Source organism: Haloarcula amylovorans (genome assembly GCF_004681185.1).
GTDB lineage: Archaea > Halobacteriota > Halobacteria > Halobacteriales > Haloarculaceae > Haloarcula > Haloarcula amylovorans.
The window spans coordinates 222,458-333,773 of sequence record NZ_SRIF01000001.1; the positions used below are offsets into that span (position 1 = coordinate 222,458).

Annotated in this window: 115 protein-coding genes (2 of these 115 cut by a window edge); 59 read left to right on the forward strand and 56 right to left on the reverse strand. The window is 64.3% G+C overall.

Going from position 1 to position 111,316, the window contains the following annotated elements:
- The 3 genes from E4S61_RS01130 to E4S61_RS01140 all read left to right on the forward strand — a co-directional run.
- Nucleotides 1-993, forward strand: the final stretch of a protein-coding gene (locus E4S61_RS01130; protein WP_135302067.1) for a PAS domain S-box protein. 2,565 nt of this gene lie to the left of the window's left edge; the window shows 993 of its 3,558 coding nt (coding positions 2,566-3,558); its start codon lies beyond the left edge, outside the window; its stop codon occupies nt 991-993.
- 145 nt (nt 994-1,138) lie between these two features.
- Complete coding sequence (locus E4S61_RS01135; protein ID WP_167768440.1) at nt 1,139-1,498, forward strand: DUF7344 domain-containing protein; 360 nt, start codon at nt 1,139-1,141, stop codon at nt 1,496-1,498.
- Between the two features lie 37 nt (nt 1,499-1,535).
- The gene (locus tag E4S61_RS01140; protein WP_135302069.1) at nt 1,536-2,300 is read left to right on the forward strand and encodes an aldo/keto reductase; all 765 of its coding nucleotides are present in this window, start codon (nt 1,536-1,538) and stop codon (nt 2,298-2,300) included.
- Nucleotides 2,301-2,310: 10 nt separating this feature from the next.
- Here E4S61_RS01140 and aspS read toward each other — a convergent pair whose 3' ends face one another.
- Nucleotides 2,311-3,615, reverse strand: a complete 1,305-nt coding sequence (gene aspS / locus E4S61_RS01145) for an aspartate--tRNA(Asn) ligase (RefSeq protein ID WP_135302070.1) — start codon at nt 3,613-3,615, stop codon at nt 2,311-2,313.
- 281 nt (nt 3,616-3,896) lie between these two features.
- A complete protein-coding gene (locus tag E4S61_RS01150; RefSeq protein WP_135302071.1) occupies nt 3,897-4,616 on the reverse strand; it encodes a phosphoglycerol geranylgeranyltransferase in 720 nt (239 codons plus the stop codon).
- A gap of 159 nt (nt 4,617-4,775) precedes the next feature.
- Between E4S61_RS01150 and E4S61_RS01155 the strand changes: the two genes are divergently transcribed.
- Nucleotides 4,776-5,180 carry a Rieske (2Fe-2S) protein gene (locus E4S61_RS01155; protein ID WP_135302072.1) on the forward strand — a complete coding sequence of 135 codons (405 nt, stop codon included), beginning with the start codon at nt 4,776-4,778 and terminating at the stop codon, nt 5,178-5,180.
- Nucleotides 5,181-5,388: 208 nt separating this feature from the next.
- Here E4S61_RS01155 and E4S61_RS01160 read toward each other — a convergent pair whose 3' ends face one another.
- Nucleotides 5,389-7,872 carry a DNA topoisomerase I gene (locus E4S61_RS01160; RefSeq protein WP_135302073.1) on the reverse strand — a complete coding sequence of 828 codons (2,484 nt, stop codon included), beginning with the start codon at nt 7,870-7,872 and terminating at the stop codon, nt 5,389-5,391.
- A 192-nt stretch (nt 7,873-8,064) separates the two neighbouring features.
- Here E4S61_RS01160 and E4S61_RS01165 point away from each other — a divergent pair, with 192 nt between their 5' ends.
- The gene (locus E4S61_RS01165) at nt 8,065-8,616 is read left to right on the forward strand and encodes a hypothetical protein (protein ID WP_135302074.1); all 552 of its coding nucleotides are present in this window, start codon (nt 8,065-8,067) and stop codon (nt 8,614-8,616) included.
- Between the two features lie 206 nt (nt 8,617-8,822).
- Nucleotides 8,823-10,133, forward strand: coding sequence for an MFS transporter (locus tag E4S61_RS01170; protein WP_135302075.1), 1,311 nt, complete (start codon nt 8,823-8,825; stop codon nt 10,131-10,133).
- A 141-nt stretch (nt 10,134-10,274) separates the two neighbouring features.
- Here E4S61_RS01170 and gatB read toward each other — a convergent pair whose 3' ends face one another.
- Entirely contained in the window at nt 10,275-11,792 is a 1,518-nt protein-coding gene (gene gatB, locus E4S61_RS01175) for an Asp-tRNA(Asn)/Glu-tRNA(Gln) amidotransferase subunit GatB (protein WP_135302076.1), read from the reverse strand.
- 297 nt (nt 11,793-12,089) lie between these two features.
- Between gatB and E4S61_RS01180 the strand changes: the two genes are divergently transcribed.
- From E4S61_RS01180 to E4S61_RS01205, 6 genes are all read left to right on the forward strand, one after another.
- Nucleotides 12,090-13,703 (forward strand): long-chain-fatty-acid--CoA ligase, encoded by a 1,614-nt coding sequence (locus tag E4S61_RS01180; protein ID WP_135302077.1) that lies wholly within the window; start codon nt 12,090-12,092, stop codon nt 13,701-13,703.
- 109 nt (nt 13,704-13,812) lie between these two features.
- Nucleotides 13,813-14,154, forward strand: coding sequence for a DUF7518 family protein (locus E4S61_RS01185; RefSeq protein ID WP_135302078.1), 342 nt, complete (start codon nt 13,813-13,815; stop codon nt 14,152-14,154).
- A 19-nt stretch (nt 14,155-14,173) separates the two neighbouring features.
- Nucleotides 14,174-17,761, forward strand: a complete 3,588-nt coding sequence (smc, locus tag E4S61_RS01190) for a chromosome segregation protein SMC (RefSeq protein ID WP_135302079.1) — start codon at nt 14,174-14,176, stop codon at nt 17,759-17,761.
- A gap of 134 nt (nt 17,762-17,895) precedes the next feature.
- Entirely contained in the window at nt 17,896-18,918 is a 1,023-nt protein-coding gene (locus E4S61_RS01195; protein WP_135302080.1) for a segregation/condensation protein A, read from the forward strand.
- 44 nt (nt 18,919-18,962) lie between these two features.
- Nucleotides 18,963-20,069: a site-2 protease family protein gene (locus E4S61_RS01200; RefSeq protein WP_135302081.1), complete on the forward strand. Its 1,107-nt coding sequence runs from the start codon at nt 18,963-18,965 to the stop codon at nt 20,067-20,069.
- A 105-nt stretch (nt 20,070-20,174) separates the two neighbouring features.
- Nucleotides 20,175-20,447, forward strand: coding sequence for a hypothetical protein (locus tag E4S61_RS01205; protein ID WP_135302082.1), 273 nt, complete (start codon nt 20,175-20,177; stop codon nt 20,445-20,447).
- A 235-nt stretch (nt 20,448-20,682) separates the two neighbouring features.
- Here E4S61_RS01205 and E4S61_RS01210 read toward each other — a convergent pair whose 3' ends face one another.
- Nucleotides 20,683-21,378, reverse strand: coding sequence for a phosphoribosyltransferase (locus E4S61_RS01210; RefSeq protein ID WP_135302083.1), 696 nt, complete (start codon nt 21,376-21,378; stop codon nt 20,683-20,685).
- A 205-nt stretch (nt 21,379-21,583) separates the two neighbouring features.
- Here E4S61_RS01210 and E4S61_RS01215 point away from each other — a divergent pair, with 205 nt between their 5' ends.
- Entirely contained in the window at nt 21,584-23,554 is a 1,971-nt protein-coding gene (locus tag E4S61_RS01215; RefSeq protein WP_135302084.1) for a right-handed parallel beta-helix repeat-containing protein, read from the forward strand.
- 131 nt (nt 23,555-23,685) lie between these two features.
- Here the strand turns inward: E4S61_RS01215 and E4S61_RS01220 are convergent, their stop codons facing one another.
- Nucleotides 23,686-24,333: a methyltransferase domain-containing protein gene (locus E4S61_RS01220; protein ID WP_135302085.1), complete on the reverse strand. Its 648-nt coding sequence runs from the start codon at nt 24,331-24,333 to the stop codon at nt 23,686-23,688.
- A 174-nt stretch (nt 24,334-24,507) separates the two neighbouring features.
- Between E4S61_RS01220 and E4S61_RS01225 the strand changes: the two genes are divergently transcribed.
- Nucleotides 24,508-25,413: a PhzF family phenazine biosynthesis protein gene (locus tag E4S61_RS01225; protein ID WP_135302086.1), complete on the forward strand. Its 906-nt coding sequence runs from the start codon at nt 24,508-24,510 to the stop codon at nt 25,411-25,413.
- 86 nt (nt 25,414-25,499) lie between these two features.
- The gene (ppsA, locus tag E4S61_RS01230; protein ID WP_135302087.1) at nt 25,500-27,833 is read left to right on the forward strand and encodes a phosphoenolpyruvate synthase; all 2,334 of its coding nucleotides are present in this window, start codon (nt 25,500-25,502) and stop codon (nt 27,831-27,833) included.
- 30 nt (nt 27,834-27,863) lie between these two features.
- Here the strand turns inward: ppsA and E4S61_RS01235 are convergent, their stop codons facing one another.
- Complete coding sequence (locus E4S61_RS01235) at nt 27,864-28,904, reverse strand: zinc-binding dehydrogenase (protein ID WP_135302088.1); 1,041 nt, start codon at nt 28,902-28,904, stop codon at nt 27,864-27,866.
- A 412-nt stretch (nt 28,905-29,316) separates the two neighbouring features.
- On the opposite strand from E4S61_RS01235, the gene E4S61_RS26440 reads away from it, so the two are divergent.
- From E4S61_RS26440 to metG, 4 genes are all read left to right on the forward strand, one after another.
- On the forward strand, nt 29,317-29,439 hold the full coding sequence (locus tag E4S61_RS26440; RefSeq protein WP_280663039.1) for a hypothetical protein: 123 nt from the start codon (nt 29,317-29,319) through the stop codon (nt 29,437-29,439).
- Nucleotides 29,440-29,524: 85 nt separating this feature from the next.
- The gene (gene mfnA, locus E4S61_RS01245; protein WP_135302089.1) at nt 29,525-30,577 is read left to right on the forward strand and encodes a tyrosine decarboxylase MfnA; all 1,053 of its coding nucleotides are present in this window, start codon (nt 29,525-29,527) and stop codon (nt 30,575-30,577) included.
- Nucleotides 30,578-30,758: 181 nt separating this feature from the next.
- Nucleotides 30,759-31,316: a YqaA family protein gene (locus tag E4S61_RS01250; protein WP_135303250.1), complete on the forward strand. Its 558-nt coding sequence runs from the start codon at nt 30,759-30,761 to the stop codon at nt 31,314-31,316.
- Between the two features lie 43 nt (nt 31,317-31,359).
- On the forward strand, nt 31,360-33,504 hold the full coding sequence (gene metG / locus E4S61_RS01255) for a methionine--tRNA ligase (protein WP_135302090.1): 2,145 nt from the start codon (nt 31,360-31,362) through the stop codon (nt 33,502-33,504).
- A gap of 157 nt (nt 33,505-33,661) precedes the next feature.
- On the opposite strand, the gene E4S61_RS25135 is transcribed toward metG, so the two are convergent.
- The 9 genes from E4S61_RS25135 to E4S61_RS01290 form a co-directional block, all read right to left on the reverse strand.
- The gene (locus tag E4S61_RS25135; RefSeq protein ID WP_167768379.1) at nt 33,662-33,823 is read right to left on the reverse strand and encodes a hypothetical protein; all 162 of its coding nucleotides are present in this window, start codon (nt 33,821-33,823) and stop codon (nt 33,662-33,664) included.
- Nucleotides 33,820-33,954 carry a hypothetical protein gene (locus E4S61_RS26445; RefSeq protein ID WP_280663058.1) on the reverse strand — a complete coding sequence of 45 codons (135 nt, stop codon included), beginning with the start codon at nt 33,952-33,954 and terminating at the stop codon, nt 33,820-33,822. Before E4S61_RS26445 ends, E4S61_RS25135 begins: the two co-directional genes overlap by 4 nt.
- 131 nt (nt 33,955-34,085) lie before the next feature.
- Entirely contained in the window at nt 34,086-34,745 is a 660-nt protein-coding gene (locus tag E4S61_RS01260; RefSeq protein ID WP_135302091.1) for a helix-turn-helix domain-containing protein, read from the reverse strand.
- A 100-nt stretch (nt 34,746-34,845) separates the two neighbouring features.
- On the reverse strand, nt 34,846-35,712 hold the full coding sequence (locus E4S61_RS01265) for a DUF58 domain-containing protein (RefSeq protein WP_135302092.1): 867 nt from the start codon (nt 35,710-35,712) through the stop codon (nt 34,846-34,848).
- Entirely contained in the window at nt 35,709-36,650 is a 942-nt protein-coding gene (locus E4S61_RS01270) for an AAA family ATPase (protein ID WP_135302093.1), read from the reverse strand. The genes E4S61_RS01265 and E4S61_RS01270 overlap by 4 nt, the downstream gene beginning before the upstream one ends.
- On the reverse strand, nt 36,647-37,567 hold the full coding sequence (locus E4S61_RS01275; protein ID WP_135302094.1) for a DUF7502 family protein: 921 nt from the start codon (nt 37,565-37,567) through the stop codon (nt 36,647-36,649). The genes E4S61_RS01270 and E4S61_RS01275 overlap by 4 nt, the downstream gene beginning before the upstream one ends.
- A 2-nt stretch (nt 37,568-37,569) precedes the next feature.
- Nucleotides 37,570-38,232 (reverse strand): chromosome partitioning protein, encoded by a 663-nt coding sequence (locus E4S61_RS01280; RefSeq protein ID WP_135302095.1) that lies wholly within the window; start codon nt 38,230-38,232, stop codon nt 37,570-37,572.
- Entirely contained in the window at nt 38,229-40,595 is a 2,367-nt protein-coding gene (locus E4S61_RS01285; protein WP_135302096.1) for a VWA domain-containing protein, read from the reverse strand. The genes E4S61_RS01280 and E4S61_RS01285 overlap by 4 nt, the downstream gene beginning before the upstream one ends.
- Complete coding sequence (locus tag E4S61_RS01290) at nt 40,592-42,385, reverse strand: vWA domain-containing protein (RefSeq protein ID WP_135302097.1); 1,794 nt, start codon at nt 42,383-42,385, stop codon at nt 40,592-40,594. The genes E4S61_RS01285 and E4S61_RS01290 overlap by 4 nt, the downstream gene beginning before the upstream one ends.
- Before the next feature lie 166 nt (nt 42,386-42,551).
- On the opposite strand from E4S61_RS01290, the gene E4S61_RS01295 reads away from it, so the two are divergent.
- The 4 genes from E4S61_RS01295 to E4S61_RS01310 all read left to right on the forward strand — a co-directional run bounded on the left by E4S61_RS01295 (nt 42,552) and on the right by E4S61_RS01310 (nt 45,465).
- Nucleotides 42,552-42,914 (forward strand): DUF7312 domain-containing protein, encoded by a 363-nt coding sequence (locus E4S61_RS01295; protein ID WP_135302098.1) that lies wholly within the window; start codon nt 42,552-42,554, stop codon nt 42,912-42,914.
- Nucleotides 42,915-42,939: 25 nt separating this feature from the next.
- A complete protein-coding gene (locus tag E4S61_RS01300; RefSeq protein ID WP_135302099.1) occupies nt 42,940-43,554 on the forward strand; it encodes an NfeD family protein in 615 nt (204 codons plus the stop codon).
- 79 nt (nt 43,555-43,633) lie between these two features.
- Nucleotides 43,634-44,821 carry an SPFH domain-containing protein gene (locus tag E4S61_RS01305; protein ID WP_135302100.1) on the forward strand — a complete coding sequence of 396 codons (1,188 nt, stop codon included), beginning with the start codon at nt 43,634-43,636 and terminating at the stop codon, nt 44,819-44,821.
- Between the two features lie 38 nt (nt 44,822-44,859).
- Nucleotides 44,860-45,465, forward strand: coding sequence for a winged helix-turn-helix transcriptional regulator (locus tag E4S61_RS01310; protein WP_135302101.1), 606 nt, complete (start codon nt 44,860-44,862; stop codon nt 45,463-45,465).
- Between the two features lie 74 nt (nt 45,466-45,539).
- On the opposite strand, the gene E4S61_RS01315 is transcribed toward E4S61_RS01310, so the two are convergent.
- The gene (locus tag E4S61_RS01315) at nt 45,540-45,782 is read right to left on the reverse strand and encodes a DUF7123 family protein (RefSeq protein ID WP_135302102.1); all 243 of its coding nucleotides are present in this window, start codon (nt 45,780-45,782) and stop codon (nt 45,540-45,542) included.
- Nucleotides 45,783-46,018: 236 nt separating this feature from the next.
- Between E4S61_RS01315 and E4S61_RS01320 the strand changes: the two genes are divergently transcribed.
- Entirely contained in the window at nt 46,019-46,423 is a 405-nt protein-coding gene (locus E4S61_RS01320; RefSeq protein WP_135302103.1) for a TRAM domain-containing protein, read from the forward strand.
- Nucleotides 46,424-46,504: 81 nt separating this feature from the next.
- On the opposite strand, the gene E4S61_RS01325 is transcribed toward E4S61_RS01320, so the two are convergent.
- From E4S61_RS01325 to E4S61_RS01340, 4 genes are all read right to left on the reverse strand, one after another.
- Nucleotides 46,505-47,209 carry a YkgJ family cysteine cluster protein gene (locus E4S61_RS01325; RefSeq protein WP_135302104.1) on the reverse strand — a complete coding sequence of 235 codons (705 nt, stop codon included), beginning with the start codon at nt 47,207-47,209 and terminating at the stop codon, nt 46,505-46,507.
- 33 nt (nt 47,210-47,242) lie between these two features.
- Nucleotides 47,243-48,025, reverse strand: a complete 783-nt coding sequence (locus E4S61_RS01330; protein WP_135302105.1) for an MBL fold metallo-hydrolase — start codon at nt 48,023-48,025, stop codon at nt 47,243-47,245.
- 52 nt (nt 48,026-48,077) lie between these two features.
- The gene (locus E4S61_RS01335) at nt 48,078-48,353 is read right to left on the reverse strand and encodes a MarR family transcriptional regulator (RefSeq protein ID WP_135302106.1); all 276 of its coding nucleotides are present in this window, start codon (nt 48,351-48,353) and stop codon (nt 48,078-48,080) included.
- Nucleotides 48,354-48,517: 164 nt separating this feature from the next.
- On the reverse strand, nt 48,518-48,763 hold the full coding sequence (locus E4S61_RS01340; protein WP_135302107.1) for a hypothetical protein: 246 nt from the start codon (nt 48,761-48,763) through the stop codon (nt 48,518-48,520).
- Between the two features lie 128 nt (nt 48,764-48,891).
- On the opposite strand from E4S61_RS01340, the gene E4S61_RS01345 reads away from it, so the two are divergent.
- Nucleotides 48,892-49,596 (forward strand): class I SAM-dependent methyltransferase, encoded by a 705-nt coding sequence (locus E4S61_RS01345; RefSeq protein WP_135302108.1) that lies wholly within the window; start codon nt 48,892-48,894, stop codon nt 49,594-49,596.
- A 113-nt stretch (nt 49,597-49,709) separates the two neighbouring features.
- Entirely contained in the window at nt 49,710-50,612 is a 903-nt protein-coding gene (locus E4S61_RS01350) for a glycosyltransferase family 2 protein (protein WP_135302109.1), read from the forward strand.
- Between the two features lie 15 nt (nt 50,613-50,627).
- Here the strand turns inward: E4S61_RS01350 and E4S61_RS01355 are convergent, their stop codons facing one another.
- Nucleotides 50,628-51,437, reverse strand: coding sequence for an amidohydrolase family protein (locus E4S61_RS01355; RefSeq protein ID WP_135302110.1), 810 nt, complete (start codon nt 51,435-51,437; stop codon nt 50,628-50,630).
- Between the two features lie 200 nt (nt 51,438-51,637).
- Between E4S61_RS01355 and thsA the strand changes: the two genes are divergently transcribed.
- The 11 genes from thsA to E4S61_RS01400 all read left to right on the forward strand — a co-directional run bounded on the left by thsA (nt 51,638) and on the right by E4S61_RS01400 (nt 61,735).
- The gene (gene thsA / locus E4S61_RS01360; RefSeq protein ID WP_135303251.1) at nt 51,638-53,197 is read left to right on the forward strand and encodes a thermosome subunit alpha; all 1,560 of its coding nucleotides are present in this window, start codon (nt 51,638-51,640) and stop codon (nt 53,195-53,197) included.
- A gap of 490 nt (nt 53,198-53,687) precedes the next feature.
- On the forward strand, nt 53,688-54,326 hold the full coding sequence (locus tag E4S61_RS26635; protein WP_394346437.1) for a tyrosine-type recombinase/integrase: 639 nt from the start codon (nt 53,688-53,690) through the stop codon (nt 54,324-54,326).
- Between the two features lie 1,176 nt (nt 54,327-55,502).
- Nucleotides 55,503-55,685, forward strand: coding sequence for a hypothetical protein (locus E4S61_RS01370; RefSeq protein ID WP_135302112.1), 183 nt, complete (start codon nt 55,503-55,505; stop codon nt 55,683-55,685).
- A 14-nt stretch (nt 55,686-55,699) separates the two neighbouring features.
- On the forward strand, nt 55,700-55,843 hold the full coding sequence (locus E4S61_RS25140; RefSeq protein ID WP_167768380.1) for a hypothetical protein: 144 nt from the start codon (nt 55,700-55,702) through the stop codon (nt 55,841-55,843).
- A 220-nt stretch (nt 55,844-56,063) separates the two neighbouring features.
- Nucleotides 56,064-56,858: a hypothetical protein gene (locus E4S61_RS01375; protein WP_135302113.1), complete on the forward strand. Its 795-nt coding sequence runs from the start codon at nt 56,064-56,066 to the stop codon at nt 56,856-56,858.
- A gap of 199 nt (nt 56,859-57,057) precedes the next feature.
- Nucleotides 57,058-57,942: a hypothetical protein gene (locus E4S61_RS01380; RefSeq protein ID WP_167768381.1), complete on the forward strand. Its 885-nt coding sequence runs from the start codon at nt 57,058-57,060 to the stop codon at nt 57,940-57,942.
- A gap of 143 nt (nt 57,943-58,085) precedes the next feature.
- On the forward strand, nt 58,086-58,220 hold the full coding sequence (locus E4S61_RS26450) for a hypothetical protein (protein ID WP_280663072.1): 135 nt from the start codon (nt 58,086-58,088) through the stop codon (nt 58,218-58,220).
- Nucleotide 58,221: 1 nt separating this feature from the next.
- The gene (locus E4S61_RS01385) at nt 58,222-59,505 is read left to right on the forward strand and encodes a hypothetical protein (RefSeq protein ID WP_135302115.1); all 1,284 of its coding nucleotides are present in this window, start codon (nt 58,222-58,224) and stop codon (nt 59,503-59,505) included.
- 39 nt (nt 59,506-59,544) lie between these two features.
- The gene (locus E4S61_RS01390) at nt 59,545-59,943 is read left to right on the forward strand and encodes a hypothetical protein (protein WP_135302116.1); all 399 of its coding nucleotides are present in this window, start codon (nt 59,545-59,547) and stop codon (nt 59,941-59,943) included.
- A gap of 502 nt (nt 59,944-60,445) precedes the next feature.
- Nucleotides 60,446-60,934, forward strand: coding sequence for a hypothetical protein (locus E4S61_RS25815; RefSeq protein WP_135302117.1), 489 nt, complete (start codon nt 60,446-60,448; stop codon nt 60,932-60,934).
- Nucleotides 60,935-60,991: 57 nt separating this feature from the next.
- Nucleotides 60,992-61,735, forward strand: a complete 744-nt coding sequence (locus E4S61_RS01400) for a hypothetical protein (protein ID WP_135302118.1) — start codon at nt 60,992-60,994, stop codon at nt 61,733-61,735.
- A gap of 149 nt (nt 61,736-61,884) precedes the next feature.
- Here the strand turns inward: E4S61_RS01400 and E4S61_RS01405 are convergent, their stop codons facing one another.
- A complete protein-coding gene (locus E4S61_RS01405) occupies nt 61,885-62,595 on the reverse strand; it encodes an HNH endonuclease (protein ID WP_209309429.1) in 711 nt (236 codons plus the stop codon).
- Between the two features lie 40 nt (nt 62,596-62,635).
- On the opposite strand from E4S61_RS01405, the gene E4S61_RS01410 reads away from it, so the two are divergent.
- Nucleotides 62,636-63,202, forward strand: a complete 567-nt coding sequence (locus E4S61_RS01410; RefSeq protein ID WP_135302119.1) for a hypothetical protein — start codon at nt 62,636-62,638, stop codon at nt 63,200-63,202.
- A gap of 570 nt (nt 63,203-63,772) precedes the next feature.
- Here E4S61_RS01410 and E4S61_RS01420 read toward each other — a convergent pair.
- The 5 genes from E4S61_RS01420 to E4S61_RS01435 all read right to left on the reverse strand — a co-directional run bounded on the left by E4S61_RS01420 (nt 63,773) and on the right by E4S61_RS01435 (nt 65,790).
- Nucleotides 63,773-63,976 (reverse strand): hypothetical protein, encoded by a 204-nt coding sequence (locus E4S61_RS01420; protein WP_135302120.1) that lies wholly within the window; start codon nt 63,974-63,976, stop codon nt 63,773-63,775.
- Nucleotides 63,973-64,158: a hypothetical protein gene (locus E4S61_RS01425; protein WP_135302121.1), complete on the reverse strand. Its 186-nt coding sequence runs from the start codon at nt 64,156-64,158 to the stop codon at nt 63,973-63,975. Before E4S61_RS01425 ends, E4S61_RS01420 begins: the two co-directional genes overlap by 4 nt.
- Nucleotides 64,159-64,263: 105 nt before the next feature.
- Nucleotides 64,264-64,386 carry a hypothetical protein gene (locus tag E4S61_RS26455; RefSeq protein ID WP_280663078.1) on the reverse strand — a complete coding sequence of 41 codons (123 nt, stop codon included), beginning with the start codon at nt 64,384-64,386 and terminating at the stop codon, nt 64,264-64,266.
- A 79-nt stretch (nt 64,387-64,465) separates the two neighbouring features.
- Nucleotides 64,466-65,227 (reverse strand): SAM hydrolase/SAM-dependent halogenase family protein, encoded by a 762-nt coding sequence (locus E4S61_RS01430; protein ID WP_135302122.1) that lies wholly within the window; start codon nt 65,225-65,227, stop codon nt 64,466-64,468.
- Nucleotides 65,224-65,790 carry a nicotinamide-nucleotide adenylyltransferase gene (locus E4S61_RS01435; protein ID WP_135302123.1) on the reverse strand — a complete coding sequence of 189 codons (567 nt, stop codon included), beginning with the start codon at nt 65,788-65,790 and terminating at the stop codon, nt 65,224-65,226. Before E4S61_RS01435 ends, E4S61_RS01430 begins: the two co-directional genes overlap by 4 nt.
- A 171-nt stretch (nt 65,791-65,961) precedes the next feature.
- Between E4S61_RS01435 and lonB the strand changes: the two genes are divergently transcribed.
- Both lonB and E4S61_RS01445 read left to right on the forward strand, forming a co-directional pair.
- A complete protein-coding gene (gene lonB, locus E4S61_RS01440; protein ID WP_135302124.1) occupies nt 65,962-68,055 on the forward strand; it encodes an ATP-dependent protease LonB in 2,094 nt (697 codons plus the stop codon).
- Nucleotides 68,056-68,904: a CPBP family intramembrane glutamic endopeptidase gene (locus E4S61_RS01445; RefSeq protein ID WP_135302125.1), complete on the forward strand. Its 849-nt coding sequence runs from the start codon at nt 68,056-68,058 to the stop codon at nt 68,902-68,904. It abuts the gene before it with no gap.
- Nucleotides 68,905-68,913: 9 nt separating this feature from the next.
- On the opposite strand, the gene E4S61_RS01450 is transcribed toward E4S61_RS01445, so the two are convergent.
- Nucleotides 68,914-69,384, reverse strand: a complete 471-nt coding sequence (locus tag E4S61_RS01450; RefSeq protein WP_135302126.1) for a methylated-DNA--[protein]-cysteine S-methyltransferase — start codon at nt 69,382-69,384, stop codon at nt 68,914-68,916.
- Between the two features lie 89 nt (nt 69,385-69,473).
- On the opposite strand from E4S61_RS01450, the gene trpC reads away from it, so the two are divergent.
- The 4 genes from trpC to E4S61_RS01470 are packed head-to-tail and all read left to right on the forward strand — an operon-like array spanning nt 69,474 to nt 73,280.
- On the forward strand, nt 69,474-70,265 hold the full coding sequence (trpC, locus tag E4S61_RS01455) for an indole-3-glycerol phosphate synthase (protein ID WP_135302127.1): 792 nt from the start codon (nt 69,474-69,476) through the stop codon (nt 70,263-70,265).
- Nucleotides 70,262-71,572 carry a tryptophan synthase subunit beta gene (trpB, locus tag E4S61_RS01460; protein WP_135302128.1) on the forward strand — a complete coding sequence of 437 codons (1,311 nt, stop codon included), beginning with the start codon at nt 70,262-70,264 and terminating at the stop codon, nt 71,570-71,572. The genes trpC and trpB overlap by 4 nt, the downstream gene beginning before the upstream one ends.
- Nucleotides 71,572-72,450, forward strand: coding sequence for a tryptophan synthase subunit alpha (trpA, locus tag E4S61_RS01465; RefSeq protein WP_135302129.1), 879 nt, complete (start codon nt 71,572-71,574; stop codon nt 72,448-72,450). The genes trpB and trpA overlap by 1 nt, the downstream gene beginning before the upstream one ends.
- A 26-nt stretch (nt 72,451-72,476) precedes the next feature.
- Nucleotides 72,477-73,280, forward strand: a complete 804-nt coding sequence (locus tag E4S61_RS01470; protein WP_135302130.1) for a 2-amino-3,7-dideoxy-D-threo-hept-6-ulosonate synthase — start codon at nt 72,477-72,479, stop codon at nt 73,278-73,280.
- Here the strand turns inward: E4S61_RS01470 and minD are convergent.
- The gene (gene minD, locus E4S61_RS01475) at nt 73,277-74,593 is read right to left on the reverse strand and encodes a cell division ATPase MinD (RefSeq protein WP_135303253.1); all 1,317 of its coding nucleotides are present in this window, start codon (nt 74,591-74,593) and stop codon (nt 73,277-73,279) included. The genes E4S61_RS01470 and minD overlap by 4 nt on opposite strands.
- A gap of 158 nt (nt 74,594-74,751) precedes the next feature.
- On the opposite strand from minD, the gene E4S61_RS01480 reads away from it, so the two are divergent.
- Nucleotides 74,752-75,918 (forward strand): 3-dehydroquinate synthase II, encoded by a 1,167-nt coding sequence (locus E4S61_RS01480; RefSeq protein ID WP_135302131.1) that lies wholly within the window; start codon nt 74,752-74,754, stop codon nt 75,916-75,918.
- Between the two features lie 22 nt (nt 75,919-75,940).
- On the opposite strand, the gene E4S61_RS01485 is transcribed toward E4S61_RS01480, so the two are convergent.
- Nucleotides 75,941-76,375: a zinc ribbon domain-containing protein gene (locus E4S61_RS01485; RefSeq protein ID WP_135302132.1), complete on the reverse strand. Its 435-nt coding sequence runs from the start codon at nt 76,373-76,375 to the stop codon at nt 75,941-75,943.
- 115 nt (nt 76,376-76,490) lie between these two features.
- Here E4S61_RS01485 and E4S61_RS01490 point away from each other — a divergent pair, with 115 nt between their 5' ends.
- Complete coding sequence (locus E4S61_RS01490) at nt 76,491-76,832, forward strand: cupin domain-containing protein (RefSeq protein WP_135302133.1); 342 nt, start codon at nt 76,491-76,493, stop codon at nt 76,830-76,832.
- Between the two features lie 21 nt (nt 76,833-76,853).
- Here E4S61_RS01490 and E4S61_RS01495 read toward each other — a convergent pair whose 3' ends face one another.
- Nucleotides 76,854-77,039, reverse strand: a complete 186-nt coding sequence (locus tag E4S61_RS01495; protein WP_135302134.1) for a hypothetical protein — start codon at nt 77,037-77,039, stop codon at nt 76,854-76,856.
- Nucleotides 77,040-77,139: 100 nt separating this feature from the next.
- Between E4S61_RS01495 and E4S61_RS01500 the strand changes: the two genes are divergently transcribed.
- The 6 genes from E4S61_RS01500 (at nt 77,140) to E4S61_RS01525 (ending at nt 81,544) form a co-directional block, all read left to right on the forward strand.
- A complete protein-coding gene (locus E4S61_RS01500; protein ID WP_135302135.1) occupies nt 77,140-77,463 on the forward strand; it encodes a hypothetical protein in 324 nt (107 codons plus the stop codon).
- 38 nt (nt 77,464-77,501) lie between these two features.
- Nucleotides 77,502-77,939: an SRPBCC family protein gene (locus tag E4S61_RS01505; RefSeq protein ID WP_245180534.1), complete on the forward strand. Its 438-nt coding sequence runs from the start codon at nt 77,502-77,504 to the stop codon at nt 77,937-77,939.
- A gap of 106 nt (nt 77,940-78,045) precedes the next feature.
- Nucleotides 78,046-78,270: a hypothetical protein gene (locus tag E4S61_RS01510; RefSeq protein WP_135302136.1), complete on the forward strand. Its 225-nt coding sequence runs from the start codon at nt 78,046-78,048 to the stop codon at nt 78,268-78,270.
- A gap of 43 nt (nt 78,271-78,313) precedes the next feature.
- Nucleotides 78,314-78,610: a hypothetical protein gene (locus E4S61_RS01515; protein ID WP_135302137.1), complete on the forward strand. Its 297-nt coding sequence runs from the start codon at nt 78,314-78,316 to the stop codon at nt 78,608-78,610.
- A gap of 1 nt (nt 78,611) precedes the next feature.
- Complete coding sequence (locus E4S61_RS01520; protein WP_135302138.1) at nt 78,612-79,583, forward strand: ArsA family ATPase; 972 nt, start codon at nt 78,612-78,614, stop codon at nt 79,581-79,583.
- A gap of 131 nt (nt 79,584-79,714) precedes the next feature.
- Complete coding sequence (locus E4S61_RS01525; RefSeq protein WP_135302139.1) at nt 79,715-81,544, forward strand: carbon starvation CstA family protein; 1,830 nt, start codon at nt 79,715-79,717, stop codon at nt 81,542-81,544.
- Nucleotides 81,545-81,655: 111 nt separating this feature from the next.
- On the opposite strand, the gene E4S61_RS01530 is transcribed toward E4S61_RS01525, so the two are convergent.
- Together E4S61_RS01530 and E4S61_RS01535 are read right to left on the reverse strand one after the other, a co-directional pair.
- Nucleotides 81,656-82,270 carry a hypothetical protein gene (locus E4S61_RS01530; RefSeq protein ID WP_135302140.1) on the reverse strand — a complete coding sequence of 205 codons (615 nt, stop codon included), beginning with the start codon at nt 82,268-82,270 and terminating at the stop codon, nt 81,656-81,658.
- Nucleotides 82,267-82,641 carry a cupin domain-containing protein gene (locus E4S61_RS01535; RefSeq protein WP_135302141.1) on the reverse strand — a complete coding sequence of 125 codons (375 nt, stop codon included), beginning with the start codon at nt 82,639-82,641 and terminating at the stop codon, nt 82,267-82,269. Before E4S61_RS01535 ends, E4S61_RS01530 begins: the two co-directional genes overlap by 4 nt.
- 181 nt (nt 82,642-82,822) lie before the next feature.
- Here E4S61_RS01535 and E4S61_RS01540 point away from each other — a divergent pair, with 181 nt between their 5' ends.
- The 3 genes from E4S61_RS01540 (at nt 82,823) to E4S61_RS01550 (ending at nt 85,232) form a co-directional block, all read left to right on the forward strand.
- Nucleotides 82,823-83,941: a baeRF10 domain-containing protein gene (locus E4S61_RS01540; RefSeq protein ID WP_209309430.1), complete on the forward strand. Its 1,119-nt coding sequence runs from the start codon at nt 82,823-82,825 to the stop codon at nt 83,939-83,941.
- Between the two features lie 95 nt (nt 83,942-84,036).
- Complete coding sequence (locus tag E4S61_RS01545) at nt 84,037-84,240, forward strand: hypothetical protein (protein ID WP_135302142.1); 204 nt, start codon at nt 84,037-84,039, stop codon at nt 84,238-84,240.
- Nucleotides 84,241-84,284: 44 nt separating this feature from the next.
- Nucleotides 84,285-85,232, forward strand: coding sequence for a D-2-hydroxyacid dehydrogenase (locus tag E4S61_RS01550; RefSeq protein ID WP_135302143.1), 948 nt, complete (start codon nt 84,285-84,287; stop codon nt 85,230-85,232).
- Between the two features lie 6 nt (nt 85,233-85,238).
- Here E4S61_RS01550 and E4S61_RS01555 read toward each other — a convergent pair whose 3' ends face one another.
- From E4S61_RS01555 to E4S61_RS01570, 4 genes are all read right to left on the reverse strand, one after another.
- Nucleotides 85,239-85,928: a type I 3-dehydroquinate dehydratase gene (locus E4S61_RS01555; protein ID WP_135302144.1), complete on the reverse strand. Its 690-nt coding sequence runs from the start codon at nt 85,926-85,928 to the stop codon at nt 85,239-85,241.
- A gap of 36 nt (nt 85,929-85,964) precedes the next feature.
- The gene (locus tag E4S61_RS01560) at nt 85,965-86,978 is read right to left on the reverse strand and encodes a DNA-methyltransferase (RefSeq protein WP_135302145.1); all 1,014 of its coding nucleotides are present in this window, start codon (nt 86,976-86,978) and stop codon (nt 85,965-85,967) included.
- Between the two features lie 93 nt (nt 86,979-87,071).
- Nucleotides 87,072-87,959 (reverse strand): methyl-accepting chemotaxis protein, encoded by an 888-nt coding sequence (locus E4S61_RS01565; protein ID WP_135302146.1) that lies wholly within the window; start codon nt 87,957-87,959, stop codon nt 87,072-87,074.
- A gap of 133 nt (nt 87,960-88,092) precedes the next feature.
- On the reverse strand, nt 88,093-89,055 hold the full coding sequence (locus E4S61_RS01570) for a transcription initiation factor IIB (RefSeq protein WP_135302147.1): 963 nt from the start codon (nt 89,053-89,055) through the stop codon (nt 88,093-88,095).
- Between the two features lie 207 nt (nt 89,056-89,262).
- Between E4S61_RS01570 and yjjX the strand changes: the two genes are divergently transcribed.
- On the forward strand, nt 89,263-89,784 hold the full coding sequence (gene yjjX / locus E4S61_RS01575) for an inosine/xanthosine triphosphatase (protein WP_135302148.1): 522 nt from the start codon (nt 89,263-89,265) through the stop codon (nt 89,782-89,784).
- A 44-nt stretch (nt 89,785-89,828) separates the two neighbouring features.
- On the opposite strand, the gene E4S61_RS01580 is transcribed toward yjjX, so the two are convergent.
- The 3 genes from E4S61_RS01580 to E4S61_RS01590 form a co-directional block, all read right to left on the reverse strand.
- Complete coding sequence (locus E4S61_RS01580) at nt 89,829-90,113, reverse strand: YgaP family membrane protein (protein ID WP_135302149.1); 285 nt, start codon at nt 90,111-90,113, stop codon at nt 89,829-89,831.
- 117 nt (nt 90,114-90,230) lie between these two features.
- Complete coding sequence (locus tag E4S61_RS01585; protein ID WP_135302150.1) at nt 90,231-92,051, reverse strand: flippase-like domain-containing protein; 1,821 nt, start codon at nt 92,049-92,051, stop codon at nt 90,231-90,233.
- 57 nt (nt 92,052-92,108) lie between these two features.
- On the reverse strand, nt 92,109-93,827 hold the full coding sequence (locus E4S61_RS01590) for a radical SAM protein (protein WP_135302151.1): 1,719 nt from the start codon (nt 93,825-93,827) through the stop codon (nt 92,109-92,111).
- 169 nt (nt 93,828-93,996) lie between these two features.
- On the opposite strand from E4S61_RS01590, the gene E4S61_RS25150 reads away from it, so the two are divergent.
- Both E4S61_RS25150 and E4S61_RS01595 read left to right on the forward strand, forming a co-directional pair.
- Nucleotides 93,997-94,155: a DUF7559 family protein gene (locus E4S61_RS25150; RefSeq protein ID WP_167768383.1), complete on the forward strand. Its 159-nt coding sequence runs from the start codon at nt 93,997-93,999 to the stop codon at nt 94,153-94,155.
- On the forward strand, nt 94,152-94,688 hold the full coding sequence (locus E4S61_RS01595; RefSeq protein WP_135302152.1) for an Hsp20 family protein: 537 nt from the start codon (nt 94,152-94,154) through the stop codon (nt 94,686-94,688). Before E4S61_RS25150 ends, E4S61_RS01595 begins: the two co-directional genes overlap by 4 nt.
- Before the next feature lie 38 nt (nt 94,689-94,726).
- Here E4S61_RS01595 and E4S61_RS01600 read toward each other — a convergent pair whose 3' ends face one another.
- The 5 genes from E4S61_RS01600 to E4S61_RS01620 form a co-directional block, all read right to left on the reverse strand.
- Nucleotides 94,727-95,824: an NAD(P)/FAD-dependent oxidoreductase gene (locus E4S61_RS01600; protein WP_135302153.1), complete on the reverse strand. Its 1,098-nt coding sequence runs from the start codon at nt 95,822-95,824 to the stop codon at nt 94,727-94,729.
- The gene (locus E4S61_RS01605; RefSeq protein WP_135302154.1) at nt 95,825-96,610 is read right to left on the reverse strand and encodes a DUF7388 family protein; all 786 of its coding nucleotides are present in this window, start codon (nt 96,608-96,610) and stop codon (nt 95,825-95,827) included.
- A 60-nt stretch (nt 96,611-96,670) separates the two neighbouring features.
- Nucleotides 96,671-97,291: an NUDIX hydrolase gene (locus E4S61_RS01610; RefSeq protein WP_135302155.1), complete on the reverse strand. Its 621-nt coding sequence runs from the start codon at nt 97,289-97,291 to the stop codon at nt 96,671-96,673.
- A 90-nt stretch (nt 97,292-97,381) separates the two neighbouring features.
- Complete coding sequence (locus tag E4S61_RS01615; protein ID WP_135302156.1) at nt 97,382-97,855, reverse strand: DUF7109 family protein; 474 nt, start codon at nt 97,853-97,855, stop codon at nt 97,382-97,384.
- Nucleotides 97,856-98,057: 202 nt separating this feature from the next.
- On the reverse strand, nt 98,058-99,182 hold the full coding sequence (locus E4S61_RS01620; protein ID WP_135303256.1) for an MFS transporter: 1,125 nt from the start codon (nt 99,180-99,182) through the stop codon (nt 98,058-98,060).
- A 127-nt stretch (nt 99,183-99,309) separates the two neighbouring features.
- Here E4S61_RS01620 and E4S61_RS25155 point away from each other — a divergent pair, with 127 nt between their 5' ends.
- A complete protein-coding gene (locus tag E4S61_RS25155; RefSeq protein ID WP_167768384.1) occupies nt 99,310-99,480 on the forward strand; it encodes an HVO_0758 family zinc finger protein in 171 nt (56 codons plus the stop codon).
- 27 nt (nt 99,481-99,507) lie between these two features.
- Here the strand turns inward: E4S61_RS25155 and E4S61_RS01625 are convergent, their stop codons facing one another.
- The 10 genes from E4S61_RS01625 to E4S61_RS01670 form a co-directional block, all read right to left on the reverse strand.
- Nucleotides 99,508-100,593, reverse strand: coding sequence for an aldo/keto reductase (locus E4S61_RS01625; protein ID WP_135302157.1), 1,086 nt, complete (start codon nt 100,591-100,593; stop codon nt 99,508-99,510).
- Nucleotides 100,594-100,658: 65 nt separating this feature from the next.
- Nucleotides 100,659-101,858 (reverse strand): DHH family phosphoesterase, encoded by a 1,200-nt coding sequence (locus tag E4S61_RS01630; RefSeq protein WP_135302158.1) that lies wholly within the window; start codon nt 101,856-101,858, stop codon nt 100,659-100,661.
- 43 nt (nt 101,859-101,901) lie between these two features.
- Complete coding sequence (locus tag E4S61_RS01635; protein ID WP_394346438.1) at nt 101,902-102,786, reverse strand: SDR family oxidoreductase; 885 nt, start codon at nt 102,784-102,786, stop codon at nt 101,902-101,904.
- Between the two features lie 2 nt (nt 102,787-102,788).
- Nucleotides 102,789-103,217 carry a DUF5791 family protein gene (locus E4S61_RS01640; protein WP_135302160.1) on the reverse strand — a complete coding sequence of 143 codons (429 nt, stop codon included), beginning with the start codon at nt 103,215-103,217 and terminating at the stop codon, nt 102,789-102,791.
- A gap of 58 nt (nt 103,218-103,275) precedes the next feature.
- On the reverse strand, nt 103,276-106,314 hold the full coding sequence (locus E4S61_RS01645) for a DUF7286 family protein (RefSeq protein ID WP_245180538.1): 3,039 nt from the start codon (nt 106,312-106,314) through the stop codon (nt 103,276-103,278).
- Nucleotides 106,311-107,192, reverse strand: coding sequence for a DUF7284 family protein (locus E4S61_RS01650; RefSeq protein WP_135302162.1), 882 nt, complete (start codon nt 107,190-107,192; stop codon nt 106,311-106,313). Before E4S61_RS01650 ends, E4S61_RS01645 begins: the two co-directional genes overlap by 4 nt.
- Nucleotides 107,189-107,578 carry a DUF7285 family protein gene (locus tag E4S61_RS01655; protein ID WP_135302163.1) on the reverse strand — a complete coding sequence of 130 codons (390 nt, stop codon included), beginning with the start codon at nt 107,576-107,578 and terminating at the stop codon, nt 107,189-107,191. Before E4S61_RS01655 ends, E4S61_RS01650 begins: the two co-directional genes overlap by 4 nt.
- Complete coding sequence (locus tag E4S61_RS01660) at nt 107,559-108,029, reverse strand: DUF7283 family protein (protein WP_135302164.1); 471 nt, start codon at nt 108,027-108,029, stop codon at nt 107,559-107,561. The genes E4S61_RS01655 and E4S61_RS01660 overlap by 20 nt, the downstream gene beginning before the upstream one ends.
- Nucleotides 108,030-108,068: 39 nt before the next feature.
- Nucleotides 108,069-109,766, reverse strand: a complete 1,698-nt coding sequence (locus E4S61_RS01665; protein ID WP_135302165.1) for a type II secretion system F family protein — start codon at nt 109,764-109,766, stop codon at nt 108,069-108,071.
- Nucleotides 109,763-111,316, reverse strand: the 3' portion of a protein-coding gene (locus E4S61_RS01670) for an ATPase, T2SS/T4P/T4SS family (RefSeq protein ID WP_135302166.1). The gene runs 330 nt beyond the window's last position; the window shows 1,554 of its 1,884 coding nt (coding positions 331-1,884); its start codon lies beyond the right edge, outside the window; its stop codon occupies nt 109,763-109,765. Before E4S61_RS01670 ends, E4S61_RS01665 begins: the two co-directional genes overlap by 4 nt.

Here is a 111,316-nt window from a genome sequence, read left to right on the forward strand (position 1 = left end):
GACGACGAAGGCTATCTCGACCGCATCCGTGAGTTGGCGAGAACGGTCGACCGGGACAACGACCCGGGGACCGTCGCGATCCAGACCGGAGAGACGCAGATCATCCACGACGTGGCGACGGACGACCGGATGGAGACGTGGCGAGACGAGGCGCTCGACAGGGACTTGCGGTCGGCTGTGGTCATCCCGCTTCGACACGACGAGGTCGTCCACGCCGCGCTCGTCGTCTACGCGAACCGGGCCGAGGCGTTCAGTCGTCGGGCCATCGACGCGCTGACCGTCCTGGGTGAGATGATCGGATTCGCGCTGACAGCCGTCCAGAACCGACAACTCCTGGCGCACGACCGGGTCGTCGAACTGGAGTTCCACGCCGAGGGCACCGGCTCCCCCTTCGTCGACATCGCGCGCAAACACGACTGCCAGTTCGAATCGGCCGGGTGTGTCGACATTGGCGAGGCCGTCCTCCAGTATCTCACCGTCGAGGACGCGTCACCGACGGCGGTACTCGACGGCGTACTGGAGAGTCCGGCTATCGACGACGGTCGCATTGTCCGCGAGGAGGGCGATAGCGGCGTCCTCGAACTCCGGATGGCCGAGACCTACCAGTCGCTGTTGCTCGATGTGGGCGCTCGACTCGTCGAGTTCGTCGCCGACGCGAAGGGTCTCTCGCTCACCGTCGAAGCCCCGACCGACGCCGAACCGCGCACGATACAGGAGACGCTCGCCGACCGCCTCCCAGGGATCGAACTCCTCGCTAAGCGGGAACGCGAACATCGACCGACGACAGGGCAAAGCGGGGCGGCGCTTCGCGAACGAGTGACGGACAGGCAACTCGAAGTGCTCCGCGCGGCGTATCTCGCGGGCTACTACGAGTGGCCCCGCGATACGACCGCAGAACAACTCGCCGAGACGCTGAACATCGCGTCGCCGACGCTTCACCAGCATCTCCGCCGCGCAGAACGAAACCTCTTGAGTGGGTTCCTCGACATCTGACCCCATCGAGATGTCCCGCGCATTCTCTCGATTGGACACCTAGTTACCTAGGTGTGGCTTTGATACCCCTCACCGCTAATTGCGAACGTGCTAGTCCATGAGTAATACGCCACGGAGTGGGCCACAGAGCGATGATTGGTCCGGTATGACGCCCGAGGATCGAGGGCTGACGACGCCAATGGTTGACGATGTCTTCGAAGCGCTCGCTGACTGGCGACGGCGCGCGGTCTGTCTCCACTTCCAGACTACCGCAGAGACACAGACGGCGGCCGGTGAGCTCGCCGATGTCGTTGCACAGCAGGGCCGAGACAGCGGCCTCCCAGAAGTCGAGACCGACGCTGACGCCGTCGAGTCGGCGCTGATCGAGACGCATCTCCCGGTACTCCATCGGCTCGCCATCCTCGACTTCGACGAGCGCAGTGGCACGATCAGATACTGGGGCTGTCCGACGCTGGAGAAGTGGGCGGACCACGCCGCCGCCGTCAGCCAGCGCAGCGGATTCTGACCGACACGCCCTTCTCGGTCCCGTCCGACCGCCGAATATGGACCTCCCACCTGTCGGTCTCGGCACGATGGGGATCGACGACCCCGCCGTCGTCGTGACGGCCGTCGAGACCGGCTACCGTCATCTCGACACCGCACAGATATACGACAACGAGGGCGTCGTCGGCGACGGGATCGCCGCAGCTGATACCGACCGCGACGACCTGACCGTCGCCACGAAACTTTGGATAGATTCACTGGCCGGTGACGATGTCCGGCCCGGCGTCGAGACCAGCCTAGAGCGCCTCGGCCTCGACTCGGTGGACCTGCTATACGTCCACCGCCCGCGCGGCGACTACAACCCGGCGACGACCTTGCCGGCCCTCGACGCGGTTCTGGAAGCGGGATTGACCGACCACGTCGGCCTCTCGAACTTCTCGCCCGAGCAGTTAGCGACCGCTCGTGACCACCTCGACGCGCCCATCGCCGCCCATCAGGTCGAGTTCCACCCGTTCTTCTGGCAGCAGTCGCTGCTGGAGGACGCACAGCGGCACGGTTACCCACTGGTGGCGTACTCGCCGCTGGCCGGCGGACAAGTGTTCGACGACTCGGTGATTCAGACTGTCGCCGAGCAGTACGAGACGACGCCCGCCGCGGTCGCCATCGCGTGGGTCACCGCACACGAGAACGTCGTCACCATCCCGAAGGCGTCCTCGCGTGCACACCTCGAAGCGAACCTCGCGGCCGCCGACCTCGAACTCGACGCCGAGACTATCGAGCGCATCAGTTCGATCGAGCGGGAAGAAGAGCTGTTCCCCGAGTAGCGTCGAAACGCTACGGCGACAGCCGCTGACGGTCTCGCGGGAACAGCACCGCTTCGCGGATGTTCTCCAGACCGAGCATCGTCATGACGAGTCGCTCGCCGCCCAGTCCCCAGCCGGCGTGGGGGGGCATGCCGTACTTGAACATCTTGGTGTAGTACTCGAACGCTTCGGGGTCGAGACCCTGCTGTTCGAAGCCGGCGACGAGCCGGTCGTAGCGGTGTTCACGCTGGCCGCCGGAGACCAGTTCCATCGAGGGGTGCATCATGTCGAAGCCGGTCGAGACCTCCTCGTCGTCGTCGTGGTCTTTGATGTAGAACGGCTTGATCTCGCTGGGCCAGTCGGTGATGAAGTAGTGTTCGCCGACCTCCTCGCCGAGGACGTGTTCGGCCTCCGTCGAGAGGTCGTCGCCCCAGACCAGCGGCTCGTCGAGTTCGCCGGTGGCGTTGATCTTGTCGATGGCGTCCTGATAGGAGAGGCGCGGGAACTCACCCTTGGGAGCGGCGAACTCGTCTTCGAGCCCGAGCGCTTCGAGTTCGTCCTGACAGTTCTCGGCGACGCCCTCGTAGGCCGCTTTGACGACGTGCTCGCAGGCGTCCATCGCCTCGGTATGGTCGTAGAAGGCCGACTCGAAGTCGATGGAGGTCGCCTCGTTGAGGTGTCGGGGTGTGTTGTGTTCCTCGGCGCGGAAGATCGGACCGATCTCGAAGACGCGTTCGAGGCCAGAGCCGACCATCAGCTGCTTGAACAGCTGCGGGCTCTGGTTCATGAACGCTTCGCGGCCGAAGTAGGTGATGGGGAACAGTTCGGTGCCGCCCTCGGTCCCCGTGGCGACGATCTTCGGCGTGTTGATTTCGGTGCAGTTGATGTCGCGGAAGGCGTCCCGAACGGAGCGCAGGACTTCGGCACGGATCTCGAAGATGGCCTTGACCTCGTCCTTTCGGAGGTCCAGCGTCCGGTTGTCCAGTCGGGTCGGGAGCTCGGCGTCGACCTTCCCGGAGGGGTCGAGCGGCAGTTCGGGGTCGGCCTCGGAGATGACGTCGACGCGCTCGGGCGTGACCTCGACGCCGGTGGGCGCGCGCGGCTCCTCCTCGACGTCGCCGGTGACGCTGATGACGGACTCGCGGTGGACGTTCAGCCCCGTCTCCACGAGGTCTTCGTCCATCTCGTCTTTCTCGAACTTGACCTGAATCTTCCCGGTGGTGTCCCGGAGGATGAGGAAGGCGATGCCACCGAGGTCACGAATCTCGTGGACCCACCCGGCGACGGTGACGCTGTCGCCCGGTTCGGCGTCCGCTGTGTAAGTACGGTCTTCCATGGGACTCCGTTTTGGTCCCCCTGACTTAAGAACAGTCTTTCAGAGCGAGGGTTCGAGCAAAGCGAGAACCCTCGTCAATGCGAACGGCGAACGAAGTGAACCGTGAGCAGCGAGAGTCCGAACGGAGTGCGGACTCTCGGCATTGCGAGCGGGAGATAGCGACACGCGAGCACTGAGACTCTGAGCGAAGCGAAGCGTCTCGAAACGCGAACGGCGAACGAAGTGAGCCGTGAGCGGCGAGGGCGAAACAGACGACTCTGGGCGAGTCTGTTCCGGACGAGTCAGCGGTCGGCGGTCGCGGCGTGGGCGTCCTGTGCGCCTTCGACGGTCTCCCGCACCGCATCGACGCCTTCGTCGTGGACGAGATCGCCGACGACGATTGTGTCTGCGTGTTCTGCCATTGTTCGGGCGGAGTCGTAGTCGTGGATGCCGCCGCCATAGAAGAGGGTGGCGTCGTCTAGGATGTCGGCGGCTGCGGCGACCTTCTCGGTGTCGCCGAGCATGCCGGAGTACTCGACGTAGACGATTTCCTGGCCGAGCAAGTGTTCTGCGGCCTCGGCGTAGGCGGCGACTTCGTCGGCGTCTAAGTCGCAGTTGGCCTGCGTGTAGGCAGCGACGGAGGCGTCGGGGTTCATGACGATGTAGGCCTCGGTGAAGGTCCGGGACCAGTCGATGTCGTCGTCCATGCGAATCCACTCCTTGTGTGCGCCGGTGATCCACGTCACGTCGCCGGCGTTCATCACGACGGGGATGAGGTAGCCATCGTGGCGGTCGCTGTGAACGACCGACGCGGGGTTCGACGGCTCGATGTAGACGGGGATGTCGTACTTGCCACAGGCATCGACGACTCGCTTCATCTTCTCTTCGGTCATGCCGGTGGTGCCGCCGACCTCGATGGCGTCGGTCCCGGTCGCAGCCACGTCCTCGTAGGTCTCCCCCTCGACGAGTGTCTTATCGGGGTCTATCTTGACGATGTGGTCCCAGTCCGCCCAGTTAGCCATACGGCAGAGACGTTCGCCCGGCGGCATAACGGCTTCGGATAGACCGGGCGCGAGTATGTGTTCCCATAGCGAGGCGGGCGCGAAACTGCCGTACTGACGCTGGCGCGCCGCCGTGAACCACCCGCCACATCTTAGCCCCTCGCACACGACGCTTCGTCTATGCAGCAACTCACCACCGTTGAGGAGGTCCACGAAAGCGGGTCGTTCCGCTTCACCGCCGAAGACTCCTACGGCGAACCCGAGGAGGTCGTCGTCGTCCCCTGCGGCGAGGGCGTCGAAGCGTGGGTGAATCAGTGTACGCACGAGGACCAGCGCTTCGATACGGGCCGAGGCGTACCGATGCGCGACGGACAGATGATCTGTCCCCGCCACGGGTCGCTGTTCGACGCCTGCGAGGGCGACTGCGACAACGGTGAGGCCGCTGGGACGACGCTGCCGGACGTAGACCTCGCCGAGCGCCACGGAACGGTGTTTCTGACCGACGACGGGTTCGAGTTCATGCACGAGGGCGGCATCGACGACGATGACGATATGCCGGGGTCGAGTTCGCACTTACAGTTGTAGTTGCCTGTGTTCCAGACGTAGTCTCCCGAACTCGCGGCACTGCCGCGAGTTCGGCCTTTTTCGCCCACGTTTTTCAAGGAGTGGTGCGCGAGCGAAGCGAGCGCACCCGACGCAGAAAAAGGTGGACGACGACATGCCGGGGTCGAGTTCGCACTTGCAACTGTAGCGTCTCGACCGGCACGCTCGCAGAAACGGATAGACGGCCCGATCAGGCGTCCAGTTCCGTCTGCCAGTCCCGAACCTGTCCGGCGCTGACGCCCTGCACTTCGCCGGCGATACTGTCGGCGTCGGCCTCCCGAAGTGCGTCGAGCGAATCCACGCCGGCGGCTTCCAGTTTCTCGGCGGTGGCGCTCCCGACGCCATTTAAGTCCTCTAAGCCCTGCACGGCATTGCGAGCCTGATACTCCTCGAAGTTGCAGATGGGACAGCCGAGTTCCCACGGGTCGTCGCTGTCGGGGTCGATGACGAGTTCGGGCAGGTCGTGGTCCTCGCAGAACTCGTCGGTCACCTCGATATCGCCGTTGCGAGGGAGCGGCAGCGAGTAGTCGCAGTCGGGGTAGCGCGTACAGCCGACCAGTCGGGAACCGGAGCGGAGGTGTTTGATAGCTAACTCTCCCCCGTGTTCCTCACCGCACTCGGGGCACGGCCCGATAACCTCGTCCTCACTCTCGTCGGCCTTCTCGGCCTCACAGCGGGGACAGCCGTGGACGAAGGTGTCCCGCCCGGCGAGCATCTTCACGTGGTGCATGTCGTGGTCCTCGCACTTCTCGTCTAAGACGAGCGGTTCGCCGTTCGAGGGGAGCGGGAGCGTGTTGCGACACTCGGGGAAGCCGTCGCAACCGACGAAGTACGACCCCTGCCGGGAGCGCCGGACGAGCATACTTTCGCCACAGTCGGGACACGGGCCGAGCGTCTTGTCGGCCTTCAGCGACTCCTGAAGGTGGTCGCCGATCTCCTCGCTGGACTCGCGTAACTCCTCGAACACCTGCGAGAGCATCTCACGGGACTCGTCGGCGACGTCGTCTAACGTCGCTTCGCCGTTGGCGATGCGGGTCATGTCTCGCTCCAATTGGGCGGTCATCTCGTCGCTGACGACGCGGTCGGCGAAGTCCTCTGCGGCCTCGACGACGGCGTTGGCGAGCGCCGTCGGCCGCGGCGGGTCGCCCTCGATGTAGCCGCGATCGTAGAGCTTCTCTAGGGTGTTGTGGCGGGTCGCCTTCGTCCCCAGTCCGAGGTCCTCCATCGTCTCGATGAGCCGGGACTGGCCGTACCGGCGCGGCGGCTGGGTCTGCTTGGCGTCGAGGCGGACCTCCGACATCGACAGTTCCTCGCCTTCCTCCACGTCGGGAACGTGGTTCTCGCTGGCGCTGGAGTACGGATAGACGGCGTGGTAGCCAGGTTCGACCAGACGCTTGCCGTTGGCCTTCAGCGAGCGGCCGCCGGCCTCGCTGACAACGCGCAGGCGCTCCCACGTCGCCGCTTCGGCGACGGTGGCGAAGAACCGGCGGACGACGAGTTCGTAGATCTCCCACTCGTCCTCGGAGATCTCTGACTTGTTCGGAATCTCGCCGGTCGGATGGATGGGCGGGTGGTCGGTGGTCTCCTCGTCGCCCTCGGTGGCGGCGATGTCGTCCTGTTCGAGCAGGGACTCGGCGTCCTCGCCGAAGTCCGGGGAGCCGACGAACTCGTCCAGCAGGGCGTCCTCTTCTAAGTCGTCGGGGTAGACCGTGTTGTCGGTCCTCGGATAGGTCATGTAGCCCGCCGTATAGAGTTCCTCGGCGATGGACATCGCGCGCTGGGCGGAGTAGCCCAGCGAACTGGCCGCGGAGATGAACGCGGTGGTGTTAAACGGCGTCGGCGGACTGTCGGTGCGGGTACGACGGCGGACGCTCGTGACCGTCGCGCTGTCGACGCTCGTCAGGTCGGCGTAGGCAGCCTCGGCCTCGTCTTCGTCCCAGACGCGTTCGGCCTCGCTGCCGTCGTCGTCGTAAAAGTACTGCGCTTCAAAGCCCGACCCGTTCTTCTGAAGGTCGGCGAAGATTTCCCAGTAGTCCTCGGGGTCGAACGCCTCGATCTCGCGCTCGCGGTCGACGATGAGCTTCAGCGTCGGCGACTGGACTCGACCCACCGAGATGAAGTCGTCGCCCAACTGCCGAGCCGAAAGTGAGAGGAAGCGCGTCAGCGCCGCGCCCCACACGAGATCGATAATCTGTCGGGCCTCGCCCGCGGCCGCGAGGTTGAAGTCGATCTCGTCGGGGTCGTCGAAGGCCGCCCGCACTTCCCGCTCCGTGATAGAGGAAAAACGCACGCGGGAGACGGGCACGTCGGTCACGTCGCGGATGAGTTCGTAGGCCTCCTTGCCGATGAGTTCGCCCTCACGGTCGTAGTCCGTGGCGATGACGGCGCTCTCGGCCTTGCGAGCCAGCTGCTTGAGCGTCGCCACGATATTTTCCTGTGTCGCCTCCTTGGTCACCTCGGCGTCGATGAGTTCGACCGGTTCGACGTCGCGCCAGTCGTTGTACTCCGGCGGGAAGTCGACGCCGACGACGTGCCCCGAGAGGCCGACGACGCGCTTGCCGCCCCACCGGTAGACGTTGACGCCGTTTCGCCGCTCGGCCGAGGCGCTTCCCTCCGAGAGGATCTCGGCGATGCGGCGCGCGGCGTTGTCCTTCTCCGTGATGATTAGCTCCATCGGACACCACCTGGTGTTTGCATTATCGGTCGCTACGCTCGGAGAGGTTCTAAAGACTTTCGCCGAAATCGGCCGACAGCGCGGGTGTGCGTGCGCTTGCGGGCGCTTACGGGTGCGCTCACGGACGCACGCGTGGAGGACTAATCGACCCGACTCCGATGCCCTCTTGTTCCGCTCTCGCTAAGCCGGCGTATGGAGAGACGAACGGCCAAAATCCTCCGCGGCGTCGCCGCCGCGCTCGTCTTCGCCACGGCGGCGTTTCACCTCTGGTGGGGCTTCCGCCGGAGCGTCATCTACCTCATGGCGGCCGACCAGTGGCTGGCGACGGGGATGCCACCGGATCCACGGCCTTTCTTCTTCGTCGCGTTCGCCGCCGTCTTGCTCGCGGGGCCGTACTTCGTGACCCGCGGGGTAGTCAGCCTGCGCAACGCCTACGTCGCCGGGACGGTGCTGCTGTGTGCCTCGATCGCGGCGTGGGTGTTCTGGCACACTACTGGCCACGGCGCGTTCCTCGTCGATGGATTCTCGGCTCCCGCTGCGGGCGGCGGTGGCCACCACAGCGGCGACACGAACGCTGTGATTCTCGTTCTGAGTCACTACGTCACGGAACCCGTCGAATCGGCGATCAAGACCATCGAACTCGCCGGCGTCGCCATCTTCGTCACGTTGCTGTGGAAAGACCCTGCCATCGTCCCGAAAGACCGCTCTGAGGGGATGGAAGCGGGCGAAGTCAGCGAAAACTAGCCGCCAATCACGGCCCGTTCCTCGTCTGCCCGTCGCGCATCAGTCCGTCAACTCGGCACCCATAGGTATGGAATGTTACAGGTTTCTAGTCTGCGGTGGTCGATACAGAGCGCGTGTCATCACCCGTTGAGCGGGTGTAATTCACTCACGTATGCGATTCGTTCTGTAATCAGAGTTAAACGAGGGCATCCGTTAGGGGGGCCACCGTGACCGACGCAGCCGACGCGACCTCGCTTACCGATCTCATCAAGAACGAAGAGTTTCTCGCCCTCGCGAGCACCGCATTCGCCCGTAGCCAGGCCTACTCTACCATCCTCATCGCCCTCGCCATGTATGCCGACCTTTTCGGGACATCCGGCACCGTCGAGGGCCTCTTCGGCACCGTGTTCGCCCTCACACAGTTCCTCATCGTCCTCCCGCTCGGACGAGTCGTCGACACCGGCAACTCCAAGCGATACCTCCTCGCCGGTCTGTTCCTCAATATCGCGATCTTCACCGGCTTCACCTTCGTCACCGCTGTCGAACACGTCCTCGTCCTTCGTGCCCTCCAGGGTATCGGTGCCAGTCTCCTCTGGATTACCGGCAGCACTGTCGTCGGCGAAATCAGCCCCGACGGCAAACGCGGGCTGTGGCTCGGCAGCTACAACCAGGTGGCCGCCGTGAGCAGTCTCGCGGGGACAATCTTCGGTGGACTGCTCCTCTATACCTACGGCTTTCAGACCACCTACACCGTTCTCGTCGTCGTCACCTCGCTCGCCACCCTCTCGGTCTATCGGTTCCTCCGCGACAACCCCGGACAGCAAGCGGACACCGCAGAGACATCCGGACTCGATACGCTCAGAACGCTCCTGCAACGCCCGGCTATTCGTGCCCTCGTCTCCTTCCGCTTCGGGTTCAGCGTCGCGAAGATGGCTGTCATCATCTTCTTACCCATCTATGCGAAGACGCAGTTCGGCATCAACCCGCTCGCTATCGGTGGCATCCTCGCCGGCGGGAAGCTCACGAAATCCCTGCTACAAGGCCGTATGGGGACCCTCATCGACCACGCGGAGCACCGATACAAGTTCGTGTTCGCCGGAGCAGCCGTCTACGCGGTCGGCATCGTCTTCATCCCGTTAGCCGGGTCCGCGACGCAGTTCCTTTCGACGGTCTCCCTGTCGGCAGCCGGGCGAACGATGGTGCTCCCGCCGGCGTTCTTCGGGCTCTTCGCCGCCTACAGCGTCCTCGGCATCGGCGACAGTATCCGGCTGCCCGCGAGCATGACGCTGTTCGTCGAAGAGGGGGAACGAGTGGACGCCGTCGCGGGCAGTTTCTCGCTGCGGTCGCTCTCCTGGAAGATTGGACAACTGATCGGACCGGTGGCAGTCGGTGCGATCTGGGAAGTCACGTCGGCGCTGGTCGCGTTTTGGGTGGCCGCGGGCTGTGCCGGCGCTGCTGCGGTGGCGTTCGTGGCGATGGCGATTCGAACGACTCGCCGAGAACAGCCGGCATCGACGGCTGTCCGGTCGGCGGACTGAGCAACCTCGAAAAATCTGGACCAACGAAGCCGCCTCGTGGAGTTTCGCTCCGTCGCGGCGGTGAAAGCACTCGTTTCGCTTCACGGCTTCGCCGTTCAGCGTTTCGAGGTCGCGTAGCGACCTCGCTTCGGCTACGGCGCGCTACTCCCCGTCCAACTCCTCGCGCAACAGCCCGTTGACGTCGCCGGGGTCCGCCGACCCACCGGTCTTCTGCATCACCTGGCCGACGAGGAAGTTCAGTGCTCCACCCTCGCCGCTGTGGTAGTCCTCCACGGCGTCGGGGTTCTCCTCGATAGCCTCTTCGACGGCCTGTTGGACCGCGTCGCCGCTGGTCTTGCCCAGTCCTTCGCGCTCGACGACGGTATCGGGGTCTTCGCCCTCGTCTAACATCTCTCGGAGAACCGTCTCGTGGGCGTTTTTCGCGGTAATCTCGTCCTCGGCGACGAGTTCCACGAGGCGGGTGACCTCGTCGAAACGGCCCTCGATGTCCGTAATCTCCATGTCGCGGTAGTTGAGCTCGCCCAGCAGGTTGTCGGCGACCCACGTCGCCGCGAGGTCGGCGTCGAACCGCTCGGCGACGCTCTCGAAGAAGTCCGCGACCTGTTTCGTGCTGGTGAGTTTCGACGCCGCCTCCTCGCTCAGGTCGTACTCCGCGACGAAGCGCTCGCGGCGGGCGTCGGGGAGTTCCGGGATGGCAATCGTTTCCTTCCAGTCGGCGACTTCGAGCGGGGGAATGTCGGCCTCGCGGAAGTAGCGGTAGTCCTTTTCCTCTTCCTTCGAACGCATCGAGACGGTGTTGCCGTGGGTCTCGTTGAAGTGTCGGGTCTCCTGTTCGACTGCACGCCCTGACTGGATGAGTTTCCGTTGACGCGAGGCCTCGAAAGCGAGGGCCTGCTCTGCGCCCTTGTGACTGGAGATGTTCTTGACCTCCGTGCGGTTGGCGTCTTCCAATACCGACGCCTCGATGTGGCCGTCCTCGCCGACCTCGTCGGCGTCCACCATCGAGAGGTTCGCGTCGATGCGCAGACTGCCGTCGCGGGTGGCATCGAAGACGCCCAGATATTCGAGCACTTCTTCGAGTTTTTCGAGGAATGCCCGGACCTCGCCGGGGTCTCGGAAGTCCGGTTCCGTGACGATCTCCATCAGCGGCGTTCCCGCGCGGTTGTAGTCGATGAGCGTGTAGTCCGCGCGGTCGATGGAACAGGTTCGGGACTCCAGCGGGCCGGTCCCCTCGCGGACGTGTTTGATAGAGCCGGGGTCTTCTTCTAGGTGCGCACGACGGATGGACACGGCGCGGCGCTGGCTCTCGACGGCGAACTCCAGTTCCCCGTCCTGACAGATAGGCGCGTCGTACTGCGTTATCTGGAAGTTCTTGGGCAGGTCGGGGTAGTAGTAGTTCTTCCGGTGGAACGTCGTCTCTTCGGGCACGTCGGCGTCGATGGCCTTCCCCACCTTTACGGCGGCTTCGACGGCTCCCTCATTGACGACGGGCAGCGCTCCCGGCAGACCCAGACAGACCGGACAGGTGTGCGTGTTGGGTTCCTCGGTCGGTTCGGTCGAACAACCACAGAATATCTTCGTCTCCGTCTCTAGCTGGACGTGGACTTCCAGCCCGATGACGGCCGCGAGTTCGCGGGACTCGGCGGCTTGCGCAGTCATTACCCGCCGTTCGGGGGCCGCTGGCTAAAGGCTAACGACCCCCGGCTAGTAGGTGTCGTGTTCTTTCTTTTCCGAACGGAAATCGGCGGTTGTACTGGCGTCACAGTCGAGAACAGCCAGAAATCCCCACGCTCGGCCCTTCCGACTCGTTGTCGCCCAATTGGTGCTGTACACGTTTCGCCCAACCTCGCATGCCGAGCGCGAGGTCGGTATCTCTTTGAGGGGGTTTGAGACAAAAGGCGAGATTATTGCCGGGAGTCGCACGTTTAGTGCGGTCGGCAGTCGAATCTATCATGAATGAAAAAACAATTACTCGTGACCGATTTCCTCGATCGGGCCAGAACGTACTACGGCGATTACGAGGCTATCGTGGGGGCAAACGACGAGCGCTTCACCTACGACGAGTTCGGCGACCGCGTCGACCGGTTCTCGGCGGCGCTCCAGGCGCGCGGTGTCGAGAAGGGTGACCGCGTCGCAATACTCGATCCGAATACACACTACCATCTCGAAGCGGCGTTTGGGACGATGCAGTGCGGTGCGATCCACGTGCCGCTGAACTACCGACTCACGCCATCTGATTACGAGTACCTCCTCTCGGACTCGGATGCGAGCGTCGTCTATGCGGACTACGAGTACGCCAGCAAGATCGAGACAATACGCGACGAGATTCCCGCCGATGTCTTCGTGACGAACGACTCGGCTCCGGTGGAGGGCGACTGGATCGACTTCGAGTCGTTTCTATCGGTTGAACCCGACGACTACGACCGCCCGGAGATGACCGAGGACGAGATAATCACCATCAACTACACCTCGGGAACGACCGGCGATCCAAAGGGTGTCTGCCGCACTCATCGGACAGAGTCGTTGCACGCACACCTCGTGACTATCCACCACCACCTCACCGACGACGACATCTATCTATGGACGCTCCCGATGTTCCACGTCAACGGGTGGGGTCACATCTACGCCGTCACCGGTCGCGGCGCGAAACACGTCTGCACGCGCGGCGTAGACGCTGCGGAAGTGTTCGACGCTATCGACGCAGAGGACGTCTCCTTCCTCTGTTGTGCGCCCACCGTGTTGACAATCCTCGACGAGTATGCTGACGAGCACGACCCGGCGTTCAGCGGCGACAATCCAGTCCGCGTGACCGCCGCCGGAAGCGCCCCGCCGAGTGCGACTATCCGGACCGTCGAAGACAAGTTCGGCTGGGAGTTCACGCAACTCTACGGTGCCACTGAGACCGGGCCGCTAATTGCAACCTCGGACGCCGACCGGTTGATCCCTGACGAAGGTGGACTTCGCTTCTCGCTGAAGCAGCGCCAAGGCGTCGCCCCGCTCGGGACCGAACTCCGCGTCGTCGACGACGACGGGGGACAAGTCCCTCGCGACGACACCACCATCGGCGAGGTGGTCGTCCGTGGCAATCAGGTCATGGAGGAGTACTGGGAGAAACCCGACGAAACGCACGCGGCGTTTAACGATCGTCTCGAAGGGTGGTACCATACTGGCGACCTCGCCGTCGTCAACGAGGACGGCATGATCGCTATCCAGGATCGCAAGAAGGACATCATCATCTCTGGCGGTGAGAACATCTCCTCGGTCGAACTGGAGGACACGTTGTTCGACCACGAGGCCGTTGGCGACGTGGCGGTCATCCCCGCACCGTCCGAGAAATGGGGCGAGACGCCAAAGGCGTTCGTCGTCCCTGCTAACGGAGATGCCGAGAATCCCGGTGTTACTGCCGACGAACTGACTGCGTTCACCCGCGAGCGCTTGGCCGACTACAAGATCGTCCACGAAATCACGTTCGTGGATACGATCCCGAAAACTGCGACCGGGAAGATCCAGAAGTACGAACTGCGCAAGCGCGAGTGGGACGACGAAGACGAGATGGTCGGGAAGGGGTAGCGACCCGGCACGCACCGTTCGATACTGCGGTCCGACTGCCGTACAAGTATCAGTTCCGCTGTCAATGTCTGACGTAGGTATAAGTACGCTCAACTGATGGGTTGTTGGTATGTGTGGCAACCGCGTCGAGGAACTGGAAACGCGCGTCCAAGAACTGGAGGCTTCTGTCGAGGGGCTGACCGACGAACTCGTCGAATGCAAAGTTCGGATTCGTGAACTTGAAAACGCCGTCGACGACGACAGTGGCCTCGGCGGGGACGCCGAACACGCCGGTTCCGAGAGCGAGGCTGCAGCGGCCGAAACCGAGGCGTCGGCCGACGACGAGGAGATCATGACTCCGGAGTCCGACAACTCTAACACCGAGGATACCGAGGGGGCAGACAAGGAGGACGAGGCCGCGTCCGAGTCGGAGGGAGAAGACGACTCCGGCTCCGACATTATCGTCGCGTAGGAAGTCGGCCCACCACCGCATGCATATCAAAGAGCTGGTCCTCGACAACTTCAAGAGCTTCGGGCGGAAGACCCGAATCCCGTTTTACGAAGATTTCACTACTATTAGCGGCCCGAACGGGTCGGGCAAGTCCAACATTATCGACGCCATCCTGTTCGCGCTCGGACTCGCCCGCACTTCGGGCATCCGCGCCGAGAAACTGACCGACCTCATCTACAATCCCGGCCACGCCGACGAGGACGCCGAGTACAACGGCGAACGGCAGGCAAGCGTCGAGGTCATCCTCGCCAACGACGACCGTACGCTCGAACGCGCGCAGGTCGTCAACGCCGCGGGCACCGAGGACGTCGGCGACGTGGACGAAATCGCCATCAAGCGCCGGGTTAAGGAGACCGAGGACAACTACTACTCCTATTACTACATCAACGGTCGCTCGGTCAACCTTTCGGACATTCAGGACCTCCTCGCGCAGGCGGGGGTGACGCCCGAGGGGTACAACGTCGTGATGCAGGGCGACGTGACCGAGATAATCAACATGACTGCTGGCTCTCGTCGGGAGATAATCGACGAGATTGCCGGCGTTGCCCAATTCGACGCGAAGAAGGCCGACGCCTTCGAGGAACTGGAGGTCGTCGAAGAGCGCATCGGCGAGGCGGAACTGCGCATCGAGGAGAAGCAGGACCGTCTCGACCAACTCGAAGACGAACGCGAGACGGCGCTCGAATATCAGTCCCTGCGCGAGGAGAAAGAGGAGTACGAGGGCTACCGCAAGGCCGCCGAACTCGAAGAGAAGCGTTCGGCACTCGACGCCGTCGAAGGTCGTATCGAGCAACTCGAAGACGAACTCGCGGACCTCCAGCGGGAACTCGACGAGCGACAGGGGAAGGTCGTCCGCCTCGAAGACGAACTCCACGCGCTCAATCAGGAAATCGAACAGAAGGGCGAGGACGAGCAACTCGCCATCAAGCGCGATATCGAGGAGATAAAGGGCGACATCTCGCGGCTCGGCGACAAGATCGACAACGCCGAGGAGGCCGTCGAGGACGCCGAGAACGAGCGCCGACAGGCGTTCGTCCAGATCGACCGCAAGCAAGAGACCATCGACGAGCTGGAGAGCGACATCCGCGAGACGAAAGTCGAGAAATCGAACGTCAAGGCCGATATCGCGAGCAAAGAGAGCGACCTCGCGGACGTCAAACAGCGCATCGACGACATCGGCGAGGAGTTCGAGGAGATAAAGGACGAACTCGAAGCCAAGCGCGACCGCCTCGAATCGCTGAAGAGCGAGCGCAACGACCTCCAGCGAGCGCAGGACCGACTGCTGGACGAGGCGCGTCGCCGCTCGAACGAAGAAGACGAGAAGCGAAATGCCATCGAGGAGGCCGAGGCGGAGATTCCCGACCTCGAAGCCGACATCGAGGACTTAGAGACGGAGTTAGAGAAAGCGCAGAAGAACAAGGAGACCATCGGCAGCGTCGTCGACGACCTCCGAGCGGAAAAGCGCGAACTCCAGTCGGACTTAGACGACCTCGAAGACGAGATTAGCGCCAAGCAACAGGAGTACGCCCAGCTCGAAGCGAAGGCCGGCCAGGACGGGGACTCCTCGTACGGGCGGGCCGTGACGGCCATTCTGAACGCCGGCCGCGAGGGCGTCCACGGTACCGTCGGGCAGTTGGGCGGCGTGGACCCCGAGTACGCCACCGCCTGTGAGACGGCGGCCGGCGGGCGACTCGCGCACGTCGTCGTGGACGACGACGGCGTCGGGCAATCGTGTATCGAGTATCTCAAATCGCGCAACGCCGGGCGAGCGACGTTCCTGCCGATTACGCAGATGCAACGGCGTTCGCTCCCGTCGCTGCCGAGCGCCGACGGCGTGGTCGACTTCGCGTACAACCTCGTGGACTTCGATCCCGACTATGCGGGCATCTTCGCGTACGTGCTCGGCGATACGGTTGTCGTCGACGACATGGAGACCGCTCGCGACCTGATGGGCGACTACCGAATGGTCACGCTCGAAGGCGACCTCGTCGAGAAGAGCGGCGCGATGACTGGGGGCTCGTCCTCGGGGACGCGCTACTCTTTCTCGGGCGGGGCCGGCCAACTCGAACGGGTCGCGACGCGCATCAACGACCTCGAAGACCAGCGTGCGGACGTGCGCGACGACCTCAGAGATGTCGAGGAGCGCCTCGACGACGCCCGGGACCGCGAGTCCGACGCGACCGAACAGGTCCGTGATATCGAGACGAGCATCGAGCGCAAACAGACCGCGTTCTCGGAGGCCAGAGAGCGCATCGAGAAACTCGAAAGCGACCTCGAAGAGATCGCCGACGACCGCGAGTCCGTCGCCGACGAGATGGACGAGTTGGAGGCCGAAATCGAGGCCAAGAACGAGGAGATATCGGCCGTCGAAGCCGACATCGAGGAGCTAGAGGCGGAGGTGCAGGACTCCGAACTCCCCGACCTCACCGACGAGCGCGAGGCCATCCAGAGCGACATCGATGGCCTCGAAGACCGGATGGACGACTTGGACGCCCAGTTGAACGAACTGGAACTCGAAAAGCAGTACGCCGAAGACGCTATCGAAGACCTCCACGACGACATCGAGGCCGCCCAGAACCGCAAGGCCGAGAAGGAGGAAGCCATCGTCGAACTGGAGGAGCAGGTCGAGGAGAAGGAGGCGCTGAAAGCCGAGAAAGAGCAGGCGGTCGCCGACCTCGAAGACGAACTCGCAGACCTCAAAGAAGAGCGCGAGGAACTGCGCGAGGAGCTACAGGCGGCCAAGGAAGCCCGCGACGAACAGCAGTCGGCGGTCACCGATGTCGAACGTGACCTCGAAGACGAGCGGGAGGACGAGGAGCGACTCGACTGGGAGATCGACGAACTGGAAGCGCAGGTTGGCGACTACGACCCGGAGGACGTGCCCGACCACGACACCGTCGAAGCCGAGATCGAGCGCCTGACCGGCGAGATGGAGGCCTTAGAGCCGGTCAACATGCGCGCCATCGACGAGTACGACAGCGTGGCCGAGGACCTTTCTGCCCTCCAGGAACAGAAGGACACGCTCGTCGACGAAGCCGACGGTATCCGAGACCGCATCGACACCTACGAAGCCCGGAAGAAGGAGACGTTCATGGACTCCTTCGACGAGATCAACGAGCAGTTCGAGGACATCTTCGAGCGCCTCTCGAACGGAACGGGCCATCTCCACCTCGAAGACGAGGCGGACCCCTTCGAGGGCGGCCTGACGATGAAGGCCCAACCCGGCGACAAGCCCATCCAGCGGCTGAACGCCATGTCCGGCGGCGAGAAATCCCTGACCGCACTCGCCTTTATCTTCGCCATCCAGCGACACAACCCCGCGCCGTTCTACGCGCTGGACGAGGTGGACGCCTTCCTCGACGCGGCCAACGCCGACCTCGTCGGCGAACTGGTAGACGAGCTAGCGGGCGAAGCCCAGTTCGTCGTCGTCTCGCACCGCTCGGCCCTGCTCGAACGCTCCGAGCGCGCCATCGGCGTGATGATGCAGGGCGACAACGTCAGCACCGTCACCGGTATCGACCTCTCGGGCGAGGGACCGGACGACGAGGAGGCGATAGCCGATGACTAGCGAGGGGCGTGCGACCGAAGGGAGCGCGGCCCTCGGAGGCGAGCGGCGAGAGCCGCGAACAATAGCGAGAACCGGGCCGAACGAAGTGAGGAGCGGCCCTCGGGCAAACCGAGCGGCGAACGGAGTGAACCGCGATGACTGACGACGACATCCCCCTCGACATCACTGGCCACGAAGACCGCGAGCCGCCTAGCGGCTCGGAGTCGTCGAGCGGGGAGGGAAGCGACCCGCGAGACAGAGAGCGGCCGAGTGGTGCGGAGTCGTCACCGTTCGGAAGCGACTCGAACGAGAGCTCGGGAGATACCGACACCACCGACGACGTCGACCTTCTGACGGACAGCGAGGCGGACGGAGAGAACGACACGGACGACGACGAGGAGAAGGCCGAACCGGTCGAGGTGCTGGTGCAACTCGCCGACGACGGGGAGATCGACCCGTGGGACATCGACGTTGTGCGAGTCACCGATAAGTTCCTCGCGCGGATCGACGAGAGCGACCTGCGGACCTCCGGCCGGGCGCTGTTCTACGCCTCGGTCCTCGTGCGGATGAAGAGCGACGCGATGCTCGGCGAGGACGAACCGGAGGAACCGATGGCAGAGCCGTGGGAGCAGGCGATGACCGAGGACGCTCCAATCGACCAACCGGACCCCTTCGCCTCGCTGGAGTCGGAGATGGACCGGCGACTGGAGCGCCGACGCGCCCGCGGGATGCCGCGGACGCTGGACGAACTGGTCAGGGACCTGCGGGACGCCGAGCGGGATTCGTGGTGGAAAGAATCGCGCGAGTACGACACCAGCGACTCGCCGAAGGGGTTCCAGCGCGGGACACAGGAACTCGACTACCGCGGGGCCGACGACATGCGACTGGACGACGAGCCGTCGGCGGCCGACGTGACCGGCACCGCCCACGCCGAGAACATCGACAACATCATCGAGGACGTGCATGCCGCCGTCCGCGAGCACTACGAGAAAGGCCGCGAGGAAGTCCTCTATCGGGAGGTCCACCACGCCGGCGGGTCCCGAGTCGAGACGTTCCTCGGGTTGCTATTTCTGGCCCACCGCGGACAGGTCTGTCTCCAACAGGACGACCTCTTTGGCGACCTCTGGATTCAGGACCCGAGCGCGGTGAGCGGGTCCGAGGAAGCCGTCGCCGACTGAGGGCAGAAACAGGTTCAAACGGGACGAACCCGTAGAGAGGGGTAATGGCCCACAAGTCGTCGCCGACGGATCTCCCCGACCCCGAGCGACTTGCCGACGCCTTCTACGTCTACGAGGTGGATACGACGCACGAAGACGGGATTCGCTACTACGGCGAGCCGATGACGGAACGAGAGCGCGTCGTGCAGGCGGTCGGACCGGCGTTTCGCCGTCGCGGCTACCGCGTCCGCCTCACGGAGGAGATGGGCGAGTACGTTCTGGTCGTCAAAGAGCGGTCGCTGGGCGTCGACGGCGTCCCGTGGACGAACGTCGCGCTGGCGCTGGCGACGCTGCTCTCGACGCTGTACGCGGGAAGTCGATGGTACGGGTTGCCAGTTATCTCTGACCCGGCCTCGCTGGTGCAGGCGTGGCCCTTTGCGGCGGCGGTGCTCGGCATACTCGCGGTCCACGAATTCGGCCACTACGCGCTGAGCCGGTACCACGAGGTGCAGGCGAGTCTCCCCTACTTCATCCCGCTCCCGTTCAACGTCATCGGCACGCTGGGGGCGGTCATCCAGATGAACGACAACATCCCCGACCGGAAGGCGCTGTTCGACATCGGCGTTGCGGGGCCGCTCGCGGGGTTAGTGGCGACGGTGGTGGTCACCGCCGTCGGCGTCACGATGGACCCGATTCGAGTCCCCGGTGGAATTATCGCACACGTCGATATCGGCTACCCCCTCTTGATTCGCGGTATCGCGGCGCTGCTCGGCGAACAGGTCGTCTACGCCGACCCGAATCTGATCCCGAACCCCGTCGTCATTGCCGGGTGGGTCGGCGCGTTCGTCACCTTCCTGAACCTGCTGCCCGTGGGACAACTGGACGGCGCACACGTCACCCGGTCGCTATTGGGCGAGAAGATGTGGTCCATCCAGACGGCGGTGCCGCTGCTCTTGTTCGGACTCGCGGGCTACCTCGTCGTCTTCGAGAACGGCCAGGCGGCGGCATTGTGGGCGTTCTGGGGCGTGTTGACGCTCGTCTTCGGCCGCGTTGGATCGGCGACGCCACTGGACGAGACGCCGCTCGGGACCAAACGGGCGGCCGTCGGCGTCCTGACGTTCGTCCTCGGCGTGCTGTGTTTCGCGCCGGTGCCGATCGTCATCTCGCTGTGAGAACGCGGACGCTGACGCCGATGGCTCCCGTCTCGGTCCCGCGCTTCGAGTCGTCCCGTCCGCTGCGGGGAAACACAGAGATAGGAGGAGCGTGAACGGGACGCTATGAGCGAGTCAGCGGGTGTCCCCGAACCCGACTTCGAACAGCTCCACGCGGCGGTCGAACGGCTGCTCGACGAGACGGTCGACCGAGAGGAGGCGCTGGAACTCTCCGCGGAGGATTTACACGTCGACGTTCCCATCCGGTTCGGCGAGGACGCGCCGCGGGCGCGCTGGGGGTTCGACGGCGACGTGACTATCACCGTGGAGGGGGTTCGCGGGCCGCTACGGGAGTGGATCGAGCTCCACGAGGACCGAATCGTCGAGTCCGACGACTGACCGAACCGCCGTTTCACGCCGCTGGCTAGTGTTAGAAAGACAGAAAGAATTATGCCAATCCAGGTTCTATGATAACAATACACATGACTCCCACGAAGATACGCGAGCGACTCGAAGAGACCGAAGACAGGGTCGACACCGAGGAGTTCGTCGCCGCGTTGGAGTACGTTCGAGACGACGGCCGCCGTCGCCGTCGCTGACGAGTCGTTCCGAGCGCGAACGGAGCGGTCTCTGCTTAGCTGTCAGTGAGCCGCCAGCCGTCGCCATCGACCGTTGCCACGTCTCGTCGGACCATCTCGTCCATCACTTCGTCGAGGCGGTCGGGCTGAGCGATCTCCATTTCGATGCGCTCGACGCCGTGGTACGCCCGGAGGAGCGAGCGAACGTCGTCCATCGTGTGGACCGTTCGGTCGCTCTTCTCCATGACGCTGCCGACGAGTTCGATCATGTCCTCGACGAAGTTCCAGGGGTAGACGACCCACGTCCACTCGTCGAGTCGCTCGCCGACGAACTCCGGTTCGTGCTCGCTGGTCTGGAGTAACTGCAGCGTCGCCGTTCGGACGGTACCGGGATTTTGCTCCTGTACCGTCTTGGCGGCCGTCTCGATGGACTGGCCGGTGTCGGCGATGTCGTCGACGACGAGGACGTCTTTCCCCTCGACCGCGCCGTCGGCCAGCGGATAGCGGACCTCGGCTTCGTCGCCCTTCTGTGCGGTGCCGACGTAGTGCTCGACCTTCAGACTCGCCAGGTCGTCGAGCCCGAGGAAGTCACAGAGACAGCGCCCGGCGAACCACCCGCCGCGGGCCAAGGCGACGACGACGTCCGGTTCGAAGTCGGCGGCTTTCACGTCGTCGGCCACGTCTCGACAGAGACCGTAGATGTACTCCCAGTTGGTGATGGTACACGGGAACTCCTCCGGTAACTCGCCCATACACTCTCGCGTGGACGGGCGGACTTAACCGTTTCAGAACGGTCTCCTCGGAGTTTCCGCCCCCGTCGCGGCGGCGTCGGTCGATACATCGCCGAGCGCCGTCGTCCCGGAAAACAGTTCCCAACTGTCCCCGAAACAGAGTTACCAGTGCTTATCGTTCGCATGGGCCGTCTAACTAACTCCCTGCTACGTCCACCCAGGTGGTATGAATGCGGTACGGACCCATGCAAGTCTGTTCCTCCTCTCGGCGCTCATCGTGACGGGAACCGCAGCGCTCGGACTGTTACCGCTCGGAGCGGCACAGACTGTCGGCAACGGCACCTTCGTCGTCGAGTCGACGACAGAGGCCCAGTCCTTCGACTATACGTTCACCGTCGACGGGACGGTCTCGAAGACGCAGGCCGACGGCTACGCGTCGGAAGCGAGCGACCGAATCGTCGAGAACGACGACGGAACCGTCACCGTCACCGGGACCGCCGGTGACCAGTGGGGCGACGCCTACGAGGTGGACGGACAGGTCGTCGCCTTCGAAAAGACCGAGGGCGATTCGTCCTTCCGCCTCGAACTCGACGGCGACGACGTGACCGGCGTTCTGACGGGGCAACGCGGCGACACCGCCGCGTCCGCCGAACCGATCGACACCTGTACGACTATCACCGAACCCGGCCGCTACGAACTGACGACGGACCTTCAGGATAGTGGCGTCGAGACGTGCATTCACGTTCGGTCTGACGACGTGGTCCTCGACGGTGATGGGCACGTCGTCGACGGCGTCGGCCGTAACGGCACGGTCGGCGTCCGCGTGTTCAACGGGACCGACGGCGAACGGCTCGGCCCGGAACTCACCAACGTCACCGTCACCGACGTGCGGGTGCGCGACTGGGAGCGCGGCGTCGTCGCGGGCGAGATATTCCAGGGCGGACCGACACTGCGCGTTTCGGACCTTGACGCACGGGACAACGCGGGCGGCCTCTTCCTCTACGACGTCGAGGATTCGACGGTCGAGAACGTCACGCTCGCCGAGAACGGGGACGGCCTGCGGACGTGGGAGACGACCAACCTCACCGTGCAGTCGCTTAACGCTTCGGCCAACGCCGACGTAGGCGTCCGCGTCGGCCAAGCCTCTAGCAACGTCACGCTTTCCGACCTGCGGGCCGCGGACAACGGCGGTCGCGGCGTCGTCATCGGCACGACGGGCGTCAGCCGCGTGTCCCTCCGTGATGCCGAGGTGCGGAACAACGGCGGCGTCGGCGTCGACTTCCGCTTCGACGTGTTCGATCACACCGTCTCGAACACGGTCGTCGCCAGCAACGGGGACGACGGCATCAGACTCGTCGACGCCAGCGACGTTCGAATCCGTGACACGGTCGTGCGAGACAACGCTGGCGACGGCATCAAAACGACGCGGAGTACCGGGTCGCTCAGCAACGTCACGCTCCGTGATAACGCCGGACTGGCCTACAACGACACGGCACGGGACGGCGACGGGTTCGACGGCGAGCGGGTCCGTCTCTCCGGCGTGACGGTCTCGTTCACAGCCGGGGAGCCGACGCTCACCGGGGGACCGTCGGTCCCGACGCTCCCCGACGGCTACCAGCGAGCGGGCGACGCGCTCCGAGTTTCGAACGCGCTCCCATCTGACGGTCTCAGCGCGTCGTTCACCGTCCCGAACGCCAGCGACGGCGAGCGCGCCGAACTGTGGTATCACGACGGCGAGACGTGGGGGCGAGTGGACGGCGCAGCAGTCGAGGGTGGCACCGCCACGGTCTCGGTCGTCGGTAACGGAACTCTCGCACTACTCGAACCGAGTGGGCCGAGTGCAGACGCGACCTCGGTGACAGAGCGCGACGGAACCACCGCCGACGCCAGTGGCGTGCCCGCGAACGGAACGGCGTTCGTCGTGGCTTCGACGACCGAAGACGCGTCGTTCAACTACACGTTCACCGTCGAGGGCACCGTCTCGAAGACGGAAGCCGACGGCTACGTCGCCGAGGAGAGCGACCGCATCACCGAGAACGGCGACGGGACGGTCACGGTTACCGGGTTTGCCGGCGACCAGTGGGCCGACCCCTTCGAAGTGGAGGGACGAATCGTTGCCTTCGAGAAGACCGGCGGGACCTCCCAGTTCCGTCTCGAACTCGACGGCGAGGACGTGACCGAGAAACTGGTGAACTGAACCCGAATCAGGGGCTCGGCGGCACCACAAACGGTCGCTCGTTCAAGCAACGAAGGCGTCGTACAAGAGGTCACTTACCCCTTCAGAACCGGCCACTGCAGAGTGGTAGATAATAGACTGCGAGTTTCGTACTACTGTTGAACGAAGATGAAGGGGCGGTCGGCGACCCACTCCGCGGCGTCTATTTCGGAGCGAATGGATTCTTGGAGTCGGTCCGTCTCCTCGGCGGCATACGAGAACCCGTTCGACTGGAACTTTTCGATCCAATACTCTCGTGAGGCTTCGTTGACGTGATGGGTCCCCCTGTGCCCGGGTGGGGCGGCAGTGAAGAGCACGCGCGGCGCTGCTGCCGTGACGGTCTCGACGAGGGTGTCGGCGAATCGCGGCGGAATGTGTTCGGCAATCTCGATACACAGCGCCAAATCGTATCGGTCGTCGAGTTCCATCGGTTCGCGGAGGTCGTGGATAGTGAGCGCGTCGGCCGGTATCTCGGCGTGGTCTCGCGCCTCTGAAAAGCCTTCGACGCCGTGTATCGTGGCCCCGTGGGCTTGGAACCCGGTGAGGTAACGGCCGAGTCCGCAGCCAAAGTCGATCACGGAGTCGGGTTCGTATTCTTCGTAAAGGATGTCGGCGACAGCGTGGGCTTCCTCGGTCGGCGTGTTGGAGACTAGGTCAAGCCAGCGGTCGCCGAATCCGTAGATGATGTCGGGAGTAGCGATACCGAGCGTGTCTGCCTTGGCGAGCACCCATTTGCCGATTGTGGTGATGAACGAGCGCATACCATACGGTCCAGACCGTTATCTATCACTATACGTCGCTTACTCGGTCCTGTGGATGAATGTGGACAGTAGACACTGAATCCTCGGAAGAAGGCCGTCGTACCGGCCGCCTGTGGCCGTCGATACGTCTGCTTACCAGCAACTGTTATCCGGGGGGTCCCACAACACGGTGGCATGGAGACGCGACAGGTGCTGCTCGTCGATGCGTTCGCCGCGGAACCGATGACGGGCAACCCGGCCGGGGTGGTGCCCGAGGCCGAGGGACTGACCGACGACCAACTGCAGGCCATCGCGAACGAGCTAGGTGCCAGCGAGACGGCGTTCGTCCTGCCGAGCGAGGACGCCGACCATCGACTCCGCTACTTCACGCCCGAACAGGAAGTTGATCTCTGCGGCCACGCGACCATCGCGGCCCACGCCGCGCTGTTCGAACGCGGGGTTCTGGAGGCCGAGCAGTGTACGTTCGAGACGGCCTGCGGCGTCCTCGACGCCGAGGTCAAACCCGACGGGACAGTATGGATGGAGCAGGGTGACGCCGACATCCGCGAGGTGGACCTCCCGTTGACCGACGTGGCTGACGCGCTCGGCGTGGACGTGGCGACGCTGCGGGACGTGGGTGCGGACCTGCCGCTTGCGGTGGGCGACACCGGCTTTCCGTGGCTGTTGGTGCCGATCAACTACTTCGAACATCTCAGTGGGATCGACCCGGACCCGGCGGCCATCGAGGAGTGTTGTGAGGCGGCCGACGCGATGGGACTGTACGCCTTCACGTTCGACACTATCAGCGGCGAGTCGACGCTGCACGGCCGCGCGTTCGCGCCGCTTGCCGGCATCGACGAGGACCCGGTGACCGGCACCGCCGCCGGGGCCTGTGGCGCGTACGTCCGCCGGTACGGCGCGCTCGACGACACTATCGAGCAGGTGGTTGTCGAACAGGGCCACTTTCTCGACCGGCCGGGCACCGTCCGCGTCGATACCGACGGCACCGAGGCGTGGGTCGGCGGCCGGGCCGTAACCACGCTCGACGGGTCGCTAACGGTTCCTGACGCCAACGAGGACGACGGAATTATCGAGATATAGTTCGCTCGGATGCGAGTGAACGCCCCCCAGTTTGTGCCGCCACCAGAAGCAACTTAATGGTTCTTGGGGAACAAAGCTATGAGTCAATGCCAACACTGTGGCTCGACGAGATCGGTGCCGACGACCTATCGCGGGTCGGCGGCAAGGCAGCGTCCCTCGGCGAACTGACCGCGGCGGGCCTCCCGGTCCCCTCGGCGTTCGTCGTCACCGCCGACACGTATCGGTCGTTCATCGAGACGACCGACATCGACGAAGAACTGTTCGAAGCCGTCGACGTCGACAGCGACGACTCGGCGGCACTGGCCGAAGCGGCCGAGCATGCACAGGAACTCATCTTGGAGACCGAGGCCCCGCCCTCGGTCAAAGAGGACCTGCTGGCGGCCTACGACGAGATGGGCGACGCCGACGTGGCGGTTCGCTCCTCGGCGACCGCGGAGGACCTCCCCGATGCCTCCTTCGCCGGCCAGCAGGACACCTACCTCAACGTCTCGCGGGCCGACCTCCTCCGGCGAGTCAAGGAGTGCTGGGCGTCGCTGTTCACCCAGCGGGCCATCTACTACCGCAACGAGCAGGGGTTCGACGACGCCACGGTGGATATCGCCGTCGTCGTCCAACAGATGGTCAACGCCGAGAAGTCCGGTGTCATGTTCACGAGTCACCCCTCGACCGGCGCGCCGACGGCCATCCTCGAAGCCGCGTGGGGACTGGGCGAAGCCGTCGTCTCCGGGGCCGTCTCGCCGGACAACTACGTGGTTGACCGCGAGAGCGAGGAGATAGACGAGGTCACCGTCGCCGACAAGAAGGTGATGTGTGTCCGCGGCGAGGACGGCGAGACCGTCGAGCGCTCGGTCCCCGAGGAGAAGCGAAACGAGCGCGTGCTCTCGCCCGAGGAGATTCACCGCCTCATCGAGGTCGGCGAGCGAGTCGAGGAGCACTACGGCACGCCACAGGACGTAGAGTGGGCCATCTTCGAAGACGAGGTGTATCTCCTGCAGTCCCGGCCTATCACGACCATCGACGAAGCGGTCGAGGGTGAGGAAGCGGATGCAGGCGCGGCCAGCGCCGGTGAGGGCGGTAAGGCCTCGGGCGTCGCCGACGGCGGGGCGATGCAGAGCCAGACCGACGACGTGCGCCTCACCGGCATCGGGTCCAGTCCCGGGAAAGCCACCGGAGAGGTCCGCATCGTCTCGAAACTGGACAACCTCGACAAAGTCGAGGAGGGCGACATCATCGTCACGGAGATGACGACCCCCGACATGGTGCCGGCGATGAAACGCGCGGCTGGCATCGTCACCGACCAGGGCGGGATGACGAGTCACGCGGCCATCGTCTCGCGCGAGCTGGGCGTCCCCGCAGTGGTCGGCGCGGACGACGCGAGCGAGCGACTCCGCGACGGCCAAATCGTCACCATCGACGGCGACATGGGCACCGTCGAGCAGGGGACCGAAATCGCCGAGACGGAGGAGTCGACGGCAGACGCGGAACCCGAGCCGGCGGCCGCCGAACCGTCCCAGCAACGCTCGCCGGTCAAACCGATGACCGGGACCGAGGTGAAGGTCAACGTCTCCATCCCCGAGGCGGCCGAACGCGCTGCCGCGACGGGCGCGGACGGCGTCGGCTTGCTCCGCATCGAGCACATGATTCTCTCGACGAACAAGACGCCGGCCCGCTACGTCGAAGACCACGGCGAACGCGCCTACGTCGACGAGATCGTCGAGGGCGTCCGCAGCGTCGCCGAGGCGTTCTATCCCCGGCCGGTACGGGTACGTACACTCGACGCCCCCTCCGACGAGTTCCGGCAGTTACAGGGCGGCGAGGACGAACCCAGCGAGCACAACCCGATGCTCGGCTATCGGGGCATCCGCCGGTCGCTCGACCGCCCCGGCGAGTTCAAACTCGAACTCCGTGCGTTCGAGCGCCTCTACGAACTCGGCTACGACAACGTCGAGTTGATGCTGCCGCTCGTGACCGACGCCGAGGACGTCTTGCGGGCGAAGTCGCTGATGCAGGAGGTCGGCATCGACCCCGAGAAGCGCGACTGGGGCGTCATGGTCGAGACACCTGCGAGCGCGCTCTGCATCGAAGACCTCTGTGAGACGGGACTGGACTTCGTCTCCTTCGGGACGAACGACCTCACGCAGTACACCCTCGCCGTCGACCGCAACAACGGCAACGTCGCCGGTCGGTTCGACGAACTCCACCCGGCCGTGTTGGACCTCATCGGGCAGGTCATCGGCACCTGCCGCGATTACGATGTGGCGACGAGCATCTGCGGACAGGCGGCCTCGAAACCCGAGATGGTCCAGTTCCTCGTCGACGAGGGCGTCACCTCCATCTCCGCGAACATCGACGCCGTGCGCGACGTCCAACACGAGGTCAAGCGCGTCGAACAGCGCCTCCTGTTAGAATCGGTACGCTGAGAGCCGCTCCCCTCTTTTTTGTCGAAGCCGCTACAGTTCGCTGTCCGGCACGACGACAACTTTTCCGAAGCCCTCGCGCTCCTCGATGAGCCGGTGGGCCTCGGCGATGTCGCTCATCGGGAGCGTCTCGCGGATGCGCGGCTCGAAGGTCCCGTCCCACACCAGTTCGAGCGCCTCCTCCGCTTGTCCGGGGGTAGCCATCGTCGACCCGATGACGTGCAGTTGGTTCCAGAAGATGCGGTTGAGGTCCGTCTCCGGTCTGCCGCCGGTCGTCGCTCCGCAGGTGACGACCCGGCCGCCCTTCACGAGGCTCTTGAGCGAATCTTGCCACGTCTGTGCGCCGATGTGGTCGACGACCATGTCGACGCCGCGGCCGCCGGTCAGCGACCGAATCTCGCTCGCGAAGTCGTCCACTTCGTAGTTTATCGTGTGGTCGGCCCCGAGTTCCTCGGCGTAAGTGAGCTTCTCGTCGGTGCTCGCGGTTGCGAACACCTCAGCACCGGCTTCGGCGGCCACCTGCACCGCCGCGTGCCCGACCCCGCCCGACGCTCCGAGGACGAGGGCCGACTCGCCGACCTGTAACTCGCCGCGGTCGCGGAGCATCCGCCAGGCGGTCTGGAACACGAGCGGCGCGGCGGCGGCCGTCTCCCAGTCCACCCCCTCGGGGACGGGCGCGAGGTTCGCCTCGGGAATCGCGGCAAACTCGCTGTGGACGCCGCGGACGTGTTCGCCGATGATGTGGAAGTCGGGGGCCAGCGTCTGGTCGCCCTTGCGGCTGAACTCGTCGTCGCCGCCGCTCTTGCCAGCCAGTAGCGCCACTCGGTCGCCGGGTTCGAACCGCGTGATGGCCTCGCCCACTTCCGTGACCACTCCGGCCCCGTCGCTCCCCGGGATATGTGGCATGTCGAGGTCGATACCCGGCAGGCCGCGTCGGGTGTGAATGTCGAGGTGGTTCAGCGAGGCCGCTTTGATGTCGACCAGCACCTCCTGTGGGCCACACTCCGGGTCCGGGAACTCGCCATATTCGAGTACATCTCTGTCGCCGTGGGCATCGAACTGGACTGCTTGCATCGTCTACTGCATCGAGACAGGACCATAACAGTCTATCGTGATGGTTTGTTGCGTGGGTCGAGTTCAGCAGCCAAGCGTCGCCCGTACACTACGCTTTTGATCGCCGATTGCTACTCCCGGTATGGAACGACCCTCCGCTCCGGAGGCGAAGAGCATCAGCGAGGGAGTGTCGTACCTCCCCTTCGGCACGCTCTCGGACCTGGAACGCACCCGGGGAGTTCGGCCTCTCGCAGGGACGAATCGTCGCGTTCCTGCTTGGCCTACGTGAGGCGGTCGTTACTGGGGAAACATCGCCTTCGTCAAACTCCACCGACCCGCCGCCGAGGTTCGCAAAGACGACCTCGTCCACGGGCTGCTCCACGGGAGCGTCTACTTCTACTCGAACGACAAGGGGTTCGAGACGTACCGAACGATGCGGGTCGGCTCCGTCGGTGGTGCGCTCGATACAGAGCGCCAGACGGTCTTCGAGTCCATCGTCGGGCCGACTGGGTTCCGAGCGAAGGCAACGAAGAAGAGCGGCCCCTCGAACTGGTGAGACCGAGCCGTCACCGATTCGCGGCCGGTGTGACGCTGAACCGAACAAAACGGCTAAACCGCTCGCCGCCGTGGACACCTATAGAATGCTCCAGCGGGCCGAGCCACAGGATTTCGACCGCGTCCTCTCCTCGATGTGCACCGCTCCACATCCCGCAGCCCGCGAGGCGGCCGAACGGTTCCTCGCCACGAATCCCGGCGACCCCGGAACCTACGAGACCGTCGCCGAACTCGAAGCCGAGGCCGTCGAGTACCTCGGTGAGTTAACCGGTCTCACTGACCCCGCCGGATACGTCGCTTCCGGGGGGACAGAGGCGAACATACAGGCCATCCGCATCGCCCGCAACCGCGCCGACACCGACGACCCGAACGTCGTCGCGCCGGTCCACGCCCACTTCTCGTTTACCAAGGCCGCGGACGTACTGGGCGTCGAGCTGCGCACCGCGCCCGCCGAGGACTACCGGGTGAACCCCGAAGCGATGGCACAGCTGATCGACGACGACACCGTCTGCGTGGTCGGCGTCGCCGGGTCGACGGAGTACGGATACGTCGACCCGATTCCCGCCATCGCCAAGTTGGCCCGCGAGACCGGCGCGCTCTGTCACGTCGACGCGGCGTGGGGCGGCTTCTACCTCCCGTTTACCGACCACGCGTGGCATTTCGGCCACGCCGACGTGGACACGATGACTATCGACCCCCACAAGGTCGGACAGGCGGCGGTCCCCGCAGGTGGCCTCCTCGCCCGCGACGAGACACTCCTGGACGAGTTAGCCGTCGAGACGCCCTACCTCGAATCGACGAGCCAACTGACGCTTACCGGGACGCGCTCGGGGGCGGGCGTCGCCTCGGCCGTCGCCGCGATGGAGGCGCTGTGGCCCGCTGGTTACCGTGAGCAGTACGAGTGCTCAATGGACAACGCCCGCTGGCTGGCCGACCAGTTGCGCGCCCGCGGTCACGACGTGGTCGATCCCGAACTCCCCCTCGTGGCGGCGGACCTCTCGGTGCCGATGACCGACGAGTTGCGAGACCGCGGCTGGCGCGTCTCGAAGACAGGTGCCGGCGAGATGCGCGTCGTCTGTATGCCCCACGTCACGCGGTCGATGCTCCGCTCCTTTGTCGCCGATTTGGACTGGTACTGACCGTTGGAGAACGCGGAGAGCATACCGCGCCGAAGGCGCGGTTTCACCCACGTTTTTCAAGGAGTGGTGCCCGCAGGGCCGAAGGCCCGAGGACACCTGGCGAAGAAAAACGTGGATACCAACATTTAGGTCGCCCTACCGGGTAGGGGGGGACGTGGACCCGGTCGCTTCGCTCCCGACGATGGTGGCGTTCCTCGGCGAGTGCGGTACGGCAGGCGGTGCGCTCGGCCCCTTAGAGGAAGCCGTCTGTACCGCCACGGGACCGACGGGACTGGGCATCATCGCCATCTATTCATTTCTCATCGCGTTCATTCTCCCGCTCCCCAGCGAAGTCGTCCTCGTCCCAGCCGAGACGCTCCGGTTGGGGCTCTCGACGACGGGGAACCTCGCGGCCATCATCGTCGCCAGCGCGTTCGGCAAGGCCATCGGCAGTCTCTTCGCGTTCCACATCGGGCAGGAAGCGAAGGAGTACGGCCCGCTGGTCCAGCGAATCAAGAACTCGCGGTTCGACCTCATCGAGTGGTCCGAGAAGAAGACGATCAAGATCGCACAGGAGTACGGCTACGTTGGCCTGGCACTGGCGCTCTGCGTGCCTTTTTTCCCCGATACACTTTCGATCTACGCCTTCACCGTCCTCGAAGAGGACTACCTGCGCTTCGGCGCGGCGACGTTCGTCGGCAGTGCCGGTCGGCTCCTCGTGACGCTGGGCCTCGCGGGCGGCACGCTGGCGTTGCTGTAGAAAACCAACCTCCTTTTGACCCGTCGGTTGCTCACAGAGAGGTATGAGCCACGACGAGTTTCCAACGGACCGTCCGGCGGTGGTGACCTGCGGGTTGCCCTACGCGAACGGCGACCTGCACGTCGGCCACCTGCGGACCTACGTGGACGGTGACGCCCTCTCACGGGCGCTACGACGCATCGGCCAACAGACCGCCTTCGTCTGTGGGTCCGACATGCACGGGACGCCCGTCGCCGTCAACGCCGCCGAGGAAGGCGTCGAACCGCGCGAGTTCGCCCTGCGCTATCACGAGGCGTACGCCGAGACGTTCCCGCAGTTCAACGTCGAGTTCGACAACTACGGCCACACCGACGACGAGACGAACACCGAACTCACACAGGAGTTCGTCCGCTCGTGGGTCGAAAACGACCACGTCTTCGAGAAGGAGATCGAGGTCGCGTGGGACACCGAGCAGGACCAACCGCTCCCTGACCGCTTCGTCGAGGGGACCTGTCCCTACTGCGGCGAGCAGGCCCGCGGCGACGAGTGCGACGAGGGCTGTCAACGTCACCTCGAACCCGGCGAAATCGAGGACCCGGTCAGCACCATCACGGGTAACCCGGCCGAGTATCGCACTCGCGAGCACAAGTTCCTGCGCCTCTCGGACTTCCAGGAGTACCTACAGGGCTTTCTCGATCGCGTGGAGGGCACCGACAACGCGAAGAACCAGCCCCGCGAGTGGATCGAAGGCGAGCTGCAGGACCTCTGTATCACGCGGGATATGGACTGGGGCATCGATTACCCCGGTGACGAGGGTGAGACCGAGGACCTCGTGCTGTACGTCTGGGTGGACGCTCCCATCGAGTACGTCGCCTCCACGAAGCAGTACACAGAGCGCGTGGGCGCGGACACCTACGACTGGGAAGACGTCTGGAAACTCGACGGCGAGGCGCGCCACGGCACCGACTGGGACGAGTCGTGGACCGACGATGGTGGCGAGATAATCCACGTCATCGGCCGCGACATCATCCAGCACCACGCCGTCTTCTGGCCGTCGATGCTGCGCGGCGCGGGCTACAACGAACCCCGTTCGATTCTCGCCACCGGGTTCGTCGGCATCGACGGGAACGCGCTCTCGACATCGCGCAACCGCGCGGTGTGGGCCGACGAGTACCTCGATGCAGGCTTCCACCCCGACCTGTTTCGCTACTACATCGCCACCGGCGCGGGCTTAGAGACCGACGTGGACTTCTCCTGGGACCGCTTCCAGGAGCGGGTCAACGGCGAACTCGTGGGCAACGTCGGCAATTTCATCTACCGGTCGTTGTTGTTCGCCGAGCGCAACTACGGCGGGACGCCCGAGGCGGACGTCAGCGACGACGTGCGCGAACGTATCGAGGAGTCACTCGACGAGTTCGAGGAAGCGGTACGGGCGTACGACGTCCGCACGCTGGCGGAGGTCGCCACGGACCTCTCGAACTACGGCAACGAGTACATCCAGCGCAACGAGCCGTGGAACCTCGTCGACGACGACCCCGACCGCGCGGAGCAGGTCATTCGCGACTGCGTGCAACTGGCGAAGGCCGTCGCCGTCGTGATGCAACCCGTCTTGCCCGGCAAGGCAGAGCGCCTGTGGGGCCAACTCAGCGAGGAGGGCTCCGTCGCAGACGTATCGCTCGACACCGCGCTTGAAGCGCCGCCCGCGTCCTTCGAGGAACCTGAAGAACTGTTCACACAGGTTGAGGACGACCACATCGAGGACCTCAACGAAGAGCTACAGGAGCGAATCGAGGAGGCGAGCGAAGAGAGCGAGGACGGTAACGAGGAAGCTGCCGACGCGGACGACGACGACGACGAAGCCGCGACCGCCGACCTCGAACCGCTGGTCGAGGAGCGCATCGGCTTCGAGGACTTCGAGGGCATCGACATGCGCGTCGGCGAAATCGTCTCGGCGGAGCCGGTCCCCGACGCGGACAAGCTCCTTCGCCTCGAAGTGGACATCGGCCACGAGGTCCGGCAGGTCGTCGCCGGCCTCGCCCAACTCCACGAGATAGACGACCTGCCCGGCACGCGCGTCATCCTGCTCGCCAACATGGAGAAAGCCGATTTGTTCGGCATCGAGTCGAACGGGATGGTGCTGGCCGCTGGTGACGAAGCGGACCTGCTGACCACCCACGAGGACGCCCCGCTGGGAACGCGAGTGCAGTAGGGCAGCCAGCCACGGCGTGTGGCCTGCACCGCTGCTCGAAACCTCTCGCTCACTCTCTGCTAGTCCAGCGGAGAGTGAGACGAAAGACAGCCTGTCTGAAACGGACGAACTCACTCTCTTCTGCGAACGGAGAGATGACTACAAGCGAAGGGATCGTCTATTCTTCCTCGCTCTCACTACTCGCCGATACTGAGTCGCTCTTGATGTGAAGGTACTGGAGTGCCTCGCGGATGTTGTAATCTTTCGAGGCTATGTCGTCGGCGTTCAGCGCCGTCTCCAGCCGGTCGATTGCCACCTCGCGTCCACTGCCGGCAGTCACGCGCGATCACCGCTGACTCCACCGCTGAACTCCCACGTCCGTTCGATGGCCGATTGGCGGTGACGGAGTGCGGTGGCGATACGCCCGTTACAGTCGAAGAAGGCGTCAGCCGGTACGTTGCAGTCGTTCATCGTAGAGAGTCGGCGTCACTCGGTTGTTCCGTCTCATATACGGTTGGCCTCCTGTGCATCAACGGAGCAAACGTGCATCAATTACGACGCTCACACGTACCGTTGTTCAAATACCCGCGGCCCGGTAGCAACTACTCGGTTTCGGGTTCGGAAACGATCAGCCCGGACTGAATCATCGTCTCACAGCCCCGTCGAATCCGCTGTGAGGCCGCATTGGCCGAGATATCCAACGCTTCGCCGACCTCTTGGACGGAGGCTGTACGTGGAATCGTGAAATACCCTTCCTGAACTGCCGCTACGAGCGCCTCGTGCTGTTCCGCCGTCAGACCGAACTCGCGGTGGCGCGGTTCGGACGGCGAAGCGAGGTGCGTCACTTCGAACTCGTGGCCGGTGTCTTGGAAATGGCGTTGGAACGACGAGACCATGCCTTCGTCGGCGAATCGCAATCGGAGGTGCCACTGGTCGTCACGCGCCGTCGCTTCCGTAATCGCCGCGTGGTGGTCTATCATGTCGTGAACGAGTTCCTGGAAGTCCTCGCTCCACTCGAGTCGGTACAGTACCACGTCGTCCGCCTCGTCCACGAGGTCGGCTGAAGTGACCGTCGGATCGCCTTCGAGCGCCTGCGAGAAACGCTCGAAATTACCGCCTCTCGCCCAGAGAAACGGGAAGACTTCCCGCGGACTGTGTGATGCCAGACGGTCGGACTCGATAGTCATCTCCGGGGCCGTTGCCAGCGCCTCTTCCAGCGCGAACGCGGCGGTGGGAATCGTAAACTCACCAACGACGCTCATACATCGTCTGGACGACGATGGCGGATAAGTTCGATGGCAGCGATAGACGGGAATATTTACGACGGCGCGCCGGACCGAGCGGACCGTCCCCGCCGCGGTCTTACTGCAACCAGACGCTAGCGAAGGCGTCGAAGAACTCCGTCCCGGTGTCGACGACGACGTGGTCAGCGCCGAGTTCGGTCACGCGGTTCGAGACGGTGTCGACGTGGGCGTCGAGACGCTCTCGATAGCTCTCGGCGAGCGATCCGCTGAAGTACGACCGTCGGGTCTCCTCGGACTCGGGGTCGGCAAAGAGCGCATCGCCGACCGCTGGCGGGTCGAGTTCGTCGGGAGCGACCACCTGCACCAGCAACACGTCGACGTCCTTGCGGGCGAGGGCGGCGACGCCGGTCGCGATCTCTTCGGGGTCGGTCAGGCAGTCACTCAACAGCACCACCAGCGACCGCGAGCCGATCTGTCCGGCGTAGTCGGCCAGCGCACTCTCGAAGTCGGCTTCGCCGTCGGGCGACATCTCGTTGAGCTGGTCGATGAGCGCGAACAGCTCACCGCGGTTCGACCGGGCGGCGTCCAGCCGGTCCGCTCGCTCGCGGAACGTCCCGAACTGGAACTGGTTGTTCTCCTCGGCGGTGAGGTAGGCGACGCCCAGACCGAGTCTGGCGGCGGCCTCGAACTTGTGGGTATCACCGTCGCCGAAGTCCATCGACGCGCTGGCGTCGACGAGGACGTGGACGGTGAGGCTCCGCTCGGCCTCGAACTGCTTGATGAAGTACTCCTCCGTGCGAGCGAACAGTTTCCAGTCGATGAGCCGCGTGTCGTCGCCCGGCGAGTACCGGCGGTAGTCGCTGAAGGTCAGCCCCTCACCGATGCGGGGCGAGCGCTGGTCGCCCTGCCGGAGCGCGGTCGATTCGCGGTTCAGCGCCGCGTCGAACCGGGCGAGCTCGTCGAGGAAGTCCGGCTCGATGGTCATTCCGCGAGGAGGTCAGCGACGGCGTCGTCCGTGGTGCGGCCCTCGCGTTCGGCCCGGAAATCCAAGACGATGCGGTGGCGGAGGACGGGCGCGGCCAGCGCCTCGATGTCCTCGCTCGCGACGTGCGAGCGGCCCCGCAGGAAGGCGCGAGCCTTCGAGGCGAGGACGAGCGCCATGCTCGCCCGCGGGCTCGCGCCGTAGTCGATCTCGTCGGCATCGCGGGTCCGCTGGACCAGCCGGACGACGCGGTCGCGGATGTCGTCGGCGATGGGGACCTCGCGGACGAACTCCTGTGCCGCCCGAATCTCCTCGCGCGCGAGAACGCGTTCGACGGGGACCTGTTTCGCGCCGCTAGTGAACATGTCGACGATACGGCTCTCCTCGTCGAAGTCGGGATACTCGACGAGCAGCTTCATCATGAAGCGGTCGGTCTGGGCCTCCGGTAGCGTGTAGGTCCCCGACTGGTCGATGGGGTTCTGCGTGGCGAGGATGAAGAAGGGGCTCGGCAACTGGTAGGTCTCGCCCGCGGCGGTCACCTGCTTCTCCTGCATCGCTTCGAGCAGCGCTGCCTGAGTCTTCGGCGTCGCGCGGTTGATCTCGTCGGCCAGCACGACGTTGGCGAACACCGGCCCCTTCTCGAAGACGAAGTCCCGACCGGTCTCGCTCTCGCGGATGATCTCGGTGCCGGTGATGTCCGATGGCATCAGGTCGGGCGTGTTCTGGATGCGTGAGAACTGGAGGTCTGTCACCTCGGCGACGGTGCGGACCATCGTGGTCTTCCCGAGGCCAGGATTCGACTCCAGCAGGGCGTTGCCGTCCGCGAGGATGCAGACGAGCAGTTGTTCGAGCACGTCGGACTGGCCGACGATGCGCTTCCCTATCTGGTCGCGGGCGATACTGATCTTCTCCTGAAGGTCGTCGATGTCGTACTCTGTCATTGGTCGTCCTCTTTCTCCTCGCGGATGCGGAGGTTGTACTCGCGGATGAGCGCCGCGTCCTCGATCTCCTCTGAACCGGCGAACCCAGCCTGCTGGCTGTCGATACCGCTGCCGTCGCCGCCGCCACTCGGCCCCGACGACGGGAACTGCTCGCTCTGTTCGACCGCTTCGTCGCCGCCCGTCGAGTCGACCTGCGCGGTCAGGTTGTCGTCGCCGGCCGAGACGTTCTCGCTGTCGCCGAGGACGGCATCGGCGTCTTCCAGTCCAGTGTAGTTCCGCGACTGGTTGGCGGGACCGCTGGCCGCCGGGTCCTCGGGGCCGCCGCCCAGCAGCGCCAGGTCGACGGCCGCCACCTGCAGCGTCGCGATGCTCAACAGCACGACGACGACGACGGTGCCGGCCACCCGACGGAGGTCGACGAGGGCAACCCCGGAACTCTCCTGGAGCCGGTCGAGGACGTCCTCGTAGAGGCGGGCGGCCATCCGCGAGTTGGCGTCGGCGGCGACGGCGTCGCGGGCGGTCCGCAGCGCCTCGGCGACCGGTGGATTGGCCGCTTCGAAGCGCTCGATTAGCGGCTGGCGGACCCGGAGCCACACCTCGACGACGAACGCGACCGCGCCGACGACGACGCCGATAAGCGCCGCGACCGGCAGCGTCGCGGCGGTCAGCGACCGACCCAGCGCGTCGCCGACCGGGTCGAGGACGGCCGACGGAACTGCGACTTGACTGGGAAGCCCGGGCGGAGAGAGCACCGAGAGCGCCAGATTGACGACGAGGAACAGCAGCGTCGCGTCCACGATAGCGTAGACGATTGCAGCCTTCCAACCCTCCCGGCGGACCTCGCGGAGCGCGCGCTTCATCCGCTCGCGCGACGCGCCGGTTGCCGACTGCGTCTCAGTGTTAGTGTTCTCAGACACGGTTAATACCCCTCACAAGCCGGCTTCTCGGCGTTCTCTTCCTGGCTACAGAGCGTTTCGAGGTCGCTCTCCATCTCGGCGTTCTCCGATTCCAGCGTCTCGACCCGCTGTTCGAGTTCGGTGACGTCCGCTTCGAGCGTCTCGATCTGGGCTTGGAGGTCCTCGACATCGTTCTGTAGCTGATTCCGTTCGCTACGGAGCGTCTCGACGTCGCTTTCGAGGTCGGCGACCTCCGCTTCGAGTTGGTCCCGCTCTTCGCGGAGATTGCTGATCTCCTCGTCCAGTTCGCGGTTCGTCGACTGGAGTTCGTCGACCTGCTGTTCTCGTTCGCGCAGTTCGGCCCGCGTCTCGGCGAGTTGCGATTCGGTCGCGTTCAATTGCTTGCCCGTCCGGTCGAGTTCGCTCGCCACCTGATCGACGTCCTGCGTTCGCGTGTTGAGCGTGTTGCGCAGTTCCTGGAGTTGCGTCCGGTTCTCCTGTAAGTTGGACCGCGTCGTCTCCAGTTCGGACTGGAGCGCCGAGTTCTTCTCCTGCAGTCGGTCGTTCTGTGCCTGCAGGTCGCTGGTCGCGTCCTGGTAAAACACCGTCGCGCCAGCCGTCCCGGCGATGGAGAGGACGATGAGCACGAGCAACCCGAGGTTCAGCCGTCGGCCGATGGCGCTCATGGGAGACCACTCTCCAGCGTGGTGCGGCCGCGATACACCTGGACGCGCCGGCCGACGACCTCCGCGAGGAACACGAGCAACGCGGCGAGCAGCGTGAGCCACCCCCACGAATCGCGGACGGTTCGGACCCGCGTCGACTGCTGTCGGGCGAGGCGGGCGATGGCCGCCCCGTCGTCGGGAGCGAAGGTCTGGCCGCCGGTCGCTTCGACGACCGATTCGAGCTGCTGTGAGCGGCCGAACGCGCCGTACTCGGGGGGGTAGTTCGCGGCGTACTCGGTGCCGAGGACGTCGTGGTAGCCGACTTCTTGAGGCGTGAACGTTCCCTCGTAGATGTTCTCGCTCACCTGCCGGACGGTGACGTCCTCGGACGACGGCCGATTCTCGCCGCGGTAGGTGAGTGTCGCCTCGCGGCCGACACGGGCGTCACTGACGGCCGTGACGCCCGTGGAGGTCCGAGCCGGGTCGCCAACGGCATAGTTGACCGACTTCGTCACGGCCAGCGAATCGGGCTTTCGGAGCAGGTCACCGAGCGTTCCGTCGTCGTCGTAGGCGGTGATGGAGACGACGCGGCCGAGGCCGAAGCGCCACGAGGCGATGGCCGGTTCGCCGTCGGCGGTGGCGATCTGGAAGTCCGCGCCGGACTTGACCGCCACGCGGTTGGCCTGCCCGGGGTTGGCGGTCAGCGTGACGCCGGAGGTGATGAACGTATCCGGCGTGACGATCGTGAGATTCTGCCCTTCGTACCGCCTGGAGCTTCCACCGAACAGCAGCCGAAGGCGGTTGGTCTCGCTCGCTGAGAAGTACGACCCACCGGACTCGCTGGCGATGCGCTTCATCTTCGGCTCGTTGACCCGCTTTGCGGCACCGACGCCGATGATGCGAGTCCCCTCGCGGCCGAGTTGGTTGGCGACGGCCGAAGGCGGGCCGAGGTAGTCGTTCCCGTCGCTCAGCAGGATGATTGTCCCCTCCTCGTCGCCTAAGAGTTCGTCGGCCCCCTGCAGGCCGACGGCGATGTCAGTCGCACCGCCACTTTGCAGTCGGCGGATGCGGTCGGCGATGGCCTCGCGGTTGCCGCCGAGTTGCTGGAGTTCCGCCACGCGGAAGGCGCGGTAGTTGAACGCGACGACGCCGACCTTGTTCTCGTCGCTCAGTTGCTCTAAGACGTCGAGTGCGACTGCTTTCTGGACACCCAGTCCCTCCTTCGAACTGCCGGAGACGTCGATGGCGAGGACGATGTTCGCTGTCCCACCGGTGGCGTTGCCGACTCTGACCGGCAGCATAGAGGCCACTGGCGACTCCTCGTAGCCGCCGTTGTCGTAGGCGTTGTCGCCGCCGACCGTCACCAGGCCGCCGCCGTCGATGACGTGTTCCTGGAGCGCGCTGACGTTGCCGAGTCGGTTTGCCGGCCGGTCCTGGACGACGACTGCCGAGTAGTTGTCGAGGTCGCCGGGGACCGTCTCGGCTTCGGTCACGTCGTAGAGATCGGAGAGATAGTCACCGAGCGGATAGTCGCCGCCCGAGACGTAGAGCAGGTCAGGCTTCTCGACGACGCGGACGCTCCGGTAGTACACGTCGTTGACGTCGTAGACGTCCTCGCCCTCGACGCGGGCAGTCATCCGGTGTGTCCCGGTTTCGTTGAAGGACTGACTGACGGTGAACGACTCGCCCGCCGCGACCGACTCGGTGGCGACCGTCTCGCCGTCGACGCTCACCGTCACCGTCGCGGGCGCGGACTGCTCGACGGCCCCGAGCGAGACGGTGAACTCGGTCGGCAGGCCGGCGCTGATCGTCTGCGGGCCAGCGATGCTGACGGCGCGTTCCGTCTCCGTCGGCGAGATGCCCACGCTACTGACCGTCGCGTTCAGCGCGCGAGCCTCCTCGGCCGCCGCCGAGAGCGACCGCCCGTCGGTCACTTGCCCGTCCGAGAGCACGACTACGGTTCCGTTCTCCTGGAGGTTCGCGGCGATGCCGTCGCCGAGTCGGGAGTCGTTCCCGCTGCCGACGGTCGCCTTCGTCACCGGCACCCCCTCGGCCTCGACATCGCTGACGAGCGAGTCGGTCGTATTAGGGTAGACGGCCATGCTCGCCGATTCGTCGGCCAGTAGCGTCACGCTCGGCTCGCCCGCCGTCTCTCGGGTCTGGACAGTGTATGGCCCCATCGCGGCGACGACGAGGAGGACGACCACGAGCACGCGACTCCCGAACAACAGTCGGCGGCTCCGTGCCGAGGCCGACCGCGAGCCGTAGTCGCCCCAGACGACGACGTACGCCAGGAGGGCGACGGCGACCGGGAGGACCGCCAGCGGCCAGAGGTGCTCGACGCCGACCCGCAGGCCGTCGGCGAGGGTGTACGACACCATCAGAGGTCACCCCGCCGGCCGAGGTAGCCGATCTCGGCGAGCGCCACCACCAGCGCCCCGATGGCGGCGTACTCGGTGAGCGGTTTCGGCACGGTCCGGCGCTCCTCTCGTGTGAGGTTCCCGGCGGCGCCCTCGCGGGTTTCGAGCGTTTCGACGGCGACGTCCGATTCTCGTTCGTCGAGCAGCGAGGCGCTCACCGTGTGCTCGCCGCTCGTGTAGAACCCCGCCCGCTGGAGAGTCACGCTCGGCCCGGCGACGGTGCCGTCGGGGCCGTCGACGCTGTCGCCGTCGAACTGCGCTCGCTCGCCGGTCTCGTAGTTCAGCGCCGGAAGCGGCGCTCGGTCGGCCAGCGAGAAGACGGTGCGTTTCCAGAACACGGGGTACTGGTAGTTGTACTTGAAACTCGACCGGTCTTCGATGTAGCCGTAGTACATGAGTTGGCCGCCGTTGCGGTCGGCGGTTGCGATGAGTGGCGTCCCGTCGGCGAGTTCGACCAGCGCCTGGCCGTCCTTGAGCGAGCCGCCGACGTACTCGTCAGGTGGTTGGAAATCGATACCGCGCGTGAGAGTCGTCTGCCTCGTCTGGCCGATTGTCGACCCGGCCCGAACGTCTTCCGGGGCGAGCAACAGCAGGTCCCCGTACTTCTGTGGCATCTCAGGCTGTGCCTGGATGGCGACGCCGCCGCCGTCGGCGATGACGTCGCGGCCCGCCTCGACGTTCCCGGCCAGTAGCGAGCCGGGGTCGACATTGCTGTAGATGATGACGTCGTATCCGTCCTCGACAGTCGTCGGCGGACTGTCGACGGTGAGGTCCACCTGGTCGACCACCGAGAGCGCCGTCGTCAGGTAGCGGTTGCGGTCGTTGGTCAACACCAGCACGTCCACGGTCGGGTCCTCGGGGGCCGCGACGGCGACGCTGTCGTCTACGGGGAAGTCGTCACCGGGCGAGAGACGGACCCGGCTCCGTCCGGCGGGGACCGGTAGTGTGACGGTCGCGACGTCGCCCGCACCGAGGTCGACCTGTGCGCTCTCCTCGCCGAGTGAGACCGTTCGCGTCACGGGTTCGTCACCGTAGTTCTTCACCGAGACGGTCACCTCCGACCCGGAGAACCGCCGTTCGACGATACCAACGTTCGATCGGCCGCCGCCCTCGAACTGCCGGAGGTCGACGCTGAGGCCGCGTCCGCGGGCGGTCGTGACAGTGTCGGCCCACGCGTCGCCAGCGAAGTCACTCAACACGACGATACGGGCGTTCTCGCCAGCGAGCGCGGTCGCCTGCGAGATGGCCGACCGGAGATCGCCGGGGCTGTCCGTCACCGTCAACCCGTCCAGTGTCGACTCGACCTCGCTGGGCGGGCCGCGCTGGAGGACGACCTGTCCGCCGCCGGACGTGGTGACGACGGACGTGGTCCCGGTCACCTCCTCACGGGCGGCCGCGACCGCCCGGTCGAATCGGGTCCCCGACCCGTCGGCCGTCGCCATGCTGGCGCTCGTATCCACGACGAGCACTGTCTCTTCGACGGTCGCACGCTCGGAGACGGGGACGTACGGCGACGCCAGACCGACCGCGAGGAGGAGGATGACGACCAGTTGCACGAGGAGGAGAACGCTCCGCGAGAGCCGTTCTAACAGCGGACTCGTGGCCTGTTGGCGCTGTTCGCTCGCCAGAAACCGAAAGGTCGGCAACTCCAGCCGTTCCGGGTCGGGGCGAATGAGATACAGGACGATGATGGGGACCGCCGCGAGGAGGGCGGCGAGGCCGAGAGGGCTGAGAAATACGTCGGGGAGGGCCATCGATTCACTCAACTCCCACCAAGATTATCTCTCTTATGTTGGTTTTTCGTTCTTTCGAGACCAAAAGTGGGACCGGCGGGGCCGCGGTCGGGTGATCGAAAGGCTTGTCAACAAATCACAAGTGTGTCGCCGGTCACTTTTGTAGCCCGCCCACGTAGCGAGGAATATGCCAGCCGACGGGCGAGATGACGGTTCGGCCACCGAGGAGAGCGACGATTTCGTCGAGACGTACGAGTACGCCACGGAAGCCGACGTCATCCGCGTCGAGGAGGATGAACCCGAGGGGGGAGAGGAGGGAGCGGTTGCCGGGTCCTTCTCACCGGAGGGAGACGTAAAACCAGGGACGCCGGGCGCGGAGAACGCGGTATTTGTCGGGCTGGGAGTGTACGTCGCTATTCTCGCCCTGGGACAGATGTTCGCCGGGAGCGTCATCTACGCGCCCGCGACCCTCGCCGCGATTACGGCGACGGTCGCCATCGGAACGGCGCTCTGTTACGGTCTCTTCACCCGAACGGACCCCGACACTTAATCCTGCGGCCCCCCTACACCGAGACATGGCGTTTCCCCCGGTCGCCCTCGCTCTCGCGCCCGCACAGGTCGACCCACTGTTCAGTATGTCGCTCTCCCTGCTGTTGTTTCTGGCCGGTGCCGGGCTCATCGCCGCCGAAGCGTTCGCGCCGGGGACGCACTTTTTCGTTCTCGGCATCGCGCTGCTGACAGCCGGCCTGGTGGGACTGTTCATTCCGGCAAGCCTCGGGCTTCTCGCGCCGATAATCCTCACGGTGGTCGTCTTGCTGACGACGGCTGTGACGCTGTGGGGGTATCGCCAGCTCGATTTCGCTGGCGGCAGTCGCGGACAGACGCTGAGTTCGAGTTCGCTACAGGGACAGTTCGGTACCGTCACCGAGCGAGTCACCCGTAGCTCAGGCGAAGTGAAACTGGAGGACGGCGGCTTCAACCCCTACTATCAGGCCCGTTCTATCGACGGCGACATCGAGGAGGGGACCGAGGTGCTAGTCGTCGACCCCGGCGGCGGCAACGTCATCAAAGTCGAACCCGTCGGGAGTGCGGGCGACGATATCGACCGGGCGCTCGAACGCGACCGGTCGACTGCCGACGAGCGCGAACCCGACACACGCGAACCCGACACTGAGTCCGAGCGCGCCTGAAGAAGACGGCGTGCGATTCGTCAGTGTGTGACAGACACGCCAAAGGCTTTTCTTTCGTCGCTCCTGAGTTCCAATCGTTATGTTCCCCGCGTTACTACCGCTGCAAATCGGGGGAATCATCGGCTTCGTCACGGTGATTTTCCTCCTGTTAGCCATCGCGCTGGTGTACTCCAGCGTCGTGATCATCCGCCCGTACCAGAAGGGCGCGTACACCGTCCTCGGGACGTACCGGGGCATCCTCGATCAGGGGATTCACTTCATCTACCCCTTCGTCTCGGACGTGACCCGCTTCGACATGCGGACACAGACGCTCGACGTGCCACGACAGGAAGCCATCACGCGCGACAACTCGCCGGTCACCGCCGACGCCGTCGTCTACATCAAGGTGATGGACCCGAAGAAGGCCTTCCTCGAAGTCGACAACTACGAGCGCGCCGTCTCCAACCTCGCCCAGACCACCCTCCGTGCCGTCCTGGGCGACATGGAACTCGACGACACGCTGAACAAACGACAGGAGATCAACGCCCGCATCCGGAAGGAACTGGACGAACCCACCGACGAGTGGGGCGTCCGCGTCGAATCGGTGGAGGTCCGCGAGGTCAACCCCTCGAAGGACGTCCAGCAGGCTATGGAGCAACAGACCTCCGCAGAGCGGAAACGCCGTGCCATGATTCTGGAAGCGCAGGGTGAACGGCGCTCTGCCATCGAGACGGCCGAAGGTGACAAACAGTCCAACATCATCCGCGCACAGGGTGAAAAGCAGAGTCAGATCCTCGAAGCGCAGGGTGACGCCATCTCGACGGTTCTCCGTGCCAAGTCCGCCGAGTCGATGGGCGAACGCGCCGTCATCGACAAGGGGATGGAGACGCTGGGCGAGATGGGCAAATCCGAATCGACGACGTTCGTCCTCCCGCAGGAACTCACGTCGCTCGTGGGCCGCTACGGCAAGCATCTCTCTGGCAGCGACGTCAAGCAGAACGGTCACGTCCTCGATGCCCTGGACTTCGACGCCGAGACCCGGGAGATGCTCGGCTTAGACGACATCGAGGAGATTCTCGGCCAGATCGACGAAGAGGCCGAAGTCGACGTCGAAGCGATGGAAGAAGAGGCCCAAAAGATAAAACACGGCGAGGACTCGGGCGTCGACAGCGCCGACGAGGTCATCGAACAGATGGACGCCGATCTCGAGGGCGAAACGACGAAAACCGATGTCGCCGGCGGACCGGACGACACCGACGGCATCGACGATACGGACCAACAAGCGTAGCCGAAGACGTTTTGTAGCATTATCACTTCAACTGAGACATGACACGGGACGGCAGCGTCGACGAGGACAAGCGTGCGACGCTGCGTCGCTTCGCCGCCCTCGGCGCTGCCAGTCCCCTCGCCCGCTTTACTGACGATGGGAGCGACAGCGACGCTCCCGACGCCATCGCGGGCTACGTCTCCGCCCATCCGGGCGCACACTTCTCGAAACTTCGCGACGACCTGCAACTGGGCACCGGCGAGGCTCAGCACCACCTCCACCGGCTAGAGAAGGAGAACATCGTCGCCTCGCGCAAAGACGGCGACTACCGCCGGTACTTCCCGGCCGGACAGTTCTCGGAGTTCGAACAGGTCACGCTGGGGTATCTCCGCCGGGCAACGGCGCGCGGGATGCTCGTTGCGCTGCTGCGAGACCCCTCGATTACCGCTTCAGAACTGGCGAGTGTACTCGACGTTTCGCGGCCGACGATCAGCAACTACGCAGGTGATCTCGAAGCGGCGGGACTGCTCACGAGAGAGGGAAGCTACGCGATTACCGAACCGGAGACGATTCTGACGCTCATCGTGCGCTATGCCGACTCCTTCGGCGACGACGCTGCCGCACTGGCGAGCGAAGCGGATTCGCTGTTTCGCTACGATCCGTAGTCACAACTCGGACCGAGCGGAAACGAGAGAAGCGATGTGTGAAACGCTGGCAGCCGTGGTGCAACCGTCTCGACTCAGGCCTCGACCATCCACGTCGTTGAGGAGGAGTATCCCCACTTCTCGACGTCGAGTTCGTGGTCGCCGTTGGCGATCGCGGTCATGTTCGTCCCCACTTCCTTCGCGGAGAGACCGAGCTCCTCGCCGATAAGCCGCGATTTGAAGTACGTCTGCTCTCCGGCGTTGGCTTCAAGGTAGTCCAGGATGCGACGCTGTTTCTCCGAGAGTGGGCTGTCGGTCGCCTGTGCTGTCGCGCTCATTGCTGTACAACTCACTTACACAGAGAGTCTCTTATTGGGTTTGGTACAGTCGGTTAACGGCTCGCCGTCGTGCGATTTCACTCGCCCTATCCGATTTCCACGGCGGCTACCGGCCGTCTGCGACGCCGATTGGTACGGGGAGGAAACACGGGCACGTGGTCGCTACGAGGGCTATCTCACCCTCCAGCAGTTCTTTAGTAGTTGGCGGACATTACGGCGAACGGAGGTCTACCACATTGGAAATCTCGGACGAACTGCTGTGTCTGTTCAGTGCTACCGTTAGCGACGACGGGGAGCGATACACCGTCGAAATACCGCGCCGCGAAGTCGACACCGGAGCCATCGAGGCTGGGGGGACGTATCGGGTCGCGCTCATCTCTGCGGACGCCGAAAGCGAAGACCACGGGGACCGCGGTGAGGCGGAGACGCCGCCGGATCAGCCGCAGCCGCCGGTCGAACCGGGCGAGACGCGATACGTCGAGATCGAAGACATCGGCAAGCAGGGCGACGGCATCGCCCGCGTCGAGCGGGGCTACGTCATCATCGTCCCGGGCGCGGACATTGGCGAACGCGTCAAGATTGAGGTCACGGAAGTCAAATCGAACTTCGCCGTTGGCGAGATTATCGACGAAGAGGACTGATACGGCTGTTGTAGTTCAGCTCGGTATTTCGCTGTCAGGGGGTCAGCGACTACCGGACACAGCTACAACAGTCCGTATCGCTCACTCTCGGTCTATCGGCGTGCCGTCGGGGCGTTTCTGTCCTTCCGAGTCGTGGACGACGACGCCGTCGCGCTCCGTCGGTCGGTAGTTCTCGCGGACGCCGATGGCCTCTTCGAGTTCGCGCACCGCTCGCTCCTTGAGCGCCGCGGCCAGTTCCTCGGCGTCCGCCCGCGAGATGTTCCGTCCGAGCCCCTCGCACTCGTGGGCGCGGACCATCCCCGCTTCGTCCACCGCCTCGCCCATCGGTTGGCTGGTCCCACCCAGCGCGACGCTGAACGGGTAGGTCCGACAGATGAGCGGGCGATCCTCGTGGACCGTACAGGCTCCGATGCCGTCGTCCTCGGCGTAGAAGGTGCAGTCGCCGCAGTCGTCGGTCTGGAGCGCCCATTCGAAGGTCTCGCCCTGTGGGCCCTCGGGCGTCTCCTCGATACCGTAGGGCATCGGCCGGGCCACGTCGCGGAAGTCGTAGTCGCCTGCGCTCTGCAGTTCGCGTATCTCGTCGGGAAACACCGTCGCGGTGTGTGGTTCGGCGTCGGCGGCGTCGGATTCGCGGTCGTCGCCGTCCTCCTCGCCACACGCCGTCTCGCCGGCCTTACAGCAGGCTCCACAGCGGGTGCACTCGAATCCGATGGTCTCGACGGCGTCGGCCAGCGCTGACACGTCGAGGTCGCGGGCGCGTTCGAGTTCGGATTCGAGCGAGTCCATAGCTACTCCTCGGCGTCGACGCTGAAAAAGTCGTCAGTCGTCGTCCGCCGGGGTCGCTCGCTCGCCCTCCCAGTGTAGCGCGCCCTCGACGGCCAGTTTCTCCAGATGCGCCACGACCGTCGCCCGCGCGAGGTCGCGGACGCCGGTCAGGTCCTTCTCGTAGGCGGCGTCGAGTATCTCGTCGAGCATCGACGCCCCGTCGGCGACGGCCGTGCGGACCCGTCGCTCACGGTCGAGGCGGTGGTCGAGGAGCCGCGCACACGTCGTGCGCGTGTCCGCGATGGTCGGTCCGTGGCCGGGGTAGAGTCGAGGCGGGTCCCGCGCGTGGAGGCGGCGGAGCGAAGTCAGGTACGCTCGCATGTCGCCCTCGGGCGCGCCGACGACGACGCTCCCCTCGGCGACGGCCGTATCGCCGCTGACGACGCCCGCGGCCGTCTCGAAGCCGACGTGTTCGGGCGCGTGGCCGGGCAAGTCGAGGACGGTGACGCCGTCTCCCGCCGGAATCGTCGTTCCCCCGGCGAAGGTCCGGTCGGGCGCGACGCCGGCGGCTGCCTCGAAGCTGGCCGTACGACCGCGCCGCGCCCAGACCGTCGCGTCCGTCTCGTGGGCGTAGTGCGTCACCGCCCCGACGTGGTCGGGGTGATGGTGCGTGACGGCGATATGACCGACCGAGGCGTCGGCGACCGTGGCGTCCAACGCGTCGGTTCGGGTCGCGGGGTCTATCAGGAGCGCATCGGGTCCGTCACCGAGGTAGGCGGCCGTTCGCCCGGTCGGAGCGCGCGTCGCCACTTCGAGGTCCACCCGTGTCCACGGCATCGTCACACACGTTGAGTCGAACGGTGAAAACTCCGGCGAGCCGTCGCCGCGTTCAGGCGCTGAGGAAGTAGACCTGCTTGCGCGCGTCGGTGAAACTGTACCGGGATTCGACGAGTTCCGATTCCTCCAGCCTATTCAGCGCATAGCGGACGGTCCGGTCGGGCAGGAGCGAGGACTCCGCGAGCTGGCCCTGCGAGAGAGGCGCATCGTCTTCCAGTACCTTCGCGACGAGCTTCGCACTCGGCGGGAGTTCACGCAGGCGTTCGCGGAACTCTTCGTTCTCCGAGAAGGGCGTGAGGGTCACATCTTCGGTCGTAGTCGTGCTCATACTGGACGATGGTCCAAACCTATTGGTAAATCTTGGCTATATGTGTGACCAAACAACATCGATACTCTAGTGTGTATAAATACACCTTATATTCGCTCGACCCCCACCCTGTTCCCTCGCAGCCTCTTCACGTGTCGGAGGCGAGTGATGGGTGTTTCGGCCCGTCAGAGGTCCTTCACGACGCGAATCTCCGAATCGGTCACCGTCTCGACAGAGTCTGCAGGGACTTTGATGTCGTCCTCGTCGGCGTCGCCGTAGCCGAAGCTCTGGATCCACGCCTCGGCGAGACCGGGTTCCGGCTCGACGAACGCGACCTGTGCGTCGGCGTCGACTTCGGTGACGATGCCGATCTGTTCGCCTTCGATATCCATGAGGTACTTCCCTTCGTCCGCTGTGGAGAGGACTGTCATCTCGTCTGAACACGCGCGTTCCACCTTGAAATAAACTTGGGACCCGGCCACCGAGGCACCGTCGGACCGGGGCGTTCGGAACCTCGATTCCAGTATCGTTTTATCCCCCGGGCGGCGACGATTGTAGCGTGAAAGGGCAGGAGTGGTACCAGGCCGACACGGTGGCCGAAGAGTACGAGTCCAAACGCTTCTCCCGCGGCGGGCGACTCATCGACCGCCGGGAGAAGCAGGCGGTACTCGATGCCATCGGGCCGGTCGACGAGAAGAAGGTCCTCGAAGTCGCCTGCGGGACCGGCCGGTTTACCGTGATGCTCGCCGAACGCGGGGCCGATATCACCGGACTCGATATCTCCGGGCCGATGCTCCAGCAGGGGCGTGAGAAGGCTCGGGCCGCCGACGTCGCCGACCACGTCGAGTTCATGCGCGGCGACGCCGCGCGGCTTCCGTTCCCAGACAACCACTTCGACACCGTGTTGGCGATGCGGTTTTTCCACCTCGCGGATACGCCCGCCGCCTTCTTAGCGGAGATGCGCCGGGTCGCCAAGGAGCAGGTCTTCTTCGATACGTTCAACCGGTTCTCGACGCGCTCGCTGTACAACTGGGCGCTCCCGATGGGGTCCCGGCTCTACTCCCGGTGGGAGATCGACCGTCTGCTGGACGGCGCAGGGCTGGAACTCGCTAAGGAAGACCACGACTGGGTGCTCCCCTACGGCTTCTACCGGAAGATGCCCAACGAACTGGCCGCGTCCATCCGTTCGATCGATACGGCCATCGGCGGGACGCCGCTCGGCGATAAACTGGCCTCCGTCTCCTACTGGAACACGCACGTCTGAACTGTTTCGCCGCTGTCGGTCTCTCTCGCGGCCGCTCTTTCCTGCGAGTCGTTCACACTCTCGGAGCGGTCAGCCCGCGACTTTTAAGCGGTTCCGGTGTCCAACAGAGTGTTATGGAGCTATCGGTGGTGGTCCCGACCCTGAATGGCCGCGAGGAGCTGTCGGCCTGTCTGGACGCACTCGCCGAGGAAGTCCCCGACGCGGAGACCATCGTGGTCAACGGCCCGTCGGCCGACGGGACGACCGGGATGGTCCGGGACCGCGAAGACGTAGACGTCTTAGTCGAGATCGCCGACCGCTCGGTCAACGTCGCTCGCAACGCGGGACTGGACCGGGCGACCAGCGAACTGGTGGCGCTGGTGAGCCAAGGCCTCTCGGTCGAAGATGGCTGGGCGACGGCGGTTCGAGAGGGACTGGACACCGGCGATGTCGTCTCCGGACCGACTCACGAACAGCTGACCGCGGGGATGACAACCCAACCCGAGGAGTCGAAGACCATCGCCGGGCGCGACGTGACGTACTTCAACCCCGGCAACGTCGCCTTCCGGAAGTCGGTACTCGACGCGCTGGACGGCTTCGACGAGTATCTGGACATCGGCGGCTCTCGTGACGTGGCACACCGGCTCGCGGCACAGGACTTCGCGGTCGACTGGAACACTAGGATGTGCGTCAGCCGGAAGTTCGAGGCGGACGGCGGCATCCGCGAGACCGATTGGACGTGGAAATACCGCTCGCTGTCCTACCGGCTGATAAAGAACTACGGCGTGCGACCGACCGTCCTGCGCCGTCTCTCCAGTCACGCGAGTCGGGACTCCGTCGACGCGCTGAAAGACGTCGTCCGCGGCGAGACGGCCCCTTCGCAGTGGCTCGGGACGGGCCGAGACGTTCTCGGAGGCCTGGGTCTCGGGACCAAAGACGGGTTGCTCGCGCGCTACCGCGACCGAAGCCAGCGGCGCAACCCCAACGGTCGGTCGATACGAGCGGACCGCGCGGTGACCGTCTACGATTGGCGCTGACACCGATTCGGCGGGTCAGGGAGCGAGTCCTTCGACGACGCGGACGGGGTTGTTCGAGAACACCTTCTTCATCGCGTCCTCGGGAACGTCGAGCGTGAGCACCTCCATGACCGCGACGTTCGGGTGGGCGTGCGGTGCGCCGCTGCCGAAGAGGACGCGGTCGGGGTGTTCCATGATGGCTCGTTCGAGCGGCTCGCGGTAGCGGACGACACTCGTGTCCAGATAGAGGTCGTCGTGGGTTCCGAGGAGGTCGATGGCCTCGTTCATCAGGTCCACGCGGAGGGGGTGTGCGCCGAAATGAGAGAGGACGATGGGGAACTCGTAGCCGAGCAGTTCCCTCGCGACCGCCTCGGGCGGGAACGACTCGCCGCCGTGGACGAGGACGGGTAAGCCGACGTTCGCCAGCCGGGAGAGCACGTCCTCGTCAGGGATCCCGTCTTTCGGCGGGTGGAGTTTGAACCCGTAGAAGCGGTCGTCGTAAGCGTACTGCTCGACATCGTCGGGCGAGGTGTGGTCGTCGCCGCGCCGGTTTCTGAGGTTCCGAAGTTTCGACCCGGCTCCGCTGCCGGCGTCGCGTGCGCCGTTGACCCGAGCGAAAGCGACCAGCGGTCGACCGACGGACATCCGGGCGACGGCGTTGTTGGCCTTCAGATACGACCCCTCGCGCGAACTGGGATAGGCGACGGCGCGGACGACGCCCGCCTGATGCATCTCCCGTTCGAGTTGCTCTGGGTCGCCGAGTCCCGGGCGGGCCCGGCGTTGTTCGTCCGGTTCGATCCGGGCGTGGACGTCGACGATTCGGAACCCGTGTTCCAACTCCAGCATCTACGCCACAGTGAGCGCAACCCCGTATTAAATTATCGGGCCGTCCCGAGCGCGCCGAGACGCGAGTCACGACCCCCTATCGGAGTCACGTCCGTCGGTCGGGCCTCTCTCGGGCGGCCGTTCCGTTAGCAAGATTTATATAGAACCGCTTACGATGGATAAGGTGAGGTTACAGAACTATGTCATCTGGCCAGCGACGCATGGGCGGCCAGCCCCTCTTCATTCTCGACGAGGACGCCCAGCGCACACAAGGAAAGGACGCACAGTCGTCGAACATCTCTGCCGGGAAGGCCGTCAGCGAGTCTGTCCGTACCACGCTCGGTCCGCGTGGTATGGACAAGATGCTCGTCTCTGACGACGGCGACGTCGTCATCACGAACGACGGCGCGACCATTCTCTCGGAGATGGACATCGAACACCCGGCGGCCCAGATGATCGTCGAGGTCGCCCAGACCCAGGAGGACGAGGTCGGCGACGGAACCACGACCGCATCCGTCCTGGCCGGCGAGCTGCTCGCCAAAGCCGAGGACCTGCTCGACGACGACGTCCACCCGACGACTATCGTCGAGGGGTACCACACGGCCTCCCAGCTCGCACAGAAGTCCATCGAGGACTCCGGACTGGACGTAGACCTCTCCGACGAGACGCTCGTCGAGGTCGCCGAGTCCGCGATGACCGGGAAGGGAACCGGTGACGTGGACGCCGAGCGACTCGCCGAGGTCGTCGTCGAGGCCGTCCGTCACGCCCGAACCGACGACGGCGTGATTCGGGACAACATCGAGGTCCACACCCAGACCGGTGCGGCCACCTCCGCGACGGAACTGGTCGAGGGCGTCATCATCGACGACACGCCCGTTCACGACAACATGCCCACCTCGGTCGAAGATGCGTCCATCGCCGTCCTCGACGCCGAACTCGACGTCCGCGAGAGTAACGTCGATGCCGAGTACAACGTCACCAACGTCGATCAGCTCAACGCCGCGCTCGACGCCGAGGAGGAGGAACTCCAAGGCTACGCGCAGGCCGTTGCCGACTCCGGTGCCGACGTGGTGTTCGTGACCGAGGACATCGCTGACCGCGTCGCTTCTCAGCTCGCCAAGGCGGGCATCCTCGCCGTCGAGAGCGTCAGTTCCTCGACCGCGAAGGAAATCGTCGAGACGACCGGCGCGAAGCGCCTCGGCTCCGTCGAGGCGCTTTCGGAAGACGCGCTCGGCCACGCAGACCGCATCAACGTTCAGAAGCACGGTGACGACGAAGTCACCTTCATCCAGGGCGGCGAGGCCGCCGAGGCCGTCACCGTCTTCGCCCGCGGCTCGACCGACCACGTCGTCGACGAAATCGAGCGCGCGCTCAACGACGCGCTCGACGTCGTCGTTGCCGCACTCGACGCGGGCGGCGTCGTCCCCGGCGCCGGTGCGACCGAAATCGCCATCGCGGACCACATCCGCTCGAAGGCGGCGTCCATCGAGGGCCGCAAGCAACTCGCCGTCGAAGCGTTCGCCGACGCGGTCGACGTCCTGCCCCGCACGCTCGCAGAGAACACGGGACTGGACGCTATCGACGCGCTGGTCGACCTTCGCTCGGAACACGAGAACGAAGGCATCGCTGGCGTCATCAGCGAGGGCCAGACAGGCGTCGTCGGCGACCCCGTCGAGTACGGTATCCTCGATCCCGCCGCAGTCAAGCGCGAGGCCATCGACTCCGCGACGGAGGCGGCGACGATGATCGTCCGCATCGACGACGTGATTTCGTCGCAGTAAGGAATTCGCCCGACCGCGGGCGATTCGACCACCGCAATCGGTCGACAAACCCCGAGATGGGATTCGGTCATCGGTGAACGCGGGTCGCCGCCGTATGGTGGTGACACAAATGCAAGCGAACACCGACGATACGACCGAGTTAGACCGTCTCGAACCAACGGAAGTTCTCGAACTTTATTTGGCGGAACGTGAGACAGACTTGGCTGATAGAACCCGTCAGAGCCACCGCTACGTCATTGAACGATTCGTGGAGTGGTGCGACGAGAATGACGTAATCACAGTCGCGGAACTGGATGGGCGGGATATGCACGAGTTTCGCATCGACCGTCGAGACGAAGTGAATGGTAACACCCTTCGTTCTCAACTTGGTGTCCTTCGGCAGTATGTTCGATTTGCCGAGTCTATCGAAGCAGCCCCAAGGGGGCTTGCAGAGCGTATCCGTCTCCCTCAAGCAGAACGAAAGGCACGAGACGGGCGTCTTGACAAGGAAATGGCTGAGATTGTACTGAACCACCTTCGAAAGTTCAAATACGCCAGTCGAGATCACGCAGTGATTCGACTGCTGTGGGTATCGGCTATACGAGTTGGGACAGCACGGAGCTTCGACGTCGAAGACTTCGACAGAGAGGAACGAACCTTGGCTGTCCGTCATCGTCCCGAGTCAGATACCCCACTCAAGAACGGAGAACGGGCCGAGAGATTGCTTGCACTCGATGAACGTACCACGGAGACGATAGCAGATTACGTCGACCACGCACGCCCTGCGGCGTCTGATGGGTATGGTAGAAACCCACTGTTTGCATCTGACCAGGGGCGTCTCGGGGCTTCGACTATTCGACGTGCAGTGTACCGTTGGACTCGTCCATGCCAACGAGGTGACGGTTGCCCTCACGACCGAGACAAGGACGACTGTGATGCATATCGGACGGTAACACTGGCTTCACAGTGTCCGTCGACTCGGTCCCCTCACGAAGTCCGTCGTGGCTCTATCTCGCAGATGTTGAACGAACAGATACCCGTCAGAGCGATTTCTGATAGGGCGAACGTCTCCGATGACGTTCTTGACGAACACTATGATGCACGGTCAGAGGAAGAACAGACGGAGACTCGGCGGAGTTTCTTCGAATAGATCTACCGCGCACCACCTAACTATCCTATGCTGAATAAATTGAGACTATACCTAACAGTGTTGGTGGAAAGTGGTAAGGAGCTTCAGTTCTATTAGTAGGATGTGACGTGAGGAACGGAGGACTTCTGTTCTCCGACGTTTTGAACAAGCATGGAACCACCTTCCAGAGGGCTTCGGGAGATGGGTATATCACATTGTTAATGGTATAATCGCTGTCCTTGTTACGGGAATAGTACCATACACAGGGGTAGTACTCCCTATAGATTGGGTAGGATTTGTTCAAATCTTCCCATGTGGAAATATCAAGGGAAGGTCGGTTTTCGGGTTTTGCTCACGTCGATGGGATTGAGCAAGCAAACACCCTATCGAACAGGTTACGTCCGTAAATCACACAGAGGCGTTGACAGCGTCATGTAAGAATTTCAGTGGTAAGATGATGTATGTCCACTCGGAATGGATTGAATGGTATCCACGACCCGTACAAGCAGTATTTGAACAACTATAGCTATTACCTCAAGTCCAAAGAGAAGGTGATATTATCTGCGAAGAATAGTGCTGACTTTGGTTAGTCAACGAACGAGTCTCACAGGGTGGGGGACTGAATGGGACGGCGATGACTATGGGCTAACTGTGACAAAATCTATTCGACTACTGTGCGACAATCTGGTTCAACTGTGGGACGATCATCAGTTGGAGGGGACACCAAGCCGCCTGACACTTGTTTATAAGACTATTGTCCACACTGGTAAGTAGAGAGTAGATGATTGTAGAGTGGTTGACGCCCATTTATAAGGCCATGTGGCACACTGGTAAGTAAAGAAGACGTGGTAAGGGAGAGTCACCCTGTTCATGGTAATTCCCCTTGCTCTCGCTGACGACAGACCCTAAACGAATACCCCCTGAATTATACCAGTTCGAATTCGGTTTATAAGTCTCGGTGGGACACTTGTTAGTAAGGGTTGTGGCTCTGTCTTTAAAAGGGATAGTGCACACTAATTATACATAAGATGCTATAGGCTGTTAACATCCATTTATAAGGCTATTGTCGACACTGGTAAGTAGAGTGGTAGTGGCTTAAGCCGTCTTATAAGACTATTGTGCCCACTTGTTAGTAAGAGGAGTGCGGTCGCGTAGCAGTTGCACAGATTTCCAGACAGACGACACTGAGACGTATCTATGCCAGCAAGAACGAAACGAATCGCGGTAAGTGAGAGCGAGAAGGACCGACTGAAAGACGTAGCAGAGGACGTGTTTGGGGAATCAGACACGATTCCCTATGGTGTCACAGTCTCGTATCTGATCGACAGATACGAAGACAACAGCGGTGAGTCGAAGATCGAGAATCAGCCGACTGAATAATAGTTTTCAGACAAATGACTGAACGCAATACCACTATAGCACTGAACGAATCGGAGAAGGAACGCCTCGATAATGTAGCAGAGGACGTGTTTGGGGAGTCAGACACGATTCCCTACGGTTGCACCGTTTCCTATCTCCTTGACGCTCACGAAGCGTAGCACAGCTAATCAACCAGACTCACTGACGGAGTTGTGTGACCACTCATTGCATCGTTCGAAAAGGGATGAGTGGAAAGAGGAAGAGCGACGACGATGTACCAGCACCGTCTATTGTAGTTGTGGGGTTCCGTCTTTTTTAATTTGACGGGATTTTGCATCCCATGACTGCCTGTAGGCTCTTTCTCTGTATCAGATAGCTCCGTCGGACTATCTCAGTAAAATGTCCGACAACACCGATAGCGACAGCAGCAGCATCGAATACAATCACCAATTTACCACCATTGAAGCCATCGAAGCATACGATTGGAGTGACTTCGACAGGCGGCAAGCAGAACGCGGCCTGATCAAGCCATACACCGACCCGAAGATTCTCGCCTACTCCTACTGGATCGAGGAGTTGAGTCAGTCAGCAATCGGTCGCCGTTACGGGGTGACGGGACAGGCAGTCAGTTACCAGATGAACGAATTGGGAGTGCCAACGGAGGCTCACCCAAACCACTTCAATGCAACACTCACCTACGCTCACGAAGGCGCTAAAGGCGGAACCTACGACTGGATATGGAGTTGTTGTAACGGTGAGCGGTATGATACGTATGTGCATCGATTGACCGCTTGTGTCGAGAACGACCCCTACGAGGTATTTGCTGATAACACCCAAGTCCACCACGAAACGGGGCATCCACTCGATAACCGTCCCGATGCACTCGCACTGGTGAGCGACGGCGAACATAACCAACTCCATCACACAGACACGTCACAGTGGGTCATTGAGGGCGGCGAACCTCGTCTTCGAGTCGATACAGGTGAAGAAACATCCAGTGCTGTTCAAGAGTGGTGGAGAGGGGGTGACGAATCGAACGGTGATGACTATGGGCTAACTGTGAGACATTCAGATTCCACTCACAGTCGGGAATCATCATCGTCCGTGAGTCCATCGAACGACTCCAACGAGTCGCTTGATACGTCGTCCGATTCGCAGAGCGAATCCGCAACGTCGGCTACCAATGCCGACTGATGGAGGCTCTTTCCAGTCTGCTACTGAGCCACACGACCCACCACAATGTGACGATGACGCCCGACGGCGAACGCGGATTGCTCCATCGTCACACGATACGTCGGCTTTACCCGCGCCGTTAGTAGAGTGTGGCTGTAGTGAGTGTTCTCCTGCTGTGGACCCGTTAGCTGACGAGAGCGAGACGTGGCGGGATGCAGTGATGGCAGTCGATGTTTGTGACGACCCCCGACCGATGACCGTTGAGCGGGCAAGCAGGGCCTATTACGTCTACCAGAAATCCCTGGTTGACGCCCCTGATAAGACCAGTCGAGTCGAGTATCTACAGAACCAGCATGGCAATCTGATGGAGGCGGAGCGGGAGTTACTGTCTGAGTGGAGTAGTGAGGTGACGACAGCCTTGCTCTCACTCCGTCTCTCTCCGCTGGACTCTACGGCGGCACACGAGAAGGGTAGTAGTGAGGGTGGTGAATCAAGCGGCGATGACTATGGGCTAACTGTGACAAAATCTGAGTCCGATACTGACGAGACAGTCCGTCAATGGGTTCCGCCACTACAGTTAGATGAACGACTCCATGACCCGTGGCGAACAGTTCACCGACGTTTGGATTATCATCTTGATGGGTATGACTGGGAATACTGCTGGGTTGTTAGTCCAACAGACAGTGCAGCAACTCCTCATATGCACGTCTACTGTTGGATTCGTGACCCCGATGTCGAGATAACGTGTGACCATATTCGCCCCGCTGTTCAGTCCTTTGCAGAGAACGCTGTTGGTGCAGACCCCGAGAAACACACAGTACGAGCAGGGGTATCAGATGCAGGTGTCGTCGAGACTGACCCACCACAGTTGAACGTTGACGACGAGCAGGTATTGAACATCTATCACCACAATGACGATAGAGTCTTTCAGCCCAACACAGCGGGGTTCGCGTATCTCCTGCACCAACGCCCCGACTGGGTGATGCGACGGCTTGAGAACGACGAGAGTACGATAGACGACGAGCAGACGGCACTGGCGGGAGCAGCAATAGCGTGGGCAAGCTCGAAGAAATGGTATAATTCAAGCAGTGGTTTGGACACCTGACGTTCGGGCACGCAAGCGCAACCCCTGGCCTGCCAGTGCGGAAGACACCACAAACCAGCATTGCCCCGCTTCCGTCGGCCCGTTACCCCATTCCACGGCCAGTTGAACGGTGGGTTAGATAATTTCGTTATTTCACAACCACAATGAAGGATGAAGACAGCGACGAGATTGAACAGATTGACAGTGACGAGATACCCGACGACGCGACGGTCTTGCAGTGCGGTGCTGTGGTGACAGATGAGGGTACTATTGGCAGAATCGAACAGGAGGACGACTGATATGGCCCACAACCCCGAGACGGAAACCCCGAGTAGAGTCTTTGTCAATGGAAAGCGTATCCCAATGGGCGATCTCGACGTCTACGTTCGCAAAGAAGGTCCGTTGGACGTGACGAGATACGTAGAAGGTACGTTCGCTTCGCCGTACAAAGGTGAGGACTACGCAGGTTACTTCCAGGGCTTAGAGCCACAAAATCAGTCGAGTTACGATATTCTGCGTGTCGAACTGCGAGACGCTGTCACCGAGGAATACGATACTGTCTTTCACGGTTTCGTCACTGGCGTCGGAAACACGAACGGGAATCTTAGCGAATGGGAATTCAGAGCAAGAGGCCCTGGTATGACGCTGAATAACATTCCAGCCAGTCAGACGTTCACCAGTGCTTCTGTAGACGACGTGTTACGCTACGTTGAGCACACTGTGGATGATAAACTTCCCATCAACGTGGAGGCTGTCATTGGCGGGCAACCACTGCGGAATACGAGTGTGGAGGACGTTAGCGAGGGGATTATCGACCTCATTCCTATCCTTGGTTCTCCACTGCTCAAAGACGATGACGACGGCTACATCAACGACTTGCTCAGTAAGACTGTGTTCAAGGCCAATAAACACACTGTGGCCGACGTACTCTCGTGGATAGGCGATAGAACGGCGACACGTTTCTGGATGGAACCCGTCGAAGAAGGTACCGTACTCGTCGGAACCAAACAACCGACGGCCATAGGGTACGACGCCCACTACCTTGGTGGGGACATCGACGTGATCAACAACGATGCACTGGTCGAACTAACCCCAGTAAATACGCTCGTTGCCAACGGGAAGGCTGCTTCTTCTCTTGTCGCTGCTGGTGACTGGGAACTGAACATCCCCGACAACACCTACTGGTCGGTGAAAGCGCGACATGGTCCGTTGTACAAGCGAGCAGGAGAGACAGAGTACATCGGTGAACCCGAGTTTGCGTCGGGGGCAGAGTCGCTTCAAGAAGTTAAGAACGAGGCAAAGTCCCTGTTGAAGCAAAACATCGACCAATCTACCAGTGGAGATATTCAGACTCGACTGGCTGCCCCTGTGAAGCCGTTCGACACGTTGGACGCGCTACCGACGTGTGACGAGGAAATAGCCACGAACCAGAACCCGATTACCTATGAGATACAACGAGTCCACCACAAAGTTAGAGCAGGAAACAACCCCGAGAATGAGAGGACACACACCGAGTTGAACGTCGGCCTGCACGCCGCTATGGACGAAATCGAAGTAATCGAGAAATCCAAGAAGTCGGTGTAGGCCGTTAATATCTGTCCTATATCACAGAAAAATTTTAGAATGGCGGTTCGGGGTTCTGGATTTTGTCGCTCACATACTTTCGACGGTGGGGTAACACGTCGGGCCGTTATTTCTACCACGCCGACAGGCATTGGATGGTATCTTGCCCTAAGGAATCTCGATAATGTATTGACTGAATTACCGTTCGAAGTGAACGTCACTTTCTTTGTGCACGATAGACGAATCAGTGTCATGCTGACGTCCTTGCAGTATCAGGTGTCTTTGATTGCCGATACGATACAAATAGGGGTGATCCAAGGAGCTATTGGTCCCGAAGAAGCAACGGTTTTGAAAGAACAACTCAAAGAAGTCGGTTCACTGAGTGAAGCCCACAAGTTGTGGGCTGAGATCGAGCAAGAATACGACATACTCGAATCTGAGATGTGGGCTGACGATTGAGGCAGGATGATTCTGTCGGGGGCCAGTGACCCTACCTTGCCGACAGGCACGGTAGCGTTTCCATGCCCCCACAGATTACTCCCACGTCGGTTTCTATACGCTTGCTCGGTGTAGAAGGCCTATCTATCATGGAAATGTTTCGAGTGCATGAGTTGCCGTTTTACGACCATTCTGCTGACCGCAGAAGACGATGATGTTACTGTGCGGTCCCCACTATTGACTGGATAATTTGGTGTCCAGTCCGTCGAGGGGGATACCCTCACGGGGTTACTACCAATCCCCTTACGTATCTAATTGTGACACCCCCATCCCCGCATAGGGGAGTGTGGGGCTGTTTAATGAAGGAATATTCTTTTATAGCATCTACTTCAACCCATATGTATCATATTCTAAGAAGGAATTAAGTGGTAAGTACTTGATTATCAGAGTACACTCACTGGCGTGTTGCGTTCGTAGAAAGACGCCGTGTTAGGGCACGACGCCAGTGGGTTGGTACAAACCCATGTCACAATACGACACCAGCCGACTTGAATGGTCGGCAAAGAGCGAATGGACCGACGAAGAACCGAGCAACATTGAGTTTAGTACCCTCAAGGCGGCGCACGATGGTGCGAAACTGCGGGAGATACTGAACAATGCCCGTGCCCTGTCACCTGACAGCGACTGTGTGAACGACCACACGGGCACGCTAATGGACTTGTCGTCACCCCTGCTGAGTGAGCTACTGGGTCGTTCGAGAATCCAACGAACGATACAGGCTACCGATAGCATCGACGTTCACTGCCAGTTCTCGGGTATCTCGTTCACTCAAGGTGAGGGGTATCTCGACTTCGAGATACAGGCCGCTGCCGTCACTTACGAGATCGAGTCACTGACGGTGAATGCTCACCTGTACGAGAAACCCGACGACTGTGAGTGCAACGGGCTACCAGAAGCATTCCCGTGTGCTGAGTGTTACATCAAACGCGGGGTTGACTTCGAAGAGGAATAGGACAGCAAAATTTTCAGAAGAAAGAACATTTATTGGTTAGTGTTCTTAGCCAGGTGTATGTCTCAAAGTAGCCCGTTTCTTGGATTTTCCTTGAGAGATACCTTGACCAGATTAATCCCAGGGCTACTATTCATCTCTCCAGTAGTCGTAGGCATTGCGACGTTCACACCAGAACTACTACCAGATGGCTCTCTTCTCTACATTCTATTGGGGTTATCAGCATATCTCGTCGGTGAGTTTATCGATCAATTCCGTTCTGGAATGTTTCGAGCACCAATGAGTTTTCGATACTTCATATACCGAGAAACCGACCAACTGGAGAAGATGCCACGCTGGTATGAAATTTTGATTAAAATCCAAGAGAAACTCCCGAGTCAGATCAATTTTTACGAAGATAGGGCGGAAGGTCGGCGGCTTACCAATAACTTGGAATTGGACTTCCGTGAGGATATGGAATCCGAGCTTCGCATCGATTTTGTCGATAATCGGCCAAGGGAGATATACGATCTCCTCCTCATCTACTTGGATGACTACCTCACACCGCGCCTTAGAAGACTACAATCGGTTTCGATTTTTGCCACTAACCTTCGACTTGCAGCAGGGGGTTCTCTATTTGTCTCCACCCTATATGCCTTATCTAACTGGAACGACCCGTTTTTCTTCTCGGTATGGGCGGTTTCCATTCTCGTCGGGTTCTTAGTCATAATCTTTTGGTCTTTTTTAACAATGACGCACTACCAGTATAACGAATTATTGCTCAAGGAATACTATATGAAGCGGCTTGAAGATAAGAGAGATTGAAACCTAACCCCCCATCTCTTTCCCGAGATTGCGGGGGTGTGCGTCGCGTGCGCGGTCGTAAATGAGGGGGTCGGCGACAGCCTACCCGACGAGTGAATGGCCCGCACCGACGCGCTCATACTACTTTCCGATATGGTGGACTTCTACTACTACAGGTCTTTCTCAAGATCTATTGGGCTGTACCTGTTGTCGATATCAGAAAGACGCTGGTCCAATCGAGATATATCGCCGATAGATGTGCGCCAGACTTCCGTGCTGTTGATTCCGAAGTAAGGTGAGATTCTGACACCGACTTGTCGAGCCAGTGCAGGGAAGATTTCGTTCATGAACTGCCTGAACCACTGGAACTCGTAGTCATCCATCATACCAGTGCTCATCCATTCAATTGACGTGGCAGTCGCGTCTTCATGCTTGGCGTCGTGGCACTGGCGACAGAGAGTATGGAGGTTTGAGATTCGCTCTGACCCTCCCGCACCTCGGGAGACGATATGATCGATGTCGAGGGATTCTGCTAACGCCTGTGGCTTCCCACAGTTGGTGCATTTATGCCCGTCCCGTTTCAGCACGATATCTCTTGCTTCACTAAACTCTGTTAGCCGATACTGGTTGTTTTCGCCCTCTGTGTCGTTACTTTGGTCCGACTCATTATCGCGTTTGTAGTTCTCCGTTGACATGGATGTCTCTCTATGCCATCTACCTTCCCGACCGAAGAACTCAGGTTGCCAAGTACCGTATTGGCAGATGCCTTCGGTCGTGAGCACCGCGATGGCCGAGGGTGCTTTCAGTTGTGCACCACCGTTGCCTGGAAGCTTCGTGGTGCACATCTTTGCCGACTGTACCGCCGACAGACAGGTATTCATACCCCGAAATATTAAGTGTAACGGCGTTACAATATGTGTTATGGCTTGGCCTGATGATGATGAAACGGACTACGGCACGGGAATTTTGACGAAAAGCCAGAGAGACTATCTCTTGGGAAATTCAGATATTGAGTCTGGTTCAGCACACGAAAGAACAGTTCGCTCCAGAATCAGAGAGCGATTGAGCAGTTCTCTGAGAGATATGAATATGATATATGCTTGTGCCCAACGGCGAGATCTCAAGAAAATAACTGAAGAAGAAGATTTTGAGACTCACGATATTCAGATTGCTTTTCAGTTGTATATTGAGATATTAGTCGCAAATTTCGGCGGTTCTTTAGAATCAATCGAAGAAAATGTATTTACAGATGAGATTGAAAGGATTCTGAATGGTGCTCTCAGTACGGTGTACATAAACAGAGGTTGGAAAGTAGACGATGGTGACGTCTCGATTAACTTTTCTACAGAAAGCCCTCCTGAGGAGACTGATGATTTAGAGGCACTCACGGATGATGAACTGATTCAAGCCTTCACTATGGGTGCAGTCAATCGTGAAGACTTCTTTGACGAGTTTTCCGACAGAGAAGACCTCGGTTCCGACGAATAGAAGACTACTATTCTCTACCGCTCTATCCCGCTATAGATATTGTCAACCAAAGTACTAAGTTTCCTGATTCTGTGATTCCAATCACCATACGCAAACGGCCCGACATCACCAGTGACTGAATCCTATGATGGCCCCGTCGAGTACGGAATCATAGACACCCAGTGGTTCCGCAAGACGGAAGCACGGTTGAGTCGATTTGTCGTTTGAATCGGCGAACTCGCCGCAGTCAAGCGCGAGGCCATCGACTCCGCGACGGAGGCGGCGACGATGATCGTCCGCATCGACGACGTCATCTCCTCCAGCTAACGGCCGCCTGCGACCGCAGCGCGAGCGGCATCGCCGCGAACTGACGTATCCGAACCGCACTTCTTTCGGACCGCTCCTCGATAGTCCGAGATCGTTCGAACTCGGCACGGAGCGGCTGAACCACCGAGCGACGGTTGATGTGTCATTACCACTCATACCAACTTCAGAGAGTCGCGTTTAACCGCCTCCGTCGAGTGGTTTTCCGTCGATGGACGCACGGACCCGACTGGAACACAACCTCGCCTCGGAGTCCGAAGCGTACGGCTACACGCTCGCCATCTGAGGGAGCGGTGCGTTGCTCATCCACGCGTTCGGCGTCCCCGGTATCGAGCGAGTGCTCGCGTTCGTCGGCGGCGCGCTCGTGGGATTCGGGACGCTCGCCGTCTTCGCGTTTCGCGGCGTCTCGAAGGAGGCGACGGTCACGGAGTCACCGTCGTCGCCATCGGCGGCACGCTCGGGGCCGCTCACGTGCTCTTGGCAGTCGTCCCCGACCGCTGGCCGCTCGCCGTCTTCGCCGCCACAGGGTTCGTCGCCACCGTCGCGTACAGCCTATTCTCTTGCTGGAGGAACTGGCGAGGCAGGCGATAGCGACGGTCGAAAACCGGTGACAGTCGAACCTGGAACGACTGTCGGCGAAAAGGGACAGACACGAGCTGGGACTCGTGGTGCGGCGACAGCGTCGGGTCCGTTCGCCCGACGCCCCGTGCCCACGGTAGTCGTCGCCGCGCATGGTCGTGGATTCGGGGTGTCCGGTGTTACCTGCGTTCACCTCCGGTGACCCGTTGGTCGGCGGCGGGCCGGACGGCAGGGCTGCTGACACCCGTCTCGTCGTGTCGTCGTCGGCCACGGCGTGCCCACGGGACCTGTCGTTCCAGCATACAATAGTTTAGGCGAACCTAAAATACAAAAACGTATCGGTTTTGGCTGGCCTAAATAGCGGCCGGCGAGCGGGCACGTTCACCACGTCAGTTCGACCGGCGCGCTCGTTTCGATGTCGAACGCCTCGTCGCCCCGACCCTGATTCACCGCGAGTTCGACGTTGCCGTGACTGCCGACAGTGACGAGCCGGTCACCCGGATCCACGGCGGCGTAGGCCCGCCGAACCGGAACCCGTTCGCCGCCGACAGTAATCGACTCGCCGAACGCATCTGTTACACTCTCACCCGGAACGTTCGTAATGACGTTCCCGAACCCGTCGATGACGAGCACTTCGCCCGTCGCGCCCTGGTCTCGGACGATTGGGTCCGGAAACCGCAGGTCGATCCACTCGTCGGCAGGCACGGTCTGGGTCAGCGACTCGACCGAATCGACGCCGGCCTCGTGGACGGTCGCCGCGGCGGGTGCGAACACGTCGCGGCCGTGGAACGTCGTACTCGCCGGGTCGTCGTAGGTCCACTCGAACATCTCGAAGTCACCACCGTCGGCAAGTTCGCGGGCCGCGGGCACGAGAACGCCGTTGTCCGGGCCGACTAATGCGTGGCCGCCGGCTCGGACGACCAGCGCCGCGCGATCGGTGCCGACCCCGGGGTCCACTACCACGCAGTGGACCGCCGGGGGAAAGTACGGAAGCGTCTGAGTCAGCCAGAACGCCGCCGCGCGAACGTCCTGCCGAGGGAAGTCGTGTGCGACGTCCTCGATGCGGGCGTCGCTCTCCCGACAGACGACGCCTTTCATCGCCGCGGGGTAGGGCGACCCGAAGTCTGAGCTGAGCGTTATCATTCTTCGTCGCCGATAGAGGGTTCGTCCACCGACTCATCTTCGGCCGTGTAGCGGTCCAGCGAGTCCGAGTCGGAGACGTGTTGTAGTCGCTTGACACCGTTGATCTCCTCGATCGTCTCCACGACGGGGTCGGGGACGCGGTCACGCCAGGACTCGTCGCGTATCATCCGCTCGCGTATCTCGCTGCCCTCCAGTCGGTCCCGGTCGAACATCGGCGACTGGCGGACCTCGATGCCGCTCTCCTCGAACAGTCGGACGACGAGGGGGTTGTTCGAGTACGCCACGTCGAAGTCCGGACACATGCTCTCGACGTGACTCACCCAGACGGCGTTGCGATTGATGTCCTCCAGGGGGACGACGTAGGTCCGCACGTCGAACTCGTCGACGGACTTCGTCAGCATCATGATTCGCTCGCCCGCGGTGAAGGGGTCGTGAGTCGTGTGTGAGTCGTCGGCGCTGCCGATACCGAGTACCAGCTCGTCAACTTCGTCGGCGATGCGTTCGACCATCGCGTGGTGGCCGTCGTGATAGGGCTGGAACCTGCCGATGTAGAACCCGCGCATGGCCGAGTGTGCGTCGGGTGATTTGATAAACCCGACGGCGACGGAATCACCGCGAACTGGCCCCAACTCGACCTACCGCCGTATTGCGGTTTTACCGGTGTGGCAAGGGCGGATGCGGGGAGAAAGTATATCAGTCGAGAGTCCTTCCAAGCGAGTGTTAGCAACGTTTGTATGAGCGATAACACCGACACAGACGCGGCTTCAGACCCCGACCGCGGGGGTGCCGACGCCGACGAGCAGGAGCAGGCCTCGGACCCGACGGTCGATGAGCCAACGAACGGCGACGAGCCAACGGCTGGTGACGAAGCTTCGTCGGATACGACACTCGGCAGCGACGTCGAGGTGGAGGGCCAGTCGATCGACGAGGAGGAAGAGGAGAACCTGCTCGGCGGTCTCAGTATCGACTCGACCGCGGAGATCGAAGTACCCGAGCGGCTCGTCGATCAGGTCATCGGGCAGGATCACGCCCGCGACGTCATCAAAAAGGCGGCCAAACAGCGCCGCCACGTGATGATGATCGGCTCTCCCGGGACGGGGAAGTCGATGCTGGCGAAAGCGATGAGCCAGTTGCTCCCGCGTGAGGAACTGCAAGACGTCCTGGTCTATCACAACCCCGACGACGGCAACGAACCGAAGGTTCGGACCGTCCCCGGCGGCAAGGGTGAACAGATCGTCGACGCCCACAAGGAGGAGGCCCGAAAGCGAAACCAGATGCGGACTTTCCTGATGTGGATCATCATCGCAATCGTCATCGGCTACGCGCTGATCATCCAGGGCTCGGTCCTGCTCGGCATCCTCGCAGCCGGTGTCATCTACCTCGCCTTCCGCTACGGCTCTCGGGGCAGCGATGCGATGATTCCGAACCTGCTGGTCAACAACGCCAGCCAGAAGACCGCGCCCTTCGAGGACGCGACCGGTGCCCACGCCGGTGCGCTGCTGGGTGACGTCCGCCACGACCCGTTCCAGTCCGGCGGCATGGAGACGCCCAGCCACGACCGCGTCGAACCCGGCGCGATCCACAAGGCCAACAAAGGCGTGCTGTTCGTCGACGAGATCAACACGCTCGACATCCGCAGCCAGCAGAAGCTGATGACAGCCATCCAGGAGGGCGAGTTCTCCATTACGGGCCAGTCCGAGCGCTCCTCGGGCGCGATGGTCCAGACCGAACCCGTCCCGACGGACTTCATCATGATCGCCGCGGGGAACTTAGACGCGATGGAGAACATGCACCCCGCGCTGCGCTCCCGTATCAAGGGGTACGGCTACGAGGTGTACATGGACGACACCATCGAAGACGACCCCGAGATGCGCCGGAAGTACACCCGGTTCATCGCACAGGAGGTCGAGAACGACGGCCGACTGCCCCACTTCACCGAGGGAGCCATCGAGGAAATCATCCTCGAAGCCCGCCGCCGCGCGGGTCGGAAGGGCCACCTCACCCTGAAACTCCGTGACCTCGGTGGTCTCGTTCGTGTCGCGGGGGACATCGCCCGCGCCGAGGACAGCGAGTTCACCGAACGCGCCGACGTGTTGCAGGCCAAACGGCGCTCGCGCTCCATCGAGCAACAGCTCGCCGACAACTACATCGAACGGCGCAAGGACTACGAACTCACCGTCAACACCGGCGACGTGATCGGCCGCGTCAACGGACTGGCGGTCATGGGCGAAGACTCGGGGATCGTCCTCCCGGTGATGGCGGAAGTCGCGCCCTCGCAGGGCCCCGGACAGGTCATCGCCACCGGGCAACTCCAAGAGATGGCCGAAGAGGCCGTCCAGAACGTCTCGGCCATCATCAAGAAGTTCAGCGACGAAGACATCTCCGAGAAGGACGTCCACATCCAGTTCGTCCAAGCCGGTGAGGGCGGCGTCGACGGCGACTCCGCCTCGATCACCGTCGCGACCGCCGTCATCTCGGCACTGGAGAACGTCCCGGTCGAGCAGAACATCGCCATGACCGGGTCGCTCTCCGTGCGCGGTGACGTCCTCCCGGTCGGCGGCGTCACCCACAAGATCGAGGCCGCCGCGAAGTCCGGTCTCGATACGGTCATCATCCCGGAAGCCAACACGCAGGACGTGATGATCGAAGAGGAGTACGAGGACATGATCGAGATCGTCCCGGTCTCTCACATCTCCGAAGTGCTGGAAGTCGCGCTGTCGGGCGAACCCGAGAAAGACTCGCTGGTCGACCGCCTGAAGTCCATCACGGGCAAGGCGCTCGACCACGAGGTCGGTCGACAGGGAAGCAGCAGTCCCAGTCCGCAGTAGATGCCCAAGTGGGCCGCCTTCGTCGGCCTGACGGCACTTCTTCTACTCGCGCTACTCGCGCTCGCACGACTCTCACAGGACGCCATCTCGACCGACGGGAGCGGTGTTTCCGCCGACCCCAGCAGACTGGACCGGAGTCGGATGGATGCGCTCGACGCCTCCGACCCGACCTTCCCGCGATTCGAAACCATCGAGGCCGCCCGCCAGCGCCGTCGCCTCGAACGCACTCTCGAATACGACGAACTCTCGACTGGCGCGTTGCTCGTCAACGTCGCGCTCACGCAGGGGCTGTTCGGCATTCTGGTGATCGCCGGAGGCTTTTACTTCCAGATTCCCCTCTCGGCGTTCGGCGTCACCGGCGACCCGCTCTCGACGGGCCTTCCGGCACTCGCGCTGGGCGTCGCGGCCGGCGTCGGCTTCTGGGTCGGCAACGAGCTCGCGGCCGCGCTCGCCGACGGGTTCGGCGTCGCCTTCGACGAGTCGCTCCGGGAATTGCTCGCGCCGGACTCGCCGGCCGGGTGGGTGGTCCTGCTCGGCGGCGTCTTGCCCACGATCGCGCTCGTCGAAGAACTGCTCTTTCGGGCGGCGGCCATCGGCGTACCAGTTGCGGGGCTGGACGCACCGCTGGCGCTCATGGTCGTCGTCTCCTCGGCGGCGTTCGCGTTGGGCCACGGCGCGCAGGGCCGAGTCGGTATCGTCGTCACTGGCGTCCTCGGCGTGGGACTCGCGGTGCTGTTCGTACTCACGAACAGCCTGCTTGCGGTCGTGGTCGCTCACTACCTCGTGAACGCGCTGGAACTCACCGTCCACGAGGGATTAGGTATCGACCGGCTCACTTCGCTCACCTGAACCGCAGAACTACAGTCCCTCGACGGCCCGCAACTTCTGTTCGACCGGCGGCGGCGCGGCGCTGGGGCCATCGCGCACGCGGTGGTCGGGAATCAGGAGCGGAACGGGATTCGCCGCCAGCGCCTCACGCACCTGCGTCAGGTCTTCTTGCTCGCTGGCGCTCAGGTCGGGCGTCATCCGGGCGATCTGTTCGACGGTGGCGTCCTCGCCGTAGGGGATCTCGCGGACGGCTTCGAGGACCTTGCGCTGGTTCGTCGGGACCGTCAGGCCGACGGTCACGTCCGCGAAGTCGTCCTCGTCTCCGTTGAGGTAGTCCTCGATGCGGTCCAACAGCGGGTGGTCTTCGGCGCTGTCCTCATCCGGTTGGTTCGGGAACGACAGCGAGATGATCCGGTCGCCGGCCTCGCCGAACTGGACGAAACAGTCGAGATACGCCGACTCGCGGGCGTAGATGCCTGCGTCCGTCGTGGGTGCGTCCATACGCTGGTGCAAGGGCCGGTCGGGCCTTCAAGATTCCCACGTCATGGACGACAACACTTATGTACACTTCTGTACGTTAGTGTTCAGTAATGGAATCCAATGCGGGATTGGCACCGGAAGTCGAGTCGATACTCGCGGCGGCGCGCGACCGGGGCGGTGGCGGCGAACGGGTGGCTGTCGACGCTCGGTCGCTGCCTGCCGCCTTCGAGGCGGCCGAGGCCGATGGGCGCGCTCCCATCGTCGCGGAGGTGAAACCGACCAGTCCGACCGCCGACGGCGAGCGAACGGACGATCCGGTCGAACTCGCCGAGCAGATGGTCGAGGGCGGCGCGGCGGCGCTGTCGGTCCTGACCGAACCCGAGCACTTCGGCGGCTCTGCAGAGACGCTAGCGCGCGTTCGTGAGGCGGTGGACGTCCCGGTGCTCCGGAAGGACTTCCTCCTCCACGAAGACCAACTAGACGTCGTTGAGGCCGACGTGGTTCTCCTCATCGTCCGATTCTTGGACGAAGAAGGCACCGACGACCTCGAAGACCTGCTTGCGGCGGCGCGTGAGCGAGGCTTTCAGGTGCTCGTCGAGGCTCACACCGCCGAGGAGGTCGAACGGGCCGTCGCGGCCGGTGCGGATATCGTCGGCGTCAACAACCGCGACCTGGCGAGACTCGAAGTCGACCTGGAGACGTTCCCGGCGGCGGCGACGGCAGCCCCCGAGAGCGTCACGCTCATTGCGGAAAGTGGCATAGAGACACCGGACGACGTCGCGCGGATGCGCGAGGCCGGAGCCGACGCGTTGCTCGTCGGGTCGGCTATCATGGACCACGGCGGGGACTCCGACGTGGCCGAAAACACTCGGCGACTGACACAGGCGGAGACTGACACATGAGTACTGACGACGCACACGACCCCAAGTTCGGCGAGTACGGCGGACAGTACGTGCCCGAGGCGTTGATGCCAGCCATCGAGGAGTTGGCCGACGCCTACGAGCGATACGTACTGGAGAACGAAGACGGCTTCATGGACGAGTTCCGGCGGCGACTCGCCGACTTCGGCGGTCGCCCGACGCCGCTCCAGCACGCCGAGCAACTGTCGGACCGTTACGACACGGAGGTTTATCTCAAGCGGGAGGACCTCGTCCACGGCGGCGCACACAAACTCAACAACGCGCTCGGACAGGTCCTGCTGGCGAAGTATATGGGCAAAGAGCGCATCATCGCCGAGACGGGCGCGGGCCAGCACGGCACCGCGACGGCGATGGCTGCCGCCCACCTCGATATGCCCTGTGAGATTTACATGGGTGAGACGGACATCGCCCGCCAACGCCCCAACGTCTTCAGAATACGCATCAACGGCGCGGAGGTCAACCCCGTCACGGTTGGTCGGGGTACGCTGAAGGAGGCGATTTCGGAGACGATGCGCGACTGGGCGACCACTGTCGAGGAGACCCACTACGTCATCGGGAGCGTCGTCGGCCCACATCCGTTCCCAAAGATGGTACGGGACTTTCAGGCAGTCATCTCCGAGGAGGCCCGCGAACAGGCCATCGAGCAGACGGGCGGTCTGCCCGATTCGGTCGTCGCCTGCGCCGGCGGCGGGTCGAACACAATGGGTGCGTTCGCGGAGTTCGTCGACGACGATGGCGTGGAACAGAGTTCCGCGGATAGTCGAGCGGCGGAGGCGCGAGGCCGCGTCGAACTCTACGCCGTCGAGGCCGGGGGCTCCTCGCTCGAAGTCGACGAGGAGGAAGGCGTCGCGCCCAACTCCGCGACGCTCTCGACCGGCGGTGAGGGCGTCCTCCACGGCGCGCGAACGAAGCTCCTCCAAGATTCGGACGGCCAGATCATGGAGTCACACTCCGTCTCGGCCGGACTGGACTACGCTGGCGTCGGCCCGGAGCTCGCCCACCTCGTCGACGAGGGGCGCGTGACACCGGCCAACGTCGACGACGACGACGCACTAGAGGCGTTCCATCGCCTCTCACAGGACGAAGGTATCATCCCGGCACTGGAGACAGCCCACGCCTTCGGGTATCTGGAGGAACACCACGACGAACTGGGTGATACCGTCATCGTCAACGTCTCCGGACGCGGGGACAAGGACTTGGAGACGGTCGTTGAGGAGACGAGCAAGCGCGACCTCGATATTGCACCCGATATGTCGATACTCAACCGAGTCGGTGGCGGTGGTCTCTGATGGGTCTCGAACGTGCCTTCGCGGATGAACCCGCGTTCGTCCCGTATCTCGCCGCGGGCGACCCGAACTACGAGGACTCGCTGGCCTACGTCGAAGCGCTCGCCGAGGGCGGCGCGGACGTCATCGAACTCGGCCTGCCGTTCTCGGAACCAATCGCGGAGGGCAAGACGATTCAGGACGCCATCGTCCGTTCGCTCGACGCCGGGATGACCCCCGGGCGGTTCTTCGAGTTCGTCGATGATCTCGACGTGGACGTGCCGCTGGTCTGTATGACCTACTACAACCTGATCTATCAGTACGGGGATAGCGAGGCGCAACGCGCCTCGGAGAGCGCGAGCGGTGCAACCGCGAGCGAGGAGGGGCCTCGCCCCTTCGTCGAGAAGGCGGCTGACGTGGGCATCGAAGGGTTCGTCGTCCCCGACCTGCCCGCCGAGGAAGCGGGTCCGCTCCGAGACGCGTGCGACGAGTTCGGGCTCGACCTGATCTTCATCGTCGCGCCGACGACAGAGGGCGACCGACTCGACCGGATGCGCGAGCAGATTTCGGGATACGTCTACGTGCAGGCCCGGATGGGCGTCACCGGTGCGCGCGACGACGTGGACGATGCGACCGGCGCGTCGCTCGCTCGCTTATCCGATTGGGATGTCCCGAAAGCAGTCGGCTTCGGTATCAAGACCGGCGACCACGCCGAGGAGATCGTCGCCGCGGGGGCCGACGGCGTCATCGTCGGCTCCGCCCTCGTCGACATCGTCGCCGACGGCTACGAGAACGACAGGCCGACCGAGGCAGTCGCCGCGGACCTCGAATCGCTCGCCCGCGAACTCAAGGAGGGGGCCCTCCGTGGGGCACAGGAACGGCCGCAACCGGAACGCACATAATCACTCTTGCCACAGTCTCGCATAACATGAACGCAGGGAAACGAACACGACTGGACCGCATCGGGACAGACGACCGCTACGTCGTCGTTCCGATGGACCACGGTATCACGATGGGAGCCGTAACGGGACTCAAAGACATCGAATCGACGATCGACGCGATCACGCGGGGCGGAGCCGACTCCATTCTCACGCAACGCGGCATCGCTGGCCGCGTCCATCCGAACAAGAACGACGCGGGCTACATCGCCCATCTCAACGGCTCGACTAACATCGGCCCCGACGAGGACGACAAGCGCCGTACCGGCACCGTCGAGGACGCCATCCGCGCCGGGGCCGACGCCGTCTCGTTCCACATCAACGTCGGCAGCGAGTACGAACGCGAACAGATCGCCGGGCTCGCCGAGCTGACCGGCGAGGCCGAACGCTACGGACTGCCGGTGCTAGCGATGACCTACGCTCGCGGGCCGGAGATCGACCCCGAGGCCGAGGACTTCAACCAGGCGGTCGGCCACGCCGTCCGCCTCGGCGAGGAGCTCGGCGCTGACGTCGTCAAGACTGCCTACACCGGTGACGCAGAGACGTTCCAGCACGTCGTCGAGTCCACGTCGCTGCCGGTGGTCATCGCTGGCGGCTCGCGTGGCACGGACGAGGAGACCTTGGAGATGGTTCGCGGCGCGATGGACGCCGGTGCCGCCGGCGTCTCGATGGGTCGGTCGGTGTTCCAGCACGAGGACCCCGAGAAGATAACCCGGGCTGTCGCCAGCGTCGTCCACGACGACAGTGAGGCGGCCGACGCGCTCCGGGACGCCGGACTGGCCGTCGAAGCTTAGAAGCCGAACAGCGACCGTATCTGTGACCCGATCGAGGTAGTGTCGTTGTCTGCCGTTTTCGAGGTGTCTTCCACTGGTTCAGCGTCGTCGCTGCCCGGGTCCTCGACACTGCTCTCGGACCGAGTCGTCGGTGCTGTCTCGGATGTCACCGCCGAATCGTCGCCACTCTCCGTCTGTGAACCGGACTGGTCGCCGGATTCGGTGGTGACGGCATCGCGGGCATCGTCGGCCGCCGCGCCCTCTTCGTCGGCAGTTCTGTCGTCTCCGCTGGGATCCATACCGACGCGCCGGTCATCGGCCGACGGCGAGTGAGTTGTCGACTCGTCGCCGAGCAAGCCCACGTCTAATACGGAGTCGTCTGGTTCCGCTGTCGTCGCCGTGTCGTCGTCGGTCTCTCCGTCGTCACTATCTTCCGTAGCGAGATCGGCGGTCACCGCTCTCCCGTACTTCTCTGGGGACACCGCTCCCCCGCCATGCTGCCCGTCTGCGGTCGATACGTCGGTCACGCCGACGGCGTCCGACCGGTCAGCGAAGCCAGTCTCGGGGCTCGCCGCCGCGGCCGTCGCGGCCGTCGCCTCCGGGTTGGCCGCCGTCGGTTCCGCGACGAGTTGCCGGGCTATCTTCCGATAGGCGACGGCGGCACCACTCTGGGGCGCGTTCGCCACGACGGGTCGGCCCGCGTCCTGCGAGTGGGGAACGGCATCGTCCTCGGGGACGTGGCCGAGCAACTCCACGTCGAGGAACTCCGAGATCCGATCCGCGCCGGGTGAGGCACCCGTCCCGGACTTCGTCAGGACGAGCCCGCGAACGTCGGTGTCGACGCGCTCTGCCAGTTCCTTCGTGTTTCGGACGTTCCGAATCGAGGCGACTCGGGGCGTCGAGACGAGCAACGTCTCGTCGGCCAACTGCATCGGCCGAACGGTCTCCTCGCTCAGCCCCGCGGGGGTATCGAGTATCACTACGTCGTAGTGCCACCGGAGCGTCTCGACCACCTCGGACAGTCGGTCTAAGTCCGTCTCCGCGTATCCGTCGAGGTCCGTCCCGCTCGGGACGACGGAGAGTCCCGTTTCGGTCTCGTAGACGGCGGAGTTCACCTCGGCCTCACCGGCGAGGACGTCGTGGAGTGTCGTCGCCGTCCGCACGTCGATGTCCATTTCGAGGAAGTCGACGAGGTTCGCCATCGCTAGGTCCAGTTCCACTGTGACCGTAGAACAGCCGGCTTCCGCCAGCGACGCCCCGAGGTTGATACTCGTCGTCGTCTTCCCGACGCCGCCCTTTGCACCAGCGACCGTGTAGACGTGATTCGTGACCATTCGTGACAACTACCTAACTCCCGACCGAGTCCTGTTATGGCGCTAATTTATCAAAGAAACTGATAACTCTACCGTCCACGTTTTCAACGCTGAAAACCGAGTGAGGCCGCGGCGCTGAGTCCGCCACGTTCAAGCCCCACCGTCGCGGACGTGGCTCTATGACACGAAGCGTGTGGCTCAAGGCCGACGACGAGGTCGGCGACTGGGAGGCGCGAAAGCGGCGCATCACCGCCGGACTCGAAGCGGGCGTAGACTGGGTACTGGTCGACGAAGCGGACGTAGACCGTGTCAGAGACCTCGGCTCGGTCAACGTCGCCGCGTTCACGAACGGCGACGTCCACGTCATGGAGGCCGAGGCCGAGGAGTCCGACGCCGACGCGACCATCGTCGGCAAGGACGGCGAAGGCGACGGCACCGTCGACCTCCCCTCTGATTTCTCCGGCTCTGCGGACCTCTCCTCGCTCCGGCAGAACGGCGCGGCCCCCGAGGGTGGCTACGTCCGTATCTTCAACGAGGACTACGAGGCCTTCGCCGAGGAAGTGGCGACGGAAGCCGACTTCACCATCGTCATCGGCGAGGACTGGCAGATCATTCCGCTAGAAAACCTCATCGCTCGCGTCGGCGACGAGACGGACCTCATCACCGGCGTCACCTCCGCAGAGGACGCCCGCACGGCCTACGAGACGCTGGAACACGGCGTCGACGGCGTCTTACTCGACACCGACGACATCGACGAAATCAGAAAGACCGTCGACGTGCGCGACGAGATGGGCCGTGAGCAACTGGAGTTGGAGTACGCCGAAGTGACCGCTATCGAGCAGACGGGGTCGGCAGACCGGGTCTGTATCGACACGGGCAACCTGATGGAACACGACGAGGGGATGCTCGTCGGGTCGATGGCCCGCGGGCTCTTCTTCGTTCACGCCGAGACGGCCGAGTCGCCGTACGTCGCCTCGCGGCCGTTCCGAGTCAACGCCGGGGCCGTCCACGCCTACGTCCGCACGCCCGACGGCGGGACGAAGTACCTCTCGGAGCTTCAGTCCGGCGACGAGGTTCAGGTCGTCGATTCGAGCGGTCGCACCCGCGAGGCCATCGTCGGCCGCGCGAAGATAGAGAAACGGCCGATGTTCCGCGTGCAGGCCGAGACCGAGGAGGGCGACCGTATCGAGACGCTGTTACAGAACGCAGAGACCATCAAGGTCCACACGCGCGACGGCCGTACTGCCGTCACGGACCTCGAACCAGGCGACGAGCTCCTCGTCTACCACGAAGACACGGCGACACACTTCGGCGAGAAGATCGAAGAGAGCATCATCGAGAAGTAATCGAATCGGGCGGTGTTTTTCTCTACTGCTCGGCTTCGGCGTCCGCCTCGGTCCGGTACTGGTCGAGTTCGGTCGTACACCAGTGACAGAATTCGATGTCGTCGTCGAGTTCCTTTCCGCAGCTGGGGCATTTCGTGCCTTCGAGGACCTCAGTGGTCACGTTCCCGCGAGTCGCCATCCAGTAGGCGTCGACCATGTTCAGAGCGGTGATGGCCAACACGGCGACCGAGGCTTCGAGCGGGACGTTCTGGGCGGCCGCCAGTAGATTCTCGAAGGTAAACCCGTTCTGTAGCGGAGCCATCGCGTTCCCGTCGATGAGCAGGGTTGTCGTGGTGTAGACGAGGCCGAACCAGAGAACTGCGCGTAACCACTCCCGGAGGTAAACGTGTCCCAGCCCGGGGTAGAGAAAGGCGAGTACGGCGGCGAGCCACGGCCGCTTTCGCCCGGTCTCAGCCATACTCCCCGAATCAGAGGCCCACGCTCCTATATCTTCCGAACCAGTGAGGAACTGGCCCGAATCGGCTGCCTTCGACCGGAGGTACCGTTTTCACCGCTCGCTACCAGTTCCGTCTATGGACGTGGTTCCAGACGACCGATCGGAGACCGTCGAAGTCGAACCGGGCGTCTTCCTCACGCAACTGGCGGCGGGCGCGGAGATGAGTATCCAGCATCTCCGCATCGAACCGGGCGGGCGCGTCCCCGAGCACAGCCACCACCACGAGCAAGTGGGATTCGTCTATCAGGGAGCGCAGACCTTCGTCCTCGACGGCGGCGAGACGGTGACTGTCGAGCCTGGCGAGTCCTATCGGCTGGAGAGCCACGAAGTTCACGCCGCCGAGAACCGCGGCGACGAGGCGCTGCTGGCCATCGACGTATTCAGTCCGCCGCGGCCGAATCCCGATTGGCTGGAGTAGCGACGCGGTCGAGAGACCCCGTCACCGCAATACGAGGAGATAGGTCAGGACGGCGAGAAACAGCGCCGTGAGGAGGACAGTCCGAATCGTGAACGCGGCCAACTCGAAGAAGCTCAACCCCCAGACGAGAACGGTACTGAACGCGAGCGATAGTAGCAAGTCGAGCACCAGCAAGACCCGGATGTCTCCGTCGCCGTTCCCGGCCATGGCGCTACTGTCGTGTCCACGTTCATATACGTATGGGGAGGACACGCAGTATCGGCGCGAATGAGAGCCTTGATATATCGTTCAGATAGATTGACAGACGATGATACGGAATCGTAACGGAACGCCCGTCGACCCCGTCCCCTTTCTGGTCGTCAGCGGACTGGGCGTCGCGGTAAGCTTCTCTTTCGGCCCGATTTACGTCATGGAGTTCGGTGCGTCGCTTCCGTTTTCGCTATCGATTGCTGGCCTCGTCGCGCTGGGGACGGCAGCCGTGGCCTACCACCGCTACGTCTGGACTGCGCGGCCCGAACTGCGCAGCGAGATTCCGGCCGACGTCCGGCTGGGGAGACTACTGTACGGCATGGTCGTCGGCTTTTTCTTCGTCGTCGCGCTCGCGCTCCCGCTCGTCGCCGGCGGCCTGTGATTGGCCGCCGCGCTCTGTCGCCGGAAGCCCGTGGAACTATGCCCGAGGAGAGCGACTGCGGGTCCATGCGCGAGGTGGAACGCACGCGGTTCGTGGCGGCGACGCCCGCCGAACTCGCTCGCTCGCTGTCTCCGGCGACCGTTCTCGACCACGAGGGGACCTTCAGCGTCGTCGAGAGCGAGGAGAGCGACGCTGGCCAGCGAGTCACGGCCCGCGGCGGCGGTGTGGAAGCAGTCTTCGTCTTCGAAGAGCGCGGGGATGCTCTCTACTACCGACAGATCGGTGAGCAGGGCCCCTTCGAGTCGATGGAGACGACGCTGACGTACCAGTCGAAAGACCACGGTAGCGAGGTGGCGGTGCGGTCCGCAGTCGGTCTCGGCCTCCCGCTTTCGTCACTGACGGACCGCATCGCCGCGTGGAAGCGAGGCGGCGAACTCGACCGGCTGCTCGACCGGCTCGCCGACGAATATCGATAGCGCGCTGTCGTTCTGTATCGACGCTGCCCGGGATACTCCGTCGGATATGTGCGGGCCGTACAAATCCCCACGAACGTTTATGTCTTTTTGGACGAAATGGTGACACATGGGTATTTTGAGTGCAGTCGAGGAGATACTGCGGGCCTCGACGCAGTCGGCTGATCGAGGCGACAGCGCCGGAGAGACGTCGACGGGGGCGTACTGGTGTGATGACTGCAGCGAGCGAATCAGAGACGTCGACGTGACCGGCACAGAGCCACCGAACTGTCCCAACTGCGACGAGGAAATGCGGTTCGAACGGGCGGCGATCTCCACCGGCTGTGCGTGCTGACTCGCCAGAACACGTATATCACCGACGCCTGTTATCACCACACATGACAGCGGCCGACCGAATCGACGCGTATCTCGATACACTCGAAGAGTGGTTGCACGGCCTCTATCACGGGATGATAGAACACCCGTCCGTCGAGAAGATAGAGAAGGAAGCGGAGGACACAGCCGACGTGTTCATGTTCGCCTGCTTCGCCGACGCCTTCGGGATTCCGAGTCCGATCTCGTACTACACGGCGGAACTGCTCCCGTACCTCTCCGAGGAGTTCGTCCAGTGGGAGCGGCGGATGTGGGACCGACAGTCGCTCATCGAACGAAAGGGCCAACAGTATCACTTCTAACATGAATAAGTTCGTCTTCTTCGGGGGGAAAGGCGGGGTCGGCAAGACCACGGTATCGAGCGCGTACGGCCTGAAGTGCGCCCGTGACGGCCTGCAGACGCTGCTCGTCTCGACGGACCCGGCACACAGCACCTCGGACGTGTTCGACCAGCAGTTCGACGACGACCCGACGACCGTCGAGGGCTACGAGAACCTCTGGGCGATGGAACTCGACCCGGAGGAGGAGGTCGAACGGCACATGCAGGAAATAAAGCGCTCGATGACCGACCAGGTGAGTCCGGCCATCGTCAACGAGATCGACCGGCAGATAGAACTCGCCCACCGGACGCCGGGAGCCTACGAGGCGGCGCTGTTCGACCGCTTCATCGACGTGATGCGCGAGAGCGACGAGTACGACCGCGTCATCTTCGATACGTCGCCGACTGGCGGGACGTTGCGGTTGCTTGCCCTGCCGGAGTTCCTCGAATCGTGGATAGAGCGACTCACGGCCAAGCGACAGGAGAGCGTCGACCTCTTCGAGAAGGCGGCTATCGGCGACAAGGAGGCGAGAGAGAGACTGCAAGACGACCCCATCATCCATCGACTCACCGAGCGCAAGGAGAATTTCGAGTTCGCCGGACGGACGCTCCGCGAAGACGCCGTGTTCTATCTCGTGTTGAATCCCGACGAACTCTCCATCGAGGAGTCTCACCGCGCCATCTCTGACCTGACCGACGCGGGACTGACCATCGGCGGACTGGTCGTCAACAAAATCGCGCCGGCCCCGGACGACGACGAAACGGGGACGGGTGCTACGTATCTCCGGGAGCGCCATCGCACCGAGCGGGCGCGACTCGACCGCATCCACGAGGAGTTCGAGCAACCGGTCCTCGCCGTCATCGAGCAACGGGTCTCAGAGGTAAAGGGGAGTCTCTTAGCGGAGGTCACCGACGAACTGGACATCGACGTCGAGGCGTCCCCGGCGGGGCTCTGAGGAAGGCGTCAGCCAGTATCGAACCCCGGCACGGCGTAGCCGCTGCTAGGTCTCGAACGTCAGTGAAGTGTCCGAAATGTCCACAATTATTAAATACTTTTTGGACACAGATATGGATGAGGGTGACTATCATGGTACAAGTTATCTGGCTCGTCGCCGCGACAATGCTCACGTTCAGCATCGGGTACCTCGGCTATTCGAGGTATCTCGCACAGTTCGTCGAATTGGACGATTCGAATACGACACCGGCTCATAAGTACGAGGACGGACAGGAGTACGTCCCCTCGAAGAAACCCGTGTTGCTGGGCCACCACTACTCCAGCATCGCCGGGGGTGCGCCCATCGTCGGGCCCATCACCGCCGGCGTGGTCTGGGGGTGGGTGCCGGCCCTGCTGTGGATCGCCATCGGGAACCCACTGATGGGAAGCGTCCACGACTTCGTCTCGCTGTCGGGCAGTCTTCGACACGAGGGGAAGTCCATCGGCTACATCATCGGCGAGTACGTCGGCGAACGGGGGAAGAAGATGCTGCTGTGGTTCGCATTCCTGACGATTATCCTCGTCGTGGCGGTGTTCGCACTCGTCGTCGCCATCGTGTTCAACGCCTACCCGCAAGCGGCGACGGCGAGTTTCGTCTACATCGCGCTAGCACTGATCTTCGGCGTGTACCTCTACCAACTTGACCTTCCATTCATCCCGGGGACGGCGGTGTTCGTCGCCGCGGTGTTTGGCGGCGTCTGGGTCGGTCTCAACTTCCCCATCGCGCTGTTCCCGGCCGCGGAAGGCTCGTCGTACGCGTCCGAGACCATCGTCTTGTTCGGCTCAGGACTGGCCTCGCTGGTGCCCGCGGCGGGCACGCTCGGAGCCAACACCGCCGGCTGGATTCCGGTCATCCTGCTGTACGCCGCCATCGCGTCGGTGCTGCCGGTGTGGATGTTGCTCCAGCCACGTGACTTCCTCTCGTCGTTCCTCCTGTACGCGGGGGTCGGCGGGGCGTTGGTGGCGGTCGTCGTCGGCACGCTGTTAAGCACGTCGTCGCAACCGCTGGTCATCGAACTCGAACCGTACTACGGCTTCATGGGGACCGCGGGGCTGCCGCTGTTCCCGCTGTTGTTCGTGACCATCGCTTGCGGGACCATCAGTGGCTTCCACTCGCTGGTCTCCTCGGGCACCACGGCGAAGCAACTCAACAAGGAGTCTGATGCCCGCCCCATCGGCTACGGCGGCATGCTCGGTGAAGGGCTGCTGGCGACGGTGGCGCTCGGCACGGTCGCCATCGCGGGCGTGACGGCCGGTGGCGGTATCGGCCGCGCGCTGCCGAACTTCGCCAGCGGCGGCGCGGTAATGCTGTCGAGTTTCGGCATCCCGCTGGAGGTCGGCGCGGTGTTCATGGCGCTCGTCCTCGTGAGCTTCCTGCTGACGTCGACTGACACGGCGGTTCGCCTCGGTCGCTACATGGCCGAGGAAATCGTCGGCACGCCCGATGCCGACACCGTCTACATGCGACAGATGCAGGAGGTCGGGACCAACCGCTACGCCAACGCCGCCATCCAGTGCCTCATCGCGTACGCGCTGGTCGCCAGCGGGTCGTGGGCGAGCCTCTGGCCCCTGTTCGGCGGCGCGAACCAGCTACTGGCCGCGCTGGCGCTGCTGACCGCGACGGTGTGGCTGGCCAACTGGGACGACGACAAGCAACTCATCAGCACCGGCGTCCCGATGGCGCTAATGACGCTCATCACCGTCATCGCGCTGCTGTATCTCGCGCTCTATCAGAACTTCTACCAGCAGTTCGTCCAGGGCGGCTTCGCGCCGGAAGCGGGTATCGTCGCTCGGATCTCCGTCGCGGCACAGATCATCATCGCGCTGGTACTTGTTGGACTGGCGCTCTCACTGGTCTGGATTGGCTACAAGAACATCCGGTCGGTGCGCGAACGTCCTGGTGCGGCCCCGGCCGACGACTGAACGGCGACGCGACGAGCCCTCTTTCGCATTTTTCGTGCTTTCGGTGGTTGCTAACGGCAGCGAACGCTCGACTTCGATAGCACCTTCGAGGTCATCCGACGACGAACGCGCTCACCCAAGCAACGCGCGGAGGCGACCGAGCAGCCCCGTCGGTTCGGCGTCGAGGTCGCGCCACAGTTCGAACGCCGCGGTCACGTCGGCCTCCGAACTCCCAACTGCGTCCTCTTGGTCTGGGGCGACGACGGCGAGGTTCACCTCGTAGCTTCCGTAGTAGCCGTACTTCAGCAATGTCCGGTCGCGGAACCCCGAAACGTACGAGTGGACCTCGTCCGGGATCGAGGGGACGACGAGGACGAACGTGAACTCCGTCCCCTGATGTTCTTCGTCGGCGTCTATCCACGCCTCGGCGAGGTCGTGGCCCAGCGCCACCAGCGCGTCGAGGTCGGCGGTAGAGACGCCGTCGGCTCGGCGAGCGAAGAGGTGTTCGCTGGTCTCGTAGTTCGCCCAGTTGATGGAGCGATGGAGGAACTGTTTCTGGCTCTCCACGTAGAGGCGACCGTACAGGTCGAAGCGCTCGCCGTCGGCCGCGTAGTCCCGTTCGAGATCGTAGTTGTACTGGAGGCGGTTAGCGACCCGTTGAAGGAAGCCGTCTTCCCACGTGGGCAGCTCCTGCTCGGGCGGCTCGGCTGACTCGACCGCGCGCTCTGTGGCGTCTCGGTCGCTCATGGTTCCGGGTCGTAGGCGTGGACGTCGTCGCCGGCGGGTGCGCCGACGGCGAACACGCGGACTGGCTCTGTAGCCGATTCGGGGTTGTACGCCCGCTGTGGGCTGCCGGGTTCGACGACGAACACCTCGTCAGCCTCGACCTCGTAGGTCCGCTCGGGCGTCTCGACGTGGAGCGTTCCCGAGAGCACGTAGAACACTTCTTCTTGCTCGTCGTGAACGTGATAGGCCAACGGGAGCGGTTCACCGGGGTCGGCCTCGTAGACGTTCGCTCCCAGTCGTTCGAGCGAGGCGGCGGCGTCGATGGATCGCTGTGTGCTCGGCCGGTCAGGTGTCGGCGAAACGTCCCCGACCGAGATGTGATGATATCCCATACCACTATACTGACGGTCCGCCCTCTAAAACTTCGGTCCCGAACGCGCGGACCGTTTGCGTTTGCAAGCACCGTTCTTACCCGAAAGGCGCGGCTATCGAAACGATACGACCGCGACGTTTCGCGGCGTGCCGTGTAGCCGCACAGGGCCGCCCGACCAACGAAGTTCGATACCGAATCTGATGACTGAGAGCACCTATGCAGACGACCTACGGAGCCGAATCGAGACAGTCGAGACAGCCTCGGCGGACACAGACCGACTCCTATCGGTCGCCATCCCCGCGACTGGGTCGCTCGGCGAGACGCTGGAACAGGTAGCGGAAGACCACGCGGAAGCGTCCTACCTCGACACCGACGAGACGACACAGACCCACGTCCGCGAGGCCTTAGATGAGGTCAAACAAATCCTCAACGACTACGACGAGACGCCGACTAACGGCCTCGTCGTCTACGCTGGCGTCATCGACGGCGACCTGCAGACCTTCGTCTTCGACGACCCTCCCGAGTCGGTGACGGAGTCAGTGTACGAGCGCTCGAACGAGTTCGACGCATCGCCGCTGGATGCGACGGTCACCGAGGCGGCCGACGCCGACACGCACGGACTACTCGTCGTCGCGCGAGAGTCGGCCGTCTTCGGTCGATACGACGCCGAGTCGGTCGAACTCGTCGACGAGATAGAGAGCGAAGTCCCGAGCAAACAAGCGGCGACGGGCCGCTCCGAAGACCGCTTCCAGGACCGTAGCGACGAACGCGCCGACGAGTTCTTCGATGCGGTCGGCGATGCCGCCCAGCGGGTGTTCCTCCCGGGTGCGGATGTCGCCGGTGAGACGCCCGACCCCGACATCGACCAGCTGGTCGTCGGCGGGAGCGAAGTCATGGCCGAACGGTTCCACGACGGCGACCATCTTCCGGATCGTCTCGAAGACCGGGTCGTCGGCCCGTTCGAGGTGTCCTATGCCTCCGAACAGGGGCTTCGAGAACTGGTCGACGCCGCAGAGAACGCGGAGGCACTCGACGTAACCGACGCCCGCGATACGGTAGCGGAGTTCTTCAATGAACTGGACGAGGGCGACGAGGCCGTCTACGGTCCGGACGACACCGAGGACGCGCTCGAAGAGGGAGCCGTCGAGACGCTGCTGGTCTCTGACTCTCTCGACCCGGCCGAGGCACAGGAACTCTCGAAGCAGGCCTCAGAGACCGGAGCCGACACCGTCACCGTCCCGACCGGATACGACCGCGGCGAACGGTTCGACGAGGGATTCGAGGGCGTTGGGGCCATCCTCCGCTATCCGGTCGCATAACGGAGAGAAACCTCCGTCTCGACCGTTTTCGTATCCCGTCGCGGTTCAGCGAGCCAACGTTTATTCGGCAGGACGACGAACTATCACGGTAGAATATGAGCAAAGAGACCGAGTCCTGCGGTCGGTGTAGCATGAGCACCGTCGTAGACACGACAGACGGGAACGGGTCGGACCCGTTCGGGGCGGCGCGCATCGAGGTAGACGACGACGAGGCGCGGGCCGTCTCGCCTGCCGCGTGGCTCGCGGGTCTCAGGGACCGCCTCGACGACGCGGCGACGCGGTTGACCTACGGTCGATAGCAGCAGCGCTAGCTTTTTGTCCCGTGTGGGCGACCCACAGTGCAATGGCAGAGATCGACGTTCTCGTGTTGAATCAACCCATCCACGGGATGTCGCCTCGGGAGTATCAATCGGTTCTCGCGAATCGGCTTCCCGATAAACGGGTCGAACTCGCGTCGAAACCAAGCGAGTACCACGAACTCGTGGCCCAATCACGGATCGTCACGGGGTTCGAAATCGACGCAGAGCGGGTCAAGTCAGCCGACGACCTCGAACTGTTCGCCTGCACCTTCGCCGGCACGGACCACTTGCCGACCGACGCCTTCGCGGCCAACGACGTCCGCGTCACCAATGCCTCGGGCGTTCACGGTCCCCCCGCCGCCGAGCAGGTGATGGCATACGTCCTCTCCTTTGCCCGCCACCTCGACCGGGGCTGGGACCAGAGCCGCGACGGGACGTGGAGTCACTACCGCGCCGACGAACTGCAAGGCGCGACGGTCACCGTCGTCGGCACCGGTGCCATCGGGAGCGCTATCCTCGACCGACTCGATCCCTTCGGCGTCGACACCATCGGCGTCCGAAACAGCCCCTCGAAGGGCGGCCCCGCAGACGAGATTATCGGCTTCGACGAGTTCGAGGAACGGCTTCCGGAAACCGACTATCTCGTGTTGGCCTGTCCGCTGACCGAGAAGACTGAGGGACTCGTCGACGAGTCGGCCTTCGACTTACTCGACCCCGACAGCGTCCTCGTCAACATCGCCCGCGGCGAAGTCGTCGTGACGGACGCGCTGGTCTCGGCGCTGAAGACCAACAACCTCCGCGGGGCAGCGCTGGACGTGACCGACCCGGAACCGCTTCCGGACGGTCACCCGCTGTGGAATCTCGACAACTGTCTGGTCACGCCGCACAACGCCGGCCACACGCCGAAGTACTGGGAGCGAATGGCCGACATCGTCGCCGAGAACGTCGAGCGACTCGACTCCGGCGAGGACCTTCGAAACCTCGCACAGTAAATCGAGTCAGGACTCGCTCGACAGCTGCTCGACAAGCGACCGGAGCGTCGCGAGGTCGTACTGGCCCGGCGCGGTCGCCTCGGCGGGGTCGACCGGTGCGTAGCCGATGCGAGAGCCGTACAGCGGCGCGACGGCCCGGGAGTGTCGCCCGGCCTCGCCCATACACATCGTCGCCACCCGCTCGCCGGCGGCCGAGAGTTCGCGGGTCGCACCGAGCATCGCCAGCACGTCGTCGGGCGAGTGGGCGGTCGAGGCCATCTTTCCCACGTCGCCGTAGGTACACGCTTCTTCCAGTCGGTCGGCGATGGCGTCCCGGTCGGGCGTCGCCTCGAAGTCGTGCGTCGAGACGACCACCGACGCGCCGTGGTCCCGAGCGTGCTCGGCGACCCGGCCAGCGTCGTGGTCGCCCGCACCGTCCAGTGCAGCGAGTTCGAGGTCGACGGCGGTCACGGCGTCGTACTCGACGGCTCGTTCGAGCGCGTCGAGGCGTTCCGCGGTGTCGGCGGCCTCGCCGCCCTCCCACTCGGCGCGGTTGGTCACGAGAAGCGGGAGGTCGCCGTCGTAGGCCTCGAGCTGGGAGAGCGGCGCGTCCGCGAAGTCCATCCGCAACTCGACGCCGTCGGCGTCCTCACGGGCAGCCGGTTCGATGGCGAGGTCCGACCCGGCCGCGAGCAGCGTGAACGAAGTGAAGTCCATGTCGGTGCTTCGACCGAGCGGCACAAAAACGTCCCTCTACTCGACGGGCGCGTGCGAGACGCGATAGCCGTCGTCGGTCCGCTCGACGTGCTCGACGGCGTAGAGGCGGACGCGGCGCTCCTGTTTGGTGTTGACTTCGAAGTCGTAGTGCTCGGCGTCGTAGTTCGGGTCGTTTTCGGCGGCCCACTCGCGGTGGGCGGCGAGTCGCTCGCGGGCTAGCTGCTCGGAGCGGTCCGTTACATCGGCCACGTGGTCGTTCAGCGCCGCCACGAGGTCCGGGTCTCGTTCGACGCCGACGGAGTTGCGGGCGTCGACCATCGCGGCGAGCGTCGTCGTGCCGGTGCCGAGGAAGGGGTCGAGAACGGTGTCGTCGTACACCGAGAACATCGAGATGAGGCGATGGGGAACGGTCAGCGGGAACGCACCCGAGCGATTTCGCAGGCCGTCGTCGAGCGTCTGGCTCTCGCCGGGGAGTTCCCAGAGGTCCGAGAACCACTCGTTTCGCTCCTCCCAGAAGTACGCGCTCTGATAGCGGCGGTCCGCGCCGGGTTCCAGACGGCGGCGCTCGCCGTTGCGAAAGACGAGGATGTGCTCGTGTTCGAGCGTCGGGTAGGCGTTGGGCGGCACCATCCCCGACCCCATGAACTTCGCGCCGCTGTTGGTCGGCTTCCGCCAGAGGATGTCCGGCAGCGCCCGCAGACCGCGGTCGGTCAGCCGATCGGTTATCTCGGCGTGGTTCGGGTACGAGCGAAAGCCGTCGGCGAGCGAACGGGTGGCGTCACCGACGTTGATACAGGCGATGCCGCCCGGGACGAGGACGCGTTCGAGTTCGGCCCACACCGTATCGAGCACGTCGTGCATCAACTCGAAGGCCCTGTCGCCGTCACCGTCGTCCAGCGCGTCCCCGATGGTGGGATCGAGCGCCGCGAAGATATCGTCCCACATCTCGATCATCGGGTACGGCGGCGAGGTGACGACGAGTTCGACGCTGTCGTCTTCGAGGGGCAACTCGCGGGCGTCCCCGGTGACTACCCGGTGTGTCGTCTCCATGTGATGGCGGTAGCAGTGAGCCGGTTAGGTGTGTTTTGGTTCCGTCTCGTTGGAGACCGAAACGATGGGGCGCATCCGTTCACCGTCTCGACTTCAGTTCTGGCCGACCTGACTCTGAATCTCGTTTATCTTTGCGGTCTGCTGTTCGTTGGCGGCCGCGATCTGTTCGATCTCGGTCGCGACCTCCTCGGCGTTCTCGGCGGTCATGTCGACCATGCTGGCGACCTCCTCGGTCGAGGCGGCCTGTTCGTCGGTGGCCGAGGCGACCTCTTCGGCACCACGGGCGGCCTCCTTGACGGCCTCGTCGATGTCACGCAGAATTTCGACGGTCTGGCTCACCTGCTCGATTCCCTCTTCGACCTGTCCGTTGGCGTCGTCGATACTGCCGACGGTGTCCTCTGTGTCGGCCTTGATATTGGAGACGAGTTGTTCGATTTCGGTGGCGTTTTGCTGTGACTCCTCGGCTAAGGATTTCACCTCGTCGGCGACGACGGCGAATCCCTCGCCGGCCTCACCGGCGCGGGCGGCCTCGATGGAGGCGTTCAGCGCCAGCATGTTCGTTTGGTCGGCGATGTCGTTGATGACGTCGACGATGGCGTCGATCTCGTCGATGCGGTCACGCAGTTGTTCGACATCGTCGGAGACGTTCTCGTTGGCCTCGTCTACGGCCTCCATCGCGTCGATGGCGTCGTCGGCAACGTCGCGGCCCTCGTCGGCGAGGCCGCGGGCGCGTTCGCTGACCTGTCGCACCTGACTGGCGCTGGAAGCGACTTCCTCGACGGTCGCAGAGAGATTCGAGACTTCGCCGGCGACCTCTCGCATGTTGTCGGACTGTTCGTTAGCGAGGTCGCTGATTTCCTGGGAACTCCCGGAGACGTTCTCGGACACGCGAAGTAGTTCGTCAATGGCGCTGCCGAGTTCGTCCGCATTCCCACCCGAACCGACCGGGCGTTGGTCGGTCTGACCGATTTCTGAAGCCATGTACGCACTCCGACAGCCCAGTAGATTAAACGTACCTCCATAGTTATCAGGCGTGATTCTCCGATGGCGTCTGGAGATGCAAAGAACGATTCGCCGGCGGGTAACTTCGGCCCGTTTCGGGACTGTTATTCGATTATGCGACGGTCAGGCCTTGCTCGGCTTCGAGCAGTTCGTGGTAGCGGTTGCGGATGGTGACTTCGGAGATGTCGGCGACCTCACTGACGGCCGCTTGCGTCGTCTTCTCGTTGGTCAGTAGCGCGGCGGCGTACACCGCGGCGGCGGCGAGGCCAACCGGCGACTTCCCGGAGTGGACGCCCTGCTCCTTGGCGTTCTGGAGGAGCTGGCGGGCGCGGTGTTCGGCCTCGTCGGAGAGGGAAAGCGAGGAGGCAAAGCGCGGGACGTAGCTCTCGGGGTCGGCGGGCTTCACTTCCAGGCCGAGTTCGCGCACGACGTAGCGGTACGTGCGGGCGATTTCGCTCTTCTCGACGCGGGACACTTCCGTAATCTCGTCGAGTGAGCGCGGGACGCCAGCCTGTCGAGCGGCGGCGTACACCGACGCCGTCGAGACACCTTCGATGGAGCGCCCCGGCAGCAGATTCTCGTCCAGCGCGCGGCGGTAGATGACCGAGGCCGTCTCGCGGACGTTCTCGGGGAGGCCAAGCGCGGAGGCCATGCGGTCGATCTCGCCGAGCGCCTGCTTGAGGTTGCGCTCTTTGGAGTCGCGGGTGCGGAACCGTTCGTTCCACTTGCGAAGTCGTTGCATCTTCTGGCGCTGCTTGCCCGAGAGGGAGTTGCCGTAGGCGTCCTTATCGCGCCAGTCGATGTTGGTCGAGAGGCCCTTATCGTGCATCATGTTCGTCGTGGGCGCGCCGACACGGGACTTCTCGTCCTTCTCGCTGGAGTCGAACGCCCGCCACTCGGGGCCACGGTCGATCTCGTCGGACTCGACGACGAGGCCGCAGTCCTCACAGACCGTCTCGCCGTGTTCGTCGTCCATGACGAGTGACCCGGAACACTCCGGGCAGGCGGTCGACGTCGATTCCGCAGTCTGTTCCTCTTCGTCGGTTCGTTGTCGCGTTCGTGTGTGTTCGCTCATTGGTTGCGAAGGCGGGGCTCACCGGGTGATGGGGCCAACCGTAGAACCCGGCGGCAATCGGTAAGAACGAATCCGTTCGAAAGTCATTTAGTGTTTGTGGTATCGATTCGTAGATGGGCGGCTTACGCCACGAGACGCGCGTCTGTGTGAGCAACGCACAACCATTCAAATAACAACCGTAATGAATCATCCGGTAGTTCCGATCCTATGTACGTCGCCGTCGGGAGCCAGAACCCGGTGAAGGTCGCTGCCGTCGAGCGTGTCGTCCCGGCTGCGAGCGTCGCGGCCGTCGGCGTCGACTCGGGCGTCTCCGAGCAGCCACGGGGCCGCGAAGCGACGGTCACGGGCGCACGAAACCGCGCCGAAGCCGCGCTGTCGAGTGCCGACGCTGACTACGGCGTCGGCATCGAGGGCGGCGTTACCGAACGAGAACATCCAGCAGGGTTGTGGCTCGTCATGTGGGCGGCCGTGACCGACGGGAGCGAGACGGCGTTCGGGGCCGGGCCGTCGATTCGTCTTCCCGAAGCGGTCGCTACACGGGTCAAAAGCGGCGAGGAACTCGGGCCGGTGCTGGACGACCGACTCGGCCGCCAGGCGCTCGGCGAACAGGAGGGCGCTGTCGGCGTCTACACCGCCGGACGAGTGAGTCGGACAGACGCGCTGGCCGACGCCGTCGCCGGTGCGTTCGGGCCGTTTCTGGGCGACGGTCGGAGTGTGGCGGAGGGGTGACGCTTCCAAGATGGAATAGTTCGACTCGTCGCCGTGTCGAGCCGTTACTCGGTTCGGTTTCCGGGTTCGAACTCGTCTCTCGGCTGGCCGATCGTTCGCTTGCCCTCGGTCGTGTCGATGTCGGTGAGCGCGTTGAGCGGGCACCACTGCGTCGCTGCGGTCAGCAGGAACACGACCCCGACAGCTAGCGCGAGAACGCCGACCGCGGTGCCGGGCGGTCCCGAGTCAAGGCTCACGACCTCTAGCAGTATCGACGCGCCGACGACGAGGAGGAGCGGCCCGAAGACGGCCCGGCCGATGCGGTCGTATCCGCCGACGTTTCGGTACATGATTGAAACACCGCATTGTCATACGTTGACAATGCACATAAATGATAGGTGTATTTCACGTCTGACCGGTACCAGCGTCGGCGAGTAATCGGAGAAAGTCGTCCGAATCGGCGACGCTCAGTCAGTCGTCTCTGGCTCGATGTCGCCCGCGCTCCGTGACTCCTCGACGGCCGTTGTCAGCGAGACGTTGAGCCACGCCATCGAACTGACGCCGCCGAGGACGGTGACGGCGTTCTTCACCGCGTGGTCCACGATGGCGACGCTGAGAGCGACGGTCACACCGATCGCGGCGGGGGTCAGCGGCGCGACGATGATCGTGAATGCGCCCTCGTACAGCCCCACGCCGCCGGGGGTCAGCGGGAGTACCTTCGCGAGGTTCCCGACGCTGACCGCGAAGAAGCTGACGGCGACGAGCGAGGGGTCGAGCGGGTAGCCGAAGGCCGCGAAGATCGCCAGTGCAGTCACCACGTCCAGCGTCCAGATGAGGAGACTGCTGAGGCCCACGCGAGCGAAGGCCAGCCCGTCGGCGGTCACGGTCTGAATGTCGGCGACGAACGTTTCGACGACGCCGGCGACGTAGTCGGCGTAGGAGTCGTCGCTCAGTCGGCCGATAGCCGACCGGACGAAGTTGCGGTCGGTTCGGGCGCTGGCGATGATGACGCCGACAGCTCCGATGGCCGCGACGCCCACGGCGGCGGCGACGACGACGGCGGTCTGGCCGCTCTGTGCGGTGTCGCCGCCGGCGCCCCCGGTCAGCGCGGCCAGTAGCTCGCCGGCAGAGCCGGTGGCGGCCAGCCCCAGCATCACGGTGCCGGCCAGCGCCGTAATCGTGAGCAGGTCGAAGACGCGCTCGACGGCCAGTGACGCGAACCCGGTGGGGTAGGGAATCGAGCGGCGCGCTTTCACGACGTAGGCGCGCACGCCGTCGCCGAGTCGCGCTGGGAACACGAGGTTGCCGGTCTGGCTGATGAACACCGCGCCCGTGAGGAAGTCCCAGCGCTCGTGATACCCCATCGTATCGAGGATGTCGCGGTAGCGTGCGCCCCGAAGCGGCCACGAGATGGCGTAGATTGCGGCGCTCACGGCTATTAGTGCCGGGTCTGCGCCAGCCATCTCGTCGAGGACGCGCTGGGGGTTCAGGTACTGCGTCATCAGGAGCAGGGCAACGACGACGAGCATCGTCCCCGCGCCCAGCGAGACCCGGGGAGTGATGCGGGGGCTGACCGAGAGCTCCCACCCGGTCCGGAGAATCTGGCTCCCCATGCCGAAGACGTCCCGGACGATGTCGACTTTCGAGTCGCCTTTCGGCGTCCAGTCGACGGGGAACTCCTTGACCCGAAAGCCGCGTCGCTGGGCCTTGACGAGCATCTCCGTGTCCCAGAACCAGTGTTCGTCCTGAACGGTCGGGGCGAGTGCTTCGAAGGCTTGCCGGTCGAACGCCTTGAAGCCGCACTGGTGGTCCTTGAGGTCCGAGCGCAGCATCCCTCGGACCAGCGTGTTGTAACCGAAACTTGGAATGCCGCGCTTGGCCGGGCGGTCGGCGCGGTTTTCGGCCATCCAGCGCGAGCCGGTCGCCACGTCGTACTCGTCCGATCGGACGCTCTCGACGAGTTCCTCCAGATGCCGCATGTCCGTGGCGAGGTCGGTGTCGAAGTACACCAACGTCTCGCCCTCGGCGCGCTCGAAGGCGTACTCCAGTGCACCGCCGCGGCCGAGGCGCGTCTCCGAGTGGATGTGGCGGACGCGGTCGTCCTCGCTCGCGAGGCGGGTAGCTATCTCCGGCGTCCGGTCGGCACAGCCGTCTTCGGCGACGATCACTTCGAACGAACCTTCCGGCAGGAAGGAGGCGAGCGTCGCAAGCGTCACCGAGACGGTCTCCTCGATGGTGTCCTCCTCGTTGTACGCTGGAAGGACGACGCTCACCTCTACAGCAGTCATTGGTTCGGAGTGGGGTGCCGAATCAGAAGTACCTTCTGGCCCACGCTCGGCGTCCTCTTAGTCGGCGCTCTCGGGCGAGCGTGCGGTGACGAACTCCGTCAGGTCCTCGCCCACCTCGGCGGCCGACTCGTAGGGCCGCCCGACGACGATGTCCCCAGCGCGGCTCTTCCCGATGCCGGGTATCGTCGTCAGCTCGTCCATCGAGGCGCTGTTGACGTTCAGCGGGTGCGGCACGCCCGTCACCGACCGATAGCCGTGACCGGTGATGGCCACGTCGATGGTCCGCCCGAGTTCGCGCTCGCCCGGAAGCCCGACCAGCAGCGGGTAGGTTCCCAGTTGGCGGCCGAACGTCTTGCCGTCCTGGTGGTACTCCAGATGCACGTCCGGCAGCACCGTGCCCGGCGGCGCGACCCGCTTGAGCATCGGATTGTCGATGGTCTCGCGGACCTCCTGCTTGTACTGCTTGAACAGTTGCTTGTGGTCGTTGGCGATCTGTGCGCCGGTGTCGGCCATGTCGGTCCCCTCGAAGGCCATTACCTGCCGGATGTTCACTCGCCGGAGCATCAGCCCCTCGTCGTAGACGCGTTGGAGGAACGCCTTGTTGTGCTCGAACGTCTCGCGGCGCTCGCCTTTCAGCCCGTGCAGGAGGTTGATACCGGGCAAGAGCTTCGGGAGACGGCGTGGCGCGTCGTCCCCGAAGGTCGGCGCGTTCTCTCTGTCACCACCTGGTCTCCAGCCCGCCTCCTCGTTCACTATCTTCACGGCCTCGAAACACTCCTCGGCGGTGACGTTGAGATTGTTCTCCGCTTGGACCAGCGGGTCGGCGGACTCCAGTCCGAACGCAGCGGTGTCGCCGGGCGTGTTGTGTTCGGCGATGACGCGAATCCCCTCGCGGGCCTTCTCGGGCCACTCGACGACGGTGATGGGGTTCATATTGTCGAGGTGGAGCGTTTCCAGGTCGGGAGCCACCTCGCGGATGCCGCCGTAGAGACGGCGAAGGGCGTCGGGATTGGGGGACTCGCCGTCGCCGCCGTACGCGAGGATGTCGGCCTGCCGGCCCAGACGAAAGTGAGCGACGCCGCGGTCCGAGAGCGCGTCGACCTCGTCCACGACGCTTTCGGGCGGCCGGAAGTCCGGGTCGCCGTACATCGGCTCCGTGCAGAACGAACAACGGTACGGACACCCGCGGGAGGTCTCCATCTCGCAGATGAGGTACTCCGGGTGGTTGGGATGCTGTTCGACGACGAACGCACCCGCTCGCGCCCAGCGGGTCTCCTCGGAAACGGAGCGATAGCGGTCCTCGAACCCTTCGAGGCCGGATTCGACGAGATCGTGGACGGCCGCCTCCACGTCGGCCATCGCCAGGAAGTCGAAGTCCAGATCGTCGCGGGCCGTCTCGCTGGCTCCTTCGTTCGATTCGCCGACGCCGAAGCGGACGGGACCGCCCATCACCGAGGTGCCGTCGGCGGTCCACGCCAGTTTGCGCACCTCGTCGGGTTCGGCGGGCGTCCCGCCGACGTACTTCCCGGGAACGGTCATCCCGCCGACGTACAGCAGTAAGTCGGCCTCTTCCACGTCGCGCCACAGGTGACGCTCGTCGCGGAGTTCGTCGATGGTGTGGTAGGTGATTCGCTCTCGGGGCACGCCCGCCTCGACCATCGCGCCGGCAGCGTAGCGCGGGTACGTCGAGATGTATGGCGGAACCCCGAAGTGTGCCGGTTCGTCGACGTAGCCGTCGACGATGGTCACGTCGAGCGTCTCGGGGTCGGCAGTCATGGTCGCGAGTTGTCGGCCGAGGCGTAAAACGGTGTCTGGTCGGACGTGGTCGTTCTCCAAGCTGTCTCCGTTGACCGGCCCTGTCGAGAGAAAACCACACGATGGCGCGCCCGACGGGAACAGTGCCGTCTCCGAAAGCGGTTTGTCTCTCACGGGCCAACGTGACGGTATGCCAGCCACCCTGGAGGTCGTCTGTACCGACGACGACTGTACGCTCGATATGTTCGAGCTACACTACACGTACGACATGCCCGAGGAGGTCGGCGTTGCCGACTTCTCCTGTCCGTACTGCGGCGGCGTCGACTGCCTGGAGGCCGTCGAGCTATGATCCGGGACGTCGGCGAGTCGGTCAGCAACAAGATATTCGAGAACCTCGGTCGAGCGGCGGGTCGCGTCCAGGAGAAGAAGCCGCTGCCGGCGGACCTCTTAGAGTCCGACGACGCCTACCTCGTCGTCTTCGACGCCCCCGGCGCGACCGCAAGCGACCTGCAGGTCCGCTACGTCGACGATCGGGTCGAGGTCCGCGTGGACCGCTTCCGCGACTTCCACGACGGGTTCGAGATGCGCTATCCCGGCCGCGGCCTGGCGCTCGACGGCTCGGTGACGCTGCCCGAGGACGCCGACGTAGACGCCGCCGCAGCGTCCGCGACGCTCAAGGACAACGGCACCCTACAGGTCCGCATCCCCAAGGTCGCAGGAACCGATGCGGACGAGGAAATCGATGTGGAATCGGTCGCCGACGACACCGACGACGCAAACGAACCCGACGCGGAGACCGAGGAGTACGGAGTCTCCGAGTACGACGCCGAGACCGACGACTTCGAGGAGCGCGACCCCGATACCGACGACGCCAAGGAGTAGTCCACACCGTTTGTTTACGCTGTTTTACGACGCACACGTCACCAGTCGGCGGTCGGGTCGCCCAGCGGGTCGAACGAGGCCTCGTCGTCGAACCGCGTCGGGTCGAAGCGAGTGGACAGTGGCGCGTCGATTCGCGATGCCGTTCCACTAACTTGCTCGGCGACGAACTCCCCCATCGCTGGTGCCCGCATCAGCCCGTGTCCTTGCCACCCCGTGGCCACCCAAAGGCCGTCGGTGGCGCGGCCGACCAACGGGTCGCGGTCGGGGGCCGCCGTACACAGGCCCGCCCACGCCCGGTCGAAAGTCGGATCGAGCGTCGTCGACGACCGCACATTTTCGAGGGCGGCCTCGACGAACGCCGGGTCCGCGTCGGCGTCCCACTCCGCTGGGTCGGTCGCGTGCGCGCCGCCGCCGACGAGCAGGGCGTCGCCGTGAGGCCGCCAGTAGAACTCCTCGGTCGCGTCGTAAAACGAGGGCAGCGCCCCCTCGAAGGGGTCAGTGACGAGCGCCTGCGTGCGGTAGGTTTCCAGCGCGAGTGACACACCCACGTCTGCGACCAGCGGCTTCGTTGCCGGCCCGGCAGCCACGACGACGGCGTCGAAATCCGTCCTCCTGGACGGTGTTTCGACGGTCGTCGGCCCGAGAAGCGAGACAGGAGCGTTCGTCTCGACGGTGACGCCGCACTCGCGCGCTCGGTCGGCCAGTCGGGTAACGACAGCGTCGGTGTCGAGCAACCCGGCGGCGGTGGCGATGCCAGCCGCTTCGATGCGCTCGGTTCGCAACGGCGGATACCGCTCGCCGAGTTCGTCGGGGGAAATCCGCTCGACAGGTCTGCCGTGCGATTGCATCTCGGCGACCTGCCCTTGGATAGCCGTCTCGTCGCCGCGCTCGCGGGCCGCCCAGACGTACGGACACGGGTCCAGCAGCTCCCACTCGCGGTACCGGGTAAGCGCCCGCTCGGCGACGGCGGCGTCTAGTTTTCCGGCGAAGGCGTCGTAGCAGATGCCCGCCGCCCGGCCGGTCGCGCCGCTGCCCGGTTCGTCGCGTTCGTAGAGCGTCACGCTGACGCCGCGCGCCGCGAGGTCGCTGGCGGCGACGAGTCCGACCGCGCCGCCGCCGACGACGGCGACGCGCATCTATCCGAGCAGCGGTCCCAGTCCGCGGGCCGGGTAGCCGACGACGGTGTCGACTCCGGCCTCGCGGAGTCGGTCGGTTCGGTCGACAATCACGTCGGGCGCGCCGACGAGCGCGTAGTCCCGAACCCCCGCTTCGAGCACCTCGCGCGCTCGGCCGCTCGCAGCGCTGTCGGTCGGTGCGCCGTCCGGCAGCGCCCGGCCGACGGAGCGACGCCGGGCGGCGTAGGCTCCCACGGCGTCGAGTATCGCGTCGGTGTCTTCAGCGAGGACGAACGGCGCGTACACCGCGACGTCGCCGTCGAATCCGGCCGCACGGAGCGCCCGGATGTCACGTTCGGTCGAGCGCGAGAGCAGTTCGTACTGCGTGCCGCCGACGGCCAGCGCGAGGCGTTCGATGCCCGCGGTGCCGACCCACGGGTCGGCGGCGTCGGCCGCGGCCGCTCTGAGTCGCGGGGCGACAGCTCGCTCGGTTTCCGCATCGGTGAGATAGGCGCTGTGGCCGGCCACCAGCACGCGCTCGACGGCGTCGGGAACCGTGTCGAGTGCGCTGTCGTCGCCCAGTGGGTCGTACCCGTTGGCGCGAACCGGCGTCGTCAGCCGAACCGTCGCGCGCTCGGAAAGCGTCGAGAGTATCTCTCGGTCGGGGACGTTCGCGCGGCCCTCGTAATCTATAGCCAGCGTCTCGACGGCGAGGTCGGCGGCCGCTCGCGGGTCGACTTCTGCGGGTTTGAGTGCGACCGCGTCGATACCCACGTCGGCGAGCGTCACAGTCGAGAGCGCTGTCATCGGTTGTGTGCCGTGTGCCTTCGTCTCCGGGCGCAAAGCCCTGTCGTTCTCGGCTCGCTCTCAGCTCACTTCGTCGCGGACGCTCTCGGGCAACTCGTCGTCGGGACCGGCGTAGCGGTCGGGTTCCGGCGGCATCTCCCAGTCCGTCGCGAGTTCGAGCAACTGGACGAACATCCGCGCCGTCGCGCCCCAGACCGTGTAGCCGTTCACGTAGAAGAAGTGGAGGCGAATCTCGCCGTAGTGTGGGTGGTCACGGTGTTCGGACTCGTAGTTGTCCAGATTCGTCAGTTCCGAGAGCGGGAGCACGACGACCTCCGCGACCTCCTCGTCGCTCGGGAGGTACTCCCGGTCGGGGATGCGCCCGACGAAGGGCCGAACGGAGTAGTGCGTTATCGTCCGGATGTCGTCCAAGCGGCCGACGACGTGGGCCGCCTGTGGGTCCAAGCCGATTTCCTCGTTGGCCTCCCGCAGCGCAGTGTCCAATAGGTCGTCGTCCTCGGGTTCGCGCCCGCCGCCCGGGAATGACATCTGTCCAGGATGGTCTTGCAGGTGGTCGGCGCGCTTGGTGAAGAGAATTCCTTCGCCGTCCGTTTGGCTGACGACCGGGACGACGACGGCCGCCTCACGTTGCTCGTCGTCGACGACAACGGGGTCGTGGGCAGCCAGCCGGTCGAAGTCCATACCAGAGCCACGGGGCCGACGTCCTTAACTCGGGTGGGTTCGCCGCCCTCGGGCGGTCAGCCGGTCAGCTGTCGCAGTGCCATCCACCACCTATCTGGCGTCGTCGAGACGGGCGCGGGCCTCGCCAAGTTCGACCGGTCCCCACGCTTCGAGGTCGTAGCTCACGTCCAGCAGGGTGGCGATGCGCTCGTCGTCGACGGCTTCGACCGCGACGACCGCGTCCTCGCGGAAGCGCTCCTCGGCGGCTCTCGCGACCGCCTCGTCCGAGAGGCTCCGGTCGGGTACGTCCATGATGTGTGGCAGGTCCCCTGCGCCCTCGGGCAACCGCGGGAACGCCGCCGGCCCGACCACGAGTAGGGGGTCGTCGGCGTCCGCGTCGTGGTCGGCGACGCGAACGAGATGATACTCGACCAGCGCGTCGTCGATCGCGTCGTCGAACGCCTTCGCGTCGGTGTCCTCGCCGCGCTTGAACGCGAGTTCGACGCAGGCCTCCCCGAGTTCCGCCCGGGTGAGCGCCCCGAAGACGTCGACGACACCGGCGAAGTCGTCTCCTGTCAGGTTCATACCGGGTAGGCGGCCCGGAGGGGCTTCAGCGTTTCCGGACTAGCAGTAGTAGTTGGAGTCGGAGAAGCGGCGCTGAAAAACCAGAAAGCCCGCCCGGTAGCTGGTCGGGCAGCCGATACGGGTGGAACTGAGAGGGACCGAGCACTCGGCACTTTCCGGCTATTCGCGGTACTGGTTATGGACTCCGTGACTACACACCGATTCAAGCTTCGGCAGTCTCGGGTAGCCGACCGTCGAGGTGGAGCGCTAGCAAGACGAACAAGAGGGCGACCAGTCCGGCTCCAAGTCCCTCGAAGATGGCGGGGAACGGGATCTGCATGCCGCGCAGGCCGCCGACGACGGCGCTCCCGGGGGCCTGCAGCAGCATCATCCCGGCTCCGTAGGCGGCGTAGGCGCTGGCGCGGTGGCGGTCGGGAAGCGATCCCAGTAGGTAGGTGTCGACCGCCGGAAAGATGCTGTGGATGGTGTATCCCATGACCGCGCCGAGCGCCGCGAGCGGCCAGAAGCCGGTGAGAGTCGGCAGGAGGAGGATACAGCCGGTGAAGATGGCGAGGATGGTGAGCATGTACGGGACCGCGGGCAGGAGGTCCGAGAGGCGGCCGCTGACGTAGAAGGCCGGGACGCCAGCGCCGAAAGTGACCTGTAAGAGGGTGCGGCCCGTTGCCTCTGTGAAGCCGATGGTCGTGAGATAGGTGACGTAGAAGTTGAACAGGCCGTTCCACACCATCGAGGTCAGGCCGACGGTAACGACGGCGGTGAGGACGATCCGCCACTGGGACCACACCGCGCCGAGGAGGTCGCGGTCGGCGGTGCCGGCTTCGGGGAAGTCGGTCCGCCGGGCGATGACGGTGAAGACGACAGTCGTCACCGCGGCGGCGACGGCGATCGCCCGTAAGGTGGTCTGCCAGTCCCCGACGACGAGCGCCGCCGAGACCAGCGTAGGGGCGGCGACGGCGGCGAGCTGGCTGGCGACGCCGTGGCCGCCCAACGCTCTCCCCGGCGCGGACGGGAAGAGTTCGCTGACGAGCGTGTTGGCCGCGATGAGGTAGACGCCGCTGGCGGTCCCCATCACGAATCCGCCGACGAGCAACAGCGTCGGGTCGGTGTTCAGCGCGACGAACGCCGTCCCCGCCGTCAGCGCGAGACCGGATCCGAAAATCGCCTGCGCCCGCGTCACGCGGGTGAGCAGGTAGCCCGTCGGGAGGCGCGGGGCCGCGCTGCCGATCCAGACGAGCGTCGCCAACAGCCCGAGCGTGGCGTCGCTGGCACCGGTCGCCGCTCGGATGGGTTCGATGAGCGGCGCGAACACCACTCGAGAGAGGTTCATGAGGAAGACGAACCCGAGTAGCGAGCCGAACACTGTTCGCCGAGACACACAGGCGGTTCGTCGCTACCCCCGAACAAGGTTCCGAAACGCCGCGGTCTTTTTACCCGCGGGTGTCACAGAGGGGCACATGGACTCGGTCAGGAAGGGACTGCGCGCCGGCGATATCGAGAAAGACAACTACGGGCGACTCTCCTGTACCACCTGCGAGGAGTCGCTGGCGACGAACAACGACCCCACGGAGGTCGGGAAGGTGCGCGTCTGTCCCGACTGTGGCTCCGAGTGGAAAGAACTGGGCTAAGGGCAGGCTCCACGAGCGGCGATCTCCTCACTCGAAGACGGCGTCGAAGGCGTCCGCACCGAGCGGTTCGTAGCGACCGGCGTCGACGTTCTCTCTCGCGTGTTCGACGCTGCCCATCCCGACCAGCGAGCAGGTCACGCCCGGAGCGCTGCGTGCGAAGTTGAGCGCGCGCTGTGCCCGGGTCTCGCCGTCGAGTTTCGCCTCGACGCTCTCGGGCATCTCCGCCGCGAGTCGGCCCTGCATGATGGAGGCGCTCGTGAACACGTTCAGACCAGCGTCCTGTGCGAACCATAGCGCCGATTGGGCACCGTCGGCCCCCTCGTGTGCCTCGACGCTGAACGCGTCGGCCATGAACACGTTGAACGGGCACTGGATGGCCCGGAAGTGTGTCGCCGTGTTGCCGGCGGTCCTCGCCGCTGCTCTGGCGCGTTCGGCGACCTCGGGCAAGGAGAGGTAGCTGTCGTGTGATTGCGGGACGCGAAACGCCTCCCACGTCGCCACGCCGTAGTGATTGATATCGCCGTCGGCCGCCCGCTCCTCTAGCCGCTCGAACGCCGCTTCTAACTGATCGTATACGTCTTCACGGCTGTTCTCGGCTAGTTGCGTCTCGGGATTGTGGACGTAGTAGAGGTCGACGGTGTCCACGCCGAGGTTGTCGAGCGAACGGTCTAGCTGGTCGTCGATGAATCCCGGAGCGATACAGTGCTGGCCGCTGACGAGGTCCTCTCGTTCGACGATGCCGGTGTCGAGGTACTCCGATCTGACGAACTCGCCGGGGTCGTCGGGTCGCTCGCCGTCGAACGGAACGAACCCGCCCTTGGTGGCGACGACGACGCTCTCCCGGTCCACGTCGGCGTCGTCGAGCGCTCGGCCGACGACGCGCTCGGAGCGCTGATGGCGGTAGTTGATCGCGGTGTCGACGACGTTGATGCCCGACTCCAACGCGGTCACGATGGCATCGTGATAGTCGTCGTCTCGCTCGTCGGTCGGATCGCCCAGATATGTACCGACGCCGATGCTGGAGACGACTCCGTCCCCGAAGCGGCGATAGAAGGTGCGGGCGAACTCATCGTGGTCGTCCCGGTACGCCCAGGTTCCCTCGCGTGTTGCCATGCTGTCGCTTCGAGACGACCGGACAAAAGCGGCGAGATTCTCGACCGCAGAGTCGGCCACTGGGCTCAGCGTTCGCCGGACATCGAGTCGAAGACGCGCTTTTGTAAGTCGTTGCGGGAGACGCCATCGCTCGGGCCGAGCCCCTTCAGATACTCGACGGGAATCTGTCCGCCGCCCATCCGCGCGTGGCCGCCGCCCTCGGCCATCGGGATGTTCTCGACGGCGGCCTCGATGGCCCGCCCGATGTGAACCCGGTCGTCGCGCGAGCGCCCGGCAATGCGGAGCGTTCCCTTGCTCTCGCCGACAACGACGACGGCCGAGACGCCTTCTAACCGCTCCAGTTCGTCGGCGGCCTGCGGGATGGCGTCGGTGTTCGACACCTCGCCGACGTCGCTGTAGGCGAACGGTGACTGCACCACGCGAGACGTGATGGCCCGCGCTTTCACGTCCAACACTTCGGCGTCTATCTGCGGATTGGCGATGCGGTTCAACAGGTCGCCGTCCATCCCCTCGTAGAGGTACGCCGCGGCGGCGAAATCCGAGGAGGAACAGCCGTTCGTCAGCGACCGAGTGTCGGACTGAATGCCGTACACCATCCCGGTCGCGACGTGGCTCGGAACGGCGTGGTCGGGGACGCCGGCCGTATCGACGCCGCCGTCCGTGAGCGCGGTGTCGACGTCGTAGAATTTCCACCCGAGCGATTCGAAGTAGTCCGCGAAAATGGTCGCACAGGCCCCGGTGTCGGTTCGAACGTCGGTGAACCGCTTGCCTGTCCCGTCACCGGGGTGGTGGTCGACGACGGCGACCGGATCGATATCGCCGGCCCCCGGAAAGCCCCGCGGTTCGTTGTGATCGACCAAGACGACGTTGTGCGGGGCGACGTCATCGACCGTCTCGACCCGGTCGAAGTCGAGGTCGAGTACCGTCTCGAAGGCGCGATTCTCCGGCCGTCGAATCTCGCCGGGATAGTAGAGCGTCGCGTTCGTGTCCACGGCCGACGCCAGTTGGCGAACGGCCAGCGCCGACGACATTGCATCGGGGTCGGGATTCGGGTGCATCAAAACTGCGACCTCCTCATACCCCTCTAGTACCGACTGTAGCCGCTCGGCCGGTGTCCGTGTGAGATATCGATAGATCGCCGCTCCCGCTCCGAATACGAGCAGGAGGGCGACGACGACTCCGGCGACCTGTAACGGATTTTCGCTGGCGTACGCGGCTGCCCCCTCCGCCAGCGCGGCTAGGTCTCCGGCGCCCACCAGTAACATGTACGTAGATGGTCCCGGATGCGATAAGAAGGTTCCCCCGGGTTTAGGCTGCCAGATACGCTTCGATTGCGGGCCAGTAGCCCTCACGAAACGTCGGATAGTGAAAGTCGTAGCCGAGTGATCGGAGCCGCTCGTTCGAACAGCGCTTGCTCGTCTGGATACGTCGACTCGCCGTCTCCGAGAGGTCCTCGTTGGCCAGGCGCTCGTCTTTGGTCTGTTTTTCCGGGAACGGCACGTCACACTGCTCTGCGAGCCAGTCGGCGAAGGCCCACTTCTCGACCGGCTCGTCGTCCACGACCAGCACCACCTCTTCGCGGTGGTCCGCTTCGAGCAGGAACCGCACTGCTCCGGCGGCGTCGTCCCGGTGGACCATGTTGAGATAGCCGGCCGTGACCGGTCCCTCCAGATATCGGTCCAGCCGATACCGGTCCGGACCGTACAGCCCCGCGAAGCGAGCGACGGTCCCGTGGCCCCCGTGCTCGACCGGGCGTTCGCGAGCGATACGCTCGGCTTCGGCCAGCACTTCGGTCTTCTCGGTCTGCGGGTCCAGCGGCGTCTCCTCGTCCACCCAGTCGCCACCGTGGTCGCCGTAGACGCCGGTACTGGAGGTGTAGACGAGTCGCTCCGGAGCGTCTTCGCGCGACCAGAAGTGGTCGATGGCCGTTCGCAGGCCCTCGACGTACACCTCGCGGGCTGCCTCGGCCCCGCGACCGCCGGAACTGGCCGCGAAGACGACCCAGTCGGCGTCAGGCACGGCCGACAGCGCATCGGCGTCGGTCACGTCCGCTTGCACCGCGTCGAAACCAGCGTCTTCGATGGCCGCCACGCCGTCGTCAGAGCGACGGACGCCGACGACGTCGTGGTCGGCCTGTAGCTGTCGGCCCAGCTCTACGCCGACGTAGCCACAGCCGAGGATAGCGACTCGCATCGTCACCGCTGCTGCCCCTCGATGTAGCTGTGAAGCACGGCGTACTCGGCCAGCGTCATCGGGTGTCGCCCCTCTATCTTCTGTTGGATCTCTTTGGGCTCCATCTCGTCGTCGATGCCCGAGGCCAGCGATTCGACGTCCATCACGGCCGTCGTCATCCCCATGAGGAGGATATCCTGTGCCTCCGCCTGCACGGTATCGGCATCGGGGTACTCGGGATCGGTGCCGAGGACAGCGGCGGCCGAAGAAAGCGGCAGGTCGGCGGCGTCGCCGTCCGCGACGCGTCGCACCGTCGTCTCGTCCAGTTCTGTCTCCTCGACCACCGTCTCGACGCCGACCGATTCGACCGTCGCTGCGAGCATCGATTCGTAGGCCGCGAGTAACGCCTCGGGCGACTGCTCGCCTGCATCGGGAAACTCCGCTCTGAGCATGGCCGTCGGTACGAACGGGGGGTACTTGTCGGTGTCACTCTCGTCGCCGTTGGCTATCTCACCTCCCTGCGTTGGGCCACCCGGCCGATGTCTCGACGGCCTGCCCGTCCTTGTCGCCGACGCCGCGCGGCTTCGGGCCGACGACGACCACGACGCCCGTCTCCGCTCGGAACGAGAGTCGCTCGTTGCGCCCGAGCACCTCGCGCTCGCCGTCGTCGTCCACGTCCAGTCGGACGGTCGCGTCGTCACGGACGTAGGTCGTGGTCGCGGCCGGCGTCGTCGGCGTCCCGTGGTTCGCAGTCACCGCGAAGCGGGCGTACTCCCCCTCGACGGTGACCCACCAGAGGTTCATCGTCGCGTACCACGGGGTCAGCGGCGGTGCGAGCGGCGCACCCGCGGGCAGGACCTTCTTCCCGAACCGTTTCTTCGCCAGCTGCTTCGCTCGGTGTTCGGTCGCGTTAGCGACGGTAGCATGGAGCGCCTCGCGTGCCACCGTTCGCGTGGCCGAGGTCGTCCGATTCACGACCGGTTCTCGGGGCCGCGCGAGGGGGCGTTTCAGCGCGTCGTTGATCGTTCCCGACAGCCGAACCCGGAGCCAATCGCGCTCGACTGCCGAGAGGGTCCGCCGCTCGGCCGCGACTGCGGCGATACTCTCTGCCGCCCGACCATTTGCCAGCGCCAGCCCGCGTGCGTGGGTCGCGTTCCATCGGCTCAGTCCCGCCGTCACGATTCGCCGACTCGCTCGCCGGTCCGCGCCCGTCTCCTTGCGCACCGTTGCCCGGAGTTCGACGGCTACGTGGTCGTTCGCGTCCCGGACTCGGTCGTTCAACGTCGCTCGGTGTTCGTTCAGACTCTCGTTTTCGGCGGCCTCGGTCGTCACGTTCACGGCCGTCGCGTTCGCCGCCGCCAGCGCCGTCGCTGCCGTCGAGAGCCGCGTCCGGTCCGTGGAAGCCGTAGCACCCATCGTTACGGCGTCGGCGGCGTCGCCGTACGGCACGGTGAAGACGTTGACGTTGCGCGCGACCAGCGGATGTTCGCTGCCGTCTATTGCCGGGTGCCGCGATTCGTCGAGCGAAGCCAACGTGAGGTACTGCGGTCGCGCATCGACCCGCGTTCGAACCGGGCCGGCAGGACCGGTAGGAACGGGTCGCGCTCGCGGCACCTGCGTCTCGCGGGCGGTCAGGCTCCGGCGGACGTCCCGAAGCGACCCGCCGGTGCGCTCCTGCAACCGGGAATCGACCTTTGCCCCGGCCGTCGCTCGCCCCTTCGCTCTGGCGGCGAGACGCTCGTCGACGGCATCGAGATACGTGAGTCGTGCCGCGACGCGTGCTTTCTGTGCGGCGCTGTCGTAGGTTTCCGGTACATCTGCAAGGGCCGCCCGTCGCTCGGCGAGGAGCTGTCGGAGGCGGTGTGCCGGGTTCGTCTCGAACGTGCCGGCGGCCCCGCGTTCGACGGTCACGTTCGTCGCCCGGACCCGCTCGCGGAGTCGCCGCAGGTCTCGGTACACCCACGCTCGCAGTTCGGCGGGCCGTTCGGCCGTCACTGGGACGGTTCGCGTTCGGAGGCCGCCGTCCGCGGCGCGCGCGGCGACGGCGTCACGGCCGCCGGCCCGGTCGATGAGTCCCCGCTCCGCTCGCTCCGCGACATCAGCCAGATTCTCGCCACCGACCGGGCTTCCGTCAGGGTCGTGAGCCGTCGTGATGGGTCGGTTCAGTGCGGCGGATTTACCCTCGTGACGACCGACGAGGGCGACGCTCACGCGTTGTCGCTCGGTTCGACTCGCAATCGTCTGTCGCCGATGGCTCTCGTTCCCACCCACCGACTCCCAGACCGCCACCCGCGTATGCTCGACGGCGACGATTCGACCGAAACTGCGCAGTTCGTGCCAGCCGTCGGGGACGCGCGGATTCGCAGTTGCATCGCCAACCGTCTCGGTGCTCTCGCTCGTCTCCTCGGCGACGAGCGTCCAGTTCTCACCCGGTGGTTCGGGCCGGTCAGGGGGGCCGCCGCGGATGTGGCGACTGTCAGAGACCAGTCGAACCTCGACAGTGTAGACGTCAGTCGTCGTCGCGTCGAGCGTGTCGGGTGCGGCGACCGTCCGGAAGGCGGCGTCGGCGGTCTCGTTGACGCCGATCTGCATGGTCTCGTTTGCTTGCGGATACTCGCTGGCGTTCTCCCCAGTAGAGATGTCCTCGCTGACCGGTCGATAGGATGTCTGCTTGAGCAGCTCGCTGGCGAAGGCGGTGTCGTTGCTTCCGGTGACCAGATCTTCGATGCTAGTCATCGCCGTCGCCTCGGTGAGCGCCTGACGGCCGTTCGGGTCGCTCCGGCCGAACGTCGAGCGTTGGACGCCCAGGAGCGCGCCGTTGGTCGCAAGGCTGACGTGCCGGTTGGCGAGAACGTTCTCGATGGGCACGCCGCCGAACTGGGCGTAGCCGCGCGCCCACACCATCGGATACAGCCGCGCGGTCAGACGCTGACTCAGCCCCGGATGCTCTATCTGCGCGTGCAGCCGCGTCTCGTAGGTCTCCATTTGGTCGTGGAGCATGAGTACCGGCGTCGTGACCGTCACTGTCGGGGAAACGTCTCGTCTGGTCAGGACTCGGTCGCCGCGTCGGGCGGTCAGCGTGACGTTCTCGACGGTCGCTCGCAGCGCGGTACCGTTTTCGCCCGCACGTTCGACAGTGACGCGGTCAATTGCACTTCGGTACTCCTCGGCCGTCTCGACGGCCGGGAGACTCGCCGTGGCTTCGACGCCCTCGCTCCTCGCCTCAACTCGCTGGAGGCGGTCGCGTACCTGCAGGTACACCCGCAGTCGCAACGCGTCCCGGAACGGCTGACTGTCGTTCAGCGCCCGTCCAGCTGGCGTGTCGGCGGGTTCGAGTACCGAATTCGCGGCCGCCCGGCGCCCGGCGGTCACCACCCCGTCACGCATCGCCGTCTGCGTCTCTGCTGACGCTCGGTCGAGCGTGCGCTCGACGGCGGTGTCGCTCGGTACCGTGTCGGGAGTGAGCGTCGGTGCGAGCGTGAGACTGCTCACGAGCAAGAGAACGCCCACCAGCGCGAAGGGGACTCGACCCCGCGTGTCTTCTCTCACGGCGACCACGTCCTGACCGTGATTCGGACGGTGCCGGTCTCGACGGTGCGGGCCGCAACCCGCGGTGAGTCGAATCGGGCGCGCATGTCCCGTTCGAACGTATCGGTGAGCGACGCCGCCAGACGGCTGTTGAGTTCCGTCGCGTTCTCCGCCTGCACGGGCATCCGCCCGGCACCGGTAAGTGCGGCCATCCGCCGGTATCGAGTCGCCATCAGCCTGTCTGCGGGGTAGTCGCCCCGCAGTGCCAGTTGTGCCTGCGATGGCGGAAACAGGCCGTCGACGACGGCGCGAGCGACGACGGCGGCGACGCCTCCAAACCCTCGCGTCCGCGCAGCGCGGTTCGCACTTCCGCGCACATTCGCCATCGGGCTCGGAACCCTCAGCGTCGCGGCCCGTACGTCTGCGGAGGGCGGGGGTCGCTCACCGATGCGCGTCGTCGCAGTGACTGGCGTACCGCGGTACGGTTCCCACCGGACACGAACCGAGCTGACTCGCCCCGACTCGCTTCGTTGGGAGAGGCGTGCGCGCGTCGTCTCGCCGACCGTCCGCTCGAAGTCGGTTCCGGCCGTCGACAGCCGTCGTCCCTCGACCGTGATGCCGCTCATCGCGGCGTCGGCGAGCAGTTGTGCGACGGTGCCGTGGGCCGTCCGCTGGTGCCGGGCCGTCGCGTTTGGGGTCCAGTCGGGCGGCGGCCCCGGCGGCTCCAGTGCGTAGCTGACGTGGGCGGTACTGGTGCCGAGCAGTTCCGCCTGTTCGGCGGCCGGGTTGCTCGTTGCCCTCGGGTCGTCGGTGACGCCGCCGAGGACGGCCACCGCGGCAGCACCGAGCAACAACAGGAACAGCGTCACGTCGAGGACGGTACTCGTCGCGCGACTCATCGCCAGACACACACCCTGAGCGTGCCGCTGCGAACGGTCGCCGGGCCGAGTGCGACGCTCACCGTCCGGTGGTTGCGGGACGCGTCGGCCGGCGGCGTGGGACCGACGCTCCAGCGGCGTTCGGCTCGCAGCGTGACGTTCGCCTCGTAGCCGGTCGGAACCACCGAAAGCGATCCATTGAGTCGCTCCGGGTCCACGACGCCGGCGGTGGTCAGGTGTCGCTCGACGGCGTCGGCAGTCGGGGCCGCGACGTTCCGCTCGCCGCTCGTCGCCGCCAGCGCGTCGTCGAGGACGCCCGCGTACAGCGCCAGTCCCGCCGAGACGGCGAAGACCGCCACCAGCGCCGCGAGCGGTTCGGTCGCGCCCCTAGCCGACGAGCGTGACATCGACGCCTCCCCACGCCACTCGCCTGACGGTCATTCGTTCGGGTGCCGGTCGCCACTCTCCGGCGGTCGCCGCAGCCTCGGCACGCTCGACCGCTCGACGGAACCCCGAGGGCGACCCGAACAGCCTCGACGGACGACGCCCATCGAGCGCGGCCGCGAGTCGTCCTTCGATGGCCGGCACGACAGACCTGAGAAACGTCGCGTGAGCAGTGCCACCGTCAGACCGCAAGCCGACCTGCCGACGCGTCAGCATCCAGTCGTCGGCGGCAGTCAGCTCGCGGGTGGCGACCGACCCCGGCGGACTGGTCGCCACTTCGTCGACCGTCGCTGCAGTCGCGGCGGCGTCTGGTGGTGCCGTCGAAGGCAATTCACCGACGACGCCGAGGACGGCCGCGCTGACCGCGGCCAGCGCCACCCAGACGGACAGCGTTTCCGTGTGTGTCTCGAACATGCGACTGGGTGGCCCCGTTCTCCGATTTAAACTCCAGGGTCAGACGAGTAGGCGGGTGGCCACGACGGCGACGAGGTACACTGTCGTCGCCGAACAGAGCGCCAACCCGATGCGGTAGCCGACGAGTGATCGGTCTAGTCCTCGGTGGAGTCCCGTCGAGAGCGCGGTCAGAACGACCGCGAGGACGAGACAGTACCAGCCGACGACCGGGCCAAGCAGACTGGCTGAGACGGCTTCGATTGGGCCGCCGCTCTGCATGGACTCTGCCAGCGCCACCGTTGCGCCGCCGACCAGCGGGCCGAACAGCGCGGCCGTGTTCGAGAGCGTTCTGGTAATCTGTGCGAGGTCGCGGCGCGTCTCGCGTTCGACCGCCGCGAGCTCGTCAAGGTGGTCACCCATCGTGGCGATACTGTCGCCCGCCGGCGGCCCGATGGCTGCGGCCGCGTCCAGAAGCGTCGCCGTTCGTCGGAGTCGAGGACTCGGCAGCTCGTCGAGGGTGCCATGGTCGCCGCGGAACGCCGACTCGATGCTGCAACCGAGTCGCTGTTGGCGGGCAATCGTCGTGTCGAGCAGAGTCGACAACGGTCCGGCTGTCACCTCTGCTGTCTCTGCGAGTGCGGCTTCCACGGATAGGCCACGGTCGACGCGCCGACCGATGGCTGACAGCGCGTCCGGCAGGGCCTCCTCGACGGCCGTGACGTGTTCGCGTACCTGTCTCACCGGTCGGTAATGGACGACGAGTGCCGTCCCCGTGCCCGCGCCGAGCGCGGCGATAGGCGGTCCCCATCCCGGAACGACGCTACTCCCGGCCAACCAGCCGAAGACGGCCGCGAGACCGCCACTGAGGAGTGCTGGCGTCGGCGTCGACGGAACGCCCGGGTGACTCCGCGGCACGGTCGCCGGTGGGAAGGCGACGGGTCGCCGAGCGAGGAGCCACGCGCTGGCGACGACCAGTCCGCCCGGAAGGCCGACGCCGTACGTCAGGGCGAGTAGCGCCGGGGTGACGGCGACGCCCGCTGCGGCGGCCGCCGGGAGAAGCGAGACGAACGCCAGCGGGAGGAGGACGCCGAAGGCGTACAGCCCGGTCGCCGGCGCGCGAAGGTCGGCGGCAAAACGCGCCATCTCCTCGCGCGTGCCGTCGAGAACGTGCCGCCGAGCCGTCGAACGCACCGCTGCGCGCTCGGATGCGGGTACGACGGCCGCCCGCTCGACGCACTGTACTGCTCGCCCGAGCGCCGGAAACTGATCGTCCCACGCCTCCGCGAACGCGCGTAACCCGCTCCGCGGCGTCCCGCGCGCCCGCAGCCGGTGTCGCTGTAGCCGCTCGGTCAGCAGTCCGCCGCCGGCTGCCGTGGCAAATACCGTCGCCCGCTCCGTGCTGGGCCACAGTGTCACGCCGAGGACGAGCGTGACGACCAGCGAGGGGGCGGTCCCGAGCGCTCGGACGCGTCGCGCCTGCGCAGCCAGCGGAACCCCATAACGCCCCACGAGCGCGACGCCGACCGCCGTGAGGAGACAGATACCGCCCCCCAGCACTGCGAGGTCGCCGACTCCGGCCGACAGGACGGCGAATCCAGCCAGCCAGAATCCGACAGCGAGCGCGTAGCTCGCGCCGAGGAGCTGTGCCGGATTGCGGTCGATTCCGAGGAACCGGCACGCCTGCTCGTACTCCGTGGGGACGGTGAGACAGTCGTCCCACGCCAGTCGCAGTCGGGCGAACGTGGCTCGCTCCGTCATCGTCCAGCCTCGGTCGTGTCGGTAGCGTCGGTCGCCTCGGCCGTGGCCGCCGATCGGTTGGCCGGTGTCGGCGCGCCGTCGGCGAATTGAGCTGTTCGCGCCCGAATCGTCTCCAGAACGCGTTCGTAGGACTCGCCGGCGTGAGCGAGCGATTCGACGAGGTGACTCGTCCCCCGGTCGAGTCGGCCGGTCGCCGTGGCCATCGCGCCGTCACGCTCGAACAGCGATTCGAAGCCGACGCCGTCGCCGCAGTCGATGACCTCTTCGACGGACGCGACGCCGCGCCCAGCCTCGGCCGTCGGTGGTGCGAGCGTCACGACGAGGTCGGTCGCGGCGAACGCGCTCTCGGGGACACCGAGGTCGGTGACGAGGCGTTCTCGAACGGCCGCACCCCCGGAGCCGTGAATCGTCCCCAGCACCGCGCTGTCGCCGCTGCCGACCCGCATCGCCTCGTAGAGGACGCTCGCTTCCTCGCCGCGCACCTCGCCGACGACGAGCGCCCCGTCGCCCAACCGGAGCGCAGTTCGGAGCGCCTCGGGGGCGTCGATAGACGGCCCGTCGCCACTCGCGGTTCGCAGCGATTGAACGTCCCGACCATGGTTTTGGAGGTTCGAGACCGGGAGTTCCGGCGTGTCCTCGATGACGAGGGTTCTGACCGCCGGCGGGAGTTCCCAGAGGAGCGCGCCGAGCGTCGTCGTCTTCCCCGCTCCGCGCGGGCCGGCGACTAGACAGGCCGCGCCGCGCTCGACGGCCACCGAGAGCAGCCCGGCGACTGCCGGCGGGACGGTGCCGTTCCCCACGAAGTCTGACAGCTGCCAGCGGGACCCGTCGTGCGCGCGAAGGGCGAACGCCAGCCCGTCGCTGACCGGTTCGCCGACGCCAGCGACGCGGACCTGTCTCCCGGCGACGGTTGCCGTCGCGTCTAGCGTCGGACTCGCCCGCGAGAACGCCCGGCCGCTCGTCCGCCGGAAGGTCGACGCGAGCGCCCGCGCCCCCTCGCTCGTCAGCCGCACGTTCGTCCGCATCGTCTCGCCTTCGACCCTGACGCGCAGTCGCGTATCGGCGACGGGAGCGGTGGCGAAGACGTCCGAGACGCGGGGGTCAGCGAACAGGTCTTCGAGGATGCCGAGTCCCCGAGTGTGTTTCCGGAGGACGGCCGCGACCGCAGCGGTCGTCGCCCCATCGTCGGTGACCGCGTTGGCCGCTTCCTGAGCCGTCACGCGCTCGCCGGCGGCCGATGCGAGCCGCTCGACTGCCTTGCCGAGCAATCGCGCCGTCTCGGGGTCGAACTCGTGTTCTCGCGGGCGGACGTGATAGGTGTCGAGCGCGCTCTGGGACGCGTATCGCCGGACGACCGCACCCGTCTCGACCGTTCGCCGGTCGCGAAGCGACGCGCTCGCGGGCGGGGACGTGGTGACGCGGGCGCCGCTCACCGCCGGTCCGACGTACGGGGCGAGTTCGCTCTCGACCCCCGATCGCTCCGCGAGTAGCGAGAGACCGGTCGCCGCCGCGAGGTCGGCGACCGGGCCGGCACGGCCGATGGCTTCCGT

Coding starts and splice junctions, on each gene's coding strand:
- E4S61_RS01135 (WP_167768440.1), top strand. CDS start 1,139: ATGACGCCCGAGGATCGAGGGCTGACGACGCCAATGGTTGACGATGTC.
- E4S61_RS01140 (WP_135302069.1), top strand. CDS start 1,536: ATGGACCTCCCACCTGTCGGTCTCGGCACGATGGGGATCGACGACCCC.
- aspS (WP_135302070.1), bottom strand. CDS start 3,615: ATGGAAGACCGTACTTACACAGCGGACGCCGAACCGGGCGACAGCGTC.
- E4S61_RS01150 (WP_135302071.1), bottom strand. CDS start 4,616: ATGGCTAACTGGGCGGACTGGGACCACATCGTCAAGATAGACCCCGAT.
- E4S61_RS01155 (WP_135302072.1), top strand. CDS start 4,776: ATGCAGCAACTCACCACCGTTGAGGAGGTCCACGAAAGCGGGTCGTTC.
- E4S61_RS01160 (WP_135302073.1), bottom strand. CDS start 7,872: ATGGAGCTAATCATCACGGAGAAGGACAACGCCGCGCGCCGCATCGCC.
- E4S61_RS01165 (WP_135302074.1), top strand. CDS start 8,065: ATGGAGAGACGAACGGCCAAAATCCTCCGCGGCGTCGCCGCCGCGCTC.
- gatB (WP_135302076.1), bottom strand. CDS start 11,792: ATGACTGCGCAAGCCGCCGAGTCCCGCGAACTCGCGGCCGTCATCGGG.
- E4S61_RS01180 (WP_135302077.1), top strand. CDS start 12,090: ATGAAAAAACAATTACTCGTGACCGATTTCCTCGATCGGGCCAGAACG.
- E4S61_RS01185 (WP_135302078.1), top strand. CDS start 13,813: ATGTGTGGCAACCGCGTCGAGGAACTGGAAACGCGCGTCCAAGAACTG.
- smc (WP_135302079.1), top strand. CDS start 14,174: ATGCATATCAAAGAGCTGGTCCTCGACAACTTCAAGAGCTTCGGGCGG.
- E4S61_RS01195 (WP_135302080.1), top strand. CDS start 17,896: ATGACTGACGACGACATCCCCCTCGACATCACTGGCCACGAAGACCGC.
- E4S61_RS01200 (WP_135302081.1), top strand. CDS start 18,963: ATGGCCCACAAGTCGTCGCCGACGGATCTCCCCGACCCCGAGCGACTT.
- E4S61_RS01205 (WP_135302082.1), top strand. CDS start 20,175: ATGAGCGAGTCAGCGGGTGTCCCCGAACCCGACTTCGAACAGCTCCAC.
- E4S61_RS01210 (WP_135302083.1), bottom strand. CDS start 21,378: ATGGGCGAGTTACCGGAGGAGTTCCCGTGTACCATCACCAACTGGGAG.
- E4S61_RS01215 (WP_135302084.1), top strand. CDS start 21,584: ATGAATGCGGTACGGACCCATGCAAGTCTGTTCCTCCTCTCGGCGCTC.
- E4S61_RS01220 (WP_135302085.1), bottom strand. CDS start 24,333: ATGCGCTCGTTCATCACCACAATCGGCAAATGGGTGCTCGCCAAGGCA.
- E4S61_RS01225 (WP_135302086.1), top strand. CDS start 24,508: ATGGAGACGCGACAGGTGCTGCTCGTCGATGCGTTCGCCGCGGAACCG.
- ppsA (WP_135302087.1), top strand. CDS start 25,500: ATGCCAACACTGTGGCTCGACGAGATCGGTGCCGACGACCTATCGCGG.
- E4S61_RS01235 (WP_135302088.1), bottom strand. CDS start 28,904: ATGCAAGCAGTCCAGTTCGATGCCCACGGCGACAGAGATGTACTCGAA.
- E4S61_RS26440 (WP_280663039.1), top strand. CDS start 29,317: ATGCGGGTCGGCTCCGTCGGTGGTGCGCTCGATACAGAGCGCCAGACG.
- mfnA (WP_135302089.1), top strand. CDS start 29,525: ATGCTCCAGCGGGCCGAGCCACAGGATTTCGACCGCGTCCTCTCCTCG.
- E4S61_RS01250 (WP_135303250.1), top strand. CDS start 30,759: ATGGTGGCGTTCCTCGGCGAGTGCGGTACGGCAGGCGGTGCGCTCGGC.
- metG (WP_135302090.1), top strand. CDS start 31,360: ATGAGCCACGACGAGTTTCCAACGGACCGTCCGGCGGTGGTGACCTGC.
- E4S61_RS26445 (WP_280663058.1), bottom strand. CDS start 33,954: ATGAACGACTGCAACGTACCGGCTGACGCCTTCTTCGACTGTAACGGG.
- E4S61_RS01260 (WP_135302091.1), bottom strand. CDS start 34,745: ATGAGCGTCGTTGGTGAGTTTACGATTCCCACCGCCGCGTTCGCGCTG.
- E4S61_RS01265 (WP_135302092.1), bottom strand. CDS start 35,712: ATGACCATCGAGCCGGACTTCCTCGACGAGCTCGCCCGGTTCGACGCG.
- E4S61_RS01270 (WP_135302093.1), bottom strand. CDS start 36,650: ATGACAGAGTACGACATCGACGACCTTCAGGAGAAGATCAGTATCGCC.
- E4S61_RS01280 (WP_135302095.1), bottom strand. CDS start 38,232: ATGAGCGCCATCGGCCGACGGCTGAACCTCGGGTTGCTCGTGCTCATC.
- E4S61_RS01290 (WP_135302097.1), bottom strand. CDS start 42,385: ATGGCCCTCCCCGACGTATTTCTCAGCCCTCTCGGCCTCGCCGCCCTC.
- E4S61_RS01295 (WP_135302098.1), top strand. CDS start 42,552: ATGCCAGCCGACGGGCGAGATGACGGTTCGGCCACCGAGGAGAGCGAC.
- E4S61_RS01300 (WP_135302099.1), top strand. CDS start 42,940: ATGGCGTTTCCCCCGGTCGCCCTCGCTCTCGCGCCCGCACAGGTCGAC.
- E4S61_RS01305 (WP_135302100.1), top strand. CDS start 43,634: ATGTTCCCCGCGTTACTACCGCTGCAAATCGGGGGAATCATCGGCTTC.
- E4S61_RS01310 (WP_135302101.1), top strand. CDS start 44,860: ATGACACGGGACGGCAGCGTCGACGAGGACAAGCGTGCGACGCTGCGT.
- E4S61_RS01315 (WP_135302102.1), bottom strand. CDS start 45,782: ATGAGCGCGACAGCACAGGCGACCGACAGCCCACTCTCGGAGAAACAG.
- E4S61_RS01325 (WP_135302104.1), bottom strand. CDS start 47,209: ATGGACTCGCTCGAATCCGAACTCGAACGCGCCCGCGACCTCGACGTG.
- E4S61_RS01330 (WP_135302105.1), bottom strand. CDS start 48,025: ATGCCGTGGACACGGGTGGACCTCGAAGTGGCGACGCGCGCTCCGACC.
- E4S61_RS01335 (WP_135302106.1), bottom strand. CDS start 48,353: ATGAGCACGACTACGACCGAAGATGTGACCCTCACGCCCTTCTCGGAG.
- E4S61_RS01340 (WP_135302107.1), bottom strand. CDS start 48,763: ATGACAGTCCTCTCCACAGCGGACGAAGGGAAGTACCTCATGGATATC.
- E4S61_RS01350 (WP_135302109.1), top strand. CDS start 49,710: ATGGAGCTATCGGTGGTGGTCCCGACCCTGAATGGCCGCGAGGAGCTG.
- E4S61_RS01355 (WP_135302110.1), bottom strand. CDS start 51,437: ATGCTGGAGTTGGAACACGGGTTCCGAATCGTCGACGTCCACGCCCGG.
- thsA (WP_135303251.1), top strand. CDS start 51,638: ATGGGCGGCCAGCCCCTCTTCATTCTCGACGAGGACGCCCAGCGCACA.
- E4S61_RS26635 (WP_394346437.1), top strand. CDS start 53,688: ATGGCTGAGATTGTACTGAACCACCTTCGAAAGTTCAAATACGCCAGT.
- E4S61_RS01370 (WP_135302112.1), top strand. CDS start 55,503: ATGCCAGCAAGAACGAAACGAATCGCGGTAAGTGAGAGCGAGAAGGAC.
- E4S61_RS25140 (WP_167768380.1), top strand. CDS start 55,700: ATGACTGAACGCAATACCACTATAGCACTGAACGAATCGGAGAAGGAA.
- E4S61_RS01375 (WP_135302113.1), top strand. CDS start 56,064: ATGTCCGACAACACCGATAGCGACAGCAGCAGCATCGAATACAATCAC.
- E4S61_RS01380 (WP_167768381.1), top strand. CDS start 57,058: ATGGCAGTCGATGTTTGTGACGACCCCCGACCGATGACCGTTGAGCGG.
- E4S61_RS26450 (WP_280663072.1), top strand. CDS start 58,086: ATGAAGGATGAAGACAGCGACGAGATTGAACAGATTGACAGTGACGAG.
- E4S61_RS01385 (WP_135302115.1), top strand. CDS start 58,222: ATGGCCCACAACCCCGAGACGGAAACCCCGAGTAGAGTCTTTGTCAAT.
- E4S61_RS01390 (WP_135302116.1), top strand. CDS start 59,545: ATGGCGGTTCGGGGTTCTGGATTTTGTCGCTCACATACTTTCGACGGT.
- E4S61_RS25815 (WP_135302117.1), top strand. CDS start 60,446: ATGTCACAATACGACACCAGCCGACTTGAATGGTCGGCAAAGAGCGAA.
- E4S61_RS01400 (WP_135302118.1), top strand. CDS start 60,992: ATGTCTCAAAGTAGCCCGTTTCTTGGATTTTCCTTGAGAGATACCTTG.
- E4S61_RS01405 (WP_209309429.1), bottom strand. CDS start 62,595: ATGAATACCTGTCTGTCGGCGGTACAGTCGGCAAAGATGTGCACCACG.
- E4S61_RS01410 (WP_135302119.1), top strand. CDS start 62,636: ATGGCTTGGCCTGATGATGATGAAACGGACTACGGCACGGGAATTTTG.
- E4S61_RS26455 (WP_280663078.1), bottom strand. CDS start 64,386: ATGCTGGAACGACAGGTCCCGTGGGCACGCCGTGGCCGACGACGACAC.
- E4S61_RS01430 (WP_135302122.1), bottom strand. CDS start 65,227: ATGATAACGCTCAGCTCAGACTTCGGGTCGCCCTACCCCGCGGCGATG.
- E4S61_RS01435 (WP_135302123.1), bottom strand. CDS start 65,790: ATGCGCGGGTTCTACATCGGCAGGTTCCAGCCCTATCACGACGGCCAC.
- lonB (WP_135302124.1), top strand. CDS start 65,962: ATGAGCGATAACACCGACACAGACGCGGCTTCAGACCCCGACCGCGGG.
- E4S61_RS01445 (WP_135302125.1), top strand. CDS start 68,056: ATGCCCAAGTGGGCCGCCTTCGTCGGCCTGACGGCACTTCTTCTACTC.
- E4S61_RS01450 (WP_135302126.1), bottom strand. CDS start 69,384: ATGGACGCACCCACGACGGACGCAGGCATCTACGCCCGCGAGTCGGCG.
- trpC (WP_135302127.1), top strand. CDS start 69,474: ATGGAATCCAATGCGGGATTGGCACCGGAAGTCGAGTCGATACTCGCG.
- trpB (WP_135302128.1), top strand. CDS start 70,262: ATGAGTACTGACGACGCACACGACCCCAAGTTCGGCGAGTACGGCGGA.
- trpA (WP_135302129.1), top strand. CDS start 71,572: ATGGGTCTCGAACGTGCCTTCGCGGATGAACCCGCGTTCGTCCCGTAT.
- E4S61_RS01470 (WP_135302130.1), top strand. CDS start 72,477: ATGAACGCAGGGAAACGAACACGACTGGACCGCATCGGGACAGACGAC.
- minD (WP_135303253.1), bottom strand. CDS start 74,593: ATGGTCACGAATCACGTCTACACGGTCGCTGGTGCAAAGGGCGGCGTC.
- E4S61_RS01480 (WP_135302131.1), top strand. CDS start 74,752: ATGACACGAAGCGTGTGGCTCAAGGCCGACGACGAGGTCGGCGACTGG.
- E4S61_RS01485 (WP_135302132.1), bottom strand. CDS start 76,375: ATGGCTGAGACCGGGCGAAAGCGGCCGTGGCTCGCCGCCGTACTCGCC.
- E4S61_RS01490 (WP_135302133.1), top strand. CDS start 76,491: ATGGACGTGGTTCCAGACGACCGATCGGAGACCGTCGAAGTCGAACCG.
- E4S61_RS01495 (WP_135302134.1), bottom strand. CDS start 77,039: ATGGCCGGGAACGGCGACGGAGACATCCGGGTCTTGCTGGTGCTCGAC.
- E4S61_RS01500 (WP_135302135.1), top strand. CDS start 77,140: ATGATACGGAATCGTAACGGAACGCCCGTCGACCCCGTCCCCTTTCTG.
- E4S61_RS01505 (WP_245180534.1), top strand. CDS start 77,502: ATGCCCGAGGAGAGCGACTGCGGGTCCATGCGCGAGGTGGAACGCACG.
- E4S61_RS01510 (WP_135302136.1), top strand. CDS start 78,046: ATGGGTATTTTGAGTGCAGTCGAGGAGATACTGCGGGCCTCGACGCAG.
- E4S61_RS01515 (WP_135302137.1), top strand. CDS start 78,314: ATGACAGCGGCCGACCGAATCGACGCGTATCTCGATACACTCGAAGAG.
- E4S61_RS01520 (WP_135302138.1), top strand. CDS start 78,612: ATGAATAAGTTCGTCTTCTTCGGGGGGAAAGGCGGGGTCGGCAAGACC.
- E4S61_RS01525 (WP_135302139.1), top strand. CDS start 79,715: ATGGTACAAGTTATCTGGCTCGTCGCCGCGACAATGCTCACGTTCAGC.
- E4S61_RS01530 (WP_135302140.1), bottom strand. CDS start 82,270: ATGAGCGACCGAGACGCCACAGAGCGCGCGGTCGAGTCAGCCGAGCCG.
- E4S61_RS01535 (WP_135302141.1), bottom strand. CDS start 82,641: ATGGGATATCATCACATCTCGGTCGGGGACGTTTCGCCGACACCTGAC.
- E4S61_RS01540 (WP_209309430.1), top strand. CDS start 82,823: ATGACTGAGAGCACCTATGCAGACGACCTACGGAGCCGAATCGAGACA.
- E4S61_RS01545 (WP_135302142.1), top strand. CDS start 84,037: ATGAGCAAAGAGACCGAGTCCTGCGGTCGGTGTAGCATGAGCACCGTC.
- E4S61_RS01550 (WP_135302143.1), top strand. CDS start 84,285: ATGGCAGAGATCGACGTTCTCGTGTTGAATCAACCCATCCACGGGATG.
- E4S61_RS01555 (WP_135302144.1), bottom strand. CDS start 85,928: ATGGACTTCACTTCGTTCACGCTGCTCGCGGCCGGGTCGGACCTCGCC.
- E4S61_RS01560 (WP_135302145.1), bottom strand. CDS start 86,978: ATGGAGACGACACACCGGGTAGTCACCGGGGACGCCCGCGAGTTGCCC.
- E4S61_RS01565 (WP_135302146.1), bottom strand. CDS start 87,959: ATGGCTTCAGAAATCGGTCAGACCGACCAACGCCCGGTCGGTTCGGGT.
- E4S61_RS01570 (WP_135302147.1), bottom strand. CDS start 89,055: ATGAGCGAACACACACGAACGCGACAACGAACCGACGAAGAGGAACAG.
- yjjX (WP_135302148.1), top strand. CDS start 89,263: ATGTACGTCGCCGTCGGGAGCCAGAACCCGGTGAAGGTCGCTGCCGTC.
- E4S61_RS01580 (WP_135302149.1), bottom strand. CDS start 90,113: ATGTACCGAAACGTCGGCGGATACGACCGCATCGGCCGGGCCGTCTTC.
- E4S61_RS01585 (WP_135302150.1), bottom strand. CDS start 92,051: ATGACTGCTGTAGAGGTGAGCGTCGTCCTTCCAGCGTACAACGAGGAG.
- E4S61_RS01590 (WP_135302151.1), bottom strand. CDS start 93,827: ATGACTGCCGACCCCGAGACGCTCGACGTGACCATCGTCGACGGCTAC.
- E4S61_RS25150 (WP_167768383.1), top strand. CDS start 93,997: ATGCCAGCCACCCTGGAGGTCGTCTGTACCGACGACGACTGTACGCTC.
- E4S61_RS01595 (WP_135302152.1), top strand. CDS start 94,152: ATGATCCGGGACGTCGGCGAGTCGGTCAGCAACAAGATATTCGAGAAC.
- E4S61_RS01600 (WP_135302153.1), bottom strand. CDS start 95,824: ATGCGCGTCGCCGTCGTCGGCGGCGGCGCGGTCGGACTCGTCGCCGCC.
- E4S61_RS01605 (WP_135302154.1), bottom strand. CDS start 96,610: ATGACAGCGCTCTCGACTGTGACGCTCGCCGACGTGGGTATCGACGCG.
- E4S61_RS01610 (WP_135302155.1), bottom strand. CDS start 97,291: ATGGACTTCGACCGGCTGGCTGCCCACGACCCCGTTGTCGTCGACGAC.
- E4S61_RS01615 (WP_135302156.1), bottom strand. CDS start 97,855: ATGAACCTGACAGGAGACGACTTCGCCGGTGTCGTCGACGTCTTCGGG.
- E4S61_RS01620 (WP_135303256.1), bottom strand. CDS start 99,182: ATGAACCTCTCTCGAGTGGTGTTCGCGCCGCTCATCGAACCCATCCGA.
- E4S61_RS25155 (WP_167768384.1), top strand. CDS start 99,310: ATGGACTCGGTCAGGAAGGGACTGCGCGCCGGCGATATCGAGAAAGAC.
- E4S61_RS01625 (WP_135302157.1), bottom strand. CDS start 100,593: ATGGCAACACGCGAGGGAACCTGGGCGTACCGGGACGACCACGATGAG.
- E4S61_RS01630 (WP_135302158.1), bottom strand. CDS start 101,858: ATGTTACTGGTGGGCGCCGGAGACCTAGCCGCGCTGGCGGAGGGGGCA.
- E4S61_RS01635 (WP_394346438.1), bottom strand. CDS start 102,786: ATGCGAGTCGCTATCCTCGGCTGTGGCTACGTCGGCGTAGAGCTGGGC.
- E4S61_RS01640 (WP_135302160.1), bottom strand. CDS start 103,217: ATGCTCAGAGCGGAGTTTCCCGATGCAGGCGAGCAGTCGCCCGAGGCG.
- E4S61_RS01650 (WP_135302162.1), bottom strand. CDS start 107,192: ATGAGTCGCGCGACGAGTACCGTCCTCGACGTGACGCTGTTCCTGTTG.
- E4S61_RS01655 (WP_135302163.1), bottom strand. CDS start 107,578: ATGTCACGCTCGTCGGCTAGGGGCGCGACCGAACCGCTCGCGGCGCTG.
- E4S61_RS01660 (WP_135302164.1), bottom strand. CDS start 108,029: ATGTTCGAGACACACACGGAAACGCTGTCCGTCTGGGTGGCGCTGGCC.
- E4S61_RS01665 (WP_135302165.1), bottom strand. CDS start 109,766: ATGACGGAGCGAGCCACGTTCGCCCGACTGCGACTGGCGTGGGACGAC.